The organism is Bacillus sp. RIT 809 (assembly GCF_016892495.1).
GTDB lineage: Bacteria > Bacillota > Bacilli > Bacillales > Bacillaceae_G > Bacillus_A > Bacillus_A cereus_U.
Map to the genome: position 1 here is coordinate 1 of NZ_JAFEMR010000014.1, position 115,343 is coordinate 115,343.

Consider the following 115,343-nt stretch of genomic DNA (forward strand, 5'->3'; position numbering starts at 1 on the left):
ACATTCCCCAGTGTCTTTGAATAGCTTCCATCCCTAATTAAATTGACATAAATTGTCCCCTTCCCTTGACCATCCTATATGTGATGGTCTTATTTTTTTATTCTCTCTTTCTTCTTACTTAAAACTCCCTCTCTCTTTCACTCTATGTTCACATCTAGGTCACATCTATCTTTTATAGTATATGTATCGGAGCTGTTCCTCCCTAATTTATAAGACATTCCCCAGTGTCTTGAACAGCTTTCCATCCCTAATTAAATTGACATAAATTGTCCCCTTCCCTATAGACCATCATGTGATGGTCTATTTTATTTTCCAAATACATAATTTAACTCTCTTCGCTTATTTCAGCAATTAGCTATGGTTGTATTAACTGCTGTACTAGCTAGTATCGGTACTGCAGGTGTACCAGGTGTTGGACTAGTAATGCTTACGATGGTTTTAAATCAAGTAAATCTACCAGTAGAGGGTATTGCTTTAATTATCGGTATTGACCGCATTCTAGACATGTCTAGAATGCGGTCAATATTTCTGGCGATGCAATTTGTGCAATGATTGTTTCAAAATCAGAAGAAAAATATAATACGGATCAATCTGCAGCATCTTAAATCAAAAAGGAGTGAAATGATTCACTCCTTTTTTGATTTGCTTCCTTTTTTCGAACGATATTCTTTTCCTTTGTTATCATTACCTGTTTCAAATTCAGCACTAAACTCCTGCTGGAATTGCCCTGATTTTGGTGAACCTTGATTTCCACTTCCTTGACTACCATTACGATTCGTCATATTTCCCCCTCCTTCCTTTATTAGTAGTATGGCGCTCTATCTTTTTTCATACACATTTTATTTTTTATCATCTATTACACACAGAAGAAGACCTTCCATATATGAGGAAGGTCTTCTTCTGTATTAAGTAAGCGTTTTCTTGTTTATAACTACTTAAATAAGTTTTTTAGAAATAGATATCATTACATTCATTTCTTCTTCTGAAAGTGAGGAGAATCTTTCTTGTAAATATTTCTTTTTCTCACCTTCCATTTTCGCAACTAACTCTTTCCCTTGTTCTGTAATCTCTAAATATACAACTCGGCGATCTGATGTAGAACGTGAACGAGTTACAAAGCCTTTATTAATTAATTTTTCTGTAACGGCTGTAATATGACTATTCGACACATTTAACTCATTAGCTACACGTGATACCATTTCTTTATTCGTGCGGTTCAATATTCTAAGGACGATGAACTCATTCCACGGTATGTAACCACCAAATATTTTTCCAATATCATTACGCAACGTGCGAAACATAGAAAAAACATTTGTCGATAGTTCTTCCATTAATTGCTCTCTATTTTGAGACAACTTTGACAGCCCCTTTTATTTCATTTAGTTAAATAAAAACCTTATTAATAATTTTACATGAAATCTTACTTTTTGTCACCTTATTTTCCCATAATTCGTACTTTTTTAATATATATTTCATGTTACAATGAAGTTAATTTCCAGAAAAAGGAGTTGGAATAGTGAGTGAAGAAGACAATTTTTCTAATCTCAGTTTAAAAGATAAGACTATTATTATTGGTTTTGTTATTCTTATTCTCATTATATTCTTTGCATTTATATTCTTTGTATATGTAGGAATCTTTCAAATCACAGGTATAGAATATTCATCACGAACATCTCTACTACTCTTTTTTTTACTTATCCTTTTCTTAGATGGTATTACATATTTTATATTCATTTTCTTTAAAGTACTCCTACATCCAATGATGACAAGTATGCCTAATTGGCTCTCGATTGCTCTTCTCTCCATTATTGAAATTACGTTAGATTGGTTCGTCATTCATACCGCTGACGACTGGATAGAGAGCGTACAAATGTCAAATACAGCTGAATTATATGTCGCACTATTCCTTTTCACACTAAATAAATTATTAAGTGATAAGAAAGAGTAAGAATACAAGCTTTTCTATATAAAAATTGGTACAATAAAAACAAATCATACTAAAGAGGTGTTACTTATGAACTTACGACAATGGGCTGATAAAGGTATGTCCTTTGATACATATGTGAATGAAATGAAAGTAAACCAATACGAGCTACTACACATTTACAATAATTTTTTAATTCCAAATGAATTACTTCCTGTATTAGAAGAACGCCAAAATGATGGCTGGCGCGTTATCGTATTAACAGCTGATTGGTGTGGTGACGCTCTTTTATGCGTACCTGTTATGAAACGAATTTCTGAAGTTGCAAATATCGATATGCGATTATTAATTCGTGATGAAAACTTAGAATTAATGGATCAATACTTAACAAACGGAACAGCACGTGCGATTCCAATCTTTATTTTCATTGATAAAGATGGAAATGAACAAGCCGTCTTTGGACCACGCGCTCCAAAAGTACAAGAATTAGTAACTTCCATGCGTGCTACATTGCCTGAAAAAGAAGATCCAACATTCGAGGAAAAACAAAAAGAAATGTACGCTAATTTCCGTGCTACATTAGCTGATGATACTTCTCTTTGGGAACATGTAATGGAAAGCATGATTGAAAAAGTAGTAAAATAAAAAAACTGCCGAACTCGGCAGTTTTTTATTTTACAAAATTACAATCCTTTTTTCTGAGAATATGCAACATCTACGCACTCTGCTAAACGTTCCATTTCACCCATATATACTGCACGTGTCATCCATCCAGTCAACTTATACATAATCTTATATAAAAAATTCTTCGGTTCAAATTCTAATATTAAGGTAAGTGATGTACCTTCTTCATCTTCTTCTAACATATAAGTTGCGGCTGTATAGCCTTGATTCATTTCACATCCAATTGATACGATATAAGGTGCTTCACACTCTAAAATTTCCGCCTCAAACTCATATATTTTCTTCCCCATCTTTTGCACGGATATATATTTATCACCTTCACGAGGATTGTTTACATCTACGTTTGGAGGATACCTATTTTCTACCATGAAGGTACTCCATTCCATTATTTTCTCGTCATTATTTACATAATCAAATACAACATCAATTGGTGCTGGAATTACTATTTCTATTGCAAAACTCACTAAACTGCCCCTCTCAAATACCCTATCGATTTCCTTAAAATTATTATAACGAAATCATTATGGCATATTTCACATGGTGAAATACAAGTAATTGAAGGTAAAAGTTTTATTTTTCTCTCGCTATAAAAAAATACCCTATAGAATAGACTTTTTTCAAATGTCTATTCTATAGGGTATTGCTGACAATTTATTCTTACATAATGAAGAAATAGAATACCGCAGCTAAAATGAAACGGTAATAAGCGAACGGTGTTAGTTTTACACGACCTAATAATTTTAAGAATGAAACAATTGCAAGCATCGCAACAACGAATGCTGTAATAAATCCAGTTGCAAATAACGGTATATCAGCTACGCTTAATATATCCCAGCTTTTAATTAAATCTAAGGCACTTGCAGCTACCATCATTGGCACCGCTAAAATAAATGTATATTCCGCTGCCGCTGTATGCGAAACACGTGCTAATAAACCACCACTTATTGTAGAACCCGAACGAGAAAATCCTGGCCAAAGTGCTAAACATTGGAACATTCCGATTGTAAATGCTTGCTTATATGTGATTTCATCTAACGTTCTTGCTGTACTTGGTTTTGAAAACTTCTCAGCAACAATCATTAAAATACCACCAGCTACTAAGCTAATAACAACCGGTCCTGGACCGAATAAAACTTCTTTAATTGCACTATGGAATAATACGCCGAGTATGCCGGCAGGAATCATCCCGATAATAATATGTAATAAATTTAAAGATGGTCCATCAGTTACTTTCCCTATTCCAACTAATGACCATAAACGTTTCCAAAATATAACAACAACTGCTAAAATCGATCCCAACTGAATAACAACTTCGAAAACTTTCGCTCTCTCATCGTCGAATCCAAGTAAATGACCTGTTAAAATCATATGTCCTGTTGATGAAACTGGTAGAAACTCTGTTAAACCTTCAACAGCACCCATGATTAATCCAATTAACCAATCAGCCACAAGTAGTGCCTCCTTAATAACGAATATGTAATTTTTTCACACCTTATCATAATACCTTATCCCTTTTCAAAGTGCATCTTTTTTTTATTGATTTCATTTGTTGTATACGCTTATTTCTTTTCTATTTTTTGATTAAATTGTATGATAATAAGAGTTTGTTTTTTACGTTGAAAGGGGATTTTATGAAAGAAACTACTTCATTCTCACAAAAGTTAAAGCAATTTTTATTACTCTTTTTCCCGATTTTTGTAACGCAAATGTCATTATTTGCGATGAGCTTTTTTGATACGACAATGTCAGGGCACGCGAGTCCTATTGATTTAGCGGGTGTTGCTATCGGGACAAGTATATGGCTTCCCGTTAGTACCGGCTTAACAGGAATTTTAATGGCTACTACTCCTATTGTTGCGCAGCTCGTTGGATCAAAGAAAAAGGAGGACGTTCCCCACATTGTCATACAAGCAGTATATTTAGCAATTTGTGCTAGTTTCGTTGTTATCCTTATCGGATTCTTCGCTGTTTCACCTATTTTAAATGGCATGCAATTAGAAGAACCTGTGGAACGTATTGCAGCACAATTTTTAAGTATTATCGCGATTGGAATTATCCCTTTATTTACTTACACCGTTTTACGTGGATTTATTGATGCATTAGGAAAAACTCGAACAACGATGATTATTACATTACTATCATTACCAATTAACGTAGTATTAAATTACTTATTAATTTTTGGTCACTTTGGCTTTCCAAAACTCGGTGGTGTTGGTGCGGCAATCGCTTCTGCAGCAACATATTGGTGTATTTTAATTATTACCGTCATTATTATTCGTACGAAAGAGCCTTTCGCTTCTTTCAATATCTTTAAACAGTTATACCGCCCTTCCTTTACGAGCTGGAAGGAATTCCTGAAACTTGGTGTTCCTATCGGATTTGCTATCTTTTTTGAGACGAGTATTTTCGCTGCGGTAACACTTATGATGAGTAATTTTAGTACGACAACAATAGCAGCACATCAAGCAGCTATGAACTTTGCTTCCTTGTTATATATGACTCCTTTAAGTTTAGCAATGGCAATGACGATAGCAGTTGGATTTGAAGTTGGAGCAAAACGATACAATAATGCGAAACAATATGGATTTATCGGAATTGGATTAGCCCTTGCTTTCGCTCTTTTATATTCAATCCTTCTTTATTTCTTTGATGATGAAATTGCTTCTATTTATACGACAAATGCAAATGTCCATCATTTAGCTAAAGAATTTCTTATATTCGCGATTTTATTTCAAATTTCAGATGCGATTGCAACTCCAGTACAAGGAGCACTTCGTGGTTATAAAGACGTAAATGTTGCCTTAATTATGACATTAATAGCTTATTGGGTAATAGGTCTACCTCTTGGCTACATGTTAGCAACTTATACTGACTGGGCAGCAAAAGGGTATTGGATCGGTCTTATTATCGGTCTAGCATTTGGAGCAATCTTCCTGCTTATCCGTCTCTTCCAAGTACAAAGAAAATATACAACGCAAAGCAGCCGCTAATGATATAGCGGCTGTTTTCTTCATGCATATTTTTTCTTGTAACGTGTAACATAATGAAAAAGAAAGGTGGATACATATGGACGAAAAACAAAAGAAACAATCATTCGATGAAGAATTCGCCCCTGAAATTTCACCTGGATATCGGCAAGATGTACATAAGCCACCTAAATATAAAAATACTTCTTTTTTAATGGGCATTACCATTTTCGCAGCTGTATTACTCGTGCTCATCATTTTCGTCTATTTTTAAGGAAAGGTGGTCTATTATATGAAGAAACAAGATTCAAATCGTTCAAAAAGAACTGTTAAAACAGAAAAAGGATATGCAGGAGATTCTGTTCATACACTGAAACAAGTTGAGCAAGGAAATTTATACATTGCTCAAAAAGAACTTGGGCAACAAAATGAAAATCTTTAAAATCCCTCTTCTCCTTGAGGGATTTTTCATTGTACGTACTGCTTTTGATCTAACACCCTAAATATATTATTAACCTTTACAATTTTCATGTCATAATTTAATTTCATTTCACTTCTCTTACCATTTTCAGTACCAGCAACGTACGCTACAGCATGATAGTAAAAACTCTCATCTGTCACTTCACGTATCTCCTCGTTTGTAAATTTATACTCTAAATTCCGAAAACGATTTGGATAATAATTTTTCATTAATTGCTCATACCCTTTATTTACAAATAACTCTTCGCTTTTTATCTTCACATCTTCTTTATTATCAAACTCAAACACTGCTAGTTGCGCTGTCACAAAGTGTTCTCCTATCATTTTCTTTTCTTTATGAGTTAAAGTTTCTATACTTTTGTTCTTTAATTCCTTATTTAACTCGTAGCGATCTATCGGTTTAAAGGTGGCAAAAACCTCCTCTTTATATGACCAAAACAATCCAAAAGCGATACATAGAGAAATGATTACTATTTTTTTCTTCGTAATGCACCCCACCCTCCTCCATAATGATAGTTATATTTTAACATATAGAAAGAAAATTCTGATATCATGAAGTGGAATAACCTACCTTTAACTTAGAAACGAGGAACGATTATGGACTCTTACAAACAATATATAAAAGAAGCTCTGCCCGGTCTTTCTATACATTCATATGCGCAAAATGAAGAGGGCTGGGATAATATAACGGTTATTATAAATGACGAGCTACTGTTTCGTTTTCCGAGAAAACTTGAATATGCAAAGCGAATTCCGTTAGAAAAGGAGCTGTGTACCATTCTTTCTCATTCATTACAAAGAATCGAAGTCCCTAAGTATCGCGTATTGTATAAGAATAATTGTGATACTGTTCCATTTTGTAGCTATTATCCTCTCATTCATGGTAGACCGTTAAAAACTGAAATAGTTGCCCAGTTAGAGAAAAAAGAACTTGAAGTAATTATTACACAATTAGCCACTTTCCTTGCGGCTTTACATGGCATTCCTTTAAAGCGTGTTGAAACGTTAGGATTCCCTATCGAAAAAACACTTACCCACTGGAAAGAACTACACACAAAATTAAATCAATATCTTACTAACAGTCTTACTTCATTACAGAAATCAGCCTTAAATCGTTTATTCGAAAATTTCTTTACCTGTATAGCTAAATCTACCTTTCAAAATACAATCATTCATGCTGACTTTACACATCATCACATTTTATTTAACAACCTGAACAAAACCATTTCAGGTGTTATCGATTTTGGAGATGTTCAAATTGGCGATCCCGCTTTTGATTTTGCTGGGCTATATTATGATTTCGGTCATGAGTTTACTACATCTGTATATAAACACTACAGTGCACTTGTTTCTCACCGCGATCCATTACTCATTCACCGCATCACTACCTTTTATCAATACAGCCCTTTACTACATAACCTCATTTATAACATTGAAACAAATAACGAAATAGAATTAAACAAGAGTAAAGAACAATTGAAGGCAATATTACAGGGACGAGATTAAATTCTCTCCCTATACTCTCTCTCTTCATACATCATTAACTTTTTATCCATTTCAACAATAACTTTATACAATTGAAACGCCTGTAAAATTTGCAGTTGAATTCCAAAAGGAGCATTCTGTTCTTTTAACCATTGAAATACTTTTGTTTCATCTTTCATTGATTATTCCTCCCCTTATTAAAATCTGCTACTCATATACCGTAAATGATGAAAAGCTTTTCATGTCAATAATAAAAAGGATGCAAAATTGCATCCTTTAATGTACGATATTTTTCTTCTGCAACGTTTCCTCTTTTTCCTCTTCCACTTGGCACTCACCACGAAAAGCACAACTCATGCACTCAGAACGAAAATGACGCTCTGTGTAGTGCTCAGGTTGCTGTAACATTTCTTTCATTCTAAATAAATCATCCATTCCAGTTATAATATCTTCCTGTTTCGGAATGTACTCATACTTAGTTCCTTCTATTAAATTAATAACTTCAATTTTCCCTGGAAGAATACCGAAAGCTTTATAACTAAACACAGTCATTAACTTCTGACAAAGAGCTAGCATTTCTTCATTTGCATCAACAACATACTTTTTAATTGTAAATGATTCTGTACTCCACTCACCAACTTCAAATGTCATTGAAATATGAACACCTAACTCTTCCATATATGTTTGAAACTTCTCATATAAAAATAACGGCGGCGTCTGACTATCATCCCTTTCAACAAACTGTAATAAGTGATCAGTTAGCTTCGCTAAAACAATATAATACTCCGCCTTTGAAGCAAACATATTAACCCTTACTTTTTTCCAATACTTTTCTAAAAGTATTAAAAGAAAAATTTTTGTTTGTTGCCCGGCAGGTACCGTGTAATATTCATTAATAATTTGATTTACAATCATTTGTGCTATTTGTTGCCATTCAAATGAAGATGGTTCTCTTCTTTTTATATGACGAAAATAAAATTTGTGTGGACAACGCATAAAATCATACAAATGGTAATCTGTCATCGTTTTGATTGCGATTTTTTCATGCAATTGCTCTTCATCTCCCTTCTGCCATTAAGAAAGGTGTTTTACAAATTCAGCTCCAAACTGTAAACATTTTTCTACATCTTCATCTTCTGGCGTTAATTCTACTTTCAATCCTTCTAACACAACTGCTGCCCCGCGCTCCTGCAGCTTTCCTATTAAAATATCAACCGCTACCCCGTATTTTGGATAACCTGAATCACATGACCCGAATACTGCCGCTTTTTTCCCAGTTAAATCAATAGAATCCATTGCGTCATAAAAATCTAAAAAATCATCCGGAAGATCACCATCACCCCAAGTATAAGCGCCTAAAATAATACCGTCATATTGCTCTAATATAGAAGCTTCTGGTGAATCCATAATATCAATAACTTCAATTTCACTTTCTGTTTCACGAATTGCACCCGCAATATGATCAGCCATTTCCTCCGTATTTCCACTCATACTTGCAAAAATCATTACTAACTTACTCAACTGAACCTCTCCTTTTACCTTGTATCTCTTTTTCTGTTGGAAGTGTACTCTTCTCATCTACATATTCAGAACGAATTATATTTCGTTGCCATTCAATATGCTTATCAACATCTTTATTTTTTAATCCCCTTCGTAAAAGGTGAAATGTTTTTCTCATTAAGGTTCCTCATCTGCTTCGTTGATAATAATTATCAATTTCAATTATACCATTAGATTAATTGAAATTGATTATCAAAGTCAATAACTATTTTTAAAAAAATAGTTAAAATGTACAAGCTTGTCCGTTAGCTATTCATATACTATAAATGAGCATAGTTCTTTCTCAGCCCTCTCTGACGGAAGAAATAAAAGCAACTGCGATAGAGCGCAGTTGCCTTTTTTTATACTTTTCTATGATTTTAGTAACCTTATCGTTGTTTCTAAAAATAATTCTACTCCATAAATTAAAGCTGATTCATCTACATCAAATTTCGGATGATGATGTGGATAACAAGTATCAATATTTTTATTCCCTGTTCCTAATTTAATGAAACAACCAGGTGCTTTTCTTAAATACGCTGAAAAATCTTCTCCTCCCATAGAAGGTTCAAGATGCACAATACGCTGATTTCCGAACAATTTTATCGCACTTTTTTCTACTAGTTTCGTAATGTACTCATTATTAACAACTGGATCATATCCGTAACGATACGTATATGTATAATCCCCTCCATGCGCTTCTGTAATTCCTTTCACAATTTGCTCAATTTTCTCTTTTGCTTCCTCTCTTAATGTTTGATTAAAAGATCGAACAGTTCCCATTAAAGATGCTTTGTTTGGAATGATATTATCGGCCATCCCCCCATGAAATTGTGTAACTGACACTACTCTGTGCATAAAAGCACTTGTATTTCTTGATACGATATGTTGTAAATTTGTAATAATTTGTGCTCCGATAGCAATAGGATCTATCGTTTCTTCTGGTCGTGCCGCATGACCACCCTTTCCTAAAATTTCAATTGTAAATACGTCTGGTGCTGCCATCATAGGGCCATATACAATTCCTACCTTCCCACTTTCTAATCCAGACATAACATGCAAACCTATTACATAATCGACGCCGTCCATAACACCGGCCTCCACCATTTCTTGTCCGCCACCGGGATACACTTCCTCTGCGTGTTGAAAGAACAGACGGATTTCGCCTGCAAAATCTTCCTTCATATTTGATAGCGCTTCTGCTGTACTTAACAAAATAGCTGCATGAGCATCATGCCCACATGCATGCATCATCCCTTTATTCACAGACGCATAAGATTTCCTTGTCTCCTCTTGAATTGGTAAAGCATCTATATCCGCTCGAATCGCAACTACTTTCCCTTGTTCCGTTCCTCTTTTAATTGCTAGTACACTGTACTTCGTTGGTCTCGTTACTTCAAAAGAAGAAAATGAGCATAATGTATCATATATAAATTGCGAAGTTTCTTTTTCATGAAACGATAATTCCGGATACTTATGGAAATGCCGTCTCCATTCCATAATATTTTCTTCTGAAATAAGACTCTTCCACACTCTATTCATGATAATTTCCTCCTTTTAAAAAGATCTAGTAATTTAAAGTTTGCTCAGTCTCTACCGATTAATAAAAAACAAATATTATATTTTCACGTATTCTTATAGTCCACTTTTATGTATTCACACAATCCACTTTCTATTTACATGTCAAACCCATTACAAATTCATGCTGAATGTAATATAATTGCTAAGTTAGGGATTTTCTTTTTTAGTATTTAGTGCTAATATCAGAAAAGAGCCTTTTGACTTATTTTTACCTAAAATGTGGGATTTTGTTTTTTTCACAATAATGTAGGACATGATACCTACAAAGAGCTATTATTTCATTAAGCGAGGGAAAGACATGGAAAGATTAAAAGAGATATGGTCTCAACCACTCACACAATGGGTTGCAAAGACGGTTTATTACCTTGCAATTTTATTTGCATTACTTTGGTTGTATGGATTCCATGATACAAACACAAGTACATTTATTTACAATGAATTCTAGGGTGGGAACGTTATGAAGTTATTAGAACAAATTGAAAAGTGGGCTGTAGAAACGCCTGATCAAACCGCTTTTGTTTGGCGAGATGCGAAAATTACGTACAAACAATTAAAGGAAGATTCTGATGCGTTAGCACATTGGATTTCTTCTGAGTATCCAGATGATCGTTCACCAATTATGGTTTATGGCCATATGCAACCTGAAATGATTATTAACTTTTTAGGTTGTGTAAAAGCTGGACATGCTTACATTCCTGTAGATTTATCTATCCCAGCTGATCGCGTACAACGTATCGCTGAAAATTCTGGTGCGAAATTACTTTTATCAGGAACAGAAGTAACTGTAACTGATTTACCAGTTCGTATCGTAAGTGAAGACAACTTAAAAGATATTTTCTTTACTCATAAAGGGAACATTCCAAATCCTGAACATGCGGTAAAAGGTGATGAGAACTTCTACATTATTTACACATCAGGAAGTACAGGTAATCCGAAAGGGGTTCAGATTACTTATAACTGTCTTGTTAGCTTTACAAAATGGGCTGTAGAAGATTTCAACTTACAAACAGGGCAAGTATTCTTAAACCAAGCACCTTTCTCATTCGATTTATCTGTAATGGATATTTACCCATCATTAGTAACAGGTGGTACACTTTGGGCAATCGATAAAGACATGATTGCACGTCCAAAAGACTTGTTTGCTTCTTTAGAGCAATCGGATATACAAGTATGGACTTCGACACCATCTTTCGCAGAAATGTGTTTAATGGAAGCCTCTTTCTCTGAAAGTATGCTACCAAACATGAAAACATTCTTATTCTGCGGTGAAGTGTTACCAAATGAAGTAGCTAGAAAATTAATTGAGCGGTTCCCGAAAGCAACAATTATGAATACGTACGGTCCTACAGAAGCTACTGTTGCTGTAACAGGTATTCACGTTACAGAAGAAGTGCTTGATCAATACAAATCACTTCCAGTTGGCTACTGTAAATCAGACTGTCGCCTTCTTATTATGAAAGAAGATGGTACAATTGCACCTGACGGTGAAAAAGGTGAAATCGTAATTGTCGGTCCAAGCGTAAGCGTTGGATATTTAGGAAGTCCTGAATTAACAGAAAAAGCATTTACTATGATTGACGGTGAGCGCGCCTATAAAACAGGCGATGCTGGCTATGTAGAAAATGGTCTTCTATTCTATAATGGTCGTCTTGATTTCCAAATTAAGCTTCATGGTTATCGAATGGAATTAGAAGAAATTGAGCATCATCTTCGTGCGTGTTCTTACGTAGAAGGAGCAGTTATTGTTCCAATTAAAAAAGGTGAGAAATACGATTATTTATTAGCGGTTGTTGTTCCTGGAGAACATTCATTTGAAAAAGAATTCAAATTAACATCTGCAATTAAAAAAGAACTCAATGAGCGATTACCGAACTACATGATTCCACGTAAATTCATGTATCAATCTTCTATTCCGATGACACCAAATGGGAAGGTAGATCGCAAAAAATTATTGAGTGAGGTTACAGCATGACCGCATATGGATCATTTTATTTTTTCGCTATAGTAGGCATTTTATTAATACCTACTATCATAGCTGGATTAAAAGGTAAAATGTTGCGTAAATATAATGCCGTTCTAACATTAGTAATGCTCGTTATTATCTTCTCTGATAAACCGAAGCAAGCAATGATGTTAGCAGCATTTATTATTTGGCAATACGCCCTTATTAAAGGCTATTTATTATTAAGAAAACAAAATAATAGTACATTCACATTTTGTATGGCTGTTATTTTATCAATTTTACCTCTTATTTTGGCAAAAATCGCACCGTTTGTACCTGAATTGCATTTTATTGTTTTCGCAGGTATGTCTTACGTAACATTTAGAGCTGTACAAATGGTATTTGAAGTTCGCGATAACTTAATTAAAGAACTTTCCTTCTTTAATTTCTGGGAATTCGTTTTATTCTTCCCTGCGATTTCAAGTGGACCTATCGATCGTTACCGAAGATTCCAAAAAGATATCCAAAAGCCACCTAGTGCTGAGGAGTATCAAAAATTATTATATACAGGGCTTAACCGTATTTTCCAAGGTTTTCTGTATAAATTTATAATCGCGCATTTGATAACAACATATCTTGTAAAAGCAGTATTCGCCAATCAAGATACACTTTTATCTAATGTGATTTTTATGTACGCTACTAGCATGCAATTATTCTTTGACTTTGCAGGTTATAGTGCGTTCGTAATTGGTATCAGTTACATGATGGGAATTAAAACTCCAGAAAACTTTAATAAGCCATTCCTTAGTCGTAATATTAAAGACTTCTGGAACCGCTGGCACATGAGTTTATCATTCTGGTTCCGTGATTTCATCTACATGCGTTTCGTCTTTTTTGCAACGAAGAAAAAGTTAATTAAGAACCGTTACACAATTTCGTATATCGGTGCATTTTTAAACTTCTTCATTATGGGAATTTGGCACATCCAAGGAAGTGCTGTTGCGCAGTATGTTATTTATGGTCTATATCATGCCGCCTTGTTTATTTTATTCGATATTTTCGAACGAAAAAACAAGAAGCATAAGTTTTGGCCAAACAATAAATTTACACACGTCCTTGCGATTGTAATTACGTTCCACGTTGTATGTTTCGGTTTCCTAATTTTCTCTGGACACCTTAACAGATACTTTTAATGCACCCTTCTTATACTATTAAGAAGTTGCACATATAATATATTCGGATATGAAGGAGATTTTAAAAATGGCAGAATTCAAAGAGCAAGTATTAGATATTTTAGAAGAAGTATGTGAAAACGATATTGTGAAAGAAAACTTAGATGTTCAATTATTTGAAGAAGGTATTCTTGATTCTTTCGCTGTAGTATCTTTATTAGTAGAATTCCAAGAGCGTTTAGAGATTGAAGTTTCTATTTCTGATTTTGACCGCGATGAGTGGGCTACACCAAATATGGTTATTAAAAAGTTGGAAGAAATCCGATGAACAAAGTAAAATTTGGTCCGATGCTTTTAGCATTGGCCCTTTTTGCTGTATTCTTACTTATTCCTACGCGCTTCCTACTCCCACTTTTAAGTGATGAGAAAGTAGAACAAGCTGCGACTTCTTTAAAAGAAGAAAAGATTCAAAGTATGATTTTGCAGCAAAAGATGTTAGCAGACCCGAAATACCTTCCGATGTACGGTTCATCGGAATTCGCACGTATGGATGCTTTTCATCCATCGAATTATTTCAAAGTAAAGCCTGAAGGATTCACACCATTCCTACTTGGACGCGGCGGAACACAAGACCTTGTACATGTATTAAACTTCGCATCTACAATGGATCAATTGAAAGATAAGAAAATGATATTCGTTCTTTCTCCGCAATGGTTTGTACCACAAGGTATTGATGAGACACACTTTGCACCTAACTTTTCAAAACAACAAGGTTACCACTTCATTTTCAACGATGATTTAAAACCTGAAATGAAAAAACAAATTGCAAAACGCTTATTAAACTTTGAGATTGTTAAAAAAGAAACTTTATTAAAAATTTCGCTTGAAGGTATCGCCTACGATGATACAAAGTATAAAGTAAAAGCACTTGCTGCTAAACCTTTCGCTTATATTTATCGTAACATTCTAGATCGTAAAGATTTATTTACAGTTATGTTTGATATTAAGCCGCATAAAGAAAAGCTTGACCCATCATTGAAACAAATGAACTGGGAAGAAGCTCGTAAACATGCTGATCAAACAGGTGCAGTAGAATCAGGCTCTAACGAATACGGTATCGAGGATGATTACTTCAATAGCAAAATTAAGAAGAAATTAAAGCAACGTGAAGGTTACTTAAAAAATGATGCTTATGACCAATCACCAGAATATGAAGATTTACAAATTGTACTTGATTTATTAAAACAATCTGGCGCAAAACCGCTCTTCATTTCTGTTCCTGTAAAAGGTCCTTGGTATGATTACGCTGGCTTCCCGAAAGAAAAACGCGAATTATACTACAATAAAGTTCATGAGCAAATTAAGCAAGCTGGCTATCCAATTGCTGATTTCTCAAATCATGAATATGATAAGTACTTCTTAAAAGATCATATGCACTTAGGTTGGAAAGGCTGGGTTTACATCGACGAAGCTATCCAACAATTTTATAAAGCAAACTAACGAAAAGACCACTTGAATTATTCAAGTGGTCTTTTTCTATATACATCTTGTAATTGTTCAATTACGCTCTCTGCTTCTTTCACGACACGTTTCACTACATGCTGAGCTGATTCCGTTCGTGCTAATGATGATGCTTGTCCCGCCCAAAGCGACATATACGCTTCCTTATTTTGCTTCGCTGCTTCTTGACGTATTTTTGAAGTTAATACGTTTTGCACTGGATACATCGGTAAATTCTCTTCTCTTCCTTCATGTTTCTCTATAAATTCATTACGAATACCCCGTGCATATTTCCCGGAAAACGCACGGGTTACCGTTGTACTCGTATCTGTACTATGTAAAATCGCCTCTTTATACACGTCATGCGTAATACTTTCTTCACTCGTTAAAAAGGCTGATCCCATTTGAACGGCTTCTGCCCCTAACGCAAATGCCGCAACAAGCCCTTGCCCATTCATTACACCACCTGCTGCAACAATCGGGATATGAGGTACCTCCGCTACTAATTGCGGGATTAATGCAAATGTACCAATCATCGCATCTTGTTCTTTCCCAATAAACGTTCCTCTATGCCCTCCTGCCTCACTACCTTGCCCGACGATAATATCTACCCCTAACTTAGCAAGTGCTTTCGCTTCCGCTACATGGGTAGCTGTTCCGATAACTTTTATCCCTTCCTTTTTCAAATCATCTATTTCTTCTTTTTCTAACGTTTGAAATGCAAAACTAACGACTGGTACCTTTTCCTCTAATAATACTTGTAATTGTTCTTTATAGCTTTTTGGAAGTTTTAAAGTCTTTTCTTCTTCTATACCTAATTCTCTATTCACTCCACTAAGTAATACTTTCGCCTCGTTTACCTTCTCTTCTTCTATCTGTATCTCTTTCGTTAAAAGTAAATTAACACCGAAAGGCTTATTTGTTAGTTCCCTTATTTTACAAATCGCTTCACGGATTTGTTCTGGGCTCATATATCCTGCTCCAAGCGTACCTAATCCTCCGCTATTACTCACAGATGCAACAAGTTCTGGCGTTGTAATCGCTCCTGCCATACCTGCTTGAATGATCGGATACTTAATTTGTAATATATCTATTACTCGACTTGTAAACATCATTTTCCCTCCTACTTTCCCTATACCTTCTTTATATGACATGCTTTCCCCTTCTTTTACAAGGATTGAACTTTCGCTCAAGCGAATATATTGAAAGAGAAGGAGGCTGAGAACAATGATCTATCCAAATGCGTTGCAAAAAGGTGATACAGTAATGATTATTGCACCGTCTGGCCCACCAACACTTGAGAATGTATTAAAAGGTGTGACCGTATTACAAGAGATGGGTTTATTCGTAATAATTGGGAAGAGTGTTTATGAAAAGTATGGATATTTAGCTGGAAGTGATCAAGTTCGTCTTGATGATATACATGAAGCATTTACAAATACTGAGGTCAAAGCAGTCTTTTGTGCACGAGGTGGTTACGGCAGCGCTCGTCTCCTCCCTTACATTCAATATGAAATCATTCAACGGAACCCAAAGATTTTTTGGGGATATAGCGATATTACGGCTTTACATACTGCCTTTTCACGTTATGCAGAGCTTGTAACTTTTCATGGTCCAATGATTGAAGAATTAGGAAAAGGTATAGATTCTCTCTCTTTATCTTCTTTCAATCAACTATTCCATCCGTATTCATCTATCTTATATGCATCAGAATGTATCGTACCTACCTCTCCATGTACAGTTACAGGCACATTAGTTGGAGGGAATTTAACTGTGTTAACAAGTATAATTGGCTCGCCCTATGAGATAAATACGTCAAATAGACTTTTATTGCTTGAAGATATTGGTGAAGAACCGTACCGCATTGACCGGATGTTAAATCAACTACTTTTATCTGGACAGTTTAATGAATGCAGTGGCGTTATTTTTACAAGTTGTCACGACTGCAACCCTTCTAAGCCATCTCAATCATTGCAAACAATATTATATGAATATTTCATGCCATATAATATACCTGTGTTATTCGGTTTACCGATTGGACATATAAGTCCAAATATCGGTATTCCCCTCGGAGCTACAGCAACAATAAATACAACTAACAAAACTGTTTCTATTTCTTCTGGTATAGCCACTCCATGTTCAAATTAAAAAGGAAAAGCTGCTAAGCTTTTCCTTTTACTTATAATAATTAAAGATTCGTCCTGATGCTATCTCTGCAATTTCTTCTGGAATAAATGTTTTACTCACATCTGTTCCAACATTTAATACAGCTGTAGCATCTTTCTCGATGCTACCCAATAATTCTTTTCCACGTATCGTAATAAGGGGTGTCCCTTCTGGCAACACAGCTTTTACAAATTCCAATTGTGTAAAGAATGGAACAATCCATCTACCCTCTCCTTGGAAATGACGTAAACGAAGTGTGCCTTCTGTTGCCCCGTCCTCTGCTTCTAATGAACCAGCAACATAAAACTCCGTTGTTAAGAGCAATTCATAAAATTCCTTTTGCTTTTGTTTATCATCTCCTGCTAAAACGAGTACTTCTTCTATTTTCTTTACTGGAATTTGCTCCATATGATGACACCCCTATTTTCAAAATGATTATACTTAGATTATACGAAATATTCTTATTTTTTTCTACATAATTCTGCAATTATTTTATCGAAATAGTTTTTAATATTTCTTTCGCCGTCACAATAGCAGCAAATTCATCATGCAAGTTTACAAGCGTCATATTGTGAATATCCTCTGCGCTATACTCTGTGCCACCTGGACCGATGCGGTTAAAAGTAGCCGTCGCGTCACTCACTACATACGTTGTAAATCCTAAATTACCTGACATCCGTGTTGTCGTCTCTACACAATGATTTGTCGTTAATCCTACAACTACTAAAGAAGTATAATCTTTTACTCGTAATATCTCTTCTAAATTTGTCCCAATGAACGCACTGTTAACAACCTTTTGAATAATAATCTCACCTGGTAATGGCCTCACTTCTTTTTTAAAATGTACTGTTTCTGCATCTAGATGAAACATTGACTCCACATTTTCTTTATTCACATGCTGAATATGAATAACTAGTAATTCTCTTTTTCTCCATTCTTCTAACAAAATTTTCATATTTTCTTCCGCAAAAAGGTTATTCCTTGTGCCCCAGTACGGTAAGTTAAATGCTTCCTGTACATCAATGATTATAAGTGCTGCTTGATTAAGCATATTATCCTCCTAGTTAATTGGGCTGTAATTGAAACAGAAAACCAAGTTGCTGTGACGCAGTAATAAAACAAATATAGGCACAAAGCTCTACAATTTCTTTTTCAGTCCAATATTGTTTTAATACATGAAACATATTATCATCTATCGCCTTTTGGTTATGAACAAATGCATGTGCAAAAGTAACGGCTACGCTAATTTCTTCTATCTTTTGTATATCATCCGGCTTTCCCTTTGCCATACAGTACGGACATTCATTCCCAAACGCTAATGTTCTTCTTACTTGCTCCTTTAACGCTGCGGAAAGGGTCCCTGTACTATACAGTGTATTCTCTAACGTACTCCACGAATTTAATATATCCGGATTATGCCCTAATAATTTTTGAAACTTTGTATCTCCTATATTTGATAATATAATTCTCTCCATCATTTCCCCTCCTATTTCCCTCTTTTTTATTGTAAAATAAATAAAGCTCACTTTACATTTCATATGAATCTTAATTTATAATTTTCCTTTACAAAAATTATCATTTTACTGGAGGTATATTTACAAATGCAATTAGACCGTGTTGATCGAAAAATTTTAAATGAATTATATAATGATAGTCGCCTTTCGATGCGCGAATTGGCAAAACGAGTAAACTTATCCGCTCCGTCTACTACAGAGCGTGTTCGTAAACTTGAAAGTGAAGGAATTATTCAAAAATACACAATCGATATCAATTATAAAAAAGCAGGACTTGTTTTAGATTGTATTTTAGAAATCACTTTAAAAAATGGTGATACAACACGTATGCAACAGTTTATTCAGTCTTATCCATCTGCAAGTTTTTGTTACCGAGTAACAGGAAGCTTATGCTACATTGTAAAAATCTCTGTTCCTTCACTCGTTGAACTTGAAGAATTTATCAATGATGTTTCTTCATATGCAACGACAGTTTCTCATATCGTATTATCAGAAGTAGCTCTTACTCCGGATATTGAACATATCTTCCCAGAAGATTAATTCATCTTTATTCACAAAAAAGAGTAAAAACCTCTTACATTGAGAATAAAAATGATATATCATGTATTAAAATACACAAAGTTCGAGAAAGGGGCTTTACATTGAAAATCTGGTTTTATGAAAAAACGGCACAATTAGATGACTTGCTTGGTATTTGGGACAATGTTCCGACCATCCCTCGAATTGGTGAAAAAGTTGAACTTCTAAAAACCGTTCGGATCGTTACAGATATTAAATACGTGAAAAATGGAAATAACTTCCGTGTAGAGATTATTACAAATTAAAAAGTAGCTCTCCTTTTCATACTGGAGAGCTACTTTTTAATGGCCTATAATCCGCCTTTTTTATAATAATCTTATCTTCTTCTACAGCTATTGTTACATACTCATTTTCTTCTAACTTGAGCTGGTTGACAGCCTCATCTGGCAGTTCCACCGCCATCAATCTATTCGTTAGTATAACTTGGCTATACATTTCATTTTCACGTGATGAATTCATCACTTTTTCTTCATTTATTAAGCGAAGCGGTGGCACACCTACTTCTTTTACAGTACGCCATTGTTTCCAAGTAAAAGGAATTAACCATAATAAACCGATAATCGCAAGACCAATGCCGATCCATAAATTACTTTGTGCTTGTAATTCAGTAATCGAAATTGCGTCACTTCCATCTCCACCTACAAATTGCATACTCGTTGCAATCAAATTATTTAGAGCATGCACAGCAATATTCGTCCATATATTTTTTGTCTTTATGTATAGAAGGCACATAATAACACCGAACATGAAAGCACCGATAACATCAAAATGGCCTAGTCCAAAAATAAGAGAGGATATAATAACTGCACGTTTAATCCCCCATTTGTAAGCCATTCGTTGTAAGAAAAACCCTCTAAAAATAACCTCTTCCATTATTGGGGCTAATACACATGCTGAAATGAAAGTAAATATCGTCATGTATATGTTACTCGTATTAATTACATTTCCATCTTCTAACATAGTAACTAAGAAATTTGGTACAGTATGTGCTAAAATATAAAATTGAATTTGAGATATACCGACTGAAAAAATTATTCCCATTATCGTTGCTAATACAATTAACCCCCAATGTAAACGTCCGGGTTTATCAAAAAAACTTTTAAAAACAACATTATTTTTACTTGTTTTTAAATATAGCCACAATAGTGGAAATGCGAAAAAGATTGATATTTGTGACAGGAACTCTATCGTATTGTCAGAAGCACCTGATAAACTTAATGGAATCATCGTCAGGAACATCCCTATAATCATCCATCCAAAAAAACTACGTAGCCGTATACGTGAAAATGCATATTGCATATTGAACACCTCCAGAGATGATATAAAGTGAAACTTTAATCAGTGGGGTTTTGTTCATCCCCCACTGATTATTAGCCTTCACCAATCGGGCTTTTACGGGCAGTTGATCTCCCACCTAACTTCTTTGCTCCAGCCGAATTTTTGGGTGGGAGTTTTACTGCCCGGCAAATAGCGGGATAAAGTGAAACTTTATTCAGTGTTTTATGGGTAGCCCTTCTTCCACAAATGCCGAATAACTAAATTATAATATGAATATAGTTGAAAATCTTCCTATTTTTCTCAAATAATTTCGGACAACATATCTATTAAATTATATAATAACGACCTTATTTGATATACGATATCGATGTTCTTCAACTTAGTTACAATTATATTCCTAAGTAAATATGTATTTGCCACACTTAAAAACTATATAAATCAAAAAAATTTAGTTAATAAAAATCCCCGTTAACACGGGGATTTTTTCTATTATAATACGTCACGTTTTTGGAATAATACACTTGATGCTACAAGTAATACTGCAAAGTATGCAACTACAAGTAACAATGAAGTTGTAAACGTAAATTCTGTAAATGGTGGTTCTACTCCGCCACTTACTAATTTATTGCTGTCGTAAACACTTAAATTTAAATGGAAGAACACAACAAATTTCGCTACACCTTTAGCAAACATTATTAGCACCATATTAATTGCTCCTTGCAAGAAAAATAGGAACAACGTAATAATTAATGGTAATACAGACTTTCTAAATACGTTTGCCAAGAAAAAGGCAAGAGTTGCAAAGAAGAACGGTGAAAGTACTTGATATAAAATGGACTTCATTATGATTCCTAACGTTAATTCTGTTTTACTACCATCCATTACAATCCCGCCAATAATCATTGCGATTAACGTGCTAGCAAATATGATAAATAATATAGTAAGTAACACTGTAATATATTTAGAGAACAAAACTGTAATTCGTTTTCTAGGACGGATTAATAACTGCTTAATTGTACCTTTTTGAAACTCATCAGTAATTGTACGAGAAGCAATCGTAATTCCAAAAATTGTTGCAAACAAGGTAATTAAACCAATCTCTGAACTTACAAAGTCTAAATATGATCCTTTAAACTCATGTCCTCCTCCCCATTTCAGCATCGCTAAAACTCCCAAAATCTCCAATGCTGCAATTACACCTACTAAAATGTACATACCTTTTTTCGCATGTAACTTCAAAAATTCATTTTGAATTAATTTAAACATTACGCTTTCACTCCCCCTGTAATCGCTAAGAATTCATCCTCTAACGTTTTATTTTGAACAGTAACACCGTATACGAGTACATCAGCATTTACTAGCTCTTTTACAATTTGCGGAATCTCTTCTTTCATTATAGGTGTCACAATTACATTCCCTTGTTCCTCACCTTTAATGATTTCATTTGCTTTCTGAACTTGATCTACTTCAAACGCTACAACTACCGTTTCATCATGCTTCGCTTGTTCATGTAAGTTATACTCTTGCACAAACTCACCTTGCTTTATAATAACGACGCGGTCACACATTAATTCAATTTCACTTAATAAATGACTTGATACAATGACTGCAATATTTTCTTCCTTCGCTAATCGTTGTAAATAGTCACGAATTTGGCGAATACCAGCTGGATCTAATCCATTTGTCGGTTCATCTAAAATTAATATTTTTGGCTGATGAAGTAACGCTTGTGCGATTCCTAGGCGTTGTTTCATTCCAAGTGAATATGTTTTCACCTTTTTATGAATGGCATGCTCTAAATCAACAAGCTTTATAATTTCAGCGATACGCTCTTTACTAATTGGGGTAATTGCCATGTTTGCAAACTGCTTTAAGTTTTGCATTCCTGTCATATAATCATATAGCTCGGGATTTTCTACAATCGCTCCAATTTGCTCTAGCGCCTTTTCACGCTCTGTGCGAATACTATGGCCACAAATTGTAATATCACCTTCTGTCATCGAAATAAGACCTGTCATCATACGAATTGTCATCGTCTTACCACTACCGTTCGGTCCAAGGAACCCGTATACTTCTCCTTCTTGAACCTCAAATGATAAGCCCCGAATAATTTCTGTCTTACCAATCTTTTTTCGAACATTTTCTAATTTCACTACTACGTTTCCCAATGCTGACTCCTCCTTTAGACTTCTAGTTTTTTGTCGATGATACGACCTGTAACGACTAGTAATATAATTGTTAATAAACAATTAAAACATAGATTTAAAACTGTAATATCTGTGCCAGAATAGAATGATGTATTTAAAAAGCCATTTTGATCTATAAATCCAATATTATTTATGGCAAACATATACTTTTCTATTTGCTGAAAGATATACGTTATTCCCCCATTAAATGCGATAAAAATGACGAATAAGACTACGCAAACAATCTTACTCATCGATGATTTCACATTGAATAGCTTCACAATTACTATAATTAAATAAATTGAAACTAGCATATTAACAAAATCTAGTCCCCATAAGAAAATAGATAACATATGATGGAATATTCCATAATCATATAAACTGTGGATTGCTTGCTGAACACCTAAATTTGTTTTTCCATTGTAAATATTTAAAGAAAAATAGTATAGAAAAATGATTCCTATTCCTAGTAAAATCATAAAGAGTAGTACAGAAAATAAAACATTTGCACATATATACTTTTGTGCTGAAATAGAAGTACAACGTAGCATAGAGTTTTTTAGCATTTTTCGAAAAGACGATATACCTGTTAGAAAAATTGCAAATCCATTTATACCTAGTACGATTAAAAATATAATAATGATTATATCTTGCCTACCTGAAATTCTAGCTCCTGAAACGCCTTTCATATTAAATAAAAGAATTAATGAAACTGTAATAAATCCGAAGTAAATAATGGCTATCTTTCTCTTATTACAATTATACAGATAACGAAAAAGCTGATTCATTTCTCATAGGCCTCCTTAAACAGCTCATGTACTGCTTTCCCTTTTTGAAATCGTAGTTCTTCCACATTTTCATGCAATATTATTTCTCCATCTTTCAAAAAGATTACTTCATCAAATATATTTTCGATTTCTCTTATTAAATGAGTCGATATAAGCAGCGTACAATCTTCACGATAAAATTTAAGGATTAGCTCAAGTACATGTTCCCTAGAAACGAGATCAATCCCGCCAAGTGGTTCATCCAGTATGTATAACTTCGCTTTTCGAGAAAACGTTAAAATAATTTGAAGCTTTTCAACCATACCTTTTGATAATGCTGTAATTTTTTCTTCTAATGGTATTTTAAATTCCGCAATCGTATCTACTGCTTTTTGAATATCAAAGTCTTTATAAAAATCTCTATAAAAGAATAATGCATCTTTTACAGTCATCCAATCATCAAAGACTGGCTTATCAGACATAAATGAAACGATTTCTTTCGTCTCTAACCCTATTTTTTTACCGTTAATTGCTATGCTACCTTCTGAAGGATGTTGCAAGCCTGCAATCATTTTCAATAACGTCGTTTTCCCGCTCCCGTTATCTCCAACAAGCCCAACGATTTTTCCTTCTGTAATCTCTATGTTTAATTCCCGGATCACCGCTTTCAATCCGTATCGCTTCCATAGATTCTCTATTTTTAATAGCTCTGTCATTCGTTCTCCTCCCTTTTCTTATTTAATGAAGAACGAAGAATTGAAAGAATTTCTTCTTCTGAAAAACCTAAATTGTCCATTCCATCTATAAAAGAATGAAGTAATTCTTTCGCCATATCTTTTCGCAGCTCCATAATTTTCTCCCCTTCATTCGTTACATATCGCCCCATTCCTCTACGTGTTACAACAACTTCATCCCGTTCTAGCTCTTGAAATGTACGTTGAATCGTATTTGGATTTACTTGCAATTCACTCGCTAATTCACGTACGGAGGGAATTTTATCACCAGACAATAAATGTCCTGTTACAATTTCCTTTTTTATGCATTCCATTACTTGAATGTAAATTGGTGTGTTTGGAGAAAACTCGATTTTCATTTTCCCCCTCCTGTCTTAGTGTGTTAGTTAAATAGTACACTAAGACAAATTATATGTAAATACTTACAACATAACTTCCTCGTATTCGCCGAATTTCGAGGTGGGCGTCTTACTGCCCGCAAATAGCGGAATAAAATGTAATAAAAAGGCAGTGTAACTTTTCGTTACACTGCCTTCCTGTAATAAAATACAGGTAAATCTATTCTAATTATAGTTTCAATCGTTTGAATTCACATATAACCTTTTGCGAAATTTATTTTCCTTTTACTTGAGTTAGCACAGATTTAAACGTATTAATAACTGTATCTACTTCTTCATAACTAATTGTAAGGGATGGTTCAATACGAATTGTTTTTGAGTTAATTAATGTTCCCGCAACAAGAATACCTTGATCAAACATCGCCTTTGACACTTCATAACCAATCTCGTCTTTATGGAATTCAATCCCAATCATTAAACCTTGACCACGAATTTCAAAGATTTTATCTTCGTGCCCTGCTGCTGCTTGTTTCAATCCATTTAAGAAATACTCCCCAACTTCCATAGCTCGTTCCGGTAATTTCTCTTCCAATAATACATGGATTGTTGCAATTGCAGCAGCACATGCAAGAGGATTTCCTCCAAATGTTGTTGTATGCATAAATGGATTTTTAAACCAACTTTTGAATACATCTTCTTTCGCAACAATAGCTCCCGCCGGCATTACACCTCCACCAAACGCCTTCGCAAGACAAATAATATCCGGCACTACATCATATAATTCTGCAGCAAACATTTTTCCTGTACGTCCCATTCCAGTTTGTACTTCATCAAAAATAAGGAGTGATCCAAACTCATCACAAAGCTCTCGTACTTGTTTCAAATAATTTTCTGGAGGTAAAATAATACCGCCCTCTCCTTGAATTGGTTCTAAAATAACTGCTGCAACATCTTCTCCTACTAATGCACATGTCTCAAATGTTTTTCTCATCATATCAATGTCGCCAAATGGAACGTGACGAAAACCCGGAATCAATGGTAAGAATGGCTTACGGAACATTCCTTTTGCCGTTCCTGATAAGGAACCAAGACTCTTACCATGGAAGGCACGAGTTGTAGCAATGAAAGTTGTTCGTTCACTATACATTTTTGCTAGTTTTAATGCTGCCTCCACACTTTCTGTACCACTGTTTGTAAAGAAGGAATATTTCAAATCACCCGGTGTAATATCCGCTAAAATCTTTGCAAGCATTGCTCGAAGTGGATCCAGTAAATCCTGACTGTGCAATGCTTGACGTTTTAATTGATCTGTCACAGCTTTTACCACTTTCGGATTACGGTGACCAACATTATAAATTCCAAATCCACCTAAACAGTCAATATATCTTTTACCGTTAATATCCATGAAACAAGATCCTTCATCTGACCATTCTACTGCTGCAAATTGTCCATCTTTTGTTACTGTTTTTCTATAAGCAAGAAAACCAGGGTTTACATGCTCTCTAAATCCATCTACTGTTTCTTTTTGAATCCAGTTCGCCTCTTCTTCAGTAACCTTTTCTTTTTCAATTAACTGTAGTACTTTCGTAATATACTCATTTACATTTGAACCTTTTACATCTTTCTCATTCAATTTATTTTCTACGTTCGTTCCCATCTATTTCACTCCTACATTTTTTTTATTTGCAAACCAGCCTATTGGTTCTACTTCTAGATTTATATTAATCTGCTTAATTTCTTGAAATTCTTCTAAACCAAACGTTCCTAGACTACGACCTATACCACTTTGCTTATATCCGCCCCAAGGTGCCTCATTGTATGTTGGATGATAGCTATTAATCCACGTAATTCCTGCGCGAAGTTTGCGAATCACACGCATTGCTTTTGCACCATCAACTGTAAATACCCCTCCAGCCAAACCATAGTCTGTACCGTTTGCCAACTCAATTGCTTCCTGTTCGTCTTTAAACTTTTGAATTACTACAACAGGACCGAAGATTTCTTCCTGGACAATACGCATATCAGGTTTTACATTGACAAAGACTGTTGGTTCAATAAAGAAACCATCACCTTTTCCATCCTCCATTATTCGTCTACCTCCGCAAGCAACGTTTGCACCTTCGTCCTTCCCAATTTCAATATAACGTAATACTTTTTCCATATGTTCTTGACTTACAAGTGGCCCCATTTCTGATTCTGGATTATCACCAGGCCCAACGTTAATTTGCTGTGCTCGCTCTACAAAACTATTAACAAATTTATCATAAATCTTTTCTTCTACAAGGATTCTTGATCCTGCTGAACATACTTGTCCGCTACCTGCATAAATACCGAATAGAGCATAATCAATAGCGGTCTCAAAATCTGCATCTGCAAAAATAATATTTGGAGATTTCCCTCCAAGTTCTAACGAAATCTTTTTCATATTATCTGCCGCTGTTCTCATAATGTGCTTACCTGTTTTTGTTCCACCTGTAAAGGAAATCATGTCCACTTTATTACTCGCTGCAATTTCATTTCCTACTATTGGACCGGCCCCCATTACCATATTGGCAACACCTTTTGGTAGCCCTACTTTTTCAAGGATTTCGAATAGCTTTGTTGCAGTGATTGGTGTCACTTCAGAAGGTTTAAACACAATTGTATTTCCAGCTGCTAAAGCAGGTGCAATTTTCCATACACTCATCAATAGTGGATAATTCCATGGAACAATTAATCCACAAACACCAACTGGCTCTCTTACAACCATCGCTTGCATCGGATCGGCTACATGATATGTTTGACCATCTGGCTTTGTAATCAATCCGGCATAATAGCGAAAACAAGCCGCTGCATCTCCAATATCTCCTTCTGCCTCACGGTACGTTTTCCCATTATCCATTGTTTCAAGGTATACTAATTCTTCTATATTTTTATCAATTTCATCTGCTATTTTAAATAAATATGATGCCCTTTCAGCAGTGGATGTTTCTGACCAAATTCCACTATCGAAAGCCGCTCTTGCCACTTCTATCGCGTATTTTGCATCCTCAATCGTTCCCTCAGGTGCATATGCTATACCCTTGCCATTCGCAGGGTTAATAATCGTTCTTTTCTCTTGATTACTAGAATCTATCCATTCACCGTTTACATACATTTTTAAATCTAGCACTATATTGAATCCTCCTTTATCGATCGTTTATATATTTATAAGCAAATTTCATGCCAATATTTAAAATTCAAAGGAATCATACATAAAGTGAAACTTTAATCAGTGGGGGTTTTGTTCATCCCCCACTGATTATTAGCCCTCACCAATCGGGCGTTTACAGGCAGCAGGGCTCCCACCTAACTTCTTTGCTCCACCTGAATTTTGAGGTGGGAGTTTTACTGCCCGCAAATAGCGGGATAAACTGACTATTTTCTTAAAAACAACAAATAATTTATGCATTTTCGCATACACTATTCCATTTTGCATAAACCGGAACGTTAATCATTTCCGCTACCGCCTTCACGACCCCGGACTTGAACTCTAGAGAATATGTACATGCTGGGCGCACACAAAAAGGAGAAGTCTATGTGACCTTCTCCTTTTTTAGGAATAAGAGATGATATCAGCCGCTATCTCTTTTTCACTAACAATTTTTTGATATTTACGACTCACTGAAGATTGGCTGATTCCAAGAGCTTTTGCAGCCTTAGTCGTTGTTTTATACTGCTTCATTGCAAGTAAAATCAATTGTTCTTCTACAGAATGTAGTGCTTCTTGTAATGGTAATACTCTTGTAATAACTGGTTTTGATTTTTTAAAGTCATAACCAGGTGTTAAAAACTTACTAACAAACTCCGCTTCAATTACTGGATCGTCTGCTGATACTACTAAACGTTCAATCATATTTTGTAATTCACGTACATTTCCTGGCCATGAGTAAAACTCTAGTAAGCTAAGCGCATCTGGAGTTAAATGATAATTTTTATTATATTTTTCATTTAACTGTTGCAAGAAATGAAAGGCAAGTACCGGAACATCTTCCATTCGCTCTCGTAGAGGAGGAACTCGCAACGGAATTACATTTAGGCGATAAAACAAATCTTCACGGAATGTTCCAGATTCCACCATCTTTTCAAGACTCTTATTTGTAGCAGCAATAATTTGTACATTTATTTTCGTAGGTATTGTACTTCCAATAGGAATTACTTCTTGTTCTTGCAAGACTCTAAGTAATTTCACTTGCAAATGTAAAGGCATTTCTCCAATTTCATCTAAAAATAAAATACCTTGATCAGCCCGCTTAAAATATCCTTCTTTTCCATTTTTATCGGCTCCTGTAAAAGCACCTTTCGTATAACCAAATAGTTCACTTTCTAACAAAGTTTCTGGAATTGCACCACAATTTAATTTTAAAAATGGCTTTGAAGATCGGTTTCCAAGTTGATGAATTGCCTGAGCAATTACTTCTTTTCCCACGCCAGATTCTCCAGAAATAAGAACATTGGAAGAAAAATCTGCTATTTTTTTAGCTTGGTTAATAATTTGCTCCATTTTCGGACTACAGTAAATAAGCTTCTTAAGAAAACGATCTTTATTTTTAAAGTCATCTAACTCCTTCTTATATTGCTCTGATATCTTCTTTATTTCATGTAATTCCGTCTTCAATCTCGTTGCTTCGGTAATATCCCTTGAGGCAATAATAATACGATGAAGCTCTCCGTTTTCATTAAATACAGGGTTTCCAACTGCTAATATTTTTCTTCCGCTTTTTGTTTCTTGTACAACTGATACCTTTTTTTGTTTTTCCAACACTAATCGCGTAACAGATGGGCTAAATAATCCTTTCTTTTCTAAGTCTAAAAGATTTTTTCCTAAAAGGTCTTTCAAATTACTCCCCCAAAAATCATTGATAACAGTTTCACTATAACGAATTAATTCCCCTTTATGATTAACAACTAATATTTCATCATAAATACTAGACAAGATTGCATGTAAATCTTCATTTAAATCCTTTATATATTCAATTTCCATCGCCATGTCCTCGACCATCGGCAAATCTTGCACAATAATAACCATTCCTTCAATACTTTGATCAAAGTTTGGAATCGGACTATAGTCAACTAATACACCCATCTCATTTGTGATTTGTAATTGATTCAAGATCGTTTTTCCCGTTGTAAATACGTTATTAATGTGCTCTTCGTTAAAAATCAGTTCTGCTGGTACATTCATAACTTTTTCAGGAGTCGATTTAATCATCTTCAAACCAGACTCATTGCAATTTACAATTTTCTTTTCACGATCTACTACAAAAATCCCCATTGGAATAGACGTTAAAATAATTTTCAATATATCAACACTCTGATTTTCTTGTTTAAATAGTTCTGCAAAAACATCCTCTCTTCTTATATATCCTGTTAACTCATCTATTTCATTTTTTACTATTGCAATCGGCGCTCCAATAATTTGAAAAAGAGCTGTTAAAGAAATATCTTTACTAAGATGACATATTGTATCTAGTGAAACAGCATTTGAAAGCAATACCTTAGCAGTTAATCCCTTACTATTTGATAGCAGATCCTTCACATGAACGTATGCAAATAATTTCTCCCCTCTTTTTAAAAATAGAAAAGATTCTTTTATATTTTCAACATCTATATTCCATTCCTTTTCAGATTGATCGATAGATAGAGAAACAATAGGTCTAATTTTTTTATGAGCAATGGAAAACATGCTGCTATTCCTCCTTTGAACTATTTAATTTGTATTGTAACATTAAAAACAGATTTTTTTAATTAATCTGAAAATAAAACGTTTTTTCCTTTACTTAATAAAAAAAGGAAGATGAACGCCTCCATCTTCCTCATTGTTCTATCATTAATCACTACCATTAACGAAAAGATCTTCTTGAATATAAGCTAATACCATACCTGGAATTACTTTATCCCCTGCCTCCACTTCTAAAGATTGAACTTCTCCACTACATCCCATCTTAATTACTTCCAGTTTACCATTCATATCTTTAATAGAGAATAATGGCTCCCATTCATAAATTCGCGAATCCTTATTAATAGACACTTTTTCAATTATTCCATAACACGGACTCGTAATAATATCATAATACACAATCAATCATCCCTTTCTTTTATTCTATTAATATTGTTCTTCTAACCTTTGTGACTGAAAACACCCCGCTTTTATATTTTTACTAATTGTACAAAGCAATAATTGTGCCAAATGAAAATACCATATTGACCATCATTTATCAGCCATCCTCCCTAGACTTGCCCCTCTTCCTTATGAATCGTTGAATGAATTATGCAATACTGCATGATTGCCCAATCTTCAAAGCAAAAAACATCGGATCCATTCCCGATGTCTTTTGCTTTTTTATCCCGCTATTTGTGGGCAGTAAAACTCCCACCTCAAAATTCGGCTGGAGCAAAGAAGTTAGGTTGGAGCCCCGCTGCCCGTAAACGCCCGATTGGTGAGTGCTAATAATCAGTGGGGGATGAACAAAACCCCCACTGATTATAGTTTCACTTTATATTTCCTGCACTTCTTCAAAATGCATTTGCGGAGGAGCTGAACGAAACATCTTCGTAATATATAGAAGGTACCCCATTCCAATAGCAGCCCAGCAAAGTCCCAAAATAAGTGAATGGATATTGAGATTAAACCATAGTACCGCTACAGTAGCAGCACCCAAAATAGGCATAACTAAGTAATTTAAGAAATCTTTTATCGTTTTATATCTTTTTTGCTTGATTATATAGTAAGAAATTACAGACAAATTAACAAATGTAAATGCAATAAGCGCTCCAAAGTTAATAAGAGATGCTGCCGTTTCTAAATCAATGAATATAGCGGAGAGCGAAATAATTCCTACAATAACAATGTTATATACTGGAGTTCTCCAGCGGGGATGAATGTATCCGAATATTTTCTTCGGAATTACATTATCTCGCCCCATTACGTATAATAACCTGGATACACTTGTATGAGAAGCTAAACCGGACGCAAGTGTCCCCATAAGGGTTCCTACTAAAAAGAAAGCTTGAAATAATTTCCCGCCAACATATAGTGCAATTTCTGGAGATGCTGATTCTTGATTTTTAAATACAGATGTATCTGGAAACATAGATTGTGTAAAATACGTAGTAGTAATGAATAAAACTCCACCGATTAAAGCAGTAAGAAAAATAGCTCGAGGAATTGTTTTCTTCGCGTTTGGTGTCTCTTCTGAAAATGTAGTTACTGCATCAAAACCTAAAAACGAAAAACAAAGAATTGTCGCACCTGCAACTAACGGTGATATTTGTATATCCGATTGAAAAAACGGCTGAATGGAAAAAACTTCTCCTGTTCCCTCTCCCGATAATAAGCCTTTTATAACTAGAAAAACAAACACGGCCATTACTAATACTTGAAATATTACTAAGAAAGTATTGAAATTAGCAGTAGCATTTACGCTAATCATGTTTATTAATGTAATCAGGAGAACAAAGCCAATGACCCATACCCAATTAGGAACACTTGGGAAAAATGCTGACATATAAATTCTCGTTAATAGTGCGTTCACCATCGGTAGAAACAAATAATCCAATAACGCGGACCATCCAACAAGAAACCCAAGCCTTGCACTAATTGTCTTCTGTGTATACGTATAAGCAGATCCTGCGGTAGGAAAAACCTTTACCATTTTGCCGTAGCTTGCAGCGGTAAACAACATCCCTGCTAATGCAATAAGATAAGCTCCTGGAACATGACCACCCGTTTTTTCAGAAACGATTCCAAATGTATCAAACCCAACCATCGGTGTCATATACCCGACCCCTAGCATAACAATTGACCAAAGCCCTAATGAACGTTTTAAACCAACTACTTTTCCCACCTATCATTCCTCCTACTTTCTCTATCTAATTTCCATTTAAAAATCGACAGTTAAAAGAAAGCGTTTTCAAATAACTATATATCACACCGGATATTACCTCCCTTTTCTTTACTTTTTAAATATTCATGCAATTTTTAAGCCAAAATTTCTAGCATTTAAAAATTCAATAGTAAAAAGAACGTATAGGTGGAGTTTGGTCTCATTTCTTCTCATTTTTTATTCATTTTGGCATAAGTTATTCAATCTCTCATACGACTAAATATGAAAAATAAAACTTTAGTCCTTGTTTTTTTATTCCCACTTCCTCAAAAATTGGGCTTTTACAAGATTAAAATATTTCCATGAAATAATAACATTATGTAAACTATTCATAGCAAAAAAGCTGTCTTTTCTATAAAGACAGCTTTTTCTATAACACTATATTAAAAATTGAATACGAAGTCATCGTCTGCTAACTTTTCAACATTCGTTGCTTTTACGTAACCATTTCCTTTTACAGAGAAGAAGTCATGGTTTTTCGTATCTGTACGTAAACCATTTAAAACGATTGGGTTAATTTCTTCTTCCTCAAACTTCGGCTCAAGTCCTAAGTTCATAAGTCCTTTATTCGCATTGTAACGAACGAAACGATTTACATCCTCTACAAGACCGATAGAAGTGTAAATTTCTTCTGTATATGCCAATTCAATTTCATACAGTTTCATTAATAACTCTTGCGTTTCCGTTTGTACTTCTTGTTGCTCTTCTGCAGAAAGTTCCGCGAAGATTTGTTGTGCTAAAATACCAACGAATACGCCGTGAATGGACTCGTCACGAATTATTAAGTTAATAATCTCACCACTTGCCGTCAATTTGCCTTGACCTGCTAAGTAAAGTGGATAGAAGAACCCACTATAGAATAAGTAACTTTCTAAGAACACACTTGCTACCATTGCCATGTATAACTCTTTTTTCGTTACTTCAGGCTTTAATAAACGACGATAGTAACTAGTAACAATACCAGCTTTTTTCTCAAGTAATGGATGGTTATCTACCCATTCAAAAATATCATCAATTTCTTCTTCAGTAGCTAACGTTGTGAAAATATGGCTGTAACTCTTCGCATGTACTTCTTCCATAGCGCCCATGAAAGCTAATACACTTTTCGCTTGTAAATTTTCAAGATGAACAAGTACAAGAGGCATCCCTTCGCCGCCTTGTTTCGTATCTAAAAGTGTTAAACCACCTAATACACGCTTATAAGCAATTTGCTCTTCTTTTGATAATTGTGCCCAAGTATTTTTGTCAGAAGACACTGCGATTTCTTCTTCTGTCCAAAACTGAGCGATGTTTTGCTTCCAAAACATTAAACTAAAATCATCTTCTTTTTTGTTCCAGTTTACCGCACGCATTAAATCGCCCCTTCTCTAAATAAACATAAAAAATTGATAACTAAGCATGAGCAGGGTTCAGAAAAACCCTGCTCATAATGTCTCACTTTTTATATTAAACGGTACAAGCCACGCACTCTTCCACGCTTAATTTACGTGTTCTCGTATAATAAAGACTCTTCAAGCCTTTTTTATGTGCATAAATGTAGTAACGTGCTAACTCACGTGTTGAAATATCACTATTAACATAAAGAATGGTACTAATTCCTTGGTCAATATGTTCTTGAACCTCTGCGATTAAATCAATTAATTTAAACTGATTCATATCGTAAGAAGATTTATAGTACCAGAACGTATCTTTTGATAAATACGGCATTGGATAATATGTTGTCGCATTCGCATACGTTCTTGATTCAATTTGACTTACGATTGGCATTACGCTTGAAGTTGCATTTTGAACGTAACTGATCGATTGTGTCGGAGCGATTGCAAGACGATATGAGTTGTATAAACCATTCTTCTGTACTTGCTCTTTTAAACTTGTCCAATCTTCTTTTGTTGGAATATGAATTCCTTCAAATAATTGCTGAACTTTTTCAGTTACTGGGCTGTAATCTGTCGTTTCATACTTTTCAAAGTATGTGCCGTTTGCATAATCAGACTTATCGAAGTCTTTAAATGTTTCGCCTTTTTCTTTAGCAATCTCCATACTTTTCTCAATCGAGTAGTAATTTAACATCATAAAGAATGTACGAGCGAATTCTTTCGCTTCAGCACTTTCATAAGCGATTTTATTTTTTGCTAAATATCCATGTAAGTTCATTGCTCCAAGTCCAACTGAATGAAGCTCATCATTTGCTTTTTTCACAGTTGGGGCATTCGGAATGATCGTCATATCAGAAACAGCTGTTAAAGCTTCCATTCCCGCATGAACTGCTTCACGAATTTCTTTATTTTCCATTACGTTTACGATATTTAACGATCCTAAGTTACAGTTAATATCACGGCGGATAATGTCTTCTGTACCGTAATCATTTATTTCAGAAGTTTCTTGAAGCTGGAAGATTTCTGTCTCGAATGTTCAACTGAGTTCGCTACTCCTCAGTCCGTTGCTCATGCAACTGCTGTATGTCACCATACAGGACAGACTATATCATCACCTACAGCATTACCTGGTTAGGTGCTCCGCTTTTCGAGCGCCAATCGCTTGCGCTCTACTCCCAAATGGGATAGTCGTTAGGCTTTTACTTATCTTAATCTTTCAGAAAGTCTCTTATTACTTTATGTTGTTCAATAACTCTGCTATACAAAATAATAAGATACATTCTGAACTTTTATATTTTCATTCTAAGATAAGATTTAGCACGGTAGGTTACCTCAAACTTGAGGCTTTCCCCGTTTAACGGAGTTTTCGACTAGCATTTCTGCTAGAAGGTGCTACATATTTAACACAAGTTCGACATCTTCACAGTTCCAATATCCTTCAGTGGATGCTGGTTATTTGCATTTGATTTAAACATTAAGTATGGGTAACCAGACTCAAGCTGAATCATAGCAATTTTAATAAGCATATCACGCGCACTAATATCTAGTGGCTTCTTCTTCACTTTCGGATTGCTCATTAATTCATCGTACATTTCGTCGATATCTATATCATCTAAATGTTTTCCGTACTCTTTAAATACTGTATAAGGCGCGAAAACATGGAAAGGTTCGTTTTTCTCAGCAAGCTCAAAGAACTTACTTGGAATGATAATTCCGATTGATAGAGACTGAATACGGCTCTTCTCATCGGCATTTATTTTTTTTGTATCAAGGAATTCTATAATATCCCAATGGAAAATGTTTAAGTATACAGCGCCGGCACCTTTTCGTTGGCCAAGTTGATTCGCATATGAAAACGAATCTTCAAGCAATTTCATAACAGGCACTACACCACTTGCGGCGTTATCAATACCTTTAATTTGCTCACCACGTGCGCGTAGCTTAGATAAGTTTAAAGCTACTCCACCACCGATTTTCGATAATTGCATCGCAGTATTAATGTTAAAACCGATTGAATTTAAGCTATCGTCCATCTCTAACAAGAAACAAGACACCATTTCTCCTCTTCTGCTTCTTCCCGCATTTAAAAAGGTTGGTGTCGCTGGTTGGTAGTTTTGTTTTACAATCATGCTTGCGAATTGTTTTGCCTTCGCAACATCACCGCGTCCTAAGTATAATGACACAATTGCTACACGATCTTCATAGCTTTCTAAGTATTGTTTTTGATCATTCGTTTTTAACGCATAATCTTTATAGAACTTAGATGCTGCCATATAAGATTGGAACTCGAAGTTTTCACCATAAGCGATGTTATAAACTCCTTCTACTTCCTCCAAGCTATACTCGTCCAGAACGTTGTAATAGTAATCATGTTCTTTCATATACTCCATTCGCTCTGCCACGCTATTAAAATGAACGGTATTCTCTCTAGCTTCTTCCATAAAGACTTCTAATGCCTCTTTATCTTTATGAAGCTGATAAAAACCGTCCTGCATTTGCGTGATTTCATTATTCAGTTCAATGTGTCGCAATCTCCCGCACCCTTTCTTTAAAATATTCTACATCATTATTTGTTCCAGATAACTCAAATTTTGATACAATAGGCACTTCATATTTAGTAGAAATTTTGTCAGCACTTGCACCAAACATGTCTCCCCAATTACGATTGCCACTTGCAGATACGCCTTTTAATTTTTCATTATTGCGTTCTAAAAAGTCTAAAACACGTTCCGGTACATTTCCAAAACCTGTTGTATACGTAATAAGAATAAAGTCTTCATCTAATACTAGAGCTTCATCAATTTGAACGGCCGGCATATTTAATTTGTGGATGAAACGCTTCACGTTTCCTGTCATAGAATCATATGCAACTAACATTTCCGACCCTCCCTCTCCAATCTATATTCTCTGTATGTCGTTTCTTGTTTTCTCTATATATTGTATTACGTTTCAAAATAAGACACAAGATATATGTATAAATTCTTTCTTTTTTTAACTTTTACTTTTCGACATGACCGTCGATTTTTTTCAATACAAAGACTATGAAACAACATTCTAAAACTCATGTCAATAAAGTGCTTTTCAAAAAAGTTGTCAACGAATTTAACCTTATTTTTAAAAAAGTTAACAATATTTTTTGTCATAAAACAGTAAATGCTGGAGTAATATATTTCTCCAGCATCACGCAAAAAAGAACAGACCTTAAACGATAATCTGTTCCAAAAAACGATTACATTTATCAACTTTACTTTATTAAATATCTATACATACTCTTTCGTTCCTCGTTACATACTAAAAGATAACTATTATAGAAAAAGATTATTATTATGGAACTTCAATTTATTTATGAAAAAAATTATTCAGGGTGCTCAATACGCAAAATATCTTTTACAAATATATGATGTGGATTCTCATCTTTATCAAGCATTGTGCATACAGGAGCTTCTTCATCAAAGTATACAATCATTCCTTCTACGTACTGATATGTATGTTGAACTTGTACAGTTACTTTAATTTCTATTGCTTGCTCATATGCTCTTTTTATTTTCTGAAGCATTTTTGCTGAACATTTTCGTTTCTCTGGATACATAACCATTCCCATAAACCTATTCCCAGCTCTATCTTTCCACATGTAATCCCAATGTGGCAAGATGCCTTGTTTAAAATCCCCCATAATTCTCCTCTCCTTTATCTTCTATTTATGAACGTGGTGTTTCTGAATATGTATAAATTACCTGTCCACCGCGCTGCGCGTTCCCGATAATATGTTTAAAATCTTCTCGATTTACAACAACTTCCCTGAACGTATAAAATACATCTTTCGTCGCAACATACTCCTTTATTTCACCATTTTTCAGCTGATCCAAAATTGCATTTGCTAATTGTTTATCCATGTATTTCACCTCTCTGCAATAGTTTATTTTATCGCATCTTCTATAGGTCGACAACGGTAAAATTATCCCGTTGCTATTATGTAATTCACTTTCATTATTTTTATAGCTATATCACTTTATTATATTCGCACTAAATATCATATACTAACATAGCTACTTCTCTATATCAAACTTTTTGACGCTCTGTATAACAAAGTTCCAAGCCACTGTTTGTTATTTTATTTTATGCTACAATATATACATAGAACTAGGAGGGATACTATGATTCGGAAAGCAAAAAAGACAGATGCGGTAGGAGTAGCACCTTTACTGTATGACGCTCTGCACGAAATTGCTGAAAAAATCACAGGTAGCACAATTGAAGCAAAAGTAATACTAGGACTTGAAACATGGTTCGCAAAAGAAAATAATCGATTGAGCTATGAAAACTGTTTAGTGGCTGAACAAGATGGAAAAGTAGTTGGAGTTATTGTCGTTTATCACGGTAGTGACGCTGAGCAACTTGATGCGCCAATCGCACACCACTTAAGAGAACTACATGAAGATGAATCCATTACGTTAGAAAAAGAAGCTGAACTTGATGAGTATTATATTGACACGTTGTCAGTTTCAAATATGTACAGTGGACGTGGCATTGGCTCTAAATTAATCGATGCCGCTGAACTTCATGCAACTGAAAAAGGTCATGAAAAAATTGCCTTACTTGTTAATTTAGAAAACAAACGTGCTTTTTCACTATATGAAAAACTTGGTTATAAAAAAGATACAACCGTTATGCTCGTTGGCGAACCGTATGCCCATCTAATAAAACCATTACGGTCATTGGTTTCTATATCTTAAAAAGACAATTCTTTTTTGCTTGTTATGTAGAGAAAGAGGCTGCCAAAGGGACAGCCTCTTTTAAGTTAATTTTGTATTTAATACATTTCCATCCATCGCCTCATGAAATGTATACGTTGTACATCCCCATGGCTTCCTATGGAAAATAGGCGAACCAGACCACCCCATTGCCCTCAGTTCAGTCCCAATCATCGGATTAAAATAACTATGACCTACAAGGGCAATACATCCATGTACGAGCGCATAGCGGTGCAACATATTAGCAGCTTGCCTTGCTCTTTCTCGTACTTCCTTATAAGACTCAACATCTTTACTATAACCAACTATCCATCGTGTACGTCCAATAAACATCCATACATTAGGCTTACATTTCAACCATTTTGGAGCATAAAAACTCGTTGGAACTTCAGCTTCCCTAAAAAGAGGATTTTGCACAAAAGATAAAGAATCCGTTAATTCGGCTGTTGATCGCGCAGCACGCCTCTGATCACTCGTTACGACCAAATTCGCTGATTCAATCATCTCAATTGTTTCAATTGGTATAGGAGTTTTTTTTACTGTAGTCCCTAAATCATATTGCTTCATCCATTCACGAAATGAAATAATTGTCATTGGCTCTATAGTACTGTCCAAACGACCATGACGAATAAAAGAAATTCGCATTCTTTCCACTCCCCATTCATCACTTACGAACTATATTACGTACTATTTCTTATTGCCATCATACCATGCATAAAAAGAAAGTTATATATCCCCACCACTATCATATGTTATCGATGTGTGCACACCATCCAGTCCATCAAAATATGTAGTTGTTTCATGATGACGCACTTTCTTCAACTGCATATAAGAAAATAAAAATAATAAAATCGCTATAAAGCTCCCCACAACTTCAAACATCATTTTACCGCCCCTAATTTCTCCCACTTTAGTAGGTTATTGTATCTTTCATTATACTCCTATATAAAGATGTATGCACTTTCATCATTCCTCTCCTAAACAATATTTTTTACATATTTCCTTACAAAAAGTGAATATTTTTCGAATTTTTACTTTGGAAACATTTACAAAGTAGTAAATATAGTTCAAAATAAGAGGAAATAAAAAAGCCCAAATTATTCTTTTTTTGGGAAAACTGGAACAAGGAGAGTTGCTTATGCAGATCGCAGAAACTGGAGATATCATTGAATTTAAAGGTGGAATGCAAGGCCGTGTTCAAAAGGTAAATCAAAACTCCGTTATTGTTGATATAACAATTATGGAGAATTTTAGAGAACTAGATATGGAACCTCTTACAGTTGTAAGCCATAAAAACTATACTGTCATTAATCAACATGCATAATATAATAGAAAGAAAGGATCTGTATATCATACAGATCCTTTCTTTCTATATTAACGATTATCGATCTTTTCTGGATATAAATCGTGATTCATCATACGGTAGTCTGCCATTTTCTCATACTTAGTTCCTGGGCGGCCGTAGTTACAGTAAGGATCGATTGAAATACCACCACGTGGTGTAAATTTCCCCCATACCTCAATATAGCGTGGATCCATTAATTTAATTAAATCATTCATAATAACGTTCATGCAATCTTCGTGGAAGTCACCATGATTTCGGAAGCTAAATAAATATAGCTTTAAAGATTTACTCTCTACCATTCTTTGTTCTGGAATGTAGCTAATATAAATTGTTGCAAAATCTGGTTGTCCTGTTTTCGGACATAAACTTGTAAATTCAGGACAATTGAATTTTACAAAGTAATCACGGTTTGGATGGTTATTATCAAATACCTCTAAAATTCCCGGGCTATATTCAAATAAATATTTTGTATTTTGATTTCCTAATAATGTTACATCTTTTAAATCTTCATCTAATCTTCCTGCCATTTTAAACATCCCTTCTCATTATACCCCTCGTTTATTTCCCCATACTAACGCATGAAGCTGAGGCAGTACTTTCGCATCATTCATTTCTTTACAATTCACAGCTTTTTCAATAAGCCACTCATATTTTTCTAATAGTTTTTTTATAAGCACCGCATCATCCACTGTTTTCGTATCATCATTTCCTACTTGTAAGAAAAATGGTACATTCGGATAACGCTCGTGTATCTTAACTGCATATTCAAAATCTTGATCATCGAATACTACTACTTTTAAACTAAAATCTTTCTCTGCTAGTTTATGAATAACAGAATCTAACATCTGAAAATCTGTTTTCATAGCTGAACTTGGTGGTTTTGGAGAAATCGTTACCTCATCAATTTGAAGCAACCAATCTTGCCATTTACTCCCTTGCGTTTCTACCGCTGTTCGCATTCCATTCTCCTTTAATATAGAAAGAAGAAATTGCATATTTTTCAGCAAAACAGGATTTCCACCCGAAATCGTAACATGAGAAAAATTTTCTCCACCAATTTCTACAAGCTCATTCCAAATGTCTTCCGGTGTCATTTGTTTAATTTGATCTTTGGCCGATCCATCCCATGTAAAAGCAGAATCACACCAAGCACAGCTATAATCACAGCCCGCTGTACGGATAAACATTGTCTTTTGTCCTACAACCATCCCTTCTCCTTGAATGGTCGGACCAAATATTTCTAAGACGGGGATTTTACTCATCGAGCATCCACTCCCGTCTTACTTCCGCATAACTAGTCGGCGTCTCAAAAAGACGAACAAATTCAACACGAGCTCCCTTGTATTCGTTCGCACGATTATCTTTCGTTAATGCTTCTGCCATCTTTTCATAAATCCAAACGACCATATTTTCAGCAGTCGTATTCATTTCTGGCAATGTTTCGTTTAAATAACGATGATCTAAATAAATTTCTATTTCATTTTTCCAAATCTCTTTTATATCGCCAAAGTCAATTGCAAGGCCTATTTCATTTACATATCCGCTAATTCCAAATACGACTTTATATGTGTGTCCATGTAAATTTTTACATTTCCCTTCATAGCAATGTAAATGGTGCGCTGCGTCAAATGTAAATTCCTTGCTGACCATTACTCTTTTATTATGATATTTGAGTTGTTCACGCTGAATATCCTTGTCCATTTTTTGCAAATTTTCTACGATGCGAAATCCAAAAAAGTTATCCATTAGTTGCTCGCTCCTTCGCGTTCTTGTAGATACGTATCTAATCCTGCTTTACGAAGTTGACATGCTGGACATTCACCGCAACCATCACCAATGATTCCGTTATAACATGTTAATGTTTTTTCTCTAACAAACTCAAATGCTCCAAGTTCATCAGATAATTTCCATGTCTCTGCTTTATCAATCCACATAAGTGGTGTATGAATAACAAACGGATAATCCATAGATAAATTTAATGTAACGTTTAATGATTTCACAAACACGTCACGACAATCTGGATAACCACTGAAATCAGTTTCACATACACCCGTTACAATATGACGTGCTCCAACTTGTTTTGCTAATACAGCCGCAAATGATAAAAACAGTAAATTTCGTCCATCTACAAATGTTGATGGTAATTCACCTTCTTCATGTGTAATCTCCATATCCGTTCTCGTTAACGCATTTGGGGCAAGTTGATTTAATAAACTCATATCTAGTACCGTATGTTTAATTCCTAACTCTTTCGCAATTTCCACTGCACAATCAATTTCTAACTTATGACGTTGATTGTAATTAAACGTTACAGCTTCCACTTCTGCAAACTGTTGTATTGCCCAAAATAAACATGTTGTACTATCTTGTCCACCACTAAAAACAACAACTGCTTTTTCTTTTTTCATTTCACTCATTCTCCTTCTCTACTACGAATAAGAAGAAAGAACGTTCTTGAACTGTCACAATAAAAAAACAAAACAATACCTACTGATATTGTTGTTTCCATAGTTTTTTATAGAGGGAGTTCGCGAACCTCTCCCATGCAGTGCACGGAATTTCTTCTTTCATTGACAAAGATTATTGTAACATATTGTATACTACCAGAAAAAATTTCTGATTTTTTCCGCTATTTCATATTTCATTTCTTTCATTTTATAGTATGATTAATTTAATGTTAGAAGAGAGGAGACATCCCACTGAAACTCTTTATTATTTATCTCTTTTTAAATATATTATCCATCCTTGTTACAATGCTTTTATATCATTTATTTTGGAATCAAAAAGGGAAACGCTCTCCTAAATTAAATTCAGCTATGTTTATTGTATTATGTTGCCTCGCTACCATACTATGTATCACTTTCGCAGCAAAAACAAACTATGGATTTCAATTTGATATGCGTCATATCGTATTAATTGTCGGTACATTAACAGGAGGTCCTATTGCCGGTGCTTCCATCTTAGCTGTATTAAACATATATCGCTTTTTATTAGGAGGGATAGGTGTTTTCCCATCCTTTATAGCTTCGGTTCTACTATTCATTGTTCTACTATTAACATACAAACTGTTTAACCGAAGTTCTAATCGTATAAAAATAGCACTCGCTATCTTTTACAGCCTCATATTCGGATTTGGCTGGATACCATTTTTCCTTTCAGAGGTTACAAATACGGCAGATTATATACCACATATTATCGTGTACGAACTATGTACGATGCTTGGTACAATCCTTATTTTATATTTGCTACACATATTACAAACGCAAGTTCGTCTCCAAAATGAACTTATGAATGCTGAAAAATTTCATTTAATCGGTGAAATGGCAGCTTCTATCTCTCATGAAATTCGCAACCCTTTAACTTCAACGAAAGGATTTTTGCAACTTTTACAGTCAGATACATGTTCTGAGAAGGAACGAAAATTATATATCGACATAGCCATTAATGGTATCGAACAAGCAAATCATGTTCTTACAGACTACTTAACTTTTGCAAAACCGAGTATTGAAAAAGAACAACAATTACAAGTAGAAGAAGAATTACTCCATGCGTTATCTTTAATTACACCTCTCGCCAATTTAACAAATGTTCGTATACATTACATAAAACAAAGTACATCCTTCTTTATAGCTGGTGAAAAGCAAAAGCTGAACCAATGCCTATTAAATATTTTAAAAAACTGTATTGAGGCTATGCCTAACGGTGGTGACCTTATTCTTACATTAGTTCCAGATCATAAACATATACAATTATATATAAAAGATACAGGTATTGGTATGGATCAAGAACAAGTAAAACGCCTCGGGTCACCTTTCTACTCGACGAAAGAAAAAGGGACCGGACTGGGGATGATGGTCGTCTTCAGTGTTATTCAAGCAATGAATGGAAAGGTTGACATTATGAGTGAAAAAGGAACAGGTACAACATTTTTATTAACTTTCCCGATCATACAAAAAACGTGATGAAGTTCATCACGTTTTTTCTGTTCCTTCAACTAATTCTGCAAAAGCTTTCACCTTTCCATGCGGCTTTTGATTTTCTTTCCGAGCTTTCCAAGCGCGCTCTTCTTCTCTCTTTTTCTTTGACATACTTTTCAACTCCTTTTTCTCTTCCTCATGTAGTATTCCAAAATAAGAAATAAAACTATGCATGAGTAAAAAAGGAAAAAGAAGCGGTTCGCCGCTTCTTTTCCTTTTTCCCGCTATTTGATGACAGCCCGATTGTTGCGGACTAATAATCAGTGATATGCCCCTTGATTAAAGTTTCACTTTACCGCTGTAAAATTGCATGTTTCGCTTCTTTTAGCTGTGTAAGATGTCTTTGTTCGTGTAAATCCAGAAATTGAACCCATTGATATAAATTCAAATCATTAAAAATAGGATGTTTTAATCCATTTTCAAATAATTCTTTTTCATCTATCACACTATGAAGTGCATGAAACAATTCTTGTCGTGAATGTTCTAGTAATTGAATTCCTTGCAGTTTTTTCATTAATGTTTCTGTTGGTTTCATTTGTTGAGGAGCTTCTCGTTTATGTGTGCGATCAAGCGTAAGTTGGAGGTCTTTAAATGGAGCAAGTTTTCTTTCTTTTTTTTGCAAAGCATATACAAGGGCAGATGTGACAGACTGTTCAACTAAATGCAAATGATGCAAAATTTGAATAATACTCCATTTATCACGGCGTGGCTTTACATTCACCTCCGTATCATTTAACATTTCAATTTCTGATAACAGCGTGCTTCGTGTAGACTGTAATGAGTGGACTAAAGTTTCTAAACTAACATCCATATTAGATTGAAGCATAGTGCTTTCCCCCTTTTTGTTGGTGAAAAGGGGTGCTCCCCATTAGAAACACCCCTAAAATAATTCTGAATTTTCTTTTATTATCTCATCATTTTTCCATTATGTCGATGTTAAACATGTGAAAAAAGTGCATGTTTTTTACAATTTTGTGTCGTCAACAGCACGTAACCACTCTTCAATTTCTGTAATTACACTTTTTACACACCCTTCAGCGAATGGTGATGTTAAATTTGCAACTTCTACTAATTCTAAGAATGATTTACTTCCACCTTGCTGACAAAGATTCACATAATCTTCCCAAGCCTCTTGTCTATTATCTCTTGCACGTTTCCAAAATTGCAGTGCACAAATTTGAGCTAACGTGTAGTCAATATAATAGAACGGTGAGCTATAAATATGGCCTTGACGTTGCCAGAAACCACCACGCTCTAAATAATCATTATCTTCATAATCACGATGTGGTAAATACTTCTTCTCTATGTTACGCCATGCTGACTTACGTTCTGCTGGCGATGCTTCTGGATTTTCATATACATAATGTTGATATTCATCTACAGATACACCGTACGGTAAAAATAGAAGTGCTGAACTTAAGTGTGAGAAGTAATATTTATCCGCATCTTCTTCAAAGAATAACTTCATCCATGGCCATGTAAAGAATTCCATACTCATTGAATGGATTTCACACGCTTCATATGTTGGCCAATTATATTCTGGAATTTCATACTTACGACTTTCATATACTTGGAAAGCATGACCAGCTTCATGTGTTAATACATCAATATCACCAGACGTTCCATTAAAGTTTGAGAAGATGAATGGCGCTTTATAATTCTCGATATATGTACAATATCCACCACCAGCTTTTCCTTTTTTCGCAACTAAATCTAATAAATCATTATCGAGCATGAAATTAAAAAATTCATCTGTTTCAGCTGATAATTCTTTATACATCGTTTTCCCGTGATTAATAATCCAATCGGCATCGCCTTTTGGAGTTGGATTACCTGTAGCAAACTCAAAGTTTTCATCATAATAAGCGAGCTTTTCTACACCAATGCGTGCTTTTTGTCTATTTCTTAACTCTGTTGCAACCGGAACGATATAATCTAATACTTGCTGACGATAGTTCGCTACCATTTCAGCATTATAATCTGTACGATACATTCTTGCATATCCTAATTCAACAAAGTTTTTAAAACCAAGTGTTTTTGCGATTTTCGTTCTCACTTTAACAAGCTCATCATAAATACGATCTAACTCTTCCTCATTCTCAGCTAAAAATCCGTAGTATGCTTCACTTGCTGCTTTACGTTCGCTTCTTTCTTTTCCTTGCATAAACGGAATAAGTTGCGATAACGTTCTTTCTTCTCCTGCAAAGTCAATTTTTGCAGATGCTAATAACTGTGTATATTGTGACGACAATTTATTCTCTAATTGCAAATCTTTCACTACTTCATCTGAATATGTTTTTAAATCACATTCAGCTAGAGCAAATAATTGCTTTCCATAATACGCTTCTAATTCTTCACGGAATGGAGAATTAATTAACGCCTTATAATATTTTGTTCCATAGCCTTGCACAACTGGTGAGTATTCATCAAAGAAATCTTGCTCTTCCTTATAAAAAGCATCTGTCGTATCAACAGAATGGCGAATGTAACAAAGGTTCCCCATTGTACCAAAATCATTACGAATTTCATTAATTGAATTAATTACTTGTTGTTGTTCTTCAAGCGTTTTTGCCTTATCGAACTTTTCTAAAGCAACAATAAACTTCTCTTTTAATTCTTCAATATTTGGCCGTTTATATTCATAGTCTTTAAATGACATGAACGAGCCCCCTCTCCATTATATGCATCATTACTATAATTCAATGCTTACTTACAAATCTCCTCTTATTCTTCAGCAAAATGCGGTAGATGATGTCATGAATATATGCACACAAAAAAGCCTTGGATTTCTTTATCCAAAGCTTCTTTGGAACATATCATCATTTTTCATACTTTCCAATTTTTTTTAATAAATCAAGTAATTCATCCTTCTCATCCTTCGTTAACATTTCAAAAGACTGATGTATAACTTGCTCATGACCTGGAAAAATAGAAGCAATAAAGCTCTCTCCAGACTCCGTTAATTGCGCATAAATAACACGCCTATCATTTGGACATGGAATTCGTTTTACAAGCCCTTTTTTCTCTAGCTTATCTACAACGTATGTAATGCTGCCACTAGCTATTAAAATACGCTCACCGATTTGCTGAAGTGGTTGGCCTCCTTTATGATATAGTAATTCTAATACAGCAAACTCAGTTGGATTTAATCCGTTACTTTGTATGGATTTATTTGTAGTATCCATAACAGAACGATGTACACGGGATAGTGCAATAAATACTTTTAAAGATTGAGAAATGTCTTCTCGCTCATTATTTGATGTCATACCATTTCAACCCTTCACTTAAATTCTCCGCAACAAAAAGAAAAGCAACGTAGCGCTTCATTACAACTGCCGAATGAATATTCACTCATCCCTTTTCCTTTCCCTAATGTAATGCAAATGATTCTTGAATAAAAACATGACAATTTTAACATAGTTTATATATAATGATAATAAAAAAAGAAGGAGTACCAAATTTGAAAGTCAAATTACAAAGCATAGTTTTTTACATACTGCTTGTTATCCTGCCAACGATAGGGATTGGTGCCACATTTTTTTCGTATCACACTTATCAAATGCAACAGGCAAACAAACTATCTGCTCACACTGTTCTCTTCTTATATAGAGACTATTTAGACCATCACCTTGGTGAAGCTATATCTGCCTTAGAAATGCTCGCAAAAGTCGTAGGGACCGAAACTGGAAACATCAATGGGATTAAACAAATTGTACATGATACCGATGGAAATGATGAACGTTTTTCCGGTCTATATTACGCTACAACAGATGGGATGATTACAATCGCATCCCAAGGCGATTCGCCGCCTATTGACGTTTCTGACCGCCAATACATCCAAGATGCATTGCAATCTAAGAAAACAACTGTATCATCAGTTATTACAGATCGTGTTCTTGGGCATCAAGCTATTATGATTGCCTCGCCAATATTTAATAGACAAAAGGAACTCTCAGGCTTATTATTAGCAAGCTTACGCTTTGACTACATTTCATATTCTTTAAATGCTATTAAACCACAATATCATTTCGAAGTGACTGATAAACATGATGTAGTTTTTCTAACCGATGATAATAACGAAACAAGCGATGGGCATTCTAATATGCTTACTACCCCACTCCAAAGATTAAATTGGAAAGTCTCTGTTTCTCCGTTACCTATTCATCAAAAAACTTTATACCAGTGGGTTTCAATAGAGTGTATAGCTACTTTATTTTTACTGTCTATTTTATTTTTACTTGCTCAATATATGTTATTAAAACGTCAAACAAAACTAGAAAGACAACAAAATGAACTACAAAAAATTGAATTGGTTGGAACTTTTGCAGCTAGTACAGCCCATGAAATCCGTAACCCTCTTACTGGAATTAAAGGACTCGTTGCTCTGTTAAAAGAAAAATATAAAGATGAACAGGATCAGTTTTATTTTTCAGTGATTGAACAAGAAATAGAACGTATTAATGAAATTGTAAGCGAATTTCTTATTCTTGGAAAGCCAACTGCTATCATTGAACAAACATATGATGTAAGAACGATTCTTAATGAGGTAGCATTAATTATTCAATCCGAGGCGAATCTACATAACATTGTATTTCATTTACATTTGCCAGACCACCCTGTTCATATACGTTGCTCAAAAGACCATATGAAACAAGTGGTTTTAAACATTACAAAAAATGCAATTGAAGCCATGGCTTCTGGTGATACATTAACCATTGTAGTAACAAACAACGAAACACACGCACAATTGCAAATTATTGATACTGGAAAAGGGATTCCAAAACATATTCAAAAACACCTCTTTCATCCGTTCTTTACTAATAAAGATACTGGAACAGGTCTTGGGCTTGTTATATGTAAACGAATTGTAGAGATGTACAATGGGCATATATTTATTGATAGTAAAGAAAACAAAGGAACGACAGTTCATATAGAGATTCCATTACACATAGTATAATTATCCTTATCCTAAAAGGGTAATTATACTTATTTCATAAAACCAGCCACAAACATTCTCCAAAAATTGCTCGATTTCCCTTCATACCCAATTTGAAAAATAGGAACTTTTATAATTGAAAACCATTTCGGTGTTTGTTTTTCTTTGTAACGCTGATACTGTACGATAAGCTTGTCCAATTCTTGACTAACTTGAATTGTCTCCATACTATTTAATCCACTTGTTAATCCTAAATGAATCATTTCTTCACGTTTCATATGAATATCATGCGAAAGCTTTTCTAATGTGTACTTCCTTTTTACAGTAAACATCCATATCCCCCTTATTTTTCTTCCATACTCTCAACGTCTCTTCTACTTTAGCCCTTTAAACACTTAATCCTATTTGAATTTGAAGAATCAGAAATTTTAACATTTTCCCCCTGTAATTTACAAATCTTTACCCTCACTTTGAGAATTATTACAAATTATTCTATCTTTGTAAATACATTCGCAATAATAGACATTTTTTTCATCTTCTTTTTTAGCAAATACCAAGTAAACTGCGGATTCTCTATTTTCCATATACTTTTCTTCGACATTTTTTGTTTAATTTATATAAAAACGCAAAACATAATGATGATTGATAAAGTGAAACTTTAATCAGTAGGGGTTTTGTTCATCCCCACTGATTATTAGCCCTCACCAATCGGGCGTTTACGGGCAGTGAATCCCCCACCTAACTTCTTTGCTCCAGCCAAATTTTGAGGTGGGAGTCTTACTGCCCGCAAATAGCGGAATAAAATAGAAAGGAAATATTTATATGCGTAAATATACTATTACATTTCTCGTCTTCACCTTGTTCATACCCTTCTTCCTATTTCCTATTCAAGCAAATGCTCATACGAATAAGGTTGCTATTGTCATCGATGATTTCGGCAATAATATGAAAGGCACAGATAAGATGTTATCACTTCCTATTCCACTCACTGTTGCTGTTATGCCATTTCTTCCCTCTACTAAACAAGATGCAATAGCTGCCCATAAAAAAGGGCATGAAGTTATTATACATATGCCAATGGAACCAATTAGAGGAAAAAAAGAGTGGCTTGGACCAAAAGCGATTACAACAGATTTAAGCGATGAAGAAATAAACAACCGACTCGAACAAGCAATTCAAGAAATACCTCATGCAATAGGTATGAACAATCATATGGGATCAAAAGTAACCGCTGATGAAAGGATTGTACGTCTTATACTTTCTGCCTGCAAAAAACACGGTTTATTTTATTTAGATAGTAAAACAAACCCTAATAGTGTTGTCCCAAAAATCGGGAAAGAATTAGGCGTGCCTATTATTGAAAACCAATTATTTTTTGATGATGTATATACGGTAAGTCACATTTCAAAACAAGCACAATTACTTATAAAAAAAATCCAAGACAAACCCATTATGGTAGCTATCGGACACGTTGGAGCTCCAGGTGAAATTACATCACGTGTTATAGAAACTTCTATTCCTAAAATTCGTGAGCATGCAGACTTTATTTTTTTATCTGATTTAGCATTGTCTCCACCTTCTGTTTCAAAATAAGATTCATTTCTCGCACTAAAAAAGGTACCTATCTACACATAGCAGATAGGTACCTTTTCTTTTCAACTTAAATATAATCTACATGACTCACCCTGAATCCCTTTTTCTCTATCTTTTCAATTAATTGCTTTAATTTTTTTTCATTTAACTCATCCGATATATTTACGATAACACGGCGAATATATTGATCACCGTTATCAAGCGTAAACAGTCCACCGATATTATATGCTTTTAATAATGTCCCAAGCTCTTTAATTGTTCCCTTACAATCTTGTGTTGCAATTGTTAATATATAACCACCCGTCCGCATACCGAACGAATCCTCAATAACATCAAATACATTAGAGTGTGTTAAAATGCCGACAAATTCATTATACTCATTTAAAACCGCTAAAAACGGGAGACGACGGATAACGTAAAAAGCTCTAAAAAAAGAATCCTTTTCAAAAATAAACGAATTTGGATTTTCCAGTACATCTTCTGTACTTACATCCTCTAATCTGCTATTACACTTCTTTTCTAAAAGATCTACTTTATAAATAATCCCCGTGAATTCCTTCTCATTTTCTGCTAATACAGGGATTGCGCGGAATCCCGCTTCATTCATAATTTGTAACGCCTTTTCACCAGAATCATTCGTTTTGCAAAATGTCACCTGCTGTTTTGGCAGAAAATGATATTTAACTCGCAAAATATGTTCCTCCTTACATGTCAACATGTAATCTATATATAATAAGGAGACCTATATTTTATGAGTGAAATTTCTTTTTAAAACGCTTTCATTTTTATAGAATGATAATATTTGTGAATACATCCTTATATAACAGAACTTTTTGCCCCTTTTATCATTAAAAGCTTTACGTGATAGTTCATTAAATACTCTATACCTTCCAACCATTTTTTCGCTTCTTCTGGGGTTTTCCCCCACACGATCATTCCGTAATTATGAACAAGGACTACTCCTCCACCTTCAACAAAATTTGGAACATTATTTTCTAATAAATTAGCGAATTTCTTTTCATCTTCTACAATTGGAATTGTCATTTCTGTAATACCATCTTTTCCAAAAACACGTTCCACACTGCGTTTTTCGAATGTTACTTCTCCTTCTTTCCCATATAGCTCTGACATTAAATGACTATCTACAGTTTGCACTTGTAAAATACATTCTGCACTACTTTTTTTATAAATATCCGCATGCATAAATGACTCTGTAGCTGGTTTTTCTTCGTTTTCAAATACTGGCTCACACATGCAATTTACGACAATAAAATCTTCTTCAGAAAATACCCCTTTATCTCTTCCCTCTACATTCACTAAAAATGTTAATGGCTCTTTTGACGTACACAGCGATAAACTAATTTTTGTACCATAAAACCAATCGCGAAGTGCCAATTCTGCTTTCACATCTTTTAATTCGTTCCATTTCTTCAGAAAAAATAACATTTCGTCACCCCCGGCGTAATATTAATATAATGTTCAAATCCTTTCTATGTAAAAGGAATGTTTTTTGATTTTTCTAAAAATTTAATTGAATTATCACACGAGAATACCTTTTTGTCAATACGGTTTCAGCACCTATCGGAAAAATAGGCATATCACATATAAGCACTCCTGTCTATTTCGCACCTGATTTTGTACATATAAAAAATACGTTATTCTTCTTATTAAAGAATAACGTATTTTTCTCATTTATTATTTAATTATTGCGTTATACAAAAATTGTGCGTATTGTTCACGTGTTACGAAATCATCACCTGAAAAATCACCTTTTCCGTCACCTTTTGATATATTATTGTCCGCTAAAGCTTTCACATATCCCTCTGCCCAATGACCCTTTGGTACATCTTTAAAGCTCTCTACACTATTTTCATTTGCCTTTAACTGGAATACTTTTTGTAGTACTACTGACATTTCATATCGAGTTAATACTCCATTTGGACGGAACGTACCATTACCATCGCCCGTCATAATTCCGGCTTGTGTAACTGCCTCAATAGCCCCTTCATACATATTTCCTTTCGTATCTGTGAACTTCGTTTTCTGTTCTACATTTTGCTCCAACTTCAAGTACTTTTGTATTAAAACTGCTACTTGACCACGAGTAATGTTGTCACCAAATCCAAATTGCCCATTTCCATAGCCTATAAATAACTTTTCTTTCGCTAAATAGTTAATTGCTTTCTCTGACCAATGACCCTTTGGCACATCTTTAAATTCAATTACTTCTTCCGCTACTTTTTCATTTACAACATTTTGAATAACAGACCCTGTGAAGAAGATTCCTGTATCCGCAAATGGATCTTTCACACCAAATTCATATACTTTCTCACCTGGTGTACTCCACTTAACTACATCGTTACTATACGTACCACCTTCACTCTTCAAACGAATTTTTGTAGAGATTTTACCATCTTTTTCATATACAGGTACTTTCACTTCTTTATTTACTTCTGTTTCCTCTAAAAATACTTTTTGATTTTGAACATTGATGTAAGCCGTTTTACTTAGTTCTACAACTGGTCGAACATCACGGATTTCATTTGCAACAAAACTTAGAAATACTAACTTTTTCAAATTGCTAACTGGTGTTAAGTCTGAAATGTAATTTGCTTCCAAATCAAGTTTTTGTAAGTTTACTAGACTTGATAATGGAGTAATATCCTTTAACTCATTATTAGGTAAGTTTAAAACTTTCAACTGTGTCATCTTACTTAGAGGAGTAACATCTTTTATTTCATTTTTCCCAATCCATAACTCTTGTAATTGATTCAATTGATCAATTCCTGATAAATCTTTAACTTTATTACGCGTTAATACTAAATCTTTTAACGGTAACGTATACAGCGGTGTAATATCTTCAATTTGATTTCCAGCTAAAGATAAGTATGTTACATTTTTCAACTTACTTAACGGAGCAACGTTTGAAATTTTATTGTTTGCCACATTCAAGTAATCTAATTGTTCCATTTTCGCTAATGGTGCTACATCCTCAATTTGATTTCCTGCTAAATATAAACTTGTTACATTTTTCATTTCCGTTAGTGGTGCAACGTTCGTAATTTTATTATTACTTAAATCAAGAGATTCTAAATTATCCATCTTAACAAGTGGTGTTACATCTACAATTTCATTAGCGCGTAAAGCCAAATGTTTCAATTGCTTTAAGTTCGTAAAGAACGACGGATCTTTTATCTTCGCATTCGCAACTGTTAAAGATTTTAAATTTGGCATATATTTTAATGCACTATAATCAAGAATCTCATTCGTATTTAAAAACAAATCATTTACTTGTAATAACTCTTCTTTCGTAATTGGTGTATTTAAATCTTTTCTATTAAATACTTTTTTATTAACAAGTTCTCTTAACTTTTTATCTGTTATCATGTTTTGACTATCAACCGGAGTATCCGTTTCCGTATTGCCTGAATTAGAGTTATCATCTGGTTTCTCTGTTTCTTTCTCGCCTACAGTTGGATCTTTAATTTCAAATTGAACTTGATATTTGTGATCATATCCAATAGCCGGAATAAGTATATGCATTTGCATATTATGTTTCTTCTCAAATTCACCAATTTCAAATTGAACTACTTTCGTCCCATTTTTTCTCTTATCTTCTGACAAAACTTTCACATCATGAAATACACCCGGCTGGTTTCTATCTTCTATTCTAAGGTATTGAAAATAATCGCTATCTTGTACAGTTACAGTAACAATTTTTTTCCCGTCTTCAATCGCTACTTTAGGATTTTTTATGTATTGAGAAACCATAGATGGCTCGTCTTTTTGATCCTTATAAATTTTAATCTCAGTATCATACGTACGATCACTCGCTGCTGCTACCGACTGATTTGCTTCAATTTTTATTGCTGCTAATGCTGGAGTAGAATACGCAGCAAATGGAATTGCTAATGTTGTTGCTACTACTAGCGCCTTAATATAATTTTTTTTCAAAATAATATCCCCTTGTCTTATATAATTTTTAGTAATTGATAACTTTTATCAATTACCTACAAATAAATGATAATGAATCTCATTATCATTGTCAATAGGAATATTACATTGAAATTATATTTCCAACGATAAAAAATAAAAAAGCCCTTTATTCAAAGGGCTTTTTTACCTATCGTATGAAGGATTTCACTTTTTTCTTTTTCATTAATAACACCGAGTTTTTGCAAAACATTCGCGTACAATAAAAGCTTATTATATACCCGTTCCGACATTCCCGTCCCCTCTTTCCTTCAGCCAACTTTTTTTCTATTGGTAAATTATATGAAGGAAATGAGAAAATGTGTCCACTTTTTGCACGAATGCAAATCTTTTATCTCACTATTCGAGAGCATATCAAAATTTTTGTTAAGTAAGTCCAACTATCCATAAAAGCTTGAGTGGCTAGTCCTTGCTAATAATTAACGAAAGATGAAACCTCCCGCCGCTTACTAGCAAACTGTCCATTGAATATTATGCTTTTTAACTTCTTCTTCAAAACTATATGGCATTTTCTTATCACAAATAACATGTTGAATGCGAGAAAATCCTGATATTCGGTAGTTCCCTTTTACGCCTATCTTTGTATGATCGCATAAAATATACGTTTTCTCCGATAATTTAATCATCGCTTCTGACAGTTTCGCTTTTTCTAATTCAAAGCTGGAAACCCCAAAGCTAGGTAACAATCCATCAATCGAAACGAATGCTTTATGAAAATGGAATTGATGAATTACTTGCTGCGAAATAGACCCCGACACACGTGAATGTTTTGGAGATACTTTCCCGCCTATAAATAAAACTTCACCGTGAAACATCTTTTTATTAATAGAAGATATTAATTGTGTCGCTACTGGAAAAGAGCTCGTAACAATCGTTAAATTTTTACGATGAACAAGATATGGCACCATTTGAAGTGGTGTACTTCCATCATCAATCGCAATAACATCCCCATCTTCCACAAACGTTGCTGCTTTATACCCAATTCTTTTCTTCTCTTCTATATGCAGCATCTCTCGTTCTAACATCGGTGCCTCTATCCCAGCTCCCGGAAGTTGAACGGCTCCACCATACACTTTCTTCAATTTTTTTTCACGATCTAATTCTTCTAAATACCGACGAATCGTCTCTGTTGATACTGCGAACTCTCTCGCTAATTCTGAAACTTTTACTTTCCCTTTAAATTCTACCTTCTCAAGAATTGTCCTCTTTCTCTCTTCACCTACTACAGACATAGCCTCACCCCATTTATATCTACCTCATAAACTGCCTTACTTATACAAAGTTATAATTTTCTTTTTCAGTGAAAATTTCTTCATGAATATAAATACCACGCTTTTCCAATTCATCAAAAATAATTTGTGGATTTTCAAAAGCTTCTTCAGGAGTAATAACACCGACTTTATTAACTACTCCTTTTGCAATTAACTCTGTAGCAACTCCAAATGGGATACCAACATTTCTTGTATAGGCTCTTAATTTCTCCCAACCTACTACAGAACCGTCAGATAGCGGATGTGTATGGTATAATACATGTCGCTGTTTTTGATTATTTTTCATACCTACTACTTCTACATGAAGTGCATAACCATAAAGCTCTGTTGCTTGCCCTTCTTTCGATTGTAATAGATACTTCGAAATACAATCCATAATACCAATTTCTTTACCGTTTATTTCAATTTGATCATTACGCAATATACCATAATCATATAAAGCACGAACGAGCTGCATATTTTGCTCTGGCCAAGTACCTCTCGTTTCTATCAGCCCAACACCTTTATCCTCCAGTGCCTTCGCTAACGTAATCGTTTCTGAGTGCGGGATGATATACTGCATTGTTTTTCCGTAAGGCGCTGGTAATTCAATTTCTCTCGGGCGCGCAAACGGAGGTACTTGCTTAAATTCACCATCTTCATACACTGTACGCGACGGTAAATGTGGATCATATTCATATGTCGTTGTTTCTGTAATTGATGCAGAAAAAGCAATTGGACGATATGAGCCATGACTTACTCTAACTGACTCTACAGTATCTAGCTGATTTGCTGCATGCATAGCCATCATTTGCGTTACACCTGGCGTCATACCAAACCCAGGTAAACATGCTTTTCCGTTTTGAACAAATATAGAATGGGATTTATTTTCTTCACCAAATCCATTCAAGTTCACACCGTGACAGCCGGCATCTGCAATACAGCGAGTAGACAAGCCATTTAACTTTATCGTCGTGCCATCCATTACAATGTCATAGCCCTTCATTTTTGCGACCGTATCCTCATGATTTGTCACATCGACTTTTACAAAATCAACACGAGGATCATTTAACCACTCTACTACTTTTCGGCCTTCCTCTTCATTAAAATCGGCTACCGTAATCGTCTCAAAAGATGAAAATTGAACTAAATCTAAAATTGCTTCACGACAAATTTTACCTGCTCCACCTAAGCAAAATACTTTCACCCTATAACAACCCCTTTAGCAATACTATCAACTAAGCGATTAATATCTTCTTCATGTACATCACCGATATTTCCAATGCGGAACGTATCTACTTTCGAAATTTTACCTGGATAAATAACAAATCCATACTGCTTTAATTCGTTATATAGCTGCTTAAATTCAAATCCTGCTTCTGGATAAATGAAAGATGTAATAATAGGAGATTGATATTTTTCATCTACTAATGACTTAAAACCTATTTCTTTCATTTTGTTCACTAATAGTTTTTGATTGTTAGAATATCGATTGTAACGGGCTCTTACCCCGCCTTCTTCTTCTAATTCAAGCAATGCCTGATAGAAGGCACGTACAATATGGGTTGGTGAGGTAAAGCGCCATTTCCCATTTTGCTCTTCCATCGTTTCCCATTGATCATATAAATCTAATGATAAAGAACGGGCTTGCCCTTTGCATTTCAATAATTCATCACGATTTGCGATGACAAAACCGAATCCGGGAACACCTTGAATACATTTATTCGCACTACTAATTAGAAAGTCAATTTGCAACTCAGCGATATCTATTTCAATACCACCGAAACTACTCATCGCATCAACCAGTGTAACTTTTCCGTATTGTTTTCCTAATTCACATACATCTACAATTGGATTAATAATACCTGTCGTTGTTTCACAATGAACAACTGCTATATGCGTAATCTTTTTATCTTGTTGCAATAACTGTTCTACTTCTGCAATATTAGTAGGCTCCCACTCTTCTGTTTGACTGACCACCACATCTATATGTAACATCTCTGCCATTTGTACAATCCGCTTACCGTACGCACCATTTGTACAAACTAGCAGCTTTCCGTTTCTAGGAATAACAGAACCAATTACTGCTTCAACCGAAAACGTACCGCTTCCCTGCATTAAAACTGTTGTGTACTTTTCTTCTTCCTTTGTCGCTAACGATACAAGCCTATTTCTTACATCTTGCACCATCGTGTTATATTCAACATCCCACGTACACCAATCGTATAGCATAACTTCTTTTACCGTTTTTGTTGTCGTCAATGGTCCTGGCGTTAATAATAAGTAGTGATTTTCATTCATGATCCTATGCCCCTTTTATGAAATAATAAGTTCTTGTTTCTCGATATGTTCAATTACGTTCTCGAGTTCTTGCATCGTTTCAATCGTAAAATGAGCCCCATTTTCAACGAAACGATTACGAACTACTTCCATCTTTTCACGAAGTTCTACCGGATCCATAGTTTCAACTTCCCACTCGCTTAAGCCGAGCTCACTACTACCGAGGATTACACCAACTGTCCACATTCCAGCATTTCTGCCCTCTTTCATATCTGATACGGTGTCTCCAACTTTTATCATATGATTCATTGGATATACACCTAATTCCATCGCATTTTTATAACACATCCACGGATATGGACGACCTGCTGGAACATCATTTGGCGTCACAAGAAAATCAGGTTTATACCCTTGTATTTCTGCTTCTTTTGCAACAATGTCCATCATTTCTCTCGTATAACCAGTTGTTGATCCAATTTTAATACCTCTTTCACGTAGTGAAGAAACCACTTCTTTTACTCCATCAATTGGCGTGGCATAGTACGGTAAATTAGCAAAGAGAATTTCTTCAAATTCTTCATACATCTCATTAATGTCTGCTTCTGTTGGTAATTGTCCGAAAACACGCTTCCACTCATTTGCAATACGAGGCATTTCTGTTAGTGCCCTTACATGATCTATTTTTAATAATCCCATTGGCTTACGTGCTTCTTCTGCTGTAATTTCAACACCGCGTTTATGAAAAATCTTCATGAATACTTCTAATGGTGCAAAACATCCGTAATCAACTGTCGTACCTGCCCAATCAAAAATAACTGCTTCAATTTTCATTCTATCCATCACCCTTCTTACTTATCTTTTTTGCCATTGTGAAGTTCGGTTACGAAGTGCTTTCGTTCCCCATTCATATACAACTCTCACTACAATATTTGTAACAACAATAAGTACACTCATTGCAGCTGCTGGTGCTACATTTCCTGCATCATCCATATTTACAATTGATACAGCAGCTAGTTTAAAATCAGCCGCGTATAAGAACACTACTGCCGATACAGTTACCATTGAATTTACGAAATAGTACATAACCGTTTCTAAAATAGCTGGTAAACACATCGGTACTGTTACTCGAAAGAAAGTTTTATAGAATGGTACACTCATCGACTGTGAAACAAGTTCAAACTCTCGGTCCAGTTTCTTTAAAGCAGTCGTTGCGGTAACAAACGTTACAGAGTAAAAATGAATGATATTTACTAATACTAAAACAGCAATTGTGCCATATAAGGAATGAAACGGATTTGTTACTGAAAGTCCTAGAATTTGAATTGTTGGTTGACTGAAGAAAAAGACATATCCTAATCCAAGTACTAATCCAGGAATCGCTAACGGTACAATAGAGAAAAAGTAACCTACTTTTCTGAAAAAATGTAGCTGTTCTATTTTTTCAATCGCATAAGCGAACACAAATGTTAAAATCGCCCCGATAACTGCCGTAACGGCTGAGACAATTACACTATTTTTAAATGCTTCAAGTCCGTCTCCTGTCAAACTTGAAAAATTAAAATGCTCAAGTGTAAAACTCATATTATACGGCCATACTTTCACACTTGCAGCAATACCAACTGCCACAAATAAAAGAATGATCATAAACGTAACTACGCTACAATATACGAATGAAATAACATCTCTTTTTTTATTATGTATTATTCTGTAAGGCACTGCTTTTGAAGATAAGAGATTCGCCTGTTTTCTTTGCGTAATACGATCAACTGCAAATGCGAAAATAGCTGGGATTAATAAAATCATTCCGACAGTTGCGCCCATGGACATATTTTGCTGTCCAATTACTTGCTTGTATACGTCAGTAGCAAGTACGTTATATTGTCCTCCAACAATTTTCGGTGCCCCAAAATCAGTAAAGCTAAGTGTAAATACAACGAACATCGCACTAATTAATCCGTATTTCACACTAGGTAAAGTAACCGTAAGAAACTGTTTCGCTTTACTTGCACCTAACATATTAGAAGCTTCATATAAACGATAATCAGAACCTTGGAAAGCAATTAATAAAATAAGGAATGCTTGCGGAAATGTATACATAACTTCAGCCATTACAATTCCTACTGGTCCATATAACGGTATTTGTATTCCTTCAAATAAACCAAACATCCCTTTCGTTATTAACCCTTGATTACCAAATAAATATGTAAGCGCAATACCATGCATCATCGTCGGTGCAAATAATGGCAATAATGCTATGTATTGAAATACGCGCTTTCCAAAAATATTCGTACGAGCGATTGCATATGCATAAGCGAAAGCGAGTGTAACTGAAATAATTGTTGTAGCGCCCGAAATCCATACCGTATTTTGTAATGATTGAACTAGCGTTGGTGTTGTGAAATATTTACTGAAATTCGCAACACCAACGAAAGCTCCATCTTTATCATAAAAGGCTTGTGTAAACAGTTGTAATAAAGGCAATACAAGCATGATAAAAAATGAAAGAAGCATACCAATAATTAATAGTCTTTGTATCCACTCTTCTTTACCGATACGTCTCTTAATCTTTTTTTTCGTACTTTCCACCTTAAAGTTTTCTAACATCTCCATCTATACAATGACCTTCTTTCCATATGACAACATATGATTTTCTGAGAAAGAGATTTGAATTGGCTTTCCTTTTCTAATAGCAGTTTCCTCTACTTCTGATGCCAATATATCCACTACAATTTTCTCGTTATAAAGGTGTGTTTTCTCTTCTATGACCCGCACTTCCGTCCGGTATACAGACCCGCGAAATTCCATGCTTTCTACAACTGTTTTAATACCATTATTTTGTACAATAGTTACATGTTCAGGACGAATTGCATGTTCTTCGTTATTTTTCGAAAAGAAATTAATAGAACCAATAAAATCTGCCACAAACGGATTGGCTGGTCTTTGATAAATCTCCTCTGGTGTTCCAATCTGCATAATTTCCGCATGATTCATTACAACAATTTTATCAGCCATCGTTAATGCCTCTTCTTGATCATGCGTTACCATAATAGTTGTTACTCCCACTTTTTCTTGCAAATCACGCATTTCTCTACGCAACTTTTCACGCACTTTTGCATCTAAAGCAGATAACGGCTCATCAAGTAACAAAATATCGGGAGACAGAGCGAGCGCACGTGCAAGTGCTACTCGCTGCTGTTGTCCACCGGACATTTGAGCAGGATATTTATCTTTTACATTCATCAAATCAACAAGTTCTAACGCCGATAGCGCTTTCTCTTTTACTTCTGCTTTTCCATATTTTTTTGTCTTTAAGCCATATGCAATGTTTTCAAGTGCAGTTAAATTCGGAAATAATGCATACGATTGAAAAACCATTCCGAAGTTTCTCTTTCCAGGTGGTAATGCTGTAATATCTTTTCCATTCACAGCAATACTACCTGTTGTTGCCTCTTCTAGTCCTGCTAAAATTCTGAGCAACGTCGTTTTCCCACAACCACTTGGGCCTAATAAACAAACAAACTCATTTTTTTTCACAGTAAAAGAAATATCTTTTAACGCTGTAAATGCATCAAACTGTTTTTGAATGTGTTGAATTGATAAATATTCGCTCATTTTTCTCTCTCCCACTCACTTACTTTTTCGGTTCTGCTTTTTGGCCAAACTCTTTTTCCCATTTTTCTAAAATTTTGTCGCGATTTTCTGCTGCCCATTTAAAGTCATTCTTTTTATATAACTTTTCTGTCACATCTTTAGGGAATCCATCTGGAAGTTTATAATCATTTTTAATTGTCGCAAATCCATTTTTCTCGAAGTATAACTTCATTACATCATCTGTAATTGCCCAATCTAAAAATGCTTGTGCTAATTTATCATTTTTTGCATTATCTTTTTTAATAAGTGCGTTCGCTTCTACTTCCCAACCTAATCCTTCTTTCGGCAGTACAACTTCAACTGGTGCACCTTTTTGTTTCTCTTTCAAAGCACTATAAACCATTGATACACCAACTGGATATTCACCTGCCCCTGCTAATTTCGCTGGTTTTGAACCTGAATGCGTATAAGTTGCCATATTATCATGAAGTTTCTTCATGTAATCCCAGCCCTTATCTTCTCCCATAATTTGTAGCCATGCAGAAACTGTTAAAAATCCTGTTCCAGAAGAAGCTGGATGCGGCATAACTAGCGTTCCTTTATATTCTGGTTTCGTTAAATCTTCATATGATTCTGGCATCGGTAAATTTTTCTTCTTTAATTCTTCTTTATTTACAGCAATCCCCGTCATAAATGCCGTATTACCTACCCATTTTTCTGGTTGCTTATCATCTTTAAATTGCGGAAGAACACGATCTGCTCCTTTTGGAGAGTATCCTTTTAACATATCTTTTTTATCTAAAGCTAATAGACTAGACGCTGCAGTTCCCCATACAACATCTGCTTGTGTATTTTTTCCTTCAGCTAGCAATTTCGCTGTAATAACTCCAGTTGAATCACGAACAATGTTCAACTTCACGTCTGGGTATTTCTGTTTAAAAGAATCAAGATAAATCGGTACAAGCTCTTCTTCAATCGCTGTGTAAATAGTTAATGATCCAGATAATTTATCATCTTTCACTTTTGCTCCAGCACTTTCTTCTTTCTTTGCACCACACCCCATTAATAACGAAAATACCATTCCAGTTGCTACAGCCTTAAAGATTGTTTTTTTCACTGTCTCTCTCTCCTTTTACAAATCTTATGTACAACTCAAATATAAACAACTAGTGTAAAAGCAGTATTAAACCAACATTAATCTTTTGTTTGTTGTTTGTTTTTGTGTAATACGTTGCTACTTCTATGTTTTTTCTCATTTTTCCGCTAATATCCAACGTGAAATTTACAAATAATTTAAAAAACCTTTATAATCCCACAAAAAAATGAGGCGTTTGTAAAAAACGCCTCATTTTTGTTTACCTTTTTTTGAATTACGATTTGCGTACTTCGCACTATTTTCTCCTTCATACTCTAATGCAAATTCTGCATCTGGTAAGCTTTCTTTCGGAGTTTTATTATTATTAATTGCTGCATTTTGTTTTACTTTTCTTTTTACCAACATACTCACCTGCTCTCACGAAATAACTTTCTATTCTAGTTTGAAACAACTTACAGTAATTATTACTGGGAAGTGTTAACAAGTACAGAAGAGCTTATAGATGGAAATACTACATACGAACAAGCCATTACAAAAAGGAGCGATTACTTTGAAGGAGAAAGAAACGATCCAATCACCAATTTTAGACGAGACGCTCCCGCATCAAATGAATTTCCCATCATTTAAAGGCACAGGAAAACAAATGCAACAACCTTTTATTAATCAATACGATGTTGTAATTGGAGACAGTAAATACGATTCCACTAACAGTCCTCTTAATAACTGGAGTGATGAGGTAGATCCTGCCGTTATGGCTGGAGAAGAATGGATCCATCCTACAAATGATATCGGATGGATCTCAGAAGAAAATCAAGAACTACTAAAAAACGAAGTTGATAACAAAAATGATGCTTTTATGCACCCTCAATTTGGAATTAACGATTAAAAAAACCATTCTACCTAACGTAGGTAGAATGGTTTCATACTATCCAATAATAATTCTCTCTTTCGGATATTTATAGCGAGGTGGTTGTTCTCTTCCACCACTAGCTAATATAAATGTTAAAATACCGACGCGTCCGATAAACATAAGTACAATGAGTACAAGTTTACCAACAGTTGTTAACTCTGGAGTAATACCTGTTGATAGTCCAGTCGTCCCGAAAGCAGAACAAACTTCAACTATTAAACTCATAAGTGGTACGTTTTCCGTAATGGATAAAATAAATAGCGCTGAGGCACATAATAAAATCCCCATTGTCATAACGACAGATGCTTTCAACACGTCCTCTTCATGTAGCTGACGTTTGAAAATACGGACTGTTCTCCCGCCCCTTGCAAATGTATATAGCGATAATATACTAACAGCAAATGTTGTTGTACGTATCCCGCCCCCAACTGAACTTGGAGATGCTCCAATGAACATTAATATACTCATAAATAACAGTGTTGGTTGTGATAATTCACGTATGTCCATTGTAGCGAGTCCACCACTTCGTGTCGTCACAGATTGGAATAATGTATAAAATACAGTTTCATGCCATGACTTTCCTACTAAAAAATGATTTCGTTCTAATAGAAAAATCATAATTGTTCCGACAATAACGAGTGCAAAAAATGTCGTTGTCGTCAATTTTGTAAATAATGAAAAGCGAAATAGTTGTTGTCGCCTTTTACTAAGGAATTGCTTTACTTCCATTAGCACTGGGAAACCGATAGCTCCTAAAATAATAAGCAACATATGAATCATTTGAACAATATAATCTTTTTTGTACGGAATAAGTGATTGTCCTGTTAAATCAAATCCTCCGTTCGTTGTTGCACTCACAGCGGCAAAGAAACCGTGAAAATAAGCTTCTTGCCAAGTCGGGAAATATAGTAAAAATCTTGTACCTAATAGTATTGCTCCAATGAGTTCTATCGAAATAATTACAATTAAAATAGAACGCATCAATTCTACAAGGCCCGATAAATTTCCTTGGTTATGATCTGCCATAATTAACCTTCTTCGCTGCAAACCAATCTTTTTACCCGTTATAATCCAAACGAATGTACCAAGTGCCATAATTCCTAATCCGCCTAATTGTAAAATCAGGGCTAAAACAATAATTCCTGCTGTTGTAAACGTATCTGAAATAGTCACAACAGACAGTCCTGTAACGCTTACAGCACTAACAGATGTAAACAGCGCATCTATAAATGTCCATTTCACGCCAGGCTTCGTAACAAATGGTAAACTAAGTAAAATTACCGATACAACTACCGCTAGTAAATAAAATACAACGATAAGTTGCACGGGACGTAACTTTTGTAAAAACTTTTTTATATCTCTCATTCCATCACTTCGCTACCTTTTTTCTATCGATTAAATAAAGAAAAATCATCACTTTCTTCATTTGTAAATAACTGCTGAAATAATTTCGCAAATACCATTCCATATACAGTTCCATTTCCCCCATACGGCAGTGCGTAATATAAATTATGTATGTTTTTATCTTCTTTCAAAATAGGAAGACCGTCATGACTGCCACCAAATGCTGCTGCCCAATAGTACTCTGCCTGTATATTATTAAGCAGTGGGAACATTTCTTTTACCATGTTAATAAGGAGATCACGCTTATGCAATAATTTCGTGTCGCCGATTTTTTGAATTTTCAGCGCCTCATCTAATCCGCCTACAATAATGCGGTTTTGATACGTTCGATAATACAAATACGGACGTGCTGTTTCCCAAATTAATGATTGCTCATGCCAGCCTTCAAAATGATCTATCTTATTTGTCACAACGGCATAAGACGTTTCTACTATTGTGTTTTTTTCTTTCTTTCCAAAAATCTCTTCATAACCTGTCGCCATAATAATATTCTTTGCTACGATTTTATTTCCTGTATTCGTGTAACAAATTAAATCCTTTTGAACTTGTTTAATATGTAATGCCTCTGTATGTTCATATATAGTAGCGCCCATTTGTTTCGCTTTATGCAAAAGACTATGCGCTAATAAATATGGATTTACTTCTGCATCACCGCTTGTATATAACGCTGCTTGTTTTGCAAATGAATAACGTTTCTTAATATCAGACTCTGTAAAATATTCAACCGGAAATCCATAATGGCGTAACGTATTATATTCTTCTTGTAAAAATGAAATATCCTCATCTCTACTTGCATAATACAAACTATTTCGCGGAATAAAATGGGGATCAATATCGAGAGTTGGTACAACCTTCTCCATTGTTTGCAGCGCTTCATAACAAAGTCTATATGCTCGTACCCCTTTCTCTTCACCAAATGTATGAATAAGAGAGGTTAACGATTTATCATTAACAAATTGTAATAATCCTGTATTTGCAGCTGTGCTACCACATGCAATTGCTCTTTTTTCAATGAGCATAACACGCATTCCAATTTTAGCTAATGAATACGCTATATGAGCACCTGCTTCTCCACTTCCAATTACTAGCACATCACATATCATATCATTTTCTAATGTTGGATAACAAGGTACAGAAACTCCAGCACTCCAAAACAACTTACCAGTCATAAGCTTCATAATTATACTCCTACAATGTATTTTTCTCCTTCCTATGTTTCGTCATTTCCCATAAAAAAATCCAACTAACATACGCTAGTTGGATTTCTTCTCTTTAATTAGAACGCTCTTCAAGCCAATTCCCAACCGTCGGATATGTTTGCTTTACAGCCGTTCCACCATACACGATAGACATATGTCCTGTCGGCAAACATACATACTCTTTATCTGTGCTAGAAATATGATCAAGTAAAGCTTCTACTTGACATGGCAGAGCAATGTGATCACGTTTCGCAGAAATATTTAAGACATTCGCCTTAATATTTGCAAGGTCTACCTTTTGTCCGCGAATAACGAGTTCACCCTTCACTAATTTATTATTTTGATAAAAATCACGAATCCATTGTCTATAAGATTCACCTGGGAACGGAATACCATCGCCTACCCACTTTTGAACTAATTTCCAACTTTCGACGAAGCGCTCATTTTCTGAACGATCGACTAAAGCAACATATGGGCCGACAAAGTTTGTAATTGGTTTTAACATCTTATTTCCGAAATCAATCATTTCTGGCGGAATATTTCCGAATGTATCAACCGCTTTATCTAAATTGAAATATTTCTCATCTAATAAAGGACCGTATAATCCTGTTTCAGAGAAATCAAAAGGACTTGTCATAAAAATCAAGTTACGAATTGGCATGTCCGGATGAAGCGCTGCATAAATAGATGTTAACGTTCCACCCATGCAATAACCAAGTAAAGAAATCTCGTCCGATTTTGCAGTTCTCATTACCTTTTTCACTGCTTTTGCAATATAATCGAACACGAAATCATCAAATTTCAAATGACTATCTTCTAAACCAAATGTGCCCCAATCAAGCATATACACATCAAAACCACGATCTACTAAATATTCCACTAAACTATTACCTGGAGTTAAATCCATAATATACGGTTTATTAATAAGAGCGTATATTAATAAGATTGGAACTCTCTGTGTTTTTTCTTGTTTTGGAATGTAACGATAAAGCTTCGTTTTATTCTTCGTCCAAATAACCTCTTTCGGCGTTAAACCAACTTGTGGTTCTGGTTCGCGTAATAAAACTTCGCTCGCTCTTTTCACACGGCGATATGCTTTACGATATTCTTCTGGGTACAACTCCAATTGCTTTTCCCATTCCGTTACGAATGTAGTCATTTTTTCTATCTCCTTTTTGGTCAATTTCTTTCTAAAAAAAAGAAGTGCATTCCTGCTATGGATATGCACTTTTTTTCTTACTTCATTACATGTATAATCCGCCGTTAATGTTTAATTGCTGACCTGTGATATACGCACCGTCACGGCATAGATATACTACACCTTTTGCAATTTCATCAGCTTGACCAAAACGTTTTTTCGGGATTTTCGCAACGATTTTTTGACGCACTTCTTCTGGTACTTCTGCTACCATTTCAGTATCAATAAATCCTGGGCAAATTGCGTTTACAGTTACATTTGTTCTTGCAAGTTCTAACGCTAATGATTTTGTAAATCCTAACATACCTGCTTTTGCTGCTGAGTAGTTTGTTTGTCCAAATCCACCTGCTTGGCCAATAATAGACGAAATACTAATGATTCTACCTTCTTCTGCTTCCGATATGTATGGAAGTACAGCGCTTGTCGTATTAAATACACTGCTTAAGTTCACGTCAATTACGCGCTCCCAATCTTCACGATTTAACTTTTTGAATGTACGATCTCTTGTAATGCCAGCATTATTAACAAGGATATCAACTTTACCAAAATGATTCACAGCTTCTTCTACAAGTCTGTTTGCATCTTCTACTTTAGAAACATCCGCTTGAACTGCATAAACATCATGTCCTTCTTTTCCTAATTCATTTACTAGGTTTTCAGCTGCTTCTTTACTGCTGTTATAGTTAATAACTACTTTTGCTCCCTCTTCTGCTAATGCTACTGTAATTGCTTTTCCAATTCCTTTTGCCCCACCTGTTACGATTGCTACTTTGCCATTTAATTGAACCATTTCTTTTCCCCCTTAAATGAATTTGTGAACGATTGTTATGAATCATTTTGGTACTCATACTAATTGAGTCCATATATTAATTATGTTTCGTTGTTTATACATGAAAAGAGATTCTCCCTCTCTCTTTTACACGTTATAAACAAACGCAATTATCATTTTTTATTTTCTGGCTTATTTACAGGCTTTACTTCTTCTTTTACAGGTACTTGTAGTTTAGCTAGTACTGCATTTTGCTTTTCTAGCAATTCTAAAATTTGATCAACTTTCGTTTCCAACGTGCGCATATCTTGTTTTACTTTCGTAACATCACGCTTTAATGTAGGAGCTTGTCCTAATGAATCCACTTTCTCTTCTAGAATTTCCTCGATGTTATCAACTTTATTTTCTAAGTTAATAACAAGCGTAGCTACTCTAGCGATATCCTCTCTCGTCGGCACATTCACCTGTTCTAAATAATTTTTTGTCGTATCATTTAATGCTTTTTGATAAAACAAATTCAAATCTAGAACGCTGCCCATCCAAGCAGAATATTCTTCTGTTTTAATTGTTTCATTGAGCGCTTTTCCCCAAAATGTTTCGGTTTGTTCATAAGCATTTTTCCATGCTTGCAATGGATCGAATTTTTGATCAATCACTTCGACTACACTCCCTTTTTCGTTTTTGAAACAATTCAACCTATTCACTATTTTCTAATATTCCGAATAGAAATTCAAGTATATATTTTATTTTTCTTTATTTTCCAACAAATGTATTGACATTAAAAACAGATAGGTGTAAATTGCACTTATAAGCAAAAAATTCCATCTAACTGATTCATGAGGTGATGCACAATCATGCTACATAATGAACCAGAACACCCAGAAAGTTTGGAAAAAAACCAAGCGAAACAACCAAACTCCATGCCAAAAAACTTCTTAGTTCCTTTCTTACTTCTCTGTCTAAAAGACTGGAGTCTTCATGGTTACAAACTTATTCAAATGCTAATGGACATCGGCTTTTCTTCTGTTGACCAAGGTAATGTGTATAGGACACTACGCAAATTAGAAAAAGAAAATCTTATTTCTTCTACTTGGGATACAAGCGAAGGCGGGCCAGCGAAACGAATTTATTCTTTAACAGAATATGGAGAGCAATATTTAACAACATGTGCGACTTCTTTTGAACATTATCAAAATATGTTGCGGACGTTTTTCACGTTATACACCAATGCATTCTTTCCATTTTCTACTTCTCCAGAAAAGGATGAAAAGGGTTCTTCATCTTCACCTGGTGGTACAGCAGAGTAATCTGCGTTCATAATATGTAAAAAAACATTTGGAGGTCACACAATGGAAACTAAGCCATACGAATTAGTCGATGCATTTTGGAAAAACTGGTCTCAATCTCTTTCCCTCTTCTCTTCAGCTGGGAAACAATTAGAGCAACTTACTTTAGAAACGTTAAAACAACAACAAGACGCTTTGCATAAATTAACATCAGGAGTAGATGAACTAGAAAAAGAACTACACCAATTCACTGCTCAGTTCAATAACCAATATACAGACTATGTGAAGCAATTAACTGGAAACTCCTTAAATGATCAAATTAACGAGTGGCAAGAAAAGTGGAATGAGCTTTCTAATCAAATGCACCAACTTACTGTTTCGCCTACGAAAACATCTTTGTCTATTCTTACTCAAACTAGCGGCCAATTTGAAGAAACAACAAAACACTTTATCGAACAACAACAGTCGCAGCGTGAAGAGGTTCAAAAACAGTTAGAAGTTTTTTTGGGAGAGTTCAAGTCCAAACAACTAGAACTCGCAAAGCAGTTCGAGGAAAACTCAAAAAATCTATTTACTTCCATCAAGTAAGAAAAATGTGGCAACTAACTGCAGCACAAACAAAACTCTTTCTTCCTCCTACTACATCAAGATGGCTTACATTTTTCGATATGGAAAAGAAGGAGGACAAAATGAATCCATTTCAAGAAGCACAAACTGTTCCAGAGCTTCGTTACGATGAGATTCAAGTCGGTGATCAAGCATCACTTACAAAAAAAATTACGGATGAGGACGTTATCAATTTTGCAAAATTGACTGGAGATGTAAATCCTATTCACATTCTAGACTCTTTTGCAAAAACGACAATGTTCAAAGAACGTATTGCCCATGGCATGCTCGTTTCAAGTTTTATTTCTACCATTCTTGGAACGAAACTCCCTGGCAAAAATACGATTTATTTATCACAAAACGTTTCATTCCGTGCTCCTGTCAAAATCGGTGATACACTTCGCGTTGTGGCAGAAGTTATTAAAAAGCGGGACGATAAAAAAATCATCACATTGCAAACAAACATATATAATCAATCTGATGATATTGTCGTAGAAGGTACAGCGACAATACTGAAAAAAGAGTAGCAAATTTGCTACTCTTTTTTCTATCCAAGAACTTCTAATCACACCGTTTACTTCCGTGTATGAGTACGTCGTTTACACATAAAATAACATTACCAGATAGCACTTAGCTAAACTGGATTACTCTTTAAGGATGTGTATCAACATGGTGAAAACAAACAAATTACTAGTTCCGGGTGCAGAGCAAGCACTTGAACAATTCAAATATGAAATCGCACAAGAATTCGGTGTAAGCTTAGGATCTAATACAGCTTCTCGTTCTAACGGATCAGTTGGCGGTGAAGTAACGAAACGTCTTGTTGCTTTAGCTCAACAACAATTACGCGGATAACTATATAACCTATGGCTTAGAGGCAGATATTCTCTGCCTCTTTCTTTTTTAACATACATAATAGTGCTTCTTCACATACTAGTAAGAGCAAATCGAAAGGAACGATATGTGAAATGAAACGGATTAACATTAGCATGAGTCCTCCCCGTGTTCTTACTGTATCTTTTATTATGCTATCGATTATCGGTACATGCCTATTGAAATTGCCAATTGCTACAATAACGTCTATTTCATGGCTAGATGCCTTATTTACAACGGTTTCTGCTTGTACGGTTACAGGGCTTGGTGTTGTGGACACTGGTAAAGTATTTACCTTATTTGGCCAATGTGTCATTTTAACACTTATACAAGTTGGCGGGCTTGGCATTATGAGCTTTGCTGTTTTAATCGCAATTATGCTCGGCAGAAAAATCGGCCTTCAAAACCGGATTTTATTACAACAAGCATTAAACCAAACAAATGTCGGCGGGATCATTCGTCTTGCAAAAGCATTATTTTTATTTTCTTTTACTGTAGAATGTATCGCTACTTTATTTCTCTCCTTTGAATGGGTACCAAAATACGGGATTGCCAAAGGGATATATTACAGCTTTTTTCATTCTATCTCAGCCTTTAACAATGCTGGGTTTTCTGTGTGGAGCGATAATTTAATGTCACACTCCCATAGCATTCTCGTCAATCTCGTTATTTCTTCCCTCATTATTTTAGGTGGGATTGGTTTTACAGTTATCGTAGATGTAAAAAGAAAGAAAAACTTTAAAAACCTTACTTTGCACTCAAAGCTTATGCTCTCTTCTACTCTTATCGTCAATATTATTGCTACAGTTTTCATTTTTATATTCGAGTTTCATAATTCAATTTCCATGAGAGGTTTTACACCATTTGAAGAAGGTATGGCTGCTTATTTTCAAGCGATTTCAACGCGTACTGCCGGGTTTAATACTGTTGATATCTCTGCATTATCAAAACCTTCTCTTTTATTAATGATGCTTCTTATGTTTATTGGTGCTGGCAGTGCTTCTACTGGTGGCGGGATTAAGTTAACAACTTTTTTAATTATGTTTTTCGGCGTATTTAAATTTTTGCAAGAACAAGATGATATTGTCGTGTTTAAAAAATCCATTAAAGATGCGCTCATTGTCAAATCATTAACGATTACTATTATTTCAATTTCGTTTATTTTTCTTTCTATTTTAATTTTAAGTATCACTGAGAAAGTTCCTTTATTAATGAGTGCTTTTGAAGTATTTTCAGCATTTGGAACTGTCGGCCTTAGCATGAATTTGACGCCACACTTAACAATCATCGGCAAAACAATTATTATCTTTATGATGTTTTTTGGAAAGATGGGGCCTTTAACATTAGCCTTTTCATTTGCACGTAAAAAACAAAGAAAAATAAAATATCCCAACGAAGATATTTTAACAGGTTGACAACCGTATAAATTATCCATATAATGAGAATACAATAGCATATCTCCAAAGGGGAGTAGCGTCCAAGAACTATTTCTTGGAAACAAAGTCGTCATTACGTAGAACTTAGTTCTTCCGGCTTTGTTGGCATTTTCATTACATATGTCTAGCAAGACCTTTGCCTATCAACGGCAGAGGTCTTTTTTGTTTTCAAATTCCTTCCACCGTTGATACGCAGGAGTATGGGGAAACTAAACAGTGGGGAACTTCTTCACTTGTTTAGTCTTTATAGAAATGAGAGGAGAATGTACATGGATGTATCATTATTATTGGAGTATGGTTGGGTATTACTCATCCTAATTGCACTAGAGGGGATTTTAGCGGCTGATAACGCTCTCGTTCTCGCAATCATGGTAAAACATTTACCAGAAGAAAAACGAAAGAAAGCACTATTTTATGGATTAGCAGGAGCGTTCGTTTTCCGCTTCGGATCACTATTTATGATTTCGTTCCTAGTAGATGTATGGCAAGTGCAAGCAATTGGTGCGATTTATCTTATGTTTATCGCGGGGAATCACTTATTTAAAACGTATGTTAAAAAGAATTCACATGAAGAAACAGAAGAAAAAGAAGCAAAGAAAAAACAAGAGAACTTTTGGTGGACTGTATTTAAAGTCGAAGTTGCTGATATCGCCTTCGCTGTTGATTCAATTTTAGCTGCTGTTGCATTAGCAGTGACTTTACCGAAAACAGGATTAGGTACGATTGGTAGTCTTGATACAGGTCAATTTATCGTTATCTTTACAGGTGGACTTATCGGATTAGTTATAATGCGATTTGCAGCAACTGCTTTCGTACAAATATTAAAACGTAAACCAGGACTTGAAACTGCAGCATTCTTAATTGTAGGTTGGGTTGGTGTGAAATTAGCGATTTATACGCTAGCACACCCTGCTTTAGGTGTCCTTCCGCATTCATTCCCAGAATCTACTCCGTGGAAGCTTACATTCTGGATTGTATTAATTGGAATCGCAGTTGGCGGTTGGTTCTTCTCGAAAGAAGTAGAAGTAAAAGTAGAAAAGAATTTAGACGAAAAAGCGCTGTAATTACAGCGCTTTTTCTTTTTCCCTCGTTTCAATCCCTCTCTATTTTTAGAAAAAATTCCATTATACTCCCTTTTGTAAACGCTTCCTTTTCGGATGTGTGTCCTTTTTGTGAAATATTGAACAAACTTATTGAAAACGAGAACAAATCCATGTACTTTATTCATATAAGGAGTATTTATAGACGATGTACTAAAGGAGCGTATTACTCATGCTAGAACAAGGATTAGATTACGTTGTAAAACTGGCTAAGAGCAAAAAGCAAATGCTAGATACAAATCCAATGCAATATTTCATTCGCGCTGCACTTGCTGGCATTTATATCGGTTTTATTATTGTACTATGTTTTAAATTAGGTAACTTTTTTCATGTTGTTGATTCACCAGCAACATATTTAGCTTCCTCCATGTTTTTCGGAATTGCTCTGATACTTATTATATATGGCGGTGCTGAATTATTTACTGGCAATACAATGTACTTCACAGTGGCAACTTTAAGAAAAGAAACAACTATTTCTGATACACTTCGCAACTGGGTTGCTTGTTATGCAGGTAACTTAGCTGGCGCTTTATTCTTTGCCTTACTATTTTACGCAACTGGCATTTTCGGAGCAATCGATCACGGTCATTTAATGAATACAGTCGTTGAAGGAAAAATGAACACACCTACAATGCAATTATTCTTTAAAGCGATTTTATGTAACTGGCTCGTATGTCTTGCCTGCTTCTTACCTTCTCAAGTAAAAGGTGATACAGCAAAAATATTGATGATAATGATGCTCGTTTTCACATTCTTCTTATCTGGCTATGAGCATAGCATTGCAAACTTATCATTGTTTGCCTTATCTTTAGTTTCACCACATCCTGATACAATTACTTTCGCTGGGGCTATTCATAACTTAATTCCAGTTACAATCGGTAACATTATTGGCGGATCCGTATTTGTCGGTATGGTATATCATTACTTAACAAAGAAAGCACCTGATGTTAAACAAGAGAAAACTGAATTAGTTGCAGCTCAAACGGAGGAAATTATTCCTTTACAAGCACATATGAAACACTAAAAACTCCAAAGTATCACTTATCAAGACTTAAATTATAAAAATCTCTAAAAATAAAGGAAAGCACATATTATACATGACTAATATATGCTCTCCTTTTATTCCATTCAAGCGCCCGATTGTCGAAAATCACCAGACCTTTATTAGCTAGTTAGTTGAAGAAGAATTTGTTCCACAACCCTTAAGTTATTATAATACAAAAAATAAAATTCTCCTCCTGCAATTCCTTCAAATCGGTCAATCTCCACGTCTTTTGAATTCCTTGAAAGTTGCTAAATTTAAGCCGAATAACTACACCATCTCTAGCAAAATAATTAACATATTCTATGCAAGAAAGTTTAGGTAGCTAATAGCATATGTTTTATTGAAAGGGTGTGATTGAATTATGGATCGGCCGAACTGGGGAATTGGAGGATTAGTATTCGTTGGCTGCATGTTTCTTGGTGGAGGAGTGGGATCTATGTTAGGAAATACCCAAACTGGATGGCTAATAGGAATGGGTGCTGGATTTCTTGGGATGGCTTTAACGAGACTGATTAGAAAGTAATATAACATGGGTTCTTCTTCCAGTAAATAAGACGATATGCATTTAAGTAATTACTTACATACGCGCTCTATAAGATGTAGTAATCGTACTTATACAAAGCCACTCTCTAACAGAAAGTGGTTCTTTTTATTTTCGGCTCTTTTAAAATTCATTGTATACATAATAAACTATGTTTAATCTCTGTTTATATAATATACAATGCAAGAAAAAAGAGGATAATACGTCCTCATATTGGACATATTATCCTCTTCTTATTATAGTCTGTTTAAGTTTCACTTTGGAGGTTTTAGCTCCCTACATATTTCAAGGCAATACAAGGATTAATTTCCCCTTCTTCCTTCCCTCTCTCTATTCTCTGTTTCATCTGATGCATACCGATGACATCATTTGTATGAAGGTGAATTTCATTAACATATAGACCTTCTGTACAAAAGACTTCTACAAAATCTAACCCATTCTTTTGCCTCCATCCCATGTTAAAATCAAGAGAGAGGATGTTTACCTTATTACTCCGAACAAATTGTAATGCAGATTCTACTGTAGTTGCCAAAACATATCCGTACGGGCAACTTCTTTGATCATCCATATATACATTCATTTTCTATCTCCTCTCTATTTTGCATATGTGACCAATACATAACATATTGCTCCAAGGCTAATAAAAGGTCCAAACGGAATTGGGGTTCTTATTTTTATATGTTTTAACGCTATACCTATTCCGAAAAAACAAAGACTAAAGCAAGATGCTAAAAATAAAGTTATAAAAACCCCTTTCACTCCCACTATAAATCCGAGTAACGAAAGTAATTTTACATCACCTCCGCCAAGACCATCTGGATAAATCCTTTGCATGCAATATAACAAAATGAATATAGTTCCACTACCAGCTAAACTATCTATCCAAGTAACTAACGGTACAAAAATACATTCTAAAATAAGCAAAAGCGCAAACCAAATTAAAATACGATTAGGTATTAGCATATATACTAAATCTGTAACTGAAATAATAAGAAGTAAAGAAAAGAGCGATAAAGTGATGATGAGCTCTCGTTCTATTCCAATTACATATACAGTAAGAAAAAATAAACTACCTGTAACAAATTCAAATACTATGTACAAACTTGAGATTTTCCTCTTACAATTCGTACAACGCCCTTTTTGTATACAAAATGAAATGATTGGAATCAGTTCTTTCGGCTTTAACGTATACTTGCAGTAATAACAGTACGAACGCGGTGTAATAATAGATTCCCCTACTGGAACTCTCATCGCAATCACCATAAAAAAAGAACCAAACACCATACCCATTAACAATGCATATAAATAAGTGAACATCCCTTCCTCTCCTTTCCAAAAGAACATAACAAAAAAAGGAGAGAACTTCTACTTCATATTATCTTTATTCTATTAAAAAAGCAGGCCGTTTTCCGGCCTGCTTTCCCCTATTTTATACGATGAAATATACTGCTTTTAATGGCCCGTGTACTCCGACAACAAGATTCATTTCAATATCCGCAGAGTTACTTGGTCCTGTAATAAAGTTAATACAAGATGCGACTGCTTCACCTTTTTCCACACGAGAGTTCATATGTTGAACTGCTTGTGTAATGCGAGGTACAAGTGTTTCACGTGGAATAATAGCAAAGTATACAGTCGGTAAAAAGTGTAAAGAACGCCCTTGTCCTTTATGACTTTGTACAACAATCGTACCAGATTCAGCTAATGTATAATCACTAAATGCAATACCGATATTCGCTTTTTCCGCTATACGCATATTCTCTTCTTTTTTCTCAGGATCCCATACATTTACCTCAACATTTTGCTTTGGAAGCTCTTCTTTAAATAAAGAAGTCAATCCATAGGAATCAAAACGTTCATCTGCTGATAATATAATAGGTCCTCCGCCGTTTTCAACGATTACTTTTTGAATATCTTCACGTAAACGGTCGTTTGTCGTTTCCACAACAGTTGTATGAATGTTTGTACATTGATTTTTAAATACTTCTAACAATTCTTCTTGTGAATAATCTTTTAACGTTTCTTCATTCACATTACTTTTCCATGCTGGACGTTCTACGCCTTCTGTTTTACGCGCGCGCCCAAGTTCTTTTGCGATATTATCTAGAAAGGACTCACGGTTTTGAATTAATCCTGTCATTATTTGTCCCCGCCTTTCTTATGATCTTTATACCAATCACGGAATCGTTCTTTACTTGGAGCCGGGAATTCACGAATATCCGTCCAGTTTTTAAGTGGACCAACACCTTTTGATACACGATTGCCAGATGTAAATGGACTCATTGCTGCCGGTGCTATTTTTGATCCCATTTTATATAAAGCTGCTGAAGATGCGCCCATACTAAACATTTTCATTGCTAATTTCTCTGCAAGTGGGGCACGTCCTTCTTGCTCAACGATAACTTGGCGATGTTTTAATAATAAATCATGCAACGGAATTTTCACTGGACAAGCTTCTGTACATGCTCCGCATAAACTAGATGCATAAGGAAGCTCTTTGTAATCGTCATACCCACCTAAAAGTGGTGTTAACACTGCACCAATTGGTCCTGAATAAATAGAACCATATGAATGTCCACCAACGTGACGATACACAGGACATACGTTGACACAAGCAGCACAACGAATACATTGCAATATTGAACGGAATTCCGATCCAAGAATTTGAGAGCGGCCATTATCAACAACGACTAAATGAAACTCTTCTGGTCCATCTACCTCTTCCTCTTGAATTGGTCCTGCTACCGTTACATAACTTGTTAGCTTTTGACCTACTGCACTACGACATAGTAAACCAACTAAAACATCTAATTCTTCCATTGTCGGAACCATACGTTCCATACCCATTACTGCAATTTGTGTTTTCGGAATCGACATAACAAGATCGGCATTACCTTCGTTCGTTACTAAACAAAGAGAGCCCGTATTTGCAACAGCGAAGTTACAACCTGTCACACCAATTTCTGCATCCATAAATTTCTCACGAAGTTGTTTACGAACAAACTTTGTCATTTCGTATGGATCATCAGAATTTTCATATCCAAGTTTTTCTTTAAATACATCACGAATTTGCGTTCTGTTTTTATGAAGTGCAGGCGCAATAATATGTGATGGTGGATCGTTATCTACTTGTAAGATATACTCTCCTAAGTCACTCTCTAACACTTCACAACCAATCTCTTCAAGGGCATGATTCATACTAATTTCTTCAGTTACCATTGATTTTGATTTTACAACTTTCTTCGCTTGTTTCTTTTTTGCAACGTCTTGAATGTACTTTGCTGCATCCTCTTTCGTTTTCGCAAAGTAAACGTGACCGCCTCTTTTTGATACATTTTCACTTAACTGCATTAAGTAATAATCAAGATTTTCTAACGTATGTTGACGAATTTGTTCACCTAGTTCACGCCACTCTTCCCAGTTTCCTAACTCTTCAGCTGCTTTCAATCGATTTGTATATAAACGCGTTTGTGCAGAAGATACTGCTCCGCGCATAAACGAATCTTGAATTCCATCGCCAACGCGATCATTAAATTTTTTCTCACTGATTTTCATAGACATAGCTTATGTTCCCCCTTCATGAGCGACTATTCAAGACCTCAGCAATATGCATTACTTTTACTTCTTTTCCTAAACGCTCAATACGTCCGCCAATGTTTAACAAACACCCACAATCTGCACCGATTAAATAATCAGCACCTGTTTCCATTACACTATCTACTTTTTCATCTACCATTTGCTCAGAAATTGGAGTCATCTTAACTGAAAACGTTCCCCCAAACCCACAACAATTTTGCACGTTTGGCAGTTCTCTCACAGTTAATCCTTTTACGTTTGATAATAAAATTCCTGGTGCCTCTTTTACTCCCAGCAGGCGTGTCATATGACAAGATTTATGAATAGTAGCTATTCCTGGTAAACTTGCACCAACATCTGTAACTTTTAAAACATCTACAATAAATTGTGTGAATTCATATGTTTTATCAGCAACCTTTTGTGCACGTTTAGCCCACTTCGGATCATCTTTAAAAACATGCGGATACTCATGAAACATTGTCGCACAAGAGCCAGATGGCGTAACGATATATTCTGCATCTTCGAAAGTTTCAATCATATGTTTCATCGCTTCTTTTGCTGCTTCTACATGGCCGCTATTATAAGCAGGCTGACCACAACAAACTTGTGCTTCTGGAAATTCAATTTCACAACCTAAACGCTCCAATACTTCAACTGTTGCTTTGCCGACGTTTGTTTCAAACATATCGACTATACAAGTAACAAATAAAGTGACTTTCATAACTATAATTCCCCCTCATTACAACTTCGCCAACAATCATATGGTCATCAGATGACTAAGATTAGAAGAAGTAGGCTCAACCATGGCCTATCCTCTCCCTCTTCTAAAGAAAACGTTTACTTAATCTCCCTCTATTTTATCAGAAAATTAGAAAAATAAAAGATTAAATTACGAATTTATATCGCTTTTACCTGTGACAATATGTTCTACATTTGTTAAATGATTTAGCATTGCTTGCTGCGCTAATTCCACATCTTGCTTTAACACCGCATTATATATAGATTGATGCTCTTCTAAAAGTCGTTCTGATGTTGTTTGTTCACCATATAAAATAATGCGTCTTGATTCACCAATCGTTTCAGCAATCATCTCTGAAACATGATTCATGAGCTCAAGTAAGATGTTATTATGCGAAGATTCTGCAATTCCCATATGAAAATGAAAGTCTGCTTTTTCGCCAGCCTTCTCATCTCCAATGCTCTTTTCCATTTCATCTAACCAATGCTTCATATTTTGCAAATTAGCTTCCGTACGTTTTGCCGCTGCCGCTCGAACTGCCCCCACTTCGAGCACCTTCCGTACTTCTAATAAATTCAAAATATCCTCTTTCTTCATTAATAACTTGTTATTTAGTGATTTTGTTAATGAAGAAGGATCGAAATTCCTTACATATGTACCTTCTCCTTGTTTCATTTCAATTAAGCCCATTGCTCTTAGCGCACTTAGCGCTTCACGAACAGCAGATCTGCCAACTTGAAACTGCTCAGCTAATTGATGAACAGGAAGTAGTTTGTCACCAGGTTTTAACGTACCATTTTTAATCATTGTTAAAATAGCTTCAGATACTTCTTCGTAAATTTTTTTCGGTTTAATAGATTTGTACTCCAGTTAAATCACCTCAGTATCTTCCAAACAACAATTGTCACGTTTTATAAGAACTTAGCATCCATAACTATTTTAGAACGAATTAGTAAGAAGTACAAATGTTTTGTTCATAAAATAGTCAATTTTTTGATATTTGTTTGATATTAATTAATACATTTACGCGTAACTATTTACCTTCAATATGAAGAGCATATTCCAAAAGTTAGAATATGCTCTCCTCATCTTGTGCTTTTAATTTAATAATAATTGTCGTTCCCTTACCTTTTTCACTTTCTATTCTCCACTCACCATCATGTATATGAACAATTTGCCTTACAATTGCAAGACCTAAACCTGTTCCACCGTGTTGACGACTTCTCGCTTTATCTACTCGGTAAAAGCGTTCCCCGAGATTTTCTAAATGCTCTCTATCAATACCTATTCCTGTATCTTTTATGTGCAATTCACAATAATCATCGATTTGCTTTAATGTTATTATGATATCCCCGTTTTGATTTGTATAACGTATCGCATTATCTAACACATTATGAAGTACTTGTTGCATACGATCCTCATCAATCATTACGATAATTTCAGGATTTAAATTCGTTGAAATACGAAGGTTTTTTTCTATAAACTGTAACTCGTACGTATCTAGTACATCTTCAATAAGCTGTGAAAAAACGATAGGTTGTTTCTTTAGGGGAAAGTGTTCACCTTCTAGCTGCGCTAGATCTAATAAATCATGAACGAGGCGCTGCATGCGACCTGCCTCTTTATGAATAAGTTGCGTTACTTTTTCCTGCTGCGGCCCCTTCGCTACACCGTCTAAAATAGCTTCACTATATCCTTTAATATAACTAAGCGGTGTTCTAAGTTCATGCGAAACATTAGCTAAAAATTCCTTACGCTTTACATCTTCTGTTTCTAAAGAATTTGCCATTTTATTAAAAGCTTTTCCCAATCGTCCAATTTCATCTTCTGAAGAAATTGTAATCCGCTCTGAGAAATCTCCAGTAGCCAAATGATTTGCAACTCGTTCCATTTGCGAAAGCGGTCTCGTAATAGCGATAATAATTTTTCTACCAATCCATATTGTAATTAAAATCATTGCAAGTGCTAACGGCGCTAAAATAAGACCCATATCAAATATTAAGTCTTTTATACTTTTTAAAGGAATATAAGAGTATACAATACCAACTAATTTTTTATTATCTAAAACAGGGATGACAACACCCATAATATTACGATCAAAATGTTCTTCATACCCTATCTTTGTCACAGTTTTCCCATCTAATAGCGCCTGTCTATCCCCTTCACTTATAAGAGAATGATGGTGAACATCAAAAGGCAAACATGCGCTTAAATCACGCGGATTGTATACGAAAAGGACATCTGAACTAGATATTTGATCATATGCCCTTACTTTCTCTTCAAAAGTGGATACTCCTTCACGTTTATCATATTGCGTGGCAAGACGTTTCCCTTCCATTACTAATGAATCTTTTAAATTATCAACGTATAACTTTTCATATGAGTATAAAGATACAAAATAAAGAAAGGAAACTGTTACACATACTGCACATACTACTGTAAGCCAAAGCTTTTGTACCATCGTAAACATACGTTACACCTCAAATTTATAACCTACACCCCAAACGGTTTGAATGTAGTTTCCACTTTCTCCTAGCTTTAGACGCATCGTTTTCACATGCGTATCTACCGTTCTTGTACTTCCTGCATAATCATATCCCCACACCTTTTCAAGCAATTGTTCCCGGCTAAATACTTGTCCATTATGTTGGCAAAGAAAATATAGTAAATCGAACTCTTTTACCGTAAGAGGAATCGTCTCACCATTCGTCTCGACCCTCCTACTTTTTTCATTAATAAGAATCGGTCCAAATTGAATCTCTTCTTGCTGTTCTTGCTTTGTATATCGTCTTAAAACAGCTTCCATACGAGCAATTAGTTCCCCAGGACTAAATGGCTTTACAATATAATCATCTGCTCCCATACGTAAGCCGTTCACCCTATTCCACTCTTCACCTTTTGCTGTTAAAAATATAATAGGTACATCCGACGTTTTTCGAATCTCTTTACAAACTGAAAGCCCATCCATCTCAGGCATCATAATGTCTAGTACAACGAAATCGTAATGATCCGTCTCTAATTTTCGAAGTGCCTCTTTTCCATTTTCAGCTTCTCCCCACTCGTATCCGAAGTTATCTAAGTACATTCCGACAAGTTGCCTCATATCACTTTCGTCATCTACGACTAGCACTTTATATTTACTCATTGCCCTTCCCCTTCTCTCTCTATGAGTTGAAACGGTCCTTTACCGACTTTAATTGTTTGTTTTATTTTCATATTCTTCATATCCATTACGCATACTTCATCGCTATCATAACTAGCTACATATCCCTCTGCACCGCTTTTCAAAAATGCAAATGGATTAGATCCTACTTCTGCAAATCCTACCTCTTGATACGTACTTGCATCAAACTTTCTAAGCGTATTTGAACCGTGACTTAGCGCATATACATACTTATCATCCTTTGTTATATTCACAGGCATAAACGGAGCATGTAAAGAACGTATCATCTCTCCGCTCTGTAAAGAATACACTAATACTTTCTCATTCACTTGACTTCCATCACCATGTCCACCAATCCATATTTCTTTCCCATCAGCGCTAACCGTCGCTCCTGTTGATGCTGGCGGAATCATAAAGGACTGTATCACTTCTTTTTTCTTTGTATCAATGGTCGTTAGTTTCGTATCATAAAAGTTGAGTACAGATAACCGGTTATGATGCTCTACCATCGTTATCGGCCCTTTTCCTGTTGAAACACTCCCTGTCTCTTTTCCTTTTATCGTAAAGAACCTTACCTTTTGTTCATTTTGATCGGCAGCAAATAATTGTTTTCCATTATCTGATGCGATAACATTAGCAATTCCTTTTCCAGTCTTATATTTGTCCACTTGTCTTCCTTCTGCTAGTGAATATACATACATATATTCTAATTGCTTACCATAAACGAGTATTTCCTCGCCATTTGGAAGTAGCGTAACCCCCGCAATCGGCTCATTTAATTCCCATGTTGTTAATAGCTTCTTTGTTTTTTTATCAATAAAACTAATACTACCTTCCTTTATATTCGTTGTTATAATAACACTTTTATCTTTAGCAATCGGTGTATACGAACTTCCTTGACACCCTACTAATAGAAATAAAAAACAGAGAAGAAAAACATACTTTCTCAAAAGATTCCCTCCATCTTCGGATGATTTCGTTATAATTGTAAAGTAACAAATAAATGTGTGGAAAATGTGAAATCTTCCTTTATTAATAAACTTACATATATAATGTACAACAAATAGAATTTGAGGTGTGCAAATTATGCTTTTTCCTGATTTAGCGAATAAAATTGTACGTGAAGTACGCAGATTAATTACTGAAAACATTATTATTATTAATATACAAGGCATTATTATCGCAAGTACAGATGCGGAAAGAATCGGTCAATTTCATGAAGGGGCACTCCGCTGTGCGAAACAAAAGAATACTGTCATTATTACAAAAGATGATGAACGACGACTGCAAGGTGTAAAAGCTGGGATGAATCTTCCTTTACTATTCCATGACGAAGTAATCGGCGTGATTGGAATTACAGGAGAACCTGAAAACATTTCACAATACGGAGAAATATTACGTAAGATGACCGAATTATTAATTCATGAAAACTACTTTTTAGAACAACTAGAACTTGAGCACCGTTCTTATGAAGCATTTGTCTTTGATTGGCTTCAAAATACAGACTGGTCTCCAAGTTTTCTCGATCGTGCAAAAACGCTTGGCATTGATTTATGTAAGAAGAAACAACTTATTTTATTATCAATCGCCCAAGATAATACGATGCTCCAGCGTAAAATTTGGCAACATCTGCGCAACATTTTAGCAAAAGAAAATTTATTTGTTCGCTGGGGAAATGATCGGTTTATTTTGTTTACAACAATGCACTCCAAAGAGCAAACCTTTCAATTTTTAAAACGTTTAAAACAAGACTGTGAAACTTTATTTTCTATTACTTTATATATCGGGATTGGACAAACAGTTACGCCAAGCAATATGAACTTATCGTACGAACAAGCACTACGCGCCCTTTCAGTATCACTTGAAACGAAAAAAATTGTATTTAATGAAGATTTACGTTTAGAAATGTGCTTACAAGATATTTCTACTGAAACCCGGGAACAGTTTCTAGAGCGTACTATTGAAAACTTAGTATCATCTCCTGAGCTTATGCACACTCTACGTTTATTTATCGATTATAACCAATCTTATAAGCAAACAGCTGAGCAATTACATATACACATTAACACACTGCATTACAGACTAAAAAAGATTGAAGAACATACAGGACTTGACCCGAAACAATTCAAAGATTTAAATGTTTTATACTTCGCACTCCTCTTATTAGATAATCATACAAAAAATAACGATAAAATAGATTAATCTTTAGATGATTGTATATAGAAAGAATCCCCCTACTTTTTTATCATTATAATGAAAGCACTGTTACAACGTTTTTTATTATTACTAAATACGTTAACAGTTTGAGGGGGATTTCCAATGTTAGAAAAGCAAATTATTGATTCATTCGTATCTATTGTTGGCGAAGATAATATAGATACATCCAATATGGGGCGTTTAACTTATAGTTATGATGCCACTCCAAACTTCCAAGCGATGCCTGATGCAGTCATTGCTCCTCGTAATACAAATGAAGTAGCCGACGTGTTAAAAGTGTGTAACACTCATAAAATCCCGGTATATGTTCGCGGGTCTGGAACAAATCTTTGCGCTGGTACGTGTCCACTTGAAGGTGGTATCGTCCTTATTTTCCGCCATATGAACAATATTTTAGAAATTGACGAAGAGAATTTAACAATTACTGTACAAGCTGGTGTTATTACACTTGATATTATTAAAGCAGTAGAAGAAAAAGGTTTATTTTATCCACCAGATCCAAGCTCTATGAAAATTTCTACAATCGGCGGTAACATTAATGAAAACTCCGGCGGATTACGGGGTTTAAAATATGGCGTAACACGTGATTATGTAATGGGGCTTGAAATTGTCTTACCGAACGGCGATATCATTCGCACTGGCGGTAAATTAGCAAAAGATGTAGCTGGTTATGATTTAACTCGTTTATTTATTGGTTCTGAAGGAACACTTGGTGTTGTTACGGAAGCTATATTAAAACTTGTCCCTATGCCTGAAACGAAGAAAACGATGCTTGCGCTATATGAAGATATTAACGAAGCTGCTCGAGCTGTTTCTGCTATTATTGCAAATAAAATTATTCCAGCGACACTTGAGTTTTTAGACCAACCAACAATTGAAGTTGTAGAAGAGTTTGCACAAATCGGTTTACCAACTGACGTTAAAGCAATTTTATTAATTGAACAAGACGGCCCGCCCGAGGTTGTCAATCGAGATATCGAAAAAATGGCTAACGTTTGCCGTGCTATGAATGCGGTCGATGTTCGCGTTGCAAAAGATGAAGCCGAAGCAGATGCGCTTCGTACAGCACGCCGTAGTGCACTATCAGCACTTGCAAGACTAAAACCGACAACAATATTAGAGGATGCAACTGTACCACGTTCACAAATCGCTCCAATGGTTGAAGCAATTAATGCAATTGCAAAGAAATATAATATTCCTATTTGTACTTTTGGTCATGCTGGTGATGGTAATTTGCACCCAACTTGTATGACAGATGCCCGTAATGAAGAAGAAATGCACCGTGCTGAACAAGCTTTTGCTGAAATATTTGCAAAAGCGATTGAGCTTGGTGGTACGATTACTGGTGAACATGGTGTTGGCGCGATGAAAGCTCCGTATTTAGAAATGAAATTAGGTAAAGAAGGTATCGCTGCTATGCAAGGGATTAAACAAGCCTTCGATCCAAACAACATTATGAATCCTGGAAAGATGTTCGCGAAAGACTCTCGTAAAAGAGTGGTGGTTGAGCGATGACCACATTAAATAAAGAAAACATTCAAAAGGAATTTAAAGAACGATTAAGTGAAGATGAACTATTAAATTGTATGCGATGCGGTTTTTGTTTACCGACTTGTCCTACTTACATTCAATCTGGATATAAAGAATCACATTCGCCGCGCGGGCGTATCGCATTAATGAAAGCCGTCGCTGATGGTTTAATTGAGCCAGATGAAGATGTTGAAAATACATTAAATGTTTGCCTAGGCTGCCGTGCTTGTGAACCTGTTTGTCCGTCTGGTGTGAATTATGGACATTTATTAGAAGAAGCTCGTGATATTATTAATCAAAATAAAAAATTCTCAGTGCCCGTGAGAGCTGTTCGTAAAGTCGTTTTTGAAGGACTATTCCCGCATCAAAACCGAATGAGAACATTAACAGGGCTAATCGGATTTTACCAGCGTTCTGGTTTACAAACGCTAACACATAAAACTGGTATTATGAAGTTATTCCCTGAAACACTTGCAACGATAGATCTCGTTTTGCCAAAAGTCCCTAAAATGAAAGCAATGAAAGATCGTCCTGAATTTTTACCTGCTGAGGTGGCAAAGAAGAAACAAGTTGCATTCTTCACAGGTTGTTTAATGGATACGATGTTTTTAGAAACAAATAACGCAACGATGAAACTTCTTCAGTTAGCTGGTTGTGATATCGTTATTCCGAAAACACAAAGTTGCTGCGGGGCATTACATGGGCATGCTGGTGAAAAGAGTGGAGCAAAAGAATTAGCAAAACGAAATATAAAAGCATTCGAAGATTTAAACATCGATTATATTATTACGAATGCAGGTGGTTGCGGAGCTTACCTCGTAGACTATGATTACCTTTTAAAGGATGATCCAGAATGGGCTGAGCGCGCAAAGCAATTTGTTTCTAAAATTAAAGATATTACTGCTATACTAGTAGAACTAGATTTCCATAAACGTACTGACTTACGACTCACGCCGCAAATCATTACGTATCAAGACTCTTGTCATTTACGCAATGTTATGCGAACATCTTCTGCACCTCGTATGTTACTAGAAGCCATCCAAGGTGCAACATATCGCGAAATGAAAGATGCGGACCGTTGCTGTGGTTCTGCTGGTATTTACAATATTGTTCACTCAGAGTTATCAATGGAATTTCTAGATTATAAAATGGACCGTGTGCATGAAACAGACGCGGCGACAATTGTTACTGCAAATCCAGGTTGTCTATTACAAATGAAACTAGGTATTGAACGAGAAGATCTTTCTCATAAAATGAGAGGAATTCACATTGTAGATTTATTATTAGAAGCAATTGAAACCAACTCGTAATAACTCGTAACATACGTAATAATAGGAAAACGGCTATCTCCTTCGTCTATGTAAAGAGATAGCCGCTTTTTTGTCTGCTACAACATTAAAAATATGTTACTTTATTATAAAAAAGAACAACAGAAACATTACAGTTTTGTAAAAATCAATCCAGTATATTCCTCAAAAAAATGTTTAAACCATTGATACAATAGGATTCTTTATTTTCCATTTAGGTAAATCTATCCAAAAACACTCTCTTAAAACCAAGTATAAAAATGCTAAAAATTCCTTTTATACTCTATGTTTCTCTTATTTCTTCCCTTTTCTTCTCTTAGGATAAATTAGGTAATTTCAAAGTCTATGAATTTTTTTCCATCTTTTTTCTTGTAAATTGTATGCTACGATGGATTTGTCAGTCAGACAGGCTGTCAAAAACAAATCGTGTGAAAACAAATTAAAACTTTATATAGGGGGACACACATCATGAAAAAGCGTGTTTTATTATCTGTAGCTGCTGCAACAGCTCTTACTTTAGGAGTATCATCTTTAGATGCACAAGCTGCAACAGTACAACCATCTAACATAAAGGTTCAAAATATTCAGCATTCAAAAGTAATGATGCAACAAATGAGCCAACAAGAATTACAAGCATTCTTACAATCTATGGGAGTTGAGTCATTAGCACAATGGAATCAAGGTCAATTCCAACAAGATTGCTTCATTCCTGGTCAACAGCCTACTGAAAATGTTGTAACTGAACAACCAACAGCTAAGCCAGAAGCTCAAAAGCCTGCTGAGGAAACTCAAAAACCAGCGGAACAAAAGCCTGCTGAAGAAGTTGCTAAACCAGAAGCTCAAAAACCAGTTGAAAACAACAATACTCAAAATGAAACACAAAAACCTGCTGAGCAAAAGCCTGCTGAAGAAGCAAAATCTTTAAGCGAATTCGAACAACGCGTTGTTGAATTAACAAACGCTGAGCGTACAAAACAAGGCTTACCAGCATTACAAATTGATACTGAATTAAGCAAAGTTGCACGCGCTAAATCTGAAGATATGCAAAAGAATAACTACTTTGATCATAACAGCCCTACATACGGGTCTCCGTTCGACATGATGAAGAAATTTGGTATTTCTTATACATCTGCAGGTGAAAACATCGCACAAGGCCAACGTACACCAGAAGAAGTTGTACAAGCTTGGATGAACAGTGCTGGACACCGTGCAAACATTTTAAATAGCGGCTTCACTCATATCGGTGTTGGTTATGTAGAAAGCGGCAACTACTGGACACAACAATTTATTACGAAGTAAATAGATTAAAAGAGTCTTCTCATGATGAGAAGACTCTTTTTTATGTTTCATAGCTTTCTAATATGTATGCGTATAAAATGTAGAACATAAACAAAATAGACCCGCAGCTTATTACACTAATTAACAAATAAAATCCCCACTTCAGGCTCAAAAGCAATGAAAATAATACGCTGCATGCCATCACTTGAAAGATTCGCCTACTAACTAAACGGATCTTTTGTAATTTGATCGGTTCTTTCTCTCTATCCTTCACCTTTTTAAACACTTTACTAAAAATAAAAAGAAACATACTAATTCCAATCGTTAGTCCTGTCTGAAAGGATATAATACTTCCCAAATTAATAAAGAGAATTAGTATATGGACAAACATCATAAATAAAGTAATACTCTTTATAAATCCACTTATAATGAAATGCTCTCCTTCATTAAACTTATATACATTATGTGAAATAATATATATTAATCCATGTAAAATAGTAATAAGGACAGGAATACATAATACGACAACTTGTTTACTCATAAACTCGTTCGCTCCACCATTCTCGTTCCAATGCACTGCCATACGAGTTGGTAAATATGGATAAATACATAGAGTAAGTAAAAGACAAGCGAAAAATATCCCTAGCATATATTTATATTTGATCAAGTAATTCTCACCTCTCTTTTCTCTTAACGGCTTCGCCTCTTTTAGAGAAATCCCTGCAAAAATCTACCTTTTTCAACTTTAAGCTTACACTTTACCCATTTTCTCTTTCAAATTTTTTCATTGTGTCGTTTAAATTTGTAGGGAAAGGTACGTCAACCACGATCTCTTCTTTCGTAATCGGATGCAAAAAATTAATCTTCATCGCATGTAACGCTTGCCCGGACATATATTTTGTTTGCCCACCATATAATACATCCCCAACTAATGGATTTCCATTATAGCTCATATGAACGCGAATTTGATGCGTTCTACCGGTTTCTAACTGTAACGTTACGAGCGTCGTATTTTGTTTTTTAAAATATTTCTCTACTTTATAATACGTTATAGCTTGGTCTCCCTTTGGAGAAACACGGCGCCTTGTAGCATGATGTCGATCTCTTCCGATGGCCGCGTCAATTGTCCCCTGCTTCTTTTTTACTCTTCCTTCAACAAGTGCCGTATACGTTCTTTTAATTTTCCGTTCCATTAATAAACGATCCATAATTGCACCCGCAATTCTATGTTTTGCGAATACAACACCACCTGTCGTATCTTTATCTAACCTATGGATATGACGAACCTTCGTCTCTAAACCTTGCATTTGAAAATGAAAAGCAACAAGATTGGCAAGTGTTCCCGTCCCATTTTTTTCAGAAGAATGTGTATCCATTTGCTCAGGCTTATTTACAATGAGTACGTGATCGTCTTCAAACACTACATTTAATTCACCATATTCCGGCTCTACGCCGTACTCCTCCTCCATAAACATATGAACTTGTAACTTATCTCCTTCTTTTAAAAGTTCATTCCATCTCCTCTGTTCTCCGTTAACCGTAACACCTTTTTCCATACGAAGCTGATGTAATAACTTTTTTGGTACTTCCCATTCTACTTTTAACAACGACTCAATACTTATACCATTCCACGTTGCTGGAACCGTAAGTTCACACCATTCGCCCTTTTTCTTTGTTTCCATACTATAATCACCTTATTTCTATTGATTCTCTCATTGTAACGGAAAACATACTTTGATGCACCGTCAAAAATAGAGGACAGTCTTATAATCGACTGTCCCCTCACGCTCTAAGCCTTTTCATCTCCTGCAACACTTCTTCAGCTTTTTGTTCATACAATAAATCTTTAAAGAAATCCGCCAATCGTTTATAGTCGTTGTACGTATCTAATAAGTCGTCTATTTTCTCTCCTTTCATAACTTGCTGCTTTTGCTTCATTTTTACTGGATAACGATATCCCGATACTTCTTGTATTTTATAATACTCATCCTCTACTTGAATGACTTTTACAAGTTCCTCTTCTTCCGCATCCATCGTATACCCGTCAAAGTCTCTAAGTAACTCATATATGATATGAGTCCATTCATCTTTTGGATAAAACCCTTTTTCTAACCGATAACCGACAATGCGATACAAATGCCCATCTTTTTCTGCAAACTGTACTGTATCATTTAGCTTAAACTTAAAATAACGAAACATTGCCTTCACCTACTTGTATGTATTGTTCTTATCACATACTATTTGCAAAATATAGGCCTCGCTATTCATAAAAAAATACTCATCTTATAGATGAGCATTTTTTACGATGATTTTTCTCTTTTCTTTCGAAATGGTAACCACCAGTTCCAATCTCCAAACAATTTCATTAAACTTGGTACAAGCATAAGTCGAATAATTGTTGCATCAAGAAATATCGCTAATGCGACTCCAATACCCATCTGCTTTACTGGCAAAATATCAGTAAAAGCGAACGCACCGGTAACAACAATCATAATTAAAGCAGCGGATGTAATGATGCGGCTTGTCGAGACAAGCCCTTCTAGCGTTGCTTGATCGTTATCTCCAGTTTCCTCATATAACTCATGGATTCGTGAAATAAGAAATACTTCATAATCCATGCTAAGCCCAAATACGAGGCCGAAAATAAAGATTGGTAATACAAATAAAACTGAACTCTCATCTAATCCGAAATGACCACCTTCAAATAACCAAATAACAATTCCAATTGTTGCACTTAAACTAAATACATTCATAATAATCGCCTTTATTGGAATGAGTATCGAGCGGAATGCGAATAATAAAATAACAAAGGTTGACCCAAATATAACAGACATACCAATTGCAACTTTATCTTTAATTTCATCTTCCAACTCTTGTTGGAACGTTGTCATCCCGCCTAAATAATAAGTAACATCGTTTTCTTTATAATTCTTTTTGAAATCACGAACCCATTGTTTTGCAGTTTCTGTACTTGGCTTCGTATCCAAAAAGACTTCCATTGTTGTTTTATTTCCTTTCGTATACGCTTCAAATACAGGAGCTATTTTCGCCGCTTCTGGTGATTGTAACATTCCCGCAACTTGATCTGCTTTCATTCCATTTAGCCCGTCATATATACTTGTCACCTTATATACTTGCTTGTCATCTTTTAACTTTTGAACGACATCTTCTACCTTTTGTAAGCTTTCTTTTTCTGTTATATCATCCTTCGTCTCTACTACTAAAGTAACATCAGCGTGTGTTTTGACAGTCTTATTAAAGGCTTCTTCATACTTCTCAAATGCAATTCTCGTATCACTCTTTTCAGGTAACGCTTCAACACCAGGAAACTGCAAGTTAGCTGTACGTAGCGGTAATAAACAAATAACAATAAATGTTATAACAACAATAATCATGACGATTGGATGTTTCATTACAAACTGTGCAAATTTACGCCAGACCTTTGATGGCGTAGGCGCCGCCTGATTCTTTTTTAATATCCTTTTACCAATTAAAGATAATAGTGCTGGAAGAAGTGTGAGCGAAAACAAAATACTCATAATAACGACAATCATCCCGCTAATAGCAACAGACTGAATATAATCTATCTTAAAGAAAAATAAGCCTGATAAACCGACGAATACACATAACCCTGAAAATACGATAGCGCGTCCTGCCGTTTGATACGTAATCGCTATCGCTTCTTTCACTGTTCTCTTCGCAACTTCCTCTCGGAAACGATTTACAAATAACAGTGCGAAATCAATTGATAATGCGAGCCCAATCATCGGCGCAACATTTAACACGAAAATAGATAGCTCTTTATCACTACCTATAAAATATAAAATCCCCATCGTACTAATAACACTAAGCGCACCATTTACAATCGGTAAAATAGACGCAATCAGACTACCAAATGAGAATAATAGTACGAGAAAAGCAATAGGTAATCCAATCATCTCTGCTACTTTTAAATCATTTTGCGTTCTTTCATTAATCTCTTGATTAATTTTCGGATATCCTGTCGGTGTTACTTTTAATACGCTATTACTTTCCTTCTCGATTTTTTCGGCGAATTGTAATGTCTTTTCCATTCGTTCTTTATTTGTTTTCCCGGAAAATAAAATCGTCGCATAACCGATATCATCTTGTAACATCTCTTTATTTTGCATTGGATGATGGAAAGATTCGTATGTTTCCTTCTCTTGAATTTGATTTATTATCCCCTCTATACGCTTTTGGAAATCCTCATGCGAAGTATCCTTTTCCTTCTCAAAAACGAGTAAAAGTGTATCTTGAGACTGCTTAAAATCTTTATCTAAAATTTCTTTCGTCTTTTGATAATCCCCTTCTGTTTGAAAACCATCACCGCCCAATACTCCTGGAAGTTTTGGTGCAAAAATACCGAGCACTATCGCAAGTAGTAGTAATGCTACAATTACTGTATAACGAAATTGATACAAAAAAGTTCCTAACTTCCCCCACTTATCAATTTTATGTACATTTGTCTTCACACATTTTCACCTACTTTATATAATTCACTTATCATTTATACTGTATCACATCTCTCCATAAACAAAAAATGTCTAGAAAAACTATAATACTAGTTTTTCTAGACGTTTTTCTATCTCTCGTTATTAAGTCCCAATCTCTCGGTAAGTAAACGATGACAATAAATTGCTATAATTAACAAAATGCCACCTGCGCAGTAACCTGCTAAAATATCGGTTGGATAATGTACATTTAAAATGACTCTACTTAATCCAATCAATATAATTAATATGCCCATTGAAATCGTAATACCACATTTTCCAGCTATACTTTTCAAATTCGCAGCAATGATATAGGCAAGAAAACCGAATGTTATGATAGATAGCATTGCATGTCCACTTGGGAAGCTATACCCAAGTGCGTCAAGTGCCTCATTTAATGATGGGCGGTCTCTTTTTGCAATTTCTTTTATTCCCTTATTAACAAGGTGTGTCGTTAATATAGCCATTGGGTACACAATCATAGCAGCATAATAACGCTTTTTCCAAAAAACGAACAAGCTTATAATTAGTGTCGTTATAACTCCAATTGCAGATCCTAACTTTGTAAAATATGTGAAGAATGTAATTGAGCTTTCTGTTTGTAATCCTTTTACCATCTCTCGGACATATGTATCCACTGCTGTAACTCCGCTTGCTTGTACTCTCCAAGCGATAATGCCGAATAAAGCAAGTAATAAAATCATACACATGAACTCATATCGATGTAACTTTTTCTTCAATCGATTTCCTCCTACTATGAAAAAATGCGATTTCTACTTTAGAAACCGCATTTTCTTACTTATTTACCTTTTGTTTTCAGCTCTGTCCAGTAGCGATCGTAGTCTTTTAACTTATCGTCTACATCAACAAGCCACTCTGTACGATCTAATTCTTCTTTTGTTAAGAAGATCATGTGATTATCACGATATTCTTTACTATGAAGAGGATGAGCTTTTTCATTTGGATTACTGTAACCAATTGACTCGTAGTTTTTCACACTTACTTTTTCATCTAATAAGTAGTTCATAAACTTCTCTGCAAGTTCTTTATGTTTCGCACCTTTTGGAATCGCTAACGTGTCAGCCCAAATTGTGCCTCCTTCTTTTGGTACAACGTATCCTACATCTTTGTTATCTTTCGCAATAAATGCTGCGTCTCCAGACCATACAGTCCCGATCCACGCATCTTCTGTAATGAATTTTTGTTTAATATTATCTGTATCAAATGCTAATAAGTTTGGAAGCAGCTTCTGTAAATCATTAGACGCTGTCTTTAACTGTGCATCCTCTTTCGTGCTATTAGAGAAACCATTTTTCTTAAGTCCCATTCCTAATACTTCACGAGAATCGTTTAATAAAGTAACATGTCCTTTATATTTCTCGTTCCATAAATCATTCCAGCTTGTAGGTGTTTCTTTCACATACTTTTTATTGTATGCAATGCCTGTTACACCCCAAGTATATACTAGAGAATACTTATTCTCTGGATCAAATGCAGGTGTTTTAAAGTTAGACACAAGGTTCTCGATGTTCGGGATGTTCTTCTTATCTAAAGGCGCTAACAAGTCCATCTTCGCCATCGTTTTCACCATGTAATCAGATGGCTGAATTAAATCATATGTCGCGCCACCAGCTTGTAATTTCGCAAGCATTTCTTCATTACTTGCATATTTATCATAGTTAATTTTCACGTTATATTTCTTTTCAAAATCTTTTAAAACTTGCTCATCAAAGTTGTCAGCCCAGCTATAAATATTCAATTCTTCTTTCTTCTCACCACAGCCCGCAAGTACACCTGCAACAAGGCCGAAGCTAATTGCTATACCAGCTAATCTCTTCACTAATTTCATCGGTTTATTACCTCCTCGTTCTTTCTATATCATTCGTATTATAAAGGAAGGTGTCCTCCAGAGTTCTCTTCACCGTCTGCACCTTTATTACGGAAAATTTCCGATAGCACCATTAATCCTACAATTACAACAATTAATATTGTAGAAAGAGCATTAATTTCAGGTGATACTCCGCGCTTAACCATACTATAAATGTATAATGGCAATGTTGTTGATCCTGGTCCTGATACGAAGAAACTAATTACAAAATCATCAATCGATAATGTGAATGTTAATAATGCGGCTGAAATAACTCCTGGTGCAATTGCTGGAAACGTTACATAACGAAACGTTTGCCACGGCGTTGCTCCTAAATCGTTTGCAGCCTCTTCTAAATCACGTCCCATACCAGAAAGACGTGCCGCTAAAATAACAACAACAAATGAAATACTGAATGTAATGTGTGCAATAATAATTGTTGTTTTTCCAAGTTCCATACCTAATTGACTAAATAGGATAAGTAAAGATAATCCCATTAAAATATCAGGAATTAAAATTGGTAAATATACAAGACCGTTAATGGCCCCTTCAAAACGATATTTGTAACGGTGTAATGCAATAGCAAAAATCACACCAAGAACTGTCGTCACAATTGTCGTTATAAGAGCAATCGTAATACTATTTACAAACGCATCAATAACATCTTGTTTTTGAAATAAATCTGTATACCAATGGAGTGTAAAGCCCTCCCATTCCGCATTAATGCGAGAATCGTTGAAGGAATATACCATTAAAACCATCATTGGAAAATACAAAAACAATAAGATTAACCAAGAATAAGAAACTAAAAACTTCTTCATTTTTGCCTATTCCCCTCCGTTTCCATCATATTTATATACTTTCGTTGCACGATAATATAAGTAAATTAACAGAACAGAGAATAGAACAACAATCATAGATAACGCGGAGCCAAACGGCCAGTCACGTGAACCTAAGAATTGGTTTTGAATTACGTTTCCGATTAATGCTACTTTCGATCCACCCATAACGTCTGATACAACAAACATTCCGATAGAGGAAACGAATACTAAAATAGAACCAGTAGTAATCCCTGACATCGTCATCGGTACTGTTACATTCCAAAATGCCTTTACTGGTGTTGCACCTAAATCATAAGCTGCCTCTAGCTTACGCTTATCAAGCTGCTCAATTGCTGCATACACTGGTAAAATCATAAATGGTAATAAAGAATATACCATTCCGAGTATTACAGAAGGTGTATTGTATAACAGATTTAAAGGTTCACTAATAATACCTAGTTTCAATAGCAATGTGTTTACAAGACCTTGTGAACGTAAAATAACAATCCATGCGTATGAACGAACAAGGAAGTTAATCCAGAACGGGATCGTTGCCAATAATAAAAGGATAGAACGATATTTACGATCAACAATTGTAATTGTATAGGCAAACGGATAACCGATTAATAAACATAGCACTGTAGTAATAACAGCTATCTTCACTGTTTCCCATAACGTCCCCATATATAATGGATCAAACACACGCGCTATGTTATCTAATGTAAATTTCATTTCCACTGTCCCGTATGCTCCGCGCTGCATGAAGGCAAATGCTAATACGAACAGAAGTGGTATTAGGAAGAAGAGTAACAGCCATACGACTGTAGGTAATGCGAGTAATTTCCCTTTCTTCAATTTAAGGTCACCTCGTCCTCTTGCTCCCAGCCTACATATACATTATCTCCAATGCTCCACTGCGTTGCTTCTTCAGCAGTTTGATATGCCATTAGTAATTCCGATGTTTTCTCCTCACGTACATATAGCTTTTCCATATTTCCAACAAATTCAATATCTTCAATATGCCCAAGGTGGTATTCTTTTAAAATTGGCTCTTCAACCGAGCGAACTTTTACATTTTCAGGGCGAACTGCTACGTAGTTTTCCCCATTTTTCACGATATTATTTTCACCGATGAACGTTGCAACAAACAATGTTTTCGGTTGATTGTAAATTTCTTTAGGCGTGCCGACTTGTTCGATATGCCCTTTATTCATAACGACAATACGATCACTCATACTCATTGCTTCTTCTTGATCGTGCGTTACATATATGAACGTAATTCCTAAATTACGTTGTAAGTTTTTCAATTCACGTTGCAAATCTTTTCTTAACTTAAAGTCAAGCGCTCCAAGTGGCTCATCTAATAGTAATACACGTGGGTTGTTTACAATTGCTCTTGCAATTGCTACACGCTGTTGCTGTCCACCAGAAAGCTTCGACGGTTTACGATTACGGAACTCAAGTAACTGCGTTAAACGCATTGCCTCTTCCGCACGTTCTTTCTGTTCTGTTGCTGATACTTTTTGCATTTTCATACCGAAACAAATATTTTTTTCAACATTCATATGTGGGAATAGTGCGTAATGTTGGAACACTAAATTCATATGACGCTTGTATGGCGGCAAATCGTTAATCTTTTCATCATCTAATAAAAGATTCCCTTTAGTTGGCGTTTCAAATCCTGCGATCATACGAAGTAAAGTCGTTTTCCCGCAACCACTCGGTCCTAAAATTGTTAAAAATTCTCCTTCTTTAATATCTAAAGAAAGAGGGGGGATAATCACTTGATTTCCAAAATGTTTTTCTACTGCTTCAACTTTAATAATCTTTTTCATTTTCCCGTCCTATCTACCTTAAATTTTAATTTTTATATTCATGAATAAATATTTATGTTCTATAGACTATTTTTTGTTTCGATCCAAACAAAAATGGTTGTTTAGCAGCGTTCTCTTCTATTCTTTATGTAGTATGTTTGATTCATTTTCGCATGATACATATGTCGAACAGAAAAACCCCTTCAGTTGCGAAGGGGTTTTTATCATACGGCTACGCCTACTGATAAACACCATCATCATTTTAACAACTTTCGTATGAATTTTAAAGCACTTTTTGTAGAAGAGTAACGAATTTTCATGTCAAATGCTGTAGATTGGGACAAAATGCTTTTATAATGTGAAAAAGTCCGAAAACTTTGTTCACCGTGATAGCTGCCTAACCCACTACTTCCAACGCCCCCAAAAGGTAAATATGGCGTTGCAAGATGATATACGACATCATTTATACATCCTCCGCCATATGAAATATTACTCGTCACTTTCTCTTGCACTTTTCTATCTTCAGAAAATACATATAGTGCTAACGGCTTTGGATGGTGCTGAATCGTTTCAATTACCTCTTCTATTTTGTCGTATTCTATAATTGGTAAAATAGGTCCAAAAATTTCATCTTCCATAACAGCACTTTGCCATGTAACATTCGTTAACACTGTAGGCTCTATGTGTAATGTTTCTTTCGTATAATTCCCGCCAATCACAGGTTTACCGTCTTGCAAAAATGTACATAGACGTTCAAAATGACGCTCACTCACAATTCGCACATAATTGTCATTTTGCAAAGCATCTTTTCCATATTGCTCTGCGATTTCATGTCGTAATGCCTCGATTAACTGCTCTTTCACTGAAGAATGAACGTACATATAATCAGGCGCTACACACGTCTGCCCAGCATTCAAAAACTTGCCCCAAACGATACGTCTTGCGGTTACATCTAGCTTTGCATCTTTATGTACAATACATGGGCTTTTCCCGCCAAGCTCTAACGTAAGAGGCGTTAATTTTTTCGCCGCTGCTTCCATCACAACTTTTCCAACACCAACACTACCTGTAAAGAAAATATAGTCAAACGGTTCCTTTAAAAGTGCAGTGCTTTCCTCAGCACCGCCTTCTACTACCGATACAAGCTCTTCTGGGAATAATTCTTCTAGCATTCTCGTAAGCACTTTTGAAACGTTTGGCGTTAACTCTGACGGCTTTAAAACGACTGTATTTCCGGCTGCCAATGCTCCTACGAGTGGGGCAATTGCTAATTGAAACGGATAGTTCCACGGTGCGATAATAAGCGTCACACCATACGGTTCTGGCACTACTTTCCCCTTCGATCCAAAATGAGTAAGAGCTGTGCGAACACGCTTTGGTTTACTCCAAGATGAAATATGCTTCATTTGAAAAGAAATCTCTTTTAGTACATATCCAATTTCTGTTGTAAATGATTCGTGAACTGATTTATTCAAATCTAATTTCAACGCTTGAAAAATCTCATCCTCAAAACGCTGAATCCCTTCATAAAGCTTCTTCAAATTATTCTTTCTCGTCTCTACACTTCTCGTATGTCCTTTGTAAAAATATTCCTTTTGTTTATTTACAATAGAGGAAATACTCATGCACTCACCTTCTCCCACTATTTTTATCTAATTCTTTCATTATTTATATAGACTTCATATGTAACAAATTTCTATTCTTAAAGTTACATTATATATAACTTTTCCCTTTATATAAAATTCATTGCTCACAAAAAAACTACCGAAAGAAAATCTCCCGGTAGTTTTACTGTATTAACGATATAAACGAACAGCACCTGCAGAGTTATCATCAGCTTGTCCTACTACTTCAAACTTCAGACCAAGCTTCGGTAAAATACGTCCTGCATCTGGAATTTGCTCATTAATATACTTTTTAGAGTCATCAAACTTCGGTACTCCTGGTAATCCATCGTATACGAATGTTCCACGCGTTGGAGATACCACTTTCCAAGCTGGCGTTTTGTCGAATGAGAACGCTGAATCAGCAATTTGGAATCGCGTACTGCTTTTAAATGTTGGTTTGCCATTTAAAGTTCCTGCAATTGCTTCTGGATGAGAGTCAACTACACCAAGGAAACCATGTCCTGGATGTACGCCAACCCAGTTATCTGTGTAAGCTGAATCCGCATACCATACAACCATACCAGTGTTATATACTGGACCGCGAGCAAATTTCAATGCGTTATCTGAACCCGCATAGTTTCTCCACTCTACATAGTAGTTATGCTTTTTCTTATCCATTCCGTTAGATGCAACGAAACCGTCCAATTTGAATTTTGGTGTACCTTCTGCATCATCAGAGAATGCAACATTTCCATCTACAGTTAGTGACGCATTATCAAGTGTAAATCCATTTAACGCCAATCCACCGTCTGTAATATATTCAAATACTAGTTTCACTTTCTTACCTTTGAATTGACTTAAATCATATGATTTATCAACCCATTTTCCATTTGTCGTAGCTGCATTTCCACTATTTGCTTTCTCACCAATTCTTTCAATCAACGTTTTTTGTCCATCTTCTGTTACAGCGTGTACTTCAAGGAAATCGTACTCTGCTTCGATTTCATACAATGACTTATAATCGAATTTTGCAGTCGTTGCTTTCGTTAAATCGAATAGTGGCGTTTCCATCGTTGTATGAAGGTCATCACCTTTTGTGCTGTAGTAATACTGTTTACCAAATGCAGGCTGAATTCCTTTTACATCTTTATCTGGTAAGTTAACACGAATCAAACCTGGACGATCTGACTTCGTAACACTTTGGTCTAAGTATGTTGCAAGACCGATACCTTTATTTAATTTCTCGTAATCTACTTCTACGATGTTCGCCCAGTTACCACCGATTGTTTTTTGGAAAAACTCTTTATTTTGTGGTGATAAACTCGTTGGCGTTGTTCCTGCGATTTTACCAGCCCAGCTTCCGCCACTCATAATAGACCAAGCTTCAACCGGTTCACCCTGACCGCTATATTGTGTATCATACTCATCTGGAAGACCTAAATCATGGCCATATTCATGTGCGAATACACCAACCGCGCCATCTTCTGGTTCAATTGTGTAGTCGAATGCTGCCATATTTCCGCCCCAATATGGAACTTTCGCTTTTGTACCTTCAATTGCGAATGGTTTTGGTCCAACTGTCCAGCGATGTGACCAAATTGCATCATCACCTAATTTACCACCGCCAGCTTCTTGTCCAACACCCGCATGAATAATCATTAAGTGATCGATTAAACCGTCCGGTTGATTTTGATTCCCATCACCATTTACATCATATTGATCGAACTGATCAAACTGTGATAAATCAAGTCCGCTATCTACAGCAGCTTTTAATGCATCTTTTACTAGATCACGTGGTCCTTTTGGTCCTTTATTATCATGACCTGTACCAGCATCTGCACCGTAATCAGCAGCTTTACCTGGAACTGTTAACCATTTTGTAACTGTTCCGTCCACTGTGTAACTACCACCTGATTGCTCTTCATAATATTGTTTAAACGTTTCAATTTTACTTCCATCATCTAACGTAAACGGCTCGTTACCGAATAACATTTTTTCATAATGCTCTTTATTAAAATCGTTCGAATACATATAGCCAGGCTCTTTATCAATATTGTTATGTTTGAAATCAGCATACTCTACAAGTAAAACGAGTACTTTGTCTTTACGAACTTCACCGTTATATCCTTTTTGTTTTGCTGGTGAAGTTGGTACTTTACCATTTAAGCCCCCTTTAACTGGACCTGTTCCTGCTGCAGTCCCGTTTGCTGGTTGCTCTGATTTTTCTTTCGTTTCTGCTTTCGCATCTTTCACTTTCTTTAAAAAGTCAGATGCATCTTTCGTAAGTTGGTCCCCATTTGTCGCTTCTTTTCCAGGATTTTCACCCTTTTTCTTCTCTACATACTTTTCGACAGCTTTCTTTGTTTCTGTCTCTGAAGCCGACGAATCAATTACCCCACGTTCTTTTAGCGCATTTGCTAATCTCTCTTCTGGGATTAAGTGATCATCAACTGGGCTTGTAGCTGTCTTGTTCTCCGGCGTTTCAGCATATACAGACTGGCTTCCAGCACCAAACGACAAGCCTAGAACAGCTGTCAAAGCAATTGATGATAACACTTTAAATGGTTTCTTGTTCATCCCTTATTGCCTCCCCTAATATAAAATATGTATTACATACTCTATATTATTAAAAATTCAATATATTTTCAATATTTAGTTATATTATGTAATTTTTTTAATATATTTGTAAAAATTTCATAGTTAGTATACGAATATATCACAATTCAACAATGTTTTCAGAAAATATTGAAAATTTTTGGCAGAAACCTTATAATTTCCATAGAGAGAATTTAATGGGGATTTTATCTTTGTTTCATCTACACAATATTCGATAATTTGATACATAAAATATAAAATTCGATTAATTATCGTCTACTATGTAGCAGCAATTATGACCAATAATTAGGGAGGAATTACATTTGTACAAAGATAAGGCTGACTCACTAGATCAAGAATGGATTGATTTAATACTTGAAGCTCTAGATGCTGGCATTGCCCTGCAAGATATTGAACACTTTTTCCAACGTATGAAGCATACGAGCCAGGCTCAATAGCCTCGTTCTTTTTAACGAAGTTTATGTTATAATAATCACATCATAAGACGACTACATATTGATAGAAAGGTGCGCAAATATGATAGGAGAACGCATAAAACGCCTTCGTTTACAAAAGGGCATTTCACTAACAGAACTCGCCGAAAAAGCTGGTGTAGCTAAATCTTACATTAGTTCTATAGAACGAAATTTACAAAAAAACCCTTCCATTCAGTTTCTCGAAAAAATTTCAGCTGTTCTACAAATTCCAGTTGATACGTTACTTCACGATGAAACAACAGAAAGTCATCTAGACTCGGAATGGACACAACTCGTTAAAGATGCGATGAGCTCCGGTGTCTCAAAAGAACAGTTTCGTGAATTTCTTGAATTTACACAATGGAAGAAAAATCAACAATAATACATATGAAAGAGTGCTTAAAACGGGCACTTCTTTTTTTCTTTATAAAAAAAAGCGGGGGAATCCCCGCTTTTTGCTTTATTATTTTTCTTCGCCATCTGTTTGGCTTGCGTTGAATGTCCATTCTAAGTTCAATGAATCGCCTTGGAATTTGTTTTGATCTTTACCATCATCTTCGAATACAAATTGTACCCATAGATAGTCTTCTGAACTTGGTGCTAGACCACCGTTCTCTGCCCACTCTGGAGCAAAGATGTCTCTAGCTAAAACATCTGGATCCACATTTTGTAAATCTGCTAAAGTTGTTTCATATACAGGCTCACTTTGTTTATCCCAGTTCCAAAGGAATTTCACTTTAATGTGCTTACCAAAGTCTTCACCAGCATTATCACCTTTTGCATCTGTAATACTGTACTTTGTCGCTAATTTAACATCTTTAATTGCTAAAGTACCGTTGTTCTTTAATAAGAACTCTTTCTTAACAGAATCCCCTGGTTTTAAATCTTTAATATCTACAAGCGTTTTAGGGTTTAATGTAAGATCTAACGTCCCAGCTGCAAATGTATTGTTCGATACTTCTTTATCACTAAAGAATGCAAATGTTCCTCCACCAATTAAAGATAACCCCAATGCTGCTGATGCAACTCCCATACCTAATTTCTTTTTCAGACTCACAATCAATTCCCCCTAGCTGTTTTTTGTATTTTTATCTCTTATTTCAAAATAAGAGGTGTAACTAAAACTATATTAGCTAAGCTAATATTTGTTCTTTTCTAAAAACCTTAAGTTCATTATAACGAACAAACCTATATAAATACAACAATATTTTTTTAGTATTTTCAATTATTTTTATTTCTCAATATTGTTTTGATTTTTCAGTTTTTTTATCTCGTTCCAACACATTTTCTATTAGAAGCACACGAGAGCAAGACAATAAGTGCGAGGATAAATACTCCCTCACACTTATATACATTATTCTCTTTCATGACGATCTCTAAGTCGTGCTAGCCACAATATTATTGGTTAGTTGAAGTAGCATTCTCATTAAATCACTTGCTCAGGCTACTTAGCTGTTTCTGTTTGTTTCTGTTCTTCTACCTTCTTTTTCTCTTCTGCTTTCTTTTGTTCTTCTATCTTCTTCTGTTCTTCTACTTTCTTTTGTTCTTCTATCTTCTTCTGTTCTTCTACTTTCTTTTGTTCTTCTACTTTCTTCTGTTCTTCTATCTTCTTCTGTTCTTCTGCTTTCTTCTGTTCTTCTATCTTCTTCTGTTCTTCTACTTTCTTTTGTTCTTCTGCTTTCTTCTGTTCTTCTGCTTTCTTCTGTTCTTCTACTTTCTTTTGCCCTTCCGCTTCAATTGCAACATTTAATTGTTGCTGGAGAGCCTGGATCTGTTCATCAATAGCTTGCAAGCTAACTTCTTTCTCAATATAATCGTGCTTCTCTTTTATACTGCGAAAGCCTTCATTCACATATAAAGCTACTTGCTGAATCGACTCATCTTTATTTCCCTTTAATTCTTCTTGTATTTGATTATAAGGAGTTTCTATTGCAGTATATACATTTTGTAAAGCTTCCTTCTCAGAAGTAATTTTCTCACGTCCTTGCTGCCATACTACAATTGCCTGTTCTATTTCTTCAATAGAAGTTGCTTTCAATTTCCCCTTCATTGTTCCATACTCATGCTCAATAAACTGTTTATGTTGCTCAGCTTGCTCTTTTAACGTATTAACTGTTTTCGGAAATATAATTGCTGTAGAAAGCGTCGCTTCTACTTTCGTTTCATGAATAAATGCCGCTTCTGTATGCGTCATGACTTGAGATCCTAAATAAAACGTAATAGAGCACACACACGGCAATATAAGCATCTTTTTTAAATTACGCGGTCTTTTCAGCATCTTAATCTCTCCCATCGAACATCGCGTTCTTTATACAGAACATTATCTTTATTATAATAAAGAACTATACAAAATGATAGCCATATGCTAGAAAAATAGAAAAAGGGCTATCCATGTGATAGCCCTTTTTTATTATTATCTTGCTTCACCTTCTGTTTGTTGTGCATCAAACGTCCAAGTTAAATTTAGTTTATCGCCTTGGAATTCATTTTGATCTTTACCATTATTAACAAACTCGAATTTCACTGCGAATTTATCAGACTTACCTGCAGAAATACCTTTTTCATCCCAGAACCAAGCAGATAAATCATTATCTACCGCTGTAAGTGTGTCACCCTTCAATTTATCTAGCGTTGTTTCTTTTACAATTGTTTCATGCTTATCTACATTCTTTAAGAATGTTACTTTAATATGTTTACCAAAATCATCTTTATTGTCGCCCTTCGCATCGCTTACTTTGTAATCTGTTTTTAGTAAAACTTTTTTAATGTCTAAAGAGCCTTTATTTTCGAGTTTAAAATCTCTTTTAATTGTATCGCCAGGCTTTAAATTCGATACATCAACAACTGTCGATGGGTTTGCCGCTAAATCAAGTGTACCAGCCGCAAATGTATTGTTTGACACTTCTTTGTCGCTAAAGAATGCAAATGTTCCTCCACCAACTAATGCTGCTCCTAGTACTGCTGATGCGATACCCATTCCTAATTTTTTCTTTAAAGTCATGTCCAAATCCCCCATAATATATATTTGTTAACTCCCTAATAGGAAGATATAACCAAACTAACTATACGGATTGTTCTACTTTTTTATCTTTCTTTTCTCCGTCGATGCTACGAATAGCGCCAAAAATAGAAATCGCGGAATAACCAAGTAAAAAGACTCCTGGAATAATAAGAAGTAATGCTGCTCCCGCTTTTGAACTCGCATAATTCAGTCCATAACCAACGTATGGAACTGTAATATCTGCATACTTTCCGATTACATTCTCTGCAAGTACTGGTGCTAAATCTGGTCCGTTGTTGTTATCCCCTTTTGTTTCATACATTACTTTTCCATTTGTATCTTTCACACCGATAATACGGTGAGTGATAATTTTGTCATCTTTCTCTTTAAACGTAATAACATCACCTTTTTGATATTTAGAACCATCTTTCGTTGGCTCTATCGCAATGATTGATCCTGTTAAAAATGTCGGTTCCATCGATCCTGATAACACTGATTTAAATTGATATCCCATCACAGTTGGATCCCCGCCACTCGCTTTTGACGAAACAACTACAAAAGCTAAAAAAACCATCAATGCAAATAAAACAAATGAGATAACGTTGCTAATAATCTTCCAAACTAATTTCATCGTCTCTCTCCCTCTCTGTTGTTTTATATTATTTGAAATATGTAATATCCACTTACGTTCTTTAACAAGAACACAAGTAAATAATATAACGAACAATACAGGAATGCAATAAGAACATTTACAATTATTAGTTAAATCGTTTTTAAAATACATGCAAAAAAGACCGTGACAAAACCTCATCACAGTCTCTATACTAACAATTTATTTCTCTTCTGATTTCATTCCTTGTCTATTTCGGCGCAGCACTACATATAAAATGGCTCCAAATAATACAATCGCACCTATCCCCACACTGATCACTTTCACATTGGATTCCTTTACTTCAGGTGCAACTGTATCTTTTTTAGGCATCGCAAACGTAACATCTTCTTTGGAAAGAACATTTATAGTCGCAATCGTTTGATTATTTTTTATAATATCTACCGCACCAACTACTTCACCGCGATGAATTCCTTTTTGGTACAAAGCTTCTTTATCCACTGAATTAACCCGAAAAGCCGTTTTTACATTTTTCCCTTCATCTTTCTTTAGCATAAGCTCAGCACTTTTTTCCAATTCAGAATCAACATCTTTATTTAAATACGTTGTCTTTTGATGCCAACTATGTTTATCTAGTACAGTTTGCTTCGTAAATTGCCCAAAAGAATATTCTGCCATCTGCTTCAAATCTTCATAAATTTCAGGTCTTTGAGAAGCCATTACTACATTTATAATACGATTTCCATCCTTCTCATTTAATAAAACAAGCGTATTGCGCGCTTCATTCGTAAATCCTGTCTTACCACCAATGCTATATGGATTTTCAAAATAAGTAGACTTATTAAAAATAGACACTGTTTGCGTAGATGTCGTAACCGTCGTTCTTTTCGTATTCATCGCTTGTAAAATTTCAGGATACTTTTGCACACCTCTCGTAATCATGGCCATATCATATGGCGTCGTATAATGATTTGGATCATGCAATCCATTTGGCGTTACAAAATGGCTATCTTTAGCCCCTAATTGCTTCGCCTTTTCATTCATCATATTAGCGAAATTTTCAACACTTCCTCCAATACGCTCCGCAATCGCATACGACACATCATTCGCACTCAGCACCATTAAAATCATAAGTGCGGTATTTCTATTAATAGTCTCACCAGGTTGAAACTCAATTTGATAATTACTCTTCTCTTGATCTAATGCTAACTGTGAAAACGAAAATTGATCCTCTGGCTTCGTATGCTCCATTAGTAAAATCGCCGTTAACACTTTCGTCATACTAGCAGGGAACGCACGATGATGTGCATTTTTGTCGTACAACATATCTCCTGTTTTCGCATCAATCGTAGTCGCAAACTGACTAAAAACATTCGGTCCTTCGGCTGGTGGCGGTGCCACTTGCTCCGGATTTACTCCAACATTCGTCTCAGCATATAACGTCATAGGTGTCAAAAAAAATAAACAAATAACCATAATAAAAACCGAAATTTTCTTAAAATTTACCATATGACTCTCCCTTTTCCCTTTACTTTCACATTCTATAAAATAACTCTACCAATCTATATGTAATTTGTATTAAATTGGAAGAATATTCACTATTTTTTACTATATCACACTTTTACGATAAGGAACATAAATATACAATAAAAAATAAGAAGGAATTACTCTTTCTTATCCTTCTCATCAATCAACGAATCTATTAACTTTTGACTAGCTTCCTCAGGCGTAATCTCATCCGTCATACCCATAAATGACCAACCTTTAGAATCGATCCACTCAACGAACTCTTGCAAAAACTCATCATGCGTCACATCCACATCAAGAATCGAACCATCAATCGAAATCGTTCTATTTCTAGACACACGCATCTTGAACGTTTTTCTTACCATTACACTTATTCTCCCTCTACTCCTGAATATTTATAAATATCTTGTACTTCTTTTATACATGATTTCTTGAAAATTGTAAAAAGGATATATTGGCCAATTGGGATATTAAAAATGAAAATCTCTTACTATATAATCCTCACACTACATTCATTTAGTCATAAATTACGGAATACATCCATATAAAAAAACAAACCAACTTGCATTCTATCACACCAAATACACTTGACTTTAGTACAATGAAATGGAATATATTAGAAAACACTTTAAAATGAGGAGGAACTCCATGGCGCGTTGCACGTATTGTAAAACGAAGTGGAAAGTAAAAGATGTATGGTCGATACTCATAACATTTGAAAAAGATTGTCCGTATTGTCTTGGAAGACAATATATATCAAAGAAAACATTGAATGCCATGCCAGAACTCATAAGCTTACCTTTACACTTCTTATTCCCTTTTCTTGTTGATTTAAGCGATAAAGGTCCTTTGGATTGGTATCGGAAATCATAATATAACCGGTTTATTCAAGATCCACTTTCAATTCAATGCTCTTCTTATATATTCCTTAATACACTACTAGCGTGATTCCAAATACTTTACCTTTAAAAGATTACTACGAAAATATTGTAAAATTTCAGTTAATTATATATAATTGCTTTAGCGTAATGATTAAAGATGCTATTACATAAGCATTTTTGAAGATCCCGTAGCTCAGCAGGGAGAGCGCCACCTTGACAGGGTGGAGGTCGTGAGTTCGAACCTCTCCGGGGTCATAAAAAAGAGACACCATATCAACCTATTAGGTGATATGGTGTCTCTTTTTTCCAAGTCACTTCTTATAAAAACTAAAAACCTTGCCAGTTAATCACTTCCCACCAAACATCTTCTCCAAAGACTTCGCATTAGCAAATAACAATTCTTGTAGGTTGTCATCAGCAACAATTTTGTATTCGCCATCTTTGTCTTTCTTTAAGTTCAATGTAACTTCGCGAGTTGCCATTATTGCATCTTTATCTGATAAGTGTTTGATGATCGCTGATGTCATCGTTTTTTCTATTGCCTTTTCAGATTGCTCTTTGTCTTCGCTAAAAGCACTAGCGAAGGCCATTGGCATAACTTCTCCCATTGCTTTTGTTACGGCAACGGATAGATCAACAGATGTAACTTTCACTTTCACTTCTGCTTTGTCATCCTTTTTTGATACTTCTTCTAGCTTTTCAAATTTAAAGCTTTTCGTAATTGCGCTCAGCATTGCTTTTCCGTCAGCATCGTCTGTTTTTTCATTTAGTTTACCGAACTCTTTGTCACTTACAACAAATGTACGAGCCTTTTCTACATCACCTTTTTGTATCGCTGTTAAAAATTCTTCTACAGTATCTTTCGGATTTGCGCATCCTGCTAAAACACCGACTGTTAATCCTACTACCATCATTAACAGCAATAATTTCTTTATCTTTTTCACGTTCATTCTCCTCTTATCTTTTCTAGTAAGTCATCACTATACAATAGTATGAAACTGACATTACAAACATTTTTTAGTATAGCATTTATATGATTTGTTTTCTATTCTTTCCCAAAAGCCAAAGAGCCTTGTAGTATTTCTACAAGGCCTTCTTTATAAGAGATAAACCAGCAACTTTAAGATTGCCGGTTTATCTCTTATTCATATTTGAAAAAACAATAATAATTACTCCAAGTACATAATGTCCCGCTACCATCCACATACTTCGATCAAAAACCATAAGCGATAACCAAAGTGATATATTAGTAGCCGCAAATAATAGGTATGAAATGATATCTCTTTTTTGTAATGCCTCTCTATTCATCAAAATGTAAATCGCACCGATAGGAGGCAGAATGAAGCAAAGGAAAAAGACAAATGTTTTTCTTAACGACCACGGATATGAAGTTACTGTCTGCATAAGAGTCTCCTTTTATATTATAGTACTTGTTTTAACATCGGCCTTGCTACTCTATATTCTTCACTATTAGGTTCTTTTACAACTAAAGGTGGCCTTTTATTCTCTTCTTCTAAAATCATTTCAAATACTTCTGTTTTTTCTTGTAATATGTTGGATTCACTATCTTTAGTAGGCTGTTTGCTTGTTTCAATTTTCTTTGTTACTTCACCAAGTTTTTGCCCGACTTCTTCTGCTTTGGTAGGTTCATTCGTAACGTAGTATTCCTGGTCCCCCCATACTAATATAGGTGGTACATGTTCTCGTTTGTTACATATTATATAAGTAATACTAGCTATAAGTAGTAGACATATCCCTATAAAGAAGATAGCTTTTTTATTCATATACTATTCTCCTTATCTATCATTTTATTGGATTATACAATAGGAAAAATAGTCAGTAAATAGTTTTTATGGTTATTTTTAGTATTAATTTCAAATAGAAAAACCTTACTATAAAGTAAGGTTCCGTTTTTAAATTCTATAATGTTTTATTAATTAAAACGATCATTACGATAATCGCTATAAACATAACAACTAAACAGCCGATCATTTTATAAAACCCTCGTTTCGTTAACGTTCCGCCCTGAACGTCTTTACGAATAAATAAGAATACCGCTAAAAATAAAACAAGCCCCATGCCAAAAGCGTACATCATTTGCATATGTTAATCTTCCTTTCTCTCTTACATCTTAATATCTTTTCGACAAAACAACAAACGAGATAAAAACTGTACTCATCGTAAGTGCCATTAATATGTTCAATAATTCAACCGCAGATAGTGTAATTACTTTTAAGTTTAAGCCGATAGAGAAAAGAAGATAATATGCTGTTAGCGCAAAAAAGCTGAAGAACATTCCTTTGTAACGAATGAGTTTCATTCGCTCATCTTTTTCTTTAAATTGCGGGTGTAAGTAACTTAGGCAGAAGCACATGATCATCATTGCAAGTACTGTATACGTTGGAATTGGCGGTGCAGAATGCGTCATTATACCTGCTAATATCATAGTTCCACTCATAATTAAAAAGATAATTCCCATAATTACAAAGTACTTTTGTGAATAATTCATCTCTATTCCCCCTCTTCTTTTCCCTCATAAATAAATACATGTTCTATCGTTGTCTGAAATGCTTTTGCAATTTCAAATGCTAACGGAAGTGATGGATCATATTTCCCTTTTTCAATTGAAATGATGGTTTGTCTGGAAACCCCAAGTTTCTCAGCCAATTTTTCTTGAGATAGTCCAAATTTTTTTCGATATTCGACCATTTTATTTTCCAAGGAAATTTCTCCCTCCTTCCTTATACCGAGTATATATGTAAAGGAAACTTTACGTCAAGGTTCCTTTACATTCATTGTAATTATTTTTCACTCTATTTATATAGAAGAAACTTTTTCAAATTCAGCACGTCTATTTTGAAATGAAACATGGAACAATGTATATATCCGTTACTATATCTCCTCCCCGTTTTTGTGAGAATTTAATATCTCCATATGTGTTTTTTTCTTTTAAAATATTTCATTCTTCTCCTTATTGGGTGATGTGCGCTATTGTTTTTACGTTGTTTTTCGCCATATTTATAGAAACTAACGGTTTATGAAGCATTTTTTATGTATAGCCACTTTTTTTGTAGAAATCCTTCATTTTCCTTTCAATATTTAACACTATCGATATAAAGTTTATGGTAAATTCATAATTTTTTATTTTTTATACTATATTCCGTTGTATTGTTGTATAATATCAATGAAAGCGCTTATTATTTCAATATACATAATTCGAACTAAACTTTATCGAAACATTCCGACAGTTATACTTATATTTAAATGCAACAATTATAGTTATTAATGTAGGTATACCAAATATATCCACCCCATTTTTCTGTAAAATTACTTTATAACATGAAAGATTAACTTGGGTGATAAGTAATTGTGAATGTTTTTTTACAAAACAGATAAGTAATAGTGTTTGGTATTATGTAAATTATTGTAATAACATAAGAGTAAAGATAACATTTACATTAATTATTAGTTCATCAATTATTGAAAAAGAGCAAAATGCACCTTTTGTATAGGAAAAGGATTATATGCATTGGGAGGTTTAAACAAATGACGAGGAAGAATACAACGACAAACCCTTGGGCCAAGTTCCATGGTCCGAACCTTGGTTATGTTATTGAACAGTATGATCTTTACGTAACTGGAGCAGGTTCTGTTGATCCGGAATTACAAGAGCTTTTTGAAATTTTTGGAGCTCCTTCGTTTCAAGATGATGTCGTAACAGGGGACAACACAGCAACACATTTTTCTCCTCAAAACACAGGTAACATTGAAAAGATTCTTAAAGTCGTTCAACTTGTTGAACAGATTCGTTCTTTCGGGCATACGTTGGCTCACATTAATCCGATGGAAGATGTTGCAAATGGACAATCTCTTATCGAGAAAACAATGAACGAACTTAGCGATGCGGATTTGAAAGCGATCCCAGCAAAAACAGTATGGCAAGATGCACCAGAGGGTATTCACACTGCACTTGATGTAATTCATAGATTAAAAGACGTTTATACAAAATCTTTAGCTTATGAATTCTCACATATACAAGATAGTGAAGAACGCGCGTGGTTGCATCAAATGGTGGAATCAAATTCATTGCGTCAACCATTATCAAATAAAAAACGAACTGCTCTTTTAAAACGTTTAACTGCTGTTGAAGGTTTCGAGCAATTCTTGCATAAAACATTCGTTGGTCAAAAACGTTTCTCAATAGAGGGCGTTGATATGCTTGTACCTGTACTAGATGAAATTGTTTCAGAAGGTGCTAAAGGCGGCGTTGAAGATGTCATGATTGGTATGGCTCACCGTGGTCGTCTAAGCGTACTCGCTCACGTATTAGAAAAGCCATATGGTCACATGTTTGCTGAGTTCAAACATGCAAAAATAGAAGGCGCAGTGGCAAATGCTGGCTGGACTGGCGACGTGAAATACCATTTAGGTAGAGAACAAGTCGTTGGTAATGAAGAAGTTAGCACCCGTGTTACATTAGCAAATAACCCGAGTCATCTTGAGTTCGTTAACCCTGTTGTTGAAGGTTTCGCACGTGCAGCTCAAGAGAATCGTAAAAAATCTGGTCTTCCAGAACAAGATACTACAAAGTCATTCGTAATTTTAGTTCATGGTGATGCTGCATTCCCTGGTCAAGGTGTTGTGTCTGAAACATTGAACTTAAGTAGATTGAATGCATACCAAACTGGCGGAACTATTCATGTTATCGCAAATAATGCAGTCGGCTTTACGACTGATAGCTATGATTCTCGTTCTACTAAATATTCAAGTGACCTTGCAAAAGGTTTCGATATTCCGATTGTTCACGTGAACGCTGATGATCCGGAAGCTTGTCTTGCTGCTGCAAACCTTGCGATCCAATATCGTACGCTGTTCAAAAAGGACTTCTTAATCGATTTAATCGGTTACCGCCGATATGGTCATAACGAAATGGATGATCCAGCAGTTACGCAACCACAAGTGTACAAAAAAATTAAAAATCACCCAACTGTAAGAGCAATTTATGCAGATCAATTACAATCTGCTGGTGTTCTGAATGCAGATGAGGTTGAAACAATTACTCAGTTTATGCAAGAGGAATTAAAGGCTGAATACGCACAAGTGCCACCAGCTGATACGAGTGCTGCAACAATTCACGTTAAAGTTCCAGAGGTTGTTGCAAAAGGAATCCAGCCGATTGACACTGGTGTTTCAATTGACTCACTTCGTGCAATTAATGAAGGACTATTATCTTGGCCTGAAGGCTTTAACGTATATCCAAAAGTGAAGAAAATTCTTGAGCGCCGTAAAGATGCTCTTGAAGAGAACGGTAAAATTGAATGGGCACTTGCTGAATCGTTAGCATTCGCTTCTATTTTACAAGAAGGTACGCCAATTCGTTTAACTGGTCAAGATTCACAGCGTGGTACATTTGCGCATCGTCATATCGTATTACACGATACTGATACAAACGAAACATATTCACCATTACATCGCTTACCGAACATTAACGCATCATTCTCTGTTCATAACAGTCCGTTATCAGAAGCTGCTGTTGTTGGTTACGAATATGGTTACAACGTATTCGCTCCAGAAACTCTTGTGATGTGGGAAGCGCAATATGGTGACTTCTCAAATACTGCGCAAGCATTATTTGATCAATATGTTTCAGCAGGAAGAGCGAAATGGGGTCAAAAATCAGGTCTAGTTCTTCTATTACCACACGGTTATGAAGGTCAAGGACCGGAGCATTCTAGTGCACGTCCAGAACGTTTCTTACAATTAGCTGCGGAGAACAACTGGACAGTTGCAAACTTAACGAGCGCGGCACAATACTTCCATATCTTGCGCCGTCAAGCATCTATCTTAGGAACAGAGGCTGTTCGACCATTAGTAATTATGACGCCGAAAAGCTTATTACGTCACCCACTTACACTTTCTACAGGTAGTGAGTTAAGTGAAGGACGTTTCCAACCTGCTTTAGAGCAAGGAAACCTTGGTGCAAAACCAAACAAAGTAAAACGCCTTGTTTTAAGTACAGGTAAAATGGCAATTGACTTAGCAGCAGAAATCGAAAGTGGTAAGCATGAGTACAACTTAGATGAAGTTCATATGGTTCGTATCGAGCAGTTGTACCCATTCCCTGCTGAAAAAGTTCAATCTATTATTAAACGCTTTAAAAACTTAGAAGAAATCATTTGGGTTCAAGAAGAACCTCGTAATATGGGCGCTTGGCATTACATGGCTCCAATTCTGTTTGAACTAGCTGGGGATAAAGTGAAAACAGGTTACATTGGACGCCCGGATCGTTCTAGCCCATCTGGTGGCGATCCATTCGCTCACAAAGCTGAGCAAGAATTAATCGTTGCACACGCTTTAGATGTGAAGTACAACTTCCGTCAAGATAAACAAGAAATTGAAGTTTTTAGCAACTGAAAGTAACAATGAGTTTTTCAGGCTCGGCTGTGGCAGATAGTCTGCCACAGCCGAGCTAACAAATGGAGATTACCGAAGATTAAAGAAGACAAAACACACCGTTAGGCAAATAAGG

The 115,343-nt window shown here is 35.2% G+C and carries 125 protein-coding genes, 1 tRNA gene, 2 pseudogenes and 2 riboswitches; of the genes and pseudogenes, 38 read left to right on the top strand and 90 right to left on the bottom strand.

The annotated features are described in order from the left end of the window. Nucleotides 1-348 precede the first annotated feature (348 nt). Nucleotides 349-605, top strand: a pseudogene (locus JTF23_RS15885) (dicarboxylate/amino acid:cation symporter); the annotation flags it as partial. A gap of 21 nt (nucleotides 606-626) precedes the next feature. On the opposite strand, the gene JTF23_RS15890 reads toward JTF23_RS15885, so the two are convergent. Together JTF23_RS15890 and JTF23_RS15895 are read right to left on the bottom strand one after the other, a co-directional pair. Beyond that, nucleotides 627-782, bottom strand: a complete 156-nt coding sequence (locus JTF23_RS15890; RefSeq protein ID WP_002149538.1) for a hypothetical protein — start codon at nucleotides 780-782, stop codon at nucleotides 627-629. A 153-nt stretch (nucleotides 783-935) separates the two neighbouring features. Further along, nucleotides 936-1,355 carry a MarR family winged helix-turn-helix transcriptional regulator gene (locus tag JTF23_RS15895; protein ID WP_002158687.1) on the bottom strand — a complete coding sequence of 140 codons (420 nt, stop codon included), beginning with the start codon at nucleotides 1,353-1,355 and terminating at the stop codon, nucleotides 936-938. A gap of 161 nt (nucleotides 1,356-1,516) precedes the next feature. Here JTF23_RS15895 and JTF23_RS15900 point away from each other — a divergent pair, with 161 nt between their 5' ends. Both JTF23_RS15900 and JTF23_RS15905 read left to right on the top strand, forming a co-directional pair. After that, nucleotides 1,517-1,948, top strand: coding sequence for a regulatory YrvL family protein (locus JTF23_RS15900; protein WP_204209141.1), 432 nt, complete (start codon nucleotides 1,517-1,519; stop codon nucleotides 1,946-1,948). A gap of 33 nt (nucleotides 1,949-1,981) precedes the next feature. Continuing rightward, nucleotides 1,982-2,569 (top strand): thioredoxin family protein, encoded by a 588-nt coding sequence (locus JTF23_RS15905; RefSeq protein WP_204209211.1) that lies wholly within the window; start codon nucleotides 1,982-1,984, stop codon nucleotides 2,567-2,569. A 38-nt stretch (nucleotides 2,570-2,607) separates the two neighbouring features. On the opposite strand, the gene JTF23_RS15910 is transcribed toward JTF23_RS15905, so the two are convergent. Together JTF23_RS15910 and uppP are read right to left on the bottom strand one after the other, a co-directional pair. Further along, nucleotides 2,608-3,072, bottom strand: a complete 465-nt coding sequence (locus JTF23_RS15910; protein WP_204209142.1) for an SRPBCC family protein — start codon at nucleotides 3,070-3,072, stop codon at nucleotides 2,608-2,610. 193 nt (nucleotides 3,073-3,265) lie between these two features. Next, complete coding sequence (gene uppP, locus JTF23_RS15915; RefSeq protein WP_002158692.1) at nucleotides 3,266-4,057, bottom strand: bacitracin resistance undecaprenyl-diphosphatase; 792 nt, start codon at nucleotides 4,055-4,057, stop codon at nucleotides 3,266-3,268. A gap of 182 nt (nucleotides 4,058-4,239) precedes the next feature. Between uppP and JTF23_RS15920 the strand changes: the two genes are divergently transcribed. The 3 genes from JTF23_RS15920 to JTF23_RS15930 all read left to right on the top strand — a co-directional run bounded on the left by JTF23_RS15920 (nucleotide 4,240) and on the right by JTF23_RS15930 (nucleotide 6,016). Further along, on the top strand, nucleotides 4,240-5,598 hold the full coding sequence (locus JTF23_RS15920) for an MATE family efflux transporter (protein ID WP_199659868.1): 1,359 nt from the start codon (nucleotides 4,240-4,242) through the stop codon (nucleotides 5,596-5,598). A gap of 76 nt (nucleotides 5,599-5,674) precedes the next feature. Next, the gene (locus JTF23_RS15925) at nucleotides 5,675-5,848 is read left to right on the top strand and encodes a hypothetical protein (RefSeq protein ID WP_000343684.1); all 174 of its coding nucleotides are present in this window, start codon (nucleotides 5,675-5,677) and stop codon (nucleotides 5,846-5,848) included. 18 nt (nucleotides 5,849-5,866) lie between these two features. Further along, complete coding sequence (locus JTF23_RS15930) at nucleotides 5,867-6,016, top strand: hypothetical protein (RefSeq protein WP_000743737.1); 150 nt, start codon at nucleotides 5,867-5,869, stop codon at nucleotides 6,014-6,016. A gap of 26 nt (nucleotides 6,017-6,042) precedes the next feature. Here JTF23_RS15930 and JTF23_RS15935 read toward each other — a convergent pair whose 3' ends face one another. Then, nucleotides 6,043-6,552: a biotin transporter BioY gene (locus JTF23_RS15935; protein ID WP_204209143.1), complete on the bottom strand. Its 510-nt coding sequence runs from the start codon at nucleotides 6,550-6,552 to the stop codon at nucleotides 6,043-6,045. 99 nt (nucleotides 6,553-6,651) lie between these two features. Here JTF23_RS15935 and JTF23_RS15940 point away from each other — a divergent pair, with 99 nt between their 5' ends. After that, a complete protein-coding gene (locus tag JTF23_RS15940) occupies nucleotides 6,652-7,560 on the top strand; it encodes an aminoglycoside phosphotransferase family protein (RefSeq protein WP_204209144.1) in 909 nt (302 codons plus the stop codon). On the opposite strand, the gene JTF23_RS15945 is transcribed toward JTF23_RS15940, so the two are convergent. The 5 genes from JTF23_RS15945 to JTF23_RS15965 all read right to left on the bottom strand — a co-directional run bounded on the left by JTF23_RS15945 (nucleotide 7,557) and on the right by JTF23_RS15965 (nucleotide 10,620). Next, nucleotides 7,557-7,718, bottom strand: coding sequence for a hypothetical protein (locus tag JTF23_RS15945; RefSeq protein WP_002149564.1), 162 nt, complete (start codon nucleotides 7,716-7,718; stop codon nucleotides 7,557-7,559). The genes JTF23_RS15940 and JTF23_RS15945 overlap by 4 nt on opposite strands. A 97-nt stretch (nucleotides 7,719-7,815) precedes the next feature. Continuing rightward, nucleotides 7,816-8,589, bottom strand: coding sequence for a hypothetical protein (locus JTF23_RS15950; RefSeq protein WP_204209145.1), 774 nt, complete (start codon nucleotides 8,587-8,589; stop codon nucleotides 7,816-7,818). 24 nt (nucleotides 8,590-8,613) lie between these two features. Beyond that, complete coding sequence (locus tag JTF23_RS15955) at nucleotides 8,614-9,060, bottom strand: flavodoxin (protein WP_204209146.1); 447 nt, start codon at nucleotides 9,058-9,060, stop codon at nucleotides 8,614-8,616. After that, on the bottom strand, nucleotides 9,053-9,217 hold the full coding sequence (locus JTF23_RS15960) for a hypothetical protein (RefSeq protein WP_002158699.1): 165 nt from the start codon (nucleotides 9,215-9,217) through the stop codon (nucleotides 9,053-9,055). Before JTF23_RS15960 ends, JTF23_RS15955 begins: the two co-directional genes overlap by 8 nt. A gap of 233 nt (nucleotides 9,218-9,450) precedes the next feature. After that, on the bottom strand, nucleotides 9,451-10,620 hold the full coding sequence (locus JTF23_RS15965) for an amidohydrolase (protein ID WP_204209147.1): 1,170 nt from the start codon (nucleotides 10,618-10,620) through the stop codon (nucleotides 9,451-9,453). Between the two features lie 337 nt (nucleotides 10,621-10,957). Here JTF23_RS15965 and JTF23_RS15970 point away from each other — a divergent pair, with 337 nt between their 5' ends. The 5 genes from JTF23_RS15970 to dltD all read left to right on the top strand — a co-directional run bounded on the left by JTF23_RS15970 (nucleotide 10,958) and on the right by dltD (nucleotide 15,273). Continuing rightward, a complete protein-coding gene (locus tag JTF23_RS15970) occupies nucleotides 10,958-11,104 on the top strand; it encodes a teichoic acid D-Ala incorporation-associated protein DltX (RefSeq protein WP_002011626.1) in 147 nt (48 codons plus the stop codon). Between the two features lie 12 nt (nucleotides 11,105-11,116). After that, a complete protein-coding gene (dltA, locus tag JTF23_RS15975; protein WP_002202674.1) occupies nucleotides 11,117-12,631 on the top strand; it encodes a D-alanine--poly(phosphoribitol) ligase subunit DltA in 1,515 nt (504 codons plus the stop codon). After that, the gene (gene dltB, locus JTF23_RS15980; protein WP_002202675.1) at nucleotides 12,628-13,794 is read left to right on the top strand and encodes a D-alanyl-lipoteichoic acid biosynthesis protein DltB; all 1,167 of its coding nucleotides are present in this window, start codon (nucleotides 12,628-12,630) and stop codon (nucleotides 13,792-13,794) included. Before dltA ends, dltB begins: the two co-directional genes overlap by 4 nt. A 67-nt stretch (nucleotides 13,795-13,861) precedes the next feature. Further along, nucleotides 13,862-14,101, top strand: coding sequence for a D-alanine--poly(phosphoribitol) ligase subunit DltC (gene dltC / locus JTF23_RS15985; RefSeq protein ID WP_002011622.1), 240 nt, complete (start codon nucleotides 13,862-13,864; stop codon nucleotides 14,099-14,101). Then, on the top strand, nucleotides 14,098-15,273 hold the full coding sequence (gene dltD, locus JTF23_RS15990; RefSeq protein WP_204209148.1) for a D-alanyl-lipoteichoic acid biosynthesis protein DltD: 1,176 nt from the start codon (nucleotides 14,098-14,100) through the stop codon (nucleotides 15,271-15,273). The genes dltC and dltD overlap by 4 nt, the downstream gene beginning before the upstream one ends. Before the next feature lie 17 nt (nucleotides 15,274-15,290). Here the strand turns inward: dltD and JTF23_RS15995 are convergent, their stop codons facing one another. Continuing rightward, a complete protein-coding gene (locus JTF23_RS15995; RefSeq protein WP_204209149.1) occupies nucleotides 15,291-16,427 on the bottom strand; it encodes an NAD(P)H-dependent flavin oxidoreductase in 1,137 nt (378 codons plus the stop codon). A gap of 73 nt (nucleotides 16,428-16,500) precedes the next feature. Here JTF23_RS15995 and JTF23_RS16000 point away from each other — a divergent pair, with 73 nt between their 5' ends. Next, complete coding sequence (locus JTF23_RS16000; RefSeq protein WP_204209150.1) at nucleotides 16,501-17,421, top strand: S66 peptidase family protein; 921 nt, start codon at nucleotides 16,501-16,503, stop codon at nucleotides 17,419-17,421. 27 nt (nucleotides 17,422-17,448) lie between these two features. Here the strand turns inward: JTF23_RS16000 and JTF23_RS16005 are convergent, their stop codons facing one another. From JTF23_RS16005 to JTF23_RS16015, 3 genes are all read right to left on the bottom strand, one after another. Next, nucleotides 17,449-17,847, bottom strand: coding sequence for an SseB family protein (locus tag JTF23_RS16005; protein WP_078173237.1), 399 nt, complete (start codon nucleotides 17,845-17,847; stop codon nucleotides 17,449-17,451). Nucleotides 17,848-17,926: 79 nt separating this feature from the next. After that, on the bottom strand, nucleotides 17,927-18,490 hold the full coding sequence (locus JTF23_RS16010) for a cysteine hydrolase family protein (protein WP_204209151.1): 564 nt from the start codon (nucleotides 18,488-18,490) through the stop codon (nucleotides 17,927-17,929). 13 nt (nucleotides 18,491-18,503) lie between these two features. Next, nucleotides 18,504-18,917 carry a carboxymuconolactone decarboxylase family protein gene (locus JTF23_RS16015; protein ID WP_204209152.1) on the bottom strand — a complete coding sequence of 138 codons (414 nt, stop codon included), beginning with the start codon at nucleotides 18,915-18,917 and terminating at the stop codon, nucleotides 18,504-18,506. A gap of 123 nt (nucleotides 18,918-19,040) precedes the next feature. Here JTF23_RS16015 and JTF23_RS16020 point away from each other — a divergent pair, with 123 nt between their 5' ends. Both JTF23_RS16020 and JTF23_RS16025 read left to right on the top strand, forming a co-directional pair. Further along, nucleotides 19,041-19,493 (top strand): Lrp/AsnC family transcriptional regulator, encoded by a 453-nt coding sequence (locus JTF23_RS16020; RefSeq protein ID WP_002011610.1) that lies wholly within the window; start codon nucleotides 19,041-19,043, stop codon nucleotides 19,491-19,493. A 101-nt stretch (nucleotides 19,494-19,594) separates the two neighbouring features. Next, nucleotides 19,595-19,777, top strand: a complete 183-nt coding sequence (locus tag JTF23_RS16025) for a DUF3913 family protein (protein ID WP_000707108.1) — start codon at nucleotides 19,595-19,597, stop codon at nucleotides 19,775-19,777. Between the two features lie 16 nt (nucleotides 19,778-19,793). Here the strand turns inward: JTF23_RS16025 and JTF23_RS16030 are convergent, their stop codons facing one another. The 17 genes and pseudogenes from JTF23_RS16030 to JTF23_RS16110 form a co-directional block, all read right to left on the bottom strand. Beyond that, nucleotides 19,794-20,831, bottom strand: coding sequence for a CPBP family intramembrane glutamic endopeptidase (locus JTF23_RS16030; RefSeq protein ID WP_204209153.1), 1,038 nt, complete (start codon nucleotides 20,829-20,831; stop codon nucleotides 19,794-19,796). Nucleotides 20,832-21,299: 468 nt separating this feature from the next. Beyond that, nucleotides 21,300-22,076, bottom strand: coding sequence for an ABC transporter permease (locus tag JTF23_RS16035; protein WP_204209154.1), 777 nt, complete (start codon nucleotides 22,074-22,076; stop codon nucleotides 21,300-21,302). Continuing rightward, nucleotides 22,076-22,978 (bottom strand): ABC transporter ATP-binding protein, encoded by a 903-nt coding sequence (locus tag JTF23_RS16040; protein WP_070146344.1) that lies wholly within the window; start codon nucleotides 22,976-22,978, stop codon nucleotides 22,076-22,078. Before JTF23_RS16040 ends, JTF23_RS16035 begins: the two co-directional genes overlap by 1 nt. Before the next feature lie 14 nt (nucleotides 22,979-22,992). Beyond that, on the bottom strand, nucleotides 22,993-23,784 hold the full coding sequence (locus tag JTF23_RS16045; RefSeq protein WP_002158712.1) for a hypothetical protein: 792 nt from the start codon (nucleotides 23,782-23,784) through the stop codon (nucleotides 22,993-22,995). Beyond that, nucleotides 23,781-24,479 (bottom strand): ABC transporter ATP-binding protein, encoded by a 699-nt coding sequence (locus JTF23_RS16050; protein WP_078179568.1) that lies wholly within the window; start codon nucleotides 24,477-24,479, stop codon nucleotides 23,781-23,783. Before JTF23_RS16050 ends, JTF23_RS16045 begins: the two co-directional genes overlap by 4 nt. Then, nucleotides 24,476-24,856 (bottom strand): GntR family transcriptional regulator, encoded by a 381-nt coding sequence (locus JTF23_RS16055; protein ID WP_002158714.1) that lies wholly within the window; start codon nucleotides 24,854-24,856, stop codon nucleotides 24,476-24,478. The genes JTF23_RS16050 and JTF23_RS16055 overlap by 4 nt, the downstream gene beginning before the upstream one ends. A 253-nt stretch (nucleotides 24,857-25,109) precedes the next feature. After that, a complete protein-coding gene (locus JTF23_RS16060) occupies nucleotides 25,110-26,492 on the bottom strand; it encodes a putrescine aminotransferase (RefSeq protein ID WP_204209155.1) in 1,383 nt (460 codons plus the stop codon). Further along, on the bottom strand, nucleotides 26,493-27,986 hold the full coding sequence (locus JTF23_RS16065) for an aldehyde dehydrogenase family protein (protein ID WP_002158716.1): 1,494 nt from the start codon (nucleotides 27,984-27,986) through the stop codon (nucleotides 26,493-26,495). It lies immediately after the preceding gene. Nucleotides 27,987-28,409: 423 nt separating this feature from the next. Next, the gene (locus JTF23_RS16070) at nucleotides 28,410-30,539 is read right to left on the bottom strand and encodes a sigma 54-interacting transcriptional regulator (protein ID WP_204209156.1); all 2,130 of its coding nucleotides are present in this window, start codon (nucleotides 30,537-30,539) and stop codon (nucleotides 28,410-28,412) included. A gap of 144 nt (nucleotides 30,540-30,683) precedes the next feature. Next, entirely contained in the window at nucleotides 30,684-30,932 is a 249-nt protein-coding gene (locus JTF23_RS16075; RefSeq protein ID WP_078173247.1) for a biotin/lipoyl attachment domain-containing protein, read from the bottom strand. Nucleotides 30,933-31,350: 418 nt separating this feature from the next. Then, the gene (locus JTF23_RS16080; protein ID WP_204209157.1) at nucleotides 31,351-32,700 is read right to left on the bottom strand and encodes an APC family permease; all 1,350 of its coding nucleotides are present in this window, start codon (nucleotides 32,698-32,700) and stop codon (nucleotides 31,351-31,353) included. 422 nt (nucleotides 32,701-33,122) lie between these two features. Continuing rightward, nucleotides 33,123-34,091, bottom strand: coding sequence for a class 1b ribonucleoside-diphosphate reductase subunit beta (nrdF, locus tag JTF23_RS16085; RefSeq protein ID WP_002149605.1), 969 nt, complete (start codon nucleotides 34,089-34,091; stop codon nucleotides 33,123-33,125). A 94-nt stretch (nucleotides 34,092-34,185) separates the two neighbouring features. Next, a complete protein-coding gene (locus tag JTF23_RS16090) occupies nucleotides 34,186-35,136 on the bottom strand; it encodes a ribonucleotide reductase large subunit (protein WP_307838605.1) in 951 nt (316 codons plus the stop codon). Between the two features lie 382 nt (nucleotides 35,137-35,518). Next, nucleotides 35,519-36,646, bottom strand: a pseudogene (locus JTF23_RS16095) (ribonucleotide reductase N-terminal alpha domain-containing protein); the annotation flags it as partial. Further along, on the bottom strand, nucleotides 36,633-36,992 hold the full coding sequence (gene nrdI / locus JTF23_RS16100; protein WP_000959445.1) for a class Ib ribonucleoside-diphosphate reductase assembly flavoprotein NrdI: 360 nt from the start codon (nucleotides 36,990-36,992) through the stop codon (nucleotides 36,633-36,635). The gene nrdI and the pseudogene JTF23_RS16095, both read right to left, overlap by 14 nt. Before the next feature lie 478 nt (nucleotides 36,993-37,470). Further along, a complete protein-coding gene (locus tag JTF23_RS16105) occupies nucleotides 37,471-37,788 on the bottom strand; it encodes a hypothetical protein (RefSeq protein WP_002158721.1) in 318 nt (105 codons plus the stop codon). 25 nt (nucleotides 37,789-37,813) lie between these two features. Beyond that, entirely contained in the window at nucleotides 37,814-38,008 is a 195-nt protein-coding gene (locus JTF23_RS16110) for a hypothetical protein (protein WP_002149609.1), read from the bottom strand. Between the two features lie 261 nt (nucleotides 38,009-38,269). On the opposite strand from JTF23_RS16110, the gene JTF23_RS16115 reads away from it, so the two are divergent. Then, entirely contained in the window at nucleotides 38,270-38,848 is a 579-nt protein-coding gene (locus JTF23_RS16115; RefSeq protein WP_204209158.1) for a GNAT family N-acetyltransferase, read from the top strand. 60 nt (nucleotides 38,849-38,908) lie between these two features. Here the strand turns inward: JTF23_RS16115 and JTF23_RS16120 are convergent, their stop codons facing one another. Beyond that, nucleotides 38,909-39,511, bottom strand: a complete 603-nt coding sequence (locus JTF23_RS16120) for a histidine phosphatase family protein (protein WP_204209159.1) — start codon at nucleotides 39,509-39,511, stop codon at nucleotides 38,909-38,911. An 81-nt stretch (nucleotides 39,512-39,592) separates the two neighbouring features. Next, on the bottom strand, nucleotides 39,593-39,748 hold the full coding sequence (locus JTF23_RS16125; RefSeq protein WP_002158725.1) for a hypothetical protein: 156 nt from the start codon (nucleotides 39,746-39,748) through the stop codon (nucleotides 39,593-39,595). Between the two features lie 256 nt (nucleotides 39,749-40,004). Between JTF23_RS16125 and JTF23_RS16130 the strand changes: the two genes are divergently transcribed. Continuing rightward, a complete protein-coding gene (locus JTF23_RS16130) occupies nucleotides 40,005-40,190 on the top strand; it encodes a YkvS family protein (protein WP_002064385.1) in 186 nt (61 codons plus the stop codon). A 50-nt stretch (nucleotides 40,191-40,240) separates the two neighbouring features. Here JTF23_RS16130 and queF read toward each other — a convergent pair whose 3' ends face one another. From queF to queC, 4 genes are read right to left on the bottom strand one after another with little or no spacing between them, the layout of a single operon-like run. Further along, nucleotides 40,241-40,738 carry a preQ(1) synthase gene (queF, locus tag JTF23_RS16135; RefSeq protein WP_002158726.1) on the bottom strand — a complete coding sequence of 166 codons (498 nt, stop codon included), beginning with the start codon at nucleotides 40,736-40,738 and terminating at the stop codon, nucleotides 40,241-40,243. A gap of 18 nt (nucleotides 40,739-40,756) precedes the next feature. Then, nucleotides 40,757-41,473: a 7-carboxy-7-deazaguanine synthase QueE gene (gene queE, locus JTF23_RS16140; RefSeq protein ID WP_204209160.1), complete on the bottom strand. Its 717-nt coding sequence runs from the start codon at nucleotides 41,471-41,473 to the stop codon at nucleotides 40,757-40,759. After that, nucleotides 41,466-41,957, bottom strand: a complete 492-nt coding sequence (gene queD / locus JTF23_RS16145) for a 6-carboxytetrahydropterin synthase QueD (protein ID WP_002011526.1) — start codon at nucleotides 41,955-41,957, stop codon at nucleotides 41,466-41,468. The genes queE and queD overlap by 8 nt, the downstream gene beginning before the upstream one ends. Further along, on the bottom strand, nucleotides 41,957-42,619 hold the full coding sequence (gene queC / locus JTF23_RS16150; RefSeq protein ID WP_002158728.1) for a 7-cyano-7-deazaguanine synthase QueC: 663 nt from the start codon (nucleotides 42,617-42,619) through the stop codon (nucleotides 41,957-41,959). The genes queD and queC overlap by 1 nt, the downstream gene beginning before the upstream one ends. 93 nt (nucleotides 42,620-42,712) lie before the next feature. Beyond that, a riboswitch (PreQ1 riboswitch) is annotated at nucleotides 42,713-42,756 on the bottom strand. A gap of 208 nt (nucleotides 42,757-42,964) precedes the next feature. Here queC and JTF23_RS16155 point away from each other — a divergent pair. Continuing rightward, a complete protein-coding gene (locus tag JTF23_RS16155) occupies nucleotides 42,965-44,173 on the top strand; it encodes an ATP-binding protein (protein ID WP_002158729.1) in 1,209 nt (402 codons plus the stop codon). Nucleotides 44,174-44,182: 9 nt separating this feature from the next. Here JTF23_RS16155 and JTF23_RS27875 read toward each other — a convergent pair whose 3' ends face one another. The 4 genes from JTF23_RS27875 to JTF23_RS16170 form a co-directional block, all read right to left on the bottom strand. Beyond that, complete coding sequence (locus tag JTF23_RS27875; protein WP_000038354.1) at nucleotides 44,183-44,299, bottom strand: DUF6254 family protein; 117 nt, start codon at nucleotides 44,297-44,299, stop codon at nucleotides 44,183-44,185. Nucleotides 44,300-44,480: 181 nt separating this feature from the next. Beyond that, a complete protein-coding gene (locus tag JTF23_RS16160) occupies nucleotides 44,481-45,014 on the bottom strand; it encodes a DinB family protein (protein WP_002149622.1) in 534 nt (177 codons plus the stop codon). A gap of 138 nt (nucleotides 45,015-45,152) precedes the next feature. Then, nucleotides 45,153-46,847, bottom strand: a complete 1,695-nt coding sequence (locus JTF23_RS16165) for a M3 family oligoendopeptidase (RefSeq protein WP_002201243.1) — start codon at nucleotides 46,845-46,847, stop codon at nucleotides 45,153-45,155. Nucleotides 46,848-47,007: 160 nt separating this feature from the next. Further along, nucleotides 47,008-47,454 (bottom strand): MarR family winged helix-turn-helix transcriptional regulator, encoded by a 447-nt coding sequence (locus JTF23_RS16170; RefSeq protein WP_000203343.1) that lies wholly within the window; start codon nucleotides 47,452-47,454, stop codon nucleotides 47,008-47,010. 194 nt (nucleotides 47,455-47,648) lie between these two features. Between JTF23_RS16170 and JTF23_RS16175 the strand changes: the two genes are divergently transcribed. After that, the gene (locus JTF23_RS16175; RefSeq protein WP_204209161.1) at nucleotides 47,649-49,145 is read left to right on the top strand and encodes an ATP-binding protein; all 1,497 of its coding nucleotides are present in this window, start codon (nucleotides 47,649-47,651) and stop codon (nucleotides 49,143-49,145) included. Nucleotides 49,146-49,174: 29 nt separating this feature from the next. On the opposite strand, the gene JTF23_RS16180 is transcribed toward JTF23_RS16175, so the two are convergent. Beyond that, on the bottom strand, nucleotides 49,175-49,456 hold the full coding sequence (locus JTF23_RS16180) for an aspartyl-phosphate phosphatase Spo0E family protein (protein ID WP_002149628.1): 282 nt from the start codon (nucleotides 49,454-49,456) through the stop codon (nucleotides 49,175-49,177). A gap of 490 nt (nucleotides 49,457-49,946) precedes the next feature. Here JTF23_RS16180 and JTF23_RS16185 point away from each other — a divergent pair, with 490 nt between their 5' ends. After that, nucleotides 49,947-50,717, top strand: a complete 771-nt coding sequence (locus tag JTF23_RS16185; protein WP_002158732.1) for a divergent polysaccharide deacetylase family protein — start codon at nucleotides 49,947-49,949, stop codon at nucleotides 50,715-50,717. A 67-nt stretch (nucleotides 50,718-50,784) separates the two neighbouring features. Here JTF23_RS16185 and cbpA read toward each other — a convergent pair whose 3' ends face one another. The 11 genes from cbpA to JTF23_RS16240 form a co-directional block, all read right to left on the bottom strand. After that, entirely contained in the window at nucleotides 50,785-51,408 is a 624-nt protein-coding gene (gene cbpA, locus JTF23_RS16190) for a cyclic di-AMP binding protein CbpA (RefSeq protein ID WP_204209162.1), read from the bottom strand. A gap of 125 nt (nucleotides 51,409-51,533) precedes the next feature. Beyond that, on the bottom strand, nucleotides 51,534-52,163 hold the full coding sequence (locus JTF23_RS16195; RefSeq protein WP_016104255.1) for a class II aldolase/adducin family protein: 630 nt from the start codon (nucleotides 52,161-52,163) through the stop codon (nucleotides 51,534-51,536). 249 nt (nucleotides 52,164-52,412) lie between these two features. Continuing rightward, the gene (locus tag JTF23_RS16200) at nucleotides 52,413-54,671 is read right to left on the bottom strand and encodes an NEAT domain-containing leucine-rich repeat protein (RefSeq protein ID WP_204209163.1); all 2,259 of its coding nucleotides are present in this window, start codon (nucleotides 54,669-54,671) and stop codon (nucleotides 52,413-52,415) included. Nucleotides 54,672-55,159: 488 nt separating this feature from the next. Next, nucleotides 55,160-55,942 (bottom strand): DeoR/GlpR family DNA-binding transcription regulator, encoded by a 783-nt coding sequence (locus tag JTF23_RS16205; protein WP_002201247.1) that lies wholly within the window; start codon nucleotides 55,940-55,942, stop codon nucleotides 55,160-55,162. Between the two features lie 40 nt (nucleotides 55,943-55,982). Further along, entirely contained in the window at nucleotides 55,983-57,167 is a 1,185-nt protein-coding gene (locus tag JTF23_RS16210; protein ID WP_204209164.1) for a saccharopine dehydrogenase family protein, read from the bottom strand. Further along, nucleotides 57,164-58,261 (bottom strand): 2-aminoethylphosphonate--pyruvate transaminase, encoded by a 1,098-nt coding sequence (phnW, locus tag JTF23_RS16215; protein ID WP_204209165.1) that lies wholly within the window; start codon nucleotides 58,259-58,261, stop codon nucleotides 57,164-57,166. Before phnW ends, JTF23_RS16210 begins: the two co-directional genes overlap by 4 nt. A gap of 15 nt (nucleotides 58,262-58,276) precedes the next feature. Next, entirely contained in the window at nucleotides 58,277-59,071 is a 795-nt protein-coding gene (gene phnX, locus JTF23_RS16220; RefSeq protein ID WP_204209166.1) for a phosphonoacetaldehyde hydrolase, read from the bottom strand. Nucleotides 59,072-59,092: 21 nt separating this feature from the next. Next, a complete protein-coding gene (locus tag JTF23_RS16225) occupies nucleotides 59,093-60,850 on the bottom strand; it encodes a putative 2-aminoethylphosphonate ABC transporter permease subunit (protein ID WP_204209167.1) in 1,758 nt (585 codons plus the stop codon). Next, nucleotides 60,851-61,852 (bottom strand): putative 2-aminoethylphosphonate ABC transporter ATP-binding protein, encoded by a 1,002-nt coding sequence (locus JTF23_RS16230; RefSeq protein ID WP_199715341.1) that lies wholly within the window; start codon nucleotides 61,850-61,852, stop codon nucleotides 60,851-60,853. Between the two features lie 19 nt (nucleotides 61,853-61,871). Beyond that, nucleotides 61,872-62,948 carry a putative 2-aminoethylphosphonate ABC transporter substrate-binding protein gene (locus JTF23_RS16235; protein ID WP_002201253.1) on the bottom strand — a complete coding sequence of 359 codons (1,077 nt, stop codon included), beginning with the start codon at nucleotides 62,946-62,948 and terminating at the stop codon, nucleotides 61,872-61,874. A 228-nt stretch (nucleotides 62,949-63,176) separates the two neighbouring features. Continuing rightward, nucleotides 63,177-63,332, bottom strand: coding sequence for a hypothetical protein (locus JTF23_RS16240; protein ID WP_002011566.1), 156 nt, complete (start codon nucleotides 63,330-63,332; stop codon nucleotides 63,177-63,179). Between the two features lie 97 nt (nucleotides 63,333-63,429). Between JTF23_RS16240 and JTF23_RS16245 the strand changes: the two genes are divergently transcribed. Continuing rightward, nucleotides 63,430-63,813: a DUF3905 domain-containing protein gene (locus JTF23_RS16245; RefSeq protein ID WP_199715339.1), complete on the top strand. Its 384-nt coding sequence runs from the start codon at nucleotides 63,430-63,432 to the stop codon at nucleotides 63,811-63,813. 39 nt (nucleotides 63,814-63,852) lie between these two features. On the opposite strand, the gene JTF23_RS16250 is transcribed toward JTF23_RS16245, so the two are convergent. The 5 genes from JTF23_RS16250 to phaR form a co-directional block, all read right to left on the bottom strand. Next, nucleotides 63,853-65,202, bottom strand: a complete 1,350-nt coding sequence (locus JTF23_RS16250; protein ID WP_088098837.1) for a TrkH family potassium uptake protein — start codon at nucleotides 65,200-65,202, stop codon at nucleotides 63,853-63,855. A gap of 23 nt (nucleotides 65,203-65,225) precedes the next feature. Next, nucleotides 65,226-66,419 carry an NAD(P)/FAD-dependent oxidoreductase gene (locus tag JTF23_RS16255; RefSeq protein WP_199715337.1) on the bottom strand — a complete coding sequence of 398 codons (1,194 nt, stop codon included), beginning with the start codon at nucleotides 66,417-66,419 and terminating at the stop codon, nucleotides 65,226-65,228. Nucleotides 66,420-66,513: 94 nt separating this feature from the next. After that, the gene (phaC, locus tag JTF23_RS16260; RefSeq protein ID WP_002011573.1) at nucleotides 66,514-67,599 is read right to left on the bottom strand and encodes a class III poly(R)-hydroxyalkanoic acid synthase subunit PhaC; all 1,086 of its coding nucleotides are present in this window, start codon (nucleotides 67,597-67,599) and stop codon (nucleotides 66,514-66,516) included. An 85-nt stretch (nucleotides 67,600-67,684) separates the two neighbouring features. Then, nucleotides 67,685-68,428, bottom strand: coding sequence for an acetoacetyl-CoA reductase (locus tag JTF23_RS16265; RefSeq protein WP_000250406.1), 744 nt, complete (start codon nucleotides 68,426-68,428; stop codon nucleotides 67,685-67,687). A gap of 152 nt (nucleotides 68,429-68,580) precedes the next feature. Next, a complete protein-coding gene (gene phaR, locus JTF23_RS16270) occupies nucleotides 68,581-69,063 on the bottom strand; it encodes a polyhydroxyalkanoic acid synthase subunit PhaR (protein WP_000566956.1) in 483 nt (160 codons plus the stop codon). 198 nt (nucleotides 69,064-69,261) lie between these two features. Between phaR and phaQ the strand changes: the two genes are divergently transcribed. The 8 genes from phaQ to JTF23_RS16310 all read left to right on the top strand — a co-directional run bounded on the left by phaQ (nucleotide 69,262) and on the right by JTF23_RS16310 (nucleotide 75,276). Next, nucleotides 69,262-69,714 (top strand): poly-beta-hydroxybutyrate-responsive repressor, encoded by a 453-nt coding sequence (phaQ, locus tag JTF23_RS16275; RefSeq protein WP_204209168.1) that lies wholly within the window; start codon nucleotides 69,262-69,264, stop codon nucleotides 69,712-69,714. Between the two features lie 42 nt (nucleotides 69,715-69,756). Beyond that, the gene (phaP, locus tag JTF23_RS16280; protein ID WP_002011575.1) at nucleotides 69,757-70,281 is read left to right on the top strand and encodes a polyhydroxyalkanoic acid inclusion protein PhaP; all 525 of its coding nucleotides are present in this window, start codon (nucleotides 69,757-69,759) and stop codon (nucleotides 70,279-70,281) included. Nucleotides 70,282-70,382: 101 nt separating this feature from the next. Continuing rightward, on the top strand, nucleotides 70,383-70,826 hold the full coding sequence (locus JTF23_RS16285) for a MaoC family dehydratase (RefSeq protein WP_001067911.1): 444 nt from the start codon (nucleotides 70,383-70,385) through the stop codon (nucleotides 70,824-70,826). A 142-nt stretch (nucleotides 70,827-70,968) separates the two neighbouring features. Continuing rightward, nucleotides 70,969-71,154: an alpha/beta-type small acid-soluble spore protein gene (locus tag JTF23_RS16290; protein ID WP_000241212.1), complete on the top strand. Its 186-nt coding sequence runs from the start codon at nucleotides 70,969-70,971 to the stop codon at nucleotides 71,152-71,154. 113 nt (nucleotides 71,155-71,267) lie between these two features. Further along, nucleotides 71,268-72,587 (top strand): TrkH family potassium uptake protein, encoded by a 1,320-nt coding sequence (locus JTF23_RS16295; protein WP_204209169.1) that lies wholly within the window; start codon nucleotides 71,268-71,270, stop codon nucleotides 72,585-72,587. Nucleotides 72,588-72,625: 38 nt separating this feature from the next. Then, a riboswitch (yybP-ykoY riboswitch) is annotated at nucleotides 72,626-72,798 on the top strand. A 79-nt stretch (nucleotides 72,799-72,877) separates the two neighbouring features. Further along, nucleotides 72,878-73,672 (top strand): TerC family protein, encoded by a 795-nt coding sequence (locus JTF23_RS16300; RefSeq protein ID WP_002158752.1) that lies wholly within the window; start codon nucleotides 72,878-72,880, stop codon nucleotides 73,670-73,672. Nucleotides 73,673-73,880: 208 nt separating this feature from the next. Continuing rightward, nucleotides 73,881-74,732: a formate/nitrite transporter family protein gene (locus JTF23_RS16305; protein WP_204209170.1), complete on the top strand. Its 852-nt coding sequence runs from the start codon at nucleotides 73,881-73,883 to the stop codon at nucleotides 74,730-74,732. Nucleotides 74,733-75,114: 382 nt separating this feature from the next. Continuing rightward, nucleotides 75,115-75,276: a hypothetical protein gene (locus JTF23_RS16310; RefSeq protein ID WP_016100337.1), complete on the top strand. Its 162-nt coding sequence runs from the start codon at nucleotides 75,115-75,117 to the stop codon at nucleotides 75,274-75,276. Nucleotides 75,277-75,562: 286 nt separating this feature from the next. Here JTF23_RS16310 and JTF23_RS16315 read toward each other — a convergent pair whose 3' ends face one another. From JTF23_RS16315 to JTF23_RS16355, 9 genes are all read right to left on the bottom strand, one after another. Next, nucleotides 75,563-75,874, bottom strand: a complete 312-nt coding sequence (locus tag JTF23_RS16315) for a cyclic-phosphate processing receiver domain-containing protein (protein ID WP_002158754.1) — start codon at nucleotides 75,872-75,874, stop codon at nucleotides 75,563-75,565. Nucleotides 75,875-75,888: 14 nt separating this feature from the next. After that, nucleotides 75,889-76,611: a prepilin peptidase gene (locus tag JTF23_RS16320; RefSeq protein WP_204209171.1), complete on the bottom strand. Its 723-nt coding sequence runs from the start codon at nucleotides 76,609-76,611 to the stop codon at nucleotides 75,889-75,891. A gap of 112 nt (nucleotides 76,612-76,723) precedes the next feature. Continuing rightward, a complete protein-coding gene (locus tag JTF23_RS16325) occupies nucleotides 76,724-77,434 on the bottom strand; it encodes a LutC/YkgG family protein (RefSeq protein ID WP_078173265.1) in 711 nt (236 codons plus the stop codon). Further along, nucleotides 77,434-78,855, bottom strand: a complete 1,422-nt coding sequence (locus tag JTF23_RS16330) for a LutB/LldF family L-lactate oxidation iron-sulfur protein (RefSeq protein ID WP_002158757.1) — start codon at nucleotides 78,853-78,855, stop codon at nucleotides 77,434-77,436. Before JTF23_RS16330 ends, JTF23_RS16325 begins: the two co-directional genes overlap by 1 nt. Nucleotides 78,856-78,871: 16 nt before the next feature. Then, a complete protein-coding gene (locus JTF23_RS16335) occupies nucleotides 78,872-79,591 on the bottom strand; it encodes a (Fe-S)-binding protein (RefSeq protein ID WP_002149679.1) in 720 nt (239 codons plus the stop codon). A gap of 168 nt (nucleotides 79,592-79,759) precedes the next feature. After that, nucleotides 79,760-80,449: a FadR/GntR family transcriptional regulator gene (locus JTF23_RS16340; protein WP_256859806.1), complete on the bottom strand. Its 690-nt coding sequence runs from the start codon at nucleotides 80,447-80,449 to the stop codon at nucleotides 79,760-79,762. Nucleotides 80,450-80,678: 229 nt separating this feature from the next. After that, the gene (locus tag JTF23_RS16345; RefSeq protein WP_204209172.1) at nucleotides 80,679-82,079 is read right to left on the bottom strand and encodes a sensor histidine kinase; all 1,401 of its coding nucleotides are present in this window, start codon (nucleotides 82,077-82,079) and stop codon (nucleotides 80,679-80,681) included. A 3-nt stretch (nucleotides 82,080-82,082) separates the two neighbouring features. Next, nucleotides 82,083-82,754 (bottom strand): response regulator transcription factor, encoded by a 672-nt coding sequence (locus JTF23_RS16350; RefSeq protein WP_002158760.1) that lies wholly within the window; start codon nucleotides 82,752-82,754, stop codon nucleotides 82,083-82,085. Continuing rightward, a complete protein-coding gene (locus tag JTF23_RS16355) occupies nucleotides 82,751-83,722 on the bottom strand; it encodes a YncE family protein (RefSeq protein ID WP_204209173.1) in 972 nt (323 codons plus the stop codon). The genes JTF23_RS16350 and JTF23_RS16355 overlap by 4 nt, the downstream gene beginning before the upstream one ends. Nucleotides 83,723-83,858: 136 nt before the next feature. Here JTF23_RS16355 and JTF23_RS16360 point away from each other — a divergent pair, with 136 nt between their 5' ends. The 4 genes from JTF23_RS16360 (at nucleotide 83,859) to JTF23_RS16375 (ending at nucleotide 89,125) form a co-directional block, all read left to right on the top strand. Beyond that, the gene (locus JTF23_RS16360; protein WP_204209174.1) at nucleotides 83,859-84,974 is read left to right on the top strand and encodes a CdaR family transcriptional regulator; all 1,116 of its coding nucleotides are present in this window, start codon (nucleotides 83,859-83,861) and stop codon (nucleotides 84,972-84,974) included. Nucleotides 84,975-85,091: 117 nt separating this feature from the next. Continuing rightward, entirely contained in the window at nucleotides 85,092-86,504 is a 1,413-nt protein-coding gene (glcD, locus tag JTF23_RS16365; protein ID WP_204209175.1) for a glycolate oxidase subunit GlcD, read from the top strand. Next, nucleotides 86,501-87,829 carry a (Fe-S)-binding protein gene (locus JTF23_RS16370; protein ID WP_204209176.1) on the top strand — a complete coding sequence of 443 codons (1,329 nt, stop codon included), beginning with the start codon at nucleotides 86,501-86,503 and terminating at the stop codon, nucleotides 87,827-87,829. The genes glcD and JTF23_RS16370 overlap by 4 nt, the downstream gene beginning before the upstream one ends. A 465-nt stretch (nucleotides 87,830-88,294) precedes the next feature. Next, on the top strand, nucleotides 88,295-89,125 hold the full coding sequence (locus JTF23_RS16375) for a CAP domain-containing protein (protein ID WP_002158765.1): 831 nt from the start codon (nucleotides 88,295-88,297) through the stop codon (nucleotides 89,123-89,125). Between the two features lie 40 nt (nucleotides 89,126-89,165). On the opposite strand, the gene JTF23_RS16380 is transcribed toward JTF23_RS16375, so the two are convergent. From JTF23_RS16380 to inhA1, 11 genes are all read right to left on the bottom strand, one after another. Then, nucleotides 89,166-89,771 (bottom strand): DUF1648 domain-containing protein, encoded by a 606-nt coding sequence (locus tag JTF23_RS16380; RefSeq protein ID WP_131229817.1) that lies wholly within the window; start codon nucleotides 89,769-89,771, stop codon nucleotides 89,166-89,168. Nucleotides 89,772-89,862: 91 nt separating this feature from the next. Further along, a complete protein-coding gene (locus tag JTF23_RS16385; RefSeq protein ID WP_204209177.1) occupies nucleotides 89,863-90,786 on the bottom strand; it encodes an RluA family pseudouridine synthase in 924 nt (307 codons plus the stop codon). A 100-nt stretch (nucleotides 90,787-90,886) separates the two neighbouring features. Then, nucleotides 90,887-91,303 (bottom strand): hypothetical protein, encoded by a 417-nt coding sequence (locus tag JTF23_RS16390; RefSeq protein ID WP_002158768.1) that lies wholly within the window; start codon nucleotides 91,301-91,303, stop codon nucleotides 90,887-90,889. A gap of 101 nt (nucleotides 91,304-91,404) precedes the next feature. Next, on the bottom strand, nucleotides 91,405-93,597 hold the full coding sequence (locus JTF23_RS16395) for an MMPL family transporter (protein WP_204209178.1): 2,193 nt from the start codon (nucleotides 93,595-93,597) through the stop codon (nucleotides 91,405-91,407). A gap of 110 nt (nucleotides 93,598-93,707) precedes the next feature. Beyond that, on the bottom strand, nucleotides 93,708-94,355 hold the full coding sequence (locus tag JTF23_RS16400; RefSeq protein ID WP_204209179.1) for a phosphatase PAP2 family protein: 648 nt from the start codon (nucleotides 94,353-94,355) through the stop codon (nucleotides 93,708-93,710). Nucleotides 94,356-94,414: 59 nt separating this feature from the next. Further along, entirely contained in the window at nucleotides 94,415-95,464 is a 1,050-nt protein-coding gene (gene potD / locus JTF23_RS16405) for a polyamine ABC transporter substrate-binding protein (protein ID WP_204209180.1), read from the bottom strand. Nucleotides 95,465-95,502: 38 nt separating this feature from the next. Beyond that, on the bottom strand, nucleotides 95,503-96,303 hold the full coding sequence (gene potC / locus JTF23_RS16410) for a spermidine/putrescine ABC transporter permease PotC (RefSeq protein WP_002149696.1): 801 nt from the start codon (nucleotides 96,301-96,303) through the stop codon (nucleotides 95,503-95,505). Nucleotides 96,304-96,309: 6 nt separating this feature from the next. Next, the gene (gene potB, locus JTF23_RS16415; RefSeq protein ID WP_002126118.1) at nucleotides 96,310-97,158 is read right to left on the bottom strand and encodes a spermidine/putrescine ABC transporter permease PotB; all 849 of its coding nucleotides are present in this window, start codon (nucleotides 97,156-97,158) and stop codon (nucleotides 96,310-96,312) included. Further along, nucleotides 97,155-98,138 (bottom strand): spermidine/putrescine ABC transporter ATP-binding protein PotA, encoded by a 984-nt coding sequence (gene potA / locus JTF23_RS16420; protein ID WP_002011479.1) that lies wholly within the window; start codon nucleotides 98,136-98,138, stop codon nucleotides 97,155-97,157. Before potA ends, potB begins: the two co-directional genes overlap by 4 nt. A gap of 236 nt (nucleotides 98,139-98,374) precedes the next feature. After that, nucleotides 98,375-99,742, bottom strand: coding sequence for an aldehyde dehydrogenase (locus JTF23_RS16425; RefSeq protein WP_204209181.1), 1,368 nt, complete (start codon nucleotides 99,740-99,742; stop codon nucleotides 98,375-98,377). Between the two features lie 171 nt (nucleotides 99,743-99,913). Beyond that, nucleotides 99,914-102,301: a M6 family metalloprotease immune inhibitor InhA1 gene (gene inhA1 / locus JTF23_RS16430; RefSeq protein ID WP_204209182.1), complete on the bottom strand. Its 2,388-nt coding sequence runs from the start codon at nucleotides 102,299-102,301 to the stop codon at nucleotides 99,914-99,916. A 341-nt stretch (nucleotides 102,302-102,642) separates the two neighbouring features. Here inhA1 and JTF23_RS16435 point away from each other — a divergent pair, with 341 nt between their 5' ends. Both JTF23_RS16435 and JTF23_RS16440 read left to right on the top strand, forming a co-directional pair. Beyond that, nucleotides 102,643-102,777 carry an anti-repressor SinI family protein gene (locus tag JTF23_RS16435; protein WP_002011474.1) on the top strand — a complete coding sequence of 45 codons (135 nt, stop codon included), beginning with the start codon at nucleotides 102,643-102,645 and terminating at the stop codon, nucleotides 102,775-102,777. Nucleotides 102,778-102,856: 79 nt separating this feature from the next. Beyond that, nucleotides 102,857-103,177: a helix-turn-helix domain-containing protein gene (locus JTF23_RS16440; RefSeq protein WP_204209183.1), complete on the top strand. Its 321-nt coding sequence runs from the start codon at nucleotides 102,857-102,859 to the stop codon at nucleotides 103,175-103,177. Between the two features lie 81 nt (nucleotides 103,178-103,258). On the opposite strand, the gene calY is transcribed toward JTF23_RS16440, so the two are convergent. The 6 genes from calY to JTF23_RS16470 all read right to left on the bottom strand — a co-directional run bounded on the left by calY (nucleotide 103,259) and on the right by JTF23_RS16470 (nucleotide 108,298). Then, on the bottom strand, nucleotides 103,259-103,852 hold the full coding sequence (gene calY / locus JTF23_RS16445) for a biofilm matrix protein CalY (RefSeq protein ID WP_204209184.1): 594 nt from the start codon (nucleotides 103,850-103,852) through the stop codon (nucleotides 103,259-103,261). A 387-nt stretch (nucleotides 103,853-104,239) separates the two neighbouring features. After that, a complete protein-coding gene (locus JTF23_RS16450) occupies nucleotides 104,240-105,073 on the bottom strand; it encodes a DUF4047 domain-containing protein (protein WP_252188025.1) in 834 nt (277 codons plus the stop codon). 135 nt (nucleotides 105,074-105,208) lie between these two features. Further along, complete coding sequence (locus JTF23_RS16455; protein ID WP_204209186.1) at nucleotides 105,209-105,796, bottom strand: CalY family protein; 588 nt, start codon at nucleotides 105,794-105,796, stop codon at nucleotides 105,209-105,211. 61 nt (nucleotides 105,797-105,857) lie between these two features. Continuing rightward, on the bottom strand, nucleotides 105,858-106,427 hold the full coding sequence (gene sipW, locus JTF23_RS16460; RefSeq protein WP_002158776.1) for a signal peptidase I SipW: 570 nt from the start codon (nucleotides 106,425-106,427) through the stop codon (nucleotides 105,858-105,860). A 201-nt stretch (nucleotides 106,428-106,628) separates the two neighbouring features. Further along, nucleotides 106,629-107,915, bottom strand: a complete 1,287-nt coding sequence (locus tag JTF23_RS16465) for a D-alanyl-D-alanine carboxypeptidase family protein (protein WP_204209187.1) — start codon at nucleotides 107,913-107,915, stop codon at nucleotides 106,629-106,631. Between the two features lie 155 nt (nucleotides 107,916-108,070). Continuing rightward, on the bottom strand, nucleotides 108,071-108,298 hold the full coding sequence (locus JTF23_RS16470; protein WP_002158778.1) for a hypothetical protein: 228 nt from the start codon (nucleotides 108,296-108,298) through the stop codon (nucleotides 108,071-108,073). 283 nt (nucleotides 108,299-108,581) lie between these two features. On the opposite strand from JTF23_RS16470, the gene JTF23_RS16475 reads away from it, so the two are divergent. Further along, nucleotides 108,582-108,806 carry a hypothetical protein gene (locus tag JTF23_RS16475; RefSeq protein ID WP_204209188.1) on the top strand — a complete coding sequence of 75 codons (225 nt, stop codon included), beginning with the start codon at nucleotides 108,582-108,584 and terminating at the stop codon, nucleotides 108,804-108,806. Between the two features lie 190 nt (nucleotides 108,807-108,996). Beyond that, nucleotides 108,997-109,069: transfer RNA gene (locus tag JTF23_RS16480), tRNA-Val, on the top strand. A 92-nt stretch (nucleotides 109,070-109,161) separates the two neighbouring features. Here JTF23_RS16480 and JTF23_RS16485 read toward each other — a convergent pair. The 6 genes from JTF23_RS16485 to JTF23_RS16510 all read right to left on the bottom strand — a co-directional run bounded on the left by JTF23_RS16485 (nucleotide 109,162) and on the right by JTF23_RS16510 (nucleotide 111,535). Further along, the gene (locus tag JTF23_RS16485; protein ID WP_204209189.1) at nucleotides 109,162-109,758 is read right to left on the bottom strand and encodes a DUF4878 domain-containing protein; all 597 of its coding nucleotides are present in this window, start codon (nucleotides 109,756-109,758) and stop codon (nucleotides 109,162-109,164) included. 190 nt (nucleotides 109,759-109,948) lie between these two features. Continuing rightward, the gene (locus tag JTF23_RS16490) at nucleotides 109,949-110,218 is read right to left on the bottom strand and encodes a hypothetical protein (RefSeq protein ID WP_199714920.1); all 270 of its coding nucleotides are present in this window, start codon (nucleotides 110,216-110,218) and stop codon (nucleotides 109,949-109,951) included. A gap of 17 nt (nucleotides 110,219-110,235) precedes the next feature. Then, the gene (locus tag JTF23_RS16495; protein ID WP_199714919.1) at nucleotides 110,236-110,598 is read right to left on the bottom strand and encodes a hypothetical protein; all 363 of its coding nucleotides are present in this window, start codon (nucleotides 110,596-110,598) and stop codon (nucleotides 110,236-110,238) included. Nucleotides 110,599-110,734: 136 nt separating this feature from the next. Next, the gene (locus JTF23_RS16500; protein ID WP_002011459.1) at nucleotides 110,735-110,917 is read right to left on the bottom strand and encodes a DUF3976 domain-containing protein; all 183 of its coding nucleotides are present in this window, start codon (nucleotides 110,915-110,917) and stop codon (nucleotides 110,735-110,737) included. Between the two features lie 28 nt (nucleotides 110,918-110,945). Beyond that, nucleotides 110,946-111,323 (bottom strand): hypothetical protein, encoded by a 378-nt coding sequence (locus tag JTF23_RS16505; protein WP_002117153.1) that lies wholly within the window; start codon nucleotides 111,321-111,323, stop codon nucleotides 110,946-110,948. Between the two features lie 2 nt (nucleotides 111,324-111,325). After that, nucleotides 111,326-111,535, bottom strand: coding sequence for a helix-turn-helix transcriptional regulator (locus JTF23_RS16510; protein ID WP_002170904.1), 210 nt, complete (start codon nucleotides 111,533-111,535; stop codon nucleotides 111,326-111,328). Nucleotides 111,536-112,360: 825 nt separating this feature from the next. On the opposite strand from JTF23_RS16510, the gene odhA reads away from it, so the two are divergent. Next, complete coding sequence (gene odhA / locus JTF23_RS16515; RefSeq protein WP_204209190.1) at nucleotides 112,361-115,228, top strand: 2-oxoglutarate dehydrogenase E1 component; 2,868 nt, start codon at nucleotides 112,361-112,363, stop codon at nucleotides 115,226-115,228. The last annotated feature ends 115 nt before the right edge of the window (nucleotides 115,229-115,343 follow it).

What these genes read in the sequence shown, in the direction of transcription:
- JTF23_RS16185 (WP_002158732.1), top strand. Translation starts at nt 49,947, where the DNA reads ATGCGTAAATATACTATTACATTTCTCGTCTTCACCTTGTTCATACCC.
- JTF23_RS16265 (WP_000250406.1), bottom strand. Translation starts at nt 68,428, where the DNA reads ATGGTTCAATTAAATGGCAAAGTAGCAATCGTAACAGGTGGGGCAAAA.
- JTF23_RS15920 (WP_199659868.1), top strand. Translation starts at nt 4,240, where the DNA reads ATGAAAGAAACTACTTCATTCTCACAAAAGTTAAAGCAATTTTTATTA.
- JTF23_RS16320 (WP_204209171.1), bottom strand. Translation starts at nt 76,611, where the DNA reads ATGTTCACTTATTTATATGCATTGTTAATGGGTATGGTGTTTGGTTCT.
- JTF23_RS16505 (WP_002117153.1), bottom strand. Translation starts at nt 111,323, where the DNA reads ATGAATTATTCACAAAAGTACTTTGTAATTATGGGAATTATCTTTTTA.
- JTF23_RS16500 (WP_002011459.1), bottom strand. Translation starts at nt 110,917, where the DNA reads ATGCAAATGATGTACGCTTTTGGCATGGGGCTTGTTTTATTTTTAGCG.
- phnX (WP_204209166.1), bottom strand. Translation starts at nt 59,071, where the DNA reads ATGAAAATTGAAGCAGTTATTTTTGATTGGGCAGGTACGACAGTTGAT.
- JTF23_RS16470 (WP_002158778.1), bottom strand. Translation starts at nt 108,298, where the DNA reads ATGGTAAGAAAAACGTTCAAGATGCGTGTGTCTAGAAATAGAACGATT.
- JTF23_RS16490 (WP_199714920.1), bottom strand. Translation starts at nt 110,218, where the DNA reads ATGCAGACAGTAACTTCATATCCGTGGTCGTTAAGAAAAACATTTGTC.
- nrdI (WP_000959445.1), bottom strand. Translation starts at nt 36,992, where the DNA reads ATGTTAGTTGCATATGATTCTATGACAGGAAACGTGAAGCGTTTCATC.
- phaP (WP_002011575.1), top strand. Translation starts at nt 69,757, where the DNA reads ATGGAAACTAAGCCATACGAATTAGTCGATGCATTTTGGAAAAACTGG.
- JTF23_RS16335 (WP_002149679.1), bottom strand. Translation starts at nt 79,591, where the DNA reads ATGAAAGTCACTTTATTTGTTACTTGTATAGTCGATATGTTTGAAACA.
- JTF23_RS16070 (WP_204209156.1), bottom strand. Translation starts at nt 30,539, where the DNA reads ATGTTTTCCATTGCTCATAAAAAAATTAGACCTATTGTTTCTCTATCT.
- JTF23_RS16370 (WP_204209176.1), top strand. Translation starts at nt 86,501, where the DNA reads ATGACCACATTAAATAAAGAAAACATTCAAAAGGAATTTAAAGAACGA.
- JTF23_RS16015 (WP_204209152.1), bottom strand. Translation starts at nt 18,917, where the DNA reads ATGATGGAGAGAATTATATTATCAAATATAGGAGATACAAAGTTTCAA.
- JTF23_RS16165 (WP_002201243.1), bottom strand. Translation starts at nt 46,847, where the DNA reads ATGTCATTTAAAGACTATGAATATAAACGGCCAAATATTGAAGAATTA.
- JTF23_RS16255 (WP_199715337.1), bottom strand. Translation starts at nt 66,419, where the DNA reads ATGAAGCTTATGACTGGTAAGTTGTTTTGGAGTGCTGGAGTTTCTGTA.
- JTF23_RS27875 (WP_000038354.1), bottom strand. Translation starts at nt 44,299, where the DNA reads ATGTCAAAGAAAAAGAGAGAAGAAGAGCGCGCTTGGAAAGCTCGGAAA.
- JTF23_RS16295 (WP_204209169.1), top strand. Translation starts at nt 71,268, where the DNA reads ATGAAACGGATTAACATTAGCATGAGTCCTCCCCGTGTTCTTACTGTA.
- JTF23_RS16125 (WP_002158725.1), bottom strand. Translation starts at nt 39,748, where the DNA reads ATGTTTGAAGTTGTGGGGAGCTTTATAGCGATTTTATTATTTTTATTT.
- JTF23_RS16345 (WP_204209172.1), bottom strand. Translation starts at nt 82,079, where the DNA reads ATGTTTACGATGGTACAAAAGCTTTGGCTTACAGTAGTATGTGCAGTA.
- JTF23_RS16230 (WP_199715341.1), bottom strand. Translation starts at nt 61,852, where the DNA reads ATGAGCGAATATTTATCAATTCAACACATTCAAAAACAGTTTGATGCA.
- dltD (WP_204209148.1), top strand. Translation starts at nt 14,098, where the DNA reads ATGAACAAAGTAAAATTTGGTCCGATGCTTTTAGCATTGGCCCTTTTT.
- potD (WP_204209180.1), bottom strand. Translation starts at nt 95,464, where the DNA reads ATGAAATTAGTGAAGAGATTAGCTGGTATAGCAATTAGCTTCGGCCTT.
- JTF23_RS16105 (WP_002158721.1), bottom strand. Translation starts at nt 37,788, where the DNA reads ATGGGGGATTTTAAACAAGGCATCTTGCCACATTGGGATTACATGTGG.
- JTF23_RS16195 (WP_016104255.1), bottom strand. Translation starts at nt 52,163, where the DNA reads ATGTTATTTTTTCTGAAGAAATGGAACGAATTAAAAGATGTGAAAGCA.
- JTF23_RS16360 (WP_204209174.1), top strand. Translation starts at nt 83,859, where the DNA reads ATGCTTTTTCCTGATTTAGCGAATAAAATTGTACGTGAAGTACGCAGA.
- JTF23_RS16000 (WP_204209150.1), top strand. Translation starts at nt 16,501, where the DNA reads ATGATCTATCCAAATGCGTTGCAAAAAGGTGATACAGTAATGATTATT.
- JTF23_RS16330 (WP_002158757.1), bottom strand. Translation starts at nt 78,855, where the DNA reads ATGTCTATGAAAATCAGTGAGAAAAAATTTAATGATCGCGTTGGCGAT.
- phnW (WP_204209165.1), bottom strand. Translation starts at nt 58,261, where the DNA reads ATGAATGAAAATCACTACTTATTATTAACGCCAGGACCATTGACGACA.
- JTF23_RS16180 (WP_002149628.1), bottom strand. Translation starts at nt 49,456, where the DNA reads ATGTTTACTGTAAAAAGGAAGTACACATTAGAAAAGCTTTCGCATGAT.
- queE (WP_204209160.1), bottom strand. Translation starts at nt 41,473, where the DNA reads ATGAGTAAAATCCCCGTCTTAGAAATATTTGGTCCGACCATTCAAGGA.
- dltB (WP_002202675.1), top strand. Translation starts at nt 12,628, where the DNA reads ATGACCGCATATGGATCATTTTATTTTTTCGCTATAGTAGGCATTTTA.
- JTF23_RS16155 (WP_002158729.1), top strand. Translation starts at nt 42,965, where the DNA reads ATGCTTTTATATCATTTATTTTGGAATCAAAAAGGGAAACGCTCTCCT.
- JTF23_RS16245 (WP_199715339.1), top strand. Translation starts at nt 63,430, where the DNA reads ATGGAAATACTACATACGAACAAGCCATTACAAAAAGGAGCGATTACT.
- JTF23_RS15930 (WP_000743737.1), top strand. Translation starts at nt 5,867, where the DNA reads ATGAAGAAACAAGATTCAAATCGTTCAAAAAGAACTGTTAAAACAGAA.
- JTF23_RS16465 (WP_204209187.1), bottom strand. Translation starts at nt 107,915, where the DNA reads ATGGTAAATTTTAAGAAAATTTCGGTTTTTATTATGGTTATTTGTTTA.
- JTF23_RS16455 (WP_204209186.1), bottom strand. Translation starts at nt 105,796, where the DNA reads ATGACTTTAAAGAAAAAATTAGGAATGGGTATCGCATCAGCAGTACTA.
- JTF23_RS16310 (WP_016100337.1), top strand. Translation starts at nt 75,115, where the DNA reads ATGGATCGGCCGAACTGGGGAATTGGAGGATTAGTATTCGTTGGCTGC.
- queC (WP_002158728.1), bottom strand. Translation starts at nt 42,619, where the DNA reads ATGAAAAAAGAAAAAGCAGTTGTTGTTTTTAGTGGTGGACAAGATAGT.
- JTF23_RS16375 (WP_002158765.1), top strand. Translation starts at nt 88,295, where the DNA reads ATGAAAAAGCGTGTTTTATTATCTGTAGCTGCTGCAACAGCTCTTACT.
- JTF23_RS16050 (WP_078179568.1), bottom strand. Translation starts at nt 24,479, where the DNA reads ATGACAGAGCTATTAAAAATAGAGAATCTATGGAAGCGATACGGATTG.
- dltA (WP_002202674.1), top strand. Translation starts at nt 11,117, where the DNA reads ATGAAGTTATTAGAACAAATTGAAAAGTGGGCTGTAGAAACGCCTGAT.
- JTF23_RS16170 (WP_000203343.1), bottom strand. Translation starts at nt 47,454, where the DNA reads ATGACATCAAATAATGAGCGAGAAGACATTTCTCAATCTTTAAAAGTA.
- JTF23_RS16240 (WP_002011566.1), bottom strand. Translation starts at nt 63,332, where the DNA reads ATGTTGGTAAAAAGAAAAGTAAAACAAAATGCAGCAATTAATAATAAT.
- potC (WP_002149696.1), bottom strand. Translation starts at nt 96,303, where the DNA reads ATGAAGAAGTTTTTAGTTTCTTATTCTTGGTTAATCTTATTGTTTTTG.
- odhA (WP_204209190.1), top strand. Translation starts at nt 112,361, where the DNA reads ATGACGAGGAAGAATACAACGACAAACCCTTGGGCCAAGTTCCATGGT.
- inhA1 (WP_204209182.1), bottom strand. Translation starts at nt 102,301, where the DNA reads ATGAACAAGAAACCATTTAAAGTGTTATCATCAATTGCTTTGACAGCT.
- JTF23_RS15890 (WP_002149538.1), bottom strand. Translation starts at nt 782, where the DNA reads ATGACGAATCGTAATGGTAGTCAAGGAAGTGGAAATCAAGGTTCACCA.
- JTF23_RS15925 (WP_000343684.1), top strand. Translation starts at nt 5,675, where the DNA reads ATGGACGAAAAACAAAAGAAACAATCATTCGATGAAGAATTCGCCCCT.
- JTF23_RS16055 (WP_002158714.1), bottom strand. Translation starts at nt 24,856, where the DNA reads ATGAAAATCGAGTTTTCTCCAAACACACCAATTTACATTCAAGTAATG.
- JTF23_RS16290 (WP_000241212.1), top strand. Translation starts at nt 70,969, where the DNA reads ATGGTGAAAACAAACAAATTACTAGTTCCGGGTGCAGAGCAAGCACTT.
- JTF23_RS15965 (WP_204209147.1), bottom strand. Translation starts at nt 10,620, where the DNA reads ATGAATAGAGTGTGGAAGAGTCTTATTTCAGAAGAAAATATTATGGAA.
- JTF23_RS16495 (WP_199714919.1), bottom strand. Translation starts at nt 110,598, where the DNA reads ATGAATAAAAAAGCTATCTTCTTTATAGGGATATGTCTACTACTTATA.
- JTF23_RS16385 (WP_204209177.1), bottom strand. Translation starts at nt 90,786, where the DNA reads ATGGAAACAAAGAAAAAGGGCGAATGGTGTGAACTTACGGTTCCAGCA.
- JTF23_RS16250 (WP_088098837.1), bottom strand. Translation starts at nt 65,202, where the DNA reads ATGAGAGATATAAAAAAGTTTTTACAAAAGTTACGTCCCGTGCAACTT.
- JTF23_RS16060 (WP_204209155.1), bottom strand. Translation starts at nt 26,492, where the DNA reads ATGGGAACGAACGTAGAAAATAAATTGAATGAGAAAGATGTAAAAGGT.
- JTF23_RS16425 (WP_204209181.1), bottom strand. Translation starts at nt 99,742, where the DNA reads ATGAGTATTTCCTCTATTGTAAATAAACAAAAGGAATATTTTTACAAA.
- JTF23_RS16115 (WP_204209158.1), top strand. Translation starts at nt 38,270, where the DNA reads ATGATTCGGAAAGCAAAAAAGACAGATGCGGTAGGAGTAGCACCTTTA.
- dltC (WP_002011622.1), top strand. Translation starts at nt 13,862, where the DNA reads ATGGCAGAATTCAAAGAGCAAGTATTAGATATTTTAGAAGAAGTATGT.
- JTF23_RS16450 (WP_252188025.1), bottom strand. Translation starts at nt 105,073, where the DNA reads ATGCTGAAAAGACCGCGTAATTTAAAAAAGATGCTTATATTGCCGTGT.
- JTF23_RS16315 (WP_002158754.1), bottom strand. Translation starts at nt 75,874, where the DNA reads ATGAATGTATATATGGATGATCAAAGAAGTTGCCCGTACGGATATGTT.
- phaC (WP_002011573.1), bottom strand. Translation starts at nt 67,599, where the DNA reads ATGACTACATTCGTAACGGAATGGGAAAAGCAATTGGAGTTGTACCCA.
- JTF23_RS16020 (WP_002011610.1), top strand. Translation starts at nt 19,041, where the DNA reads ATGCAATTAGACCGTGTTGATCGAAAAATTTTAAATGAATTATATAAT.
- JTF23_RS16005 (WP_078173237.1), bottom strand. Translation starts at nt 17,847, where the DNA reads ATGGAGCAAATTCCAGTAAAGAAAATAGAAGAAGTACTCGTTTTAGCA.
- JTF23_RS16205 (WP_002201247.1), bottom strand. Translation starts at nt 55,942, where the DNA reads ATGTCTGTAGTAGGTGAAGAGAGAAAGAGGACAATTCTTGAGAAGGTA.
- JTF23_RS16010 (WP_204209151.1), bottom strand. Translation starts at nt 18,490, where the DNA reads ATGCTTAATCAAGCAGCACTTATAATCATTGATGTACAGGAAGCATTT.
- JTF23_RS16035 (WP_204209154.1), bottom strand. Translation starts at nt 22,076, where the DNA reads ATGTTTAAATTAATTCAAAATGAATTTTTGAAGTTACATGCGAAAAAA.
- glcD (WP_204209175.1), top strand. Translation starts at nt 85,092, where the DNA reads ATGTTAGAAAAGCAAATTATTGATTCATTCGTATCTATTGTTGGCGAA.
- queF (WP_002158726.1), bottom strand. Translation starts at nt 40,738, where the DNA reads ATGGCAGGAAGATTAGATGAAGATTTAAAAGATGTAACATTATTAGGA.
- queD (WP_002011526.1), bottom strand. Translation starts at nt 41,957, where the DNA reads ATGGATAACTTTTTTGGATTTCGCATCGTAGAAAATTTGCAAAAAATG.
- JTF23_RS15995 (WP_204209149.1), bottom strand. Translation starts at nt 16,427, where the DNA reads ATGTCATATAAAGAAGGTATAGGGAAAGTAGGAGGGAAAATGATGTTT.
- JTF23_RS16300 (WP_002158752.1), top strand. Translation starts at nt 72,878, where the DNA reads ATGGATGTATCATTATTATTGGAGTATGGTTGGGTATTACTCATCCTA.
- JTF23_RS15945 (WP_002149564.1), bottom strand. Translation starts at nt 7,718, where the DNA reads ATGAAAGATGAAACAAAAGTATTTCAATGGTTAAAAGAACAGAATGCT.
- JTF23_RS15970 (WP_002011626.1), top strand. Translation starts at nt 10,958, where the DNA reads ATGGAAAGATTAAAAGAGATATGGTCTCAACCACTCACACAATGGGTT.
- JTF23_RS16225 (WP_204209167.1), bottom strand. Translation starts at nt 60,850, where the DNA reads ATGGAGATGTTAGAAAACTTTAAGGTGGAAAGTACGAAAAAAAAGATT.
- JTF23_RS16440 (WP_204209183.1), top strand. Translation starts at nt 102,857, where the DNA reads ATGATAGGAGAACGCATAAAACGCCTTCGTTTACAAAAGGGCATTTCA.
- JTF23_RS16160 (WP_002149622.1), bottom strand. Translation starts at nt 45,014, where the DNA reads ATGCTTCAATCTAATATGGATGTTAGTTTAGAAACTTTAGTCCACTCA.
- JTF23_RS16110 (WP_002149609.1), bottom strand. Translation starts at nt 38,008, where the DNA reads ATGGATAAACAATTAGCAAATGCAATTTTGGATCAGCTGAAAAATGGT.
- JTF23_RS16350 (WP_002158760.1), bottom strand. Translation starts at nt 82,754, where the DNA reads ATGAGTAAATATAAAGTGCTAGTCGTAGATGACGAAAGTGATATGAGG.
- phaQ (WP_204209168.1), top strand. Translation starts at nt 69,262, where the DNA reads ATGCTACATAATGAACCAGAACACCCAGAAAGTTTGGAAAAAAACCAA.
- JTF23_RS16325 (WP_078173265.1), bottom strand. Translation starts at nt 77,434, where the DNA reads ATGACAGGATTAATTCAAAACCGTGAGTCCTTTCTAGATAATATCGCA.
- nrdF (WP_002149605.1), bottom strand. Translation starts at nt 34,091, where the DNA reads ATGCGTGCGGTAAACTGGAACAAAAAAGAAGATGATTTTAGTTTAATG.
- JTF23_RS16045 (WP_002158712.1), bottom strand. Translation starts at nt 23,784, where the DNA reads ATGAATCAGCTTTTTCGTTATCTGTATAATTGTAATAAGAGAAAGATA.
- JTF23_RS16130 (WP_002064385.1), top strand. Translation starts at nt 40,005, where the DNA reads ATGCAGATCGCAGAAACTGGAGATATCATTGAATTTAAAGGTGGAATG.
- JTF23_RS15940 (WP_204209144.1), top strand. Translation starts at nt 6,652, where the DNA reads ATGGACTCTTACAAACAATATATAAAAGAAGCTCTGCCCGGTCTTTCT.
- JTF23_RS15960 (WP_002158699.1), bottom strand. Translation starts at nt 9,217, where the DNA reads ATGAGAAAAACATTTCACCTTTTACGAAGGGGATTAAAAAATAAAGAT.
- JTF23_RS16305 (WP_204209170.1), top strand. Translation starts at nt 73,881, where the DNA reads ATGCTAGAACAAGGATTAGATTACGTTGTAAAACTGGCTAAGAGCAAA.
- JTF23_RS16030 (WP_204209153.1), bottom strand. Translation starts at nt 20,831, where the DNA reads ATGCAATATGCATTTTCACGTATACGGCTACGTAGTTTTTTTGGATGG.
- JTF23_RS16390 (WP_002158768.1), bottom strand. Translation starts at nt 91,303, where the DNA reads ATGTTTCGTTATTTTAAGTTTAAGCTAAATGATACAGTACAGTTTGCA.
- JTF23_RS16285 (WP_001067911.1), top strand. Translation starts at nt 70,383, where the DNA reads ATGAATCCATTTCAAGAAGCACAAACTGTTCCAGAGCTTCGTTACGAT.
- JTF23_RS16120 (WP_204209159.1), bottom strand. Translation starts at nt 39,511, where the DNA reads ATGCGAATTTCTTTTATTCGTCATGGTCGTTTGGACAGTACTATAGAG.
- potA (WP_002011479.1), bottom strand. Translation starts at nt 98,138, where the DNA reads ATGAAAAAGATTATTAAAGTTGAAGCAGTAGAAAAACATTTTGGAAAT.
- JTF23_RS16475 (WP_204209188.1), top strand. Translation starts at nt 108,582, where the DNA reads ATGGCGCGTTGCACGTATTGTAAAACGAAGTGGAAAGTAAAAGATGTA.
- sipW (WP_002158776.1), bottom strand. Translation starts at nt 106,427, where the DNA reads ATGAAATTAGTTTGGAAGATTATTAGCAACGTTATCTCATTTGTTTTA.